The sequence below is a fragment of the Nitratidesulfovibrio sp. genome (assembly GCF_040373385.1).
Classification (GTDB): Bacteria; Desulfobacterota; Desulfovibrionia; order Desulfovibrionales; family Desulfovibrionaceae; genus Cupidesulfovibrio.
The window spans coordinates 551,583-666,925 of record NZ_JBDXXH010000001.1 but is presented as its reverse complement, the minus strand read 5'-3'; the positions used below and the strand labels follow the sequence as shown (position 1 = coordinate 666,925).

At 67.9% G+C, this 115,343-nt stretch carries 95 protein-coding genes, 1 tRNA gene and 1 other RNA gene (1 of these 97 only partly in view); 49 read left to right on the top strand and 48 right to left on the bottom strand.

Translation table 11 applies throughout. The features are described 5' to 3' along the window. The 4 genes from ABWO17_RS02775 to ABWO17_RS02760 form a co-directional block, all read right to left on the bottom strand. On the bottom strand, nt 1-1,169 hold the beginning of the coding sequence (locus ABWO17_RS02775; RefSeq protein ID WP_353115822.1) for a cache domain-containing protein. 1,828 nt of this gene lie to the left of the window's left edge; 1,169 of the gene's 2,997 nt are visible here — the first part of the coding sequence; the start codon lies at nt 1,167-1,169; its stop codon lies off the left edge, out of view. Between the two features lie 343 nt (nt 1,170-1,512). After that, nucleotides 1,513-2,067 carry a tetratricopeptide repeat protein gene (locus ABWO17_RS02770; RefSeq protein ID WP_353115820.1) on the bottom strand — a complete coding sequence of 185 codons (555 nt, stop codon included), beginning with the start codon at nt 2,065-2,067 and terminating at the stop codon, nt 1,513-1,515. 23 nt (nt 2,068-2,090) lie between these two features. Then, nucleotides 2,091-2,702 (bottom strand): C39 family peptidase, encoded by a 612-nt coding sequence (locus ABWO17_RS02765; RefSeq protein WP_353115818.1) that lies wholly within the window; start codon nt 2,700-2,702, stop codon nt 2,091-2,093. Nucleotides 2,703-2,868: 166 nt separating this feature from the next. Further along, nucleotides 2,869-3,267: a PA2779 family protein gene (locus ABWO17_RS02760; RefSeq protein ID WP_353115816.1), complete on the bottom strand. Its 399-nt coding sequence runs from the start codon at nt 3,265-3,267 to the stop codon at nt 2,869-2,871. A gap of 490 nt (nt 3,268-3,757) precedes the next feature. Here ABWO17_RS02760 and ABWO17_RS02755 point away from each other — a divergent pair, with 490 nt between their 5' ends. Together ABWO17_RS02755 and ABWO17_RS02750 are read left to right on the top strand one after the other, a co-directional pair. Continuing rightward, entirely contained in the window at nt 3,758-5,506 is a 1,749-nt protein-coding gene (locus ABWO17_RS02755; RefSeq protein WP_353115814.1) for a hypothetical protein, read from the top strand. Further along, the gene (locus ABWO17_RS02750; RefSeq protein ID WP_353115812.1) at nt 5,499-6,122 is read left to right on the top strand and encodes a hypothetical protein; all 624 of its coding nucleotides are present in this window, start codon (nt 5,499-5,501) and stop codon (nt 6,120-6,122) included. Before ABWO17_RS02755 ends, ABWO17_RS02750 begins: the two co-directional genes overlap by 8 nt. A gap of 218 nt (nt 6,123-6,340) precedes the next feature. Here the strand turns inward: ABWO17_RS02750 and ABWO17_RS02745 are convergent, their stop codons facing one another. Next, complete coding sequence (locus tag ABWO17_RS02745) at nt 6,341-7,042, bottom strand: DUF3298 and DUF4163 domain-containing protein (protein ID WP_353115810.1); 702 nt, start codon at nt 7,040-7,042, stop codon at nt 6,341-6,343. 205 nt (nt 7,043-7,247) lie between these two features. Then, nucleotides 7,248-8,474: a sodium:calcium antiporter gene (locus ABWO17_RS02740; RefSeq protein WP_353115808.1), complete on the bottom strand. Its 1,227-nt coding sequence runs from the start codon at nt 8,472-8,474 to the stop codon at nt 7,248-7,250. A gap of 346 nt (nt 8,475-8,820) precedes the next feature. Here ABWO17_RS02740 and ABWO17_RS02735 point away from each other — a divergent pair, with 346 nt between their 5' ends. The 4 genes from ABWO17_RS02735 to ABWO17_RS02720 all read left to right on the top strand — a co-directional run bounded on the left by ABWO17_RS02735 (nt 8,821) and on the right by ABWO17_RS02720 (nt 11,637). Further along, the gene (locus tag ABWO17_RS02735) at nt 8,821-9,129 is read left to right on the top strand and encodes a TIGR03905 family TSCPD domain-containing protein (protein ID WP_353115806.1); all 309 of its coding nucleotides are present in this window, start codon (nt 8,821-8,823) and stop codon (nt 9,127-9,129) included. Between the two features lie 203 nt (nt 9,130-9,332). Further along, nucleotides 9,333-9,653, top strand: a complete 321-nt coding sequence (locus ABWO17_RS02730; protein WP_353115804.1) for a DsrE family protein — start codon at nt 9,333-9,335, stop codon at nt 9,651-9,653. Nucleotides 9,654-9,890: 237 nt separating this feature from the next. Next, the gene (locus ABWO17_RS02725) at nt 9,891-10,775 is read left to right on the top strand and encodes a hypothetical protein (RefSeq protein ID WP_353115802.1); all 885 of its coding nucleotides are present in this window, start codon (nt 9,891-9,893) and stop codon (nt 10,773-10,775) included. A gap of 70 nt (nt 10,776-10,845) precedes the next feature. Next, nucleotides 10,846-11,637, top strand: coding sequence for a hypothetical protein (locus ABWO17_RS02720; RefSeq protein ID WP_353115800.1), 792 nt, complete (start codon nt 10,846-10,848; stop codon nt 11,635-11,637). Here ABWO17_RS02720 and ABWO17_RS02715 read toward each other — a convergent pair. Then, complete coding sequence (locus ABWO17_RS02715; protein ID WP_353115798.1) at nt 11,634-12,053, bottom strand: PaaI family thioesterase; 420 nt, start codon at nt 12,051-12,053, stop codon at nt 11,634-11,636. The genes ABWO17_RS02720 and ABWO17_RS02715 overlap by 4 nt on opposite strands. 224 nt (nt 12,054-12,277) lie before the next feature. Here ABWO17_RS02715 and ABWO17_RS02710 point away from each other — a divergent pair, with 224 nt between their 5' ends. The 3 genes from ABWO17_RS02710 to ABWO17_RS02700 all read left to right on the top strand — a co-directional run bounded on the left by ABWO17_RS02710 (nt 12,278) and on the right by ABWO17_RS02700 (nt 18,363). Next, the gene (locus ABWO17_RS02710) at nt 12,278-12,724 is read left to right on the top strand and encodes an alanyl-tRNA editing protein (RefSeq protein WP_353115796.1); all 447 of its coding nucleotides are present in this window, start codon (nt 12,278-12,280) and stop codon (nt 12,722-12,724) included. Nucleotides 12,725-13,072: 348 nt separating this feature from the next. Continuing rightward, nucleotides 13,073-15,070: a molecular chaperone HtpG gene (gene htpG / locus ABWO17_RS02705; protein ID WP_353115794.1), complete on the top strand. Its 1,998-nt coding sequence runs from the start codon at nt 13,073-13,075 to the stop codon at nt 15,068-15,070. A gap of 551 nt (nt 15,071-15,621) precedes the next feature. Next, nucleotides 15,622-18,363 carry a methyl-accepting chemotaxis protein gene (locus ABWO17_RS02700; protein ID WP_353115792.1) on the top strand — a complete coding sequence of 914 codons (2,742 nt, stop codon included), beginning with the start codon at nt 15,622-15,624 and terminating at the stop codon, nt 18,361-18,363. Between the two features lie 125 nt (nt 18,364-18,488). Here the strand turns inward: ABWO17_RS02700 and ABWO17_RS02695 are convergent, their stop codons facing one another. The 3 genes from ABWO17_RS02695 to ABWO17_RS02685 form a co-directional block, all read right to left on the bottom strand. Continuing rightward, nucleotides 18,489-20,636 (bottom strand): monovalent cation:proton antiporter family protein, encoded by a 2,148-nt coding sequence (locus ABWO17_RS02695; protein ID WP_353115790.1) that lies wholly within the window; start codon nt 20,634-20,636, stop codon nt 18,489-18,491. Between the two features lie 335 nt (nt 20,637-20,971). Next, entirely contained in the window at nt 20,972-21,523 is a 552-nt protein-coding gene (locus tag ABWO17_RS02690) for a hypothetical protein (RefSeq protein WP_353115788.1), read from the bottom strand. 880 nt (nt 21,524-22,403) lie between these two features. Further along, complete coding sequence (locus ABWO17_RS02685; RefSeq protein WP_353115786.1) at nt 22,404-22,985, bottom strand: hypothetical protein; 582 nt, start codon at nt 22,983-22,985, stop codon at nt 22,404-22,406. Nucleotides 22,986-24,359: 1,374 nt separating this feature from the next. Between ABWO17_RS02685 and ABWO17_RS02680 the strand changes: the two genes are divergently transcribed. Further along, nucleotides 24,360-25,796, top strand: a complete 1,437-nt coding sequence (locus tag ABWO17_RS02680) for a D-alanyl-D-alanine carboxypeptidase family protein (protein WP_353115784.1) — start codon at nt 24,360-24,362, stop codon at nt 25,794-25,796. Between the two features lie 116 nt (nt 25,797-25,912). Here the strand turns inward: ABWO17_RS02680 and queD are convergent, their stop codons facing one another. The 3 genes from queD to queC all read right to left on the bottom strand — a co-directional run bounded on the left by queD (nt 25,913) and on the right by queC (nt 27,844). Then, on the bottom strand, nt 25,913-26,281 hold the full coding sequence (gene queD, locus ABWO17_RS02675) for a 6-carboxytetrahydropterin synthase QueD (protein ID WP_353115782.1): 369 nt from the start codon (nt 26,279-26,281) through the stop codon (nt 25,913-25,915). A 139-nt stretch (nt 26,282-26,420) separates the two neighbouring features. Further along, nucleotides 26,421-27,125 carry a 7-carboxy-7-deazaguanine synthase gene (queE, locus tag ABWO17_RS02670; RefSeq protein WP_353115780.1) on the bottom strand — a complete coding sequence of 235 codons (705 nt, stop codon included), beginning with the start codon at nt 27,123-27,125 and terminating at the stop codon, nt 26,421-26,423. Then, nucleotides 27,125-27,844, bottom strand: coding sequence for a 7-cyano-7-deazaguanine synthase QueC (queC, locus tag ABWO17_RS02665; protein ID WP_353115778.1), 720 nt, complete (start codon nt 27,842-27,844; stop codon nt 27,125-27,127). Before queC ends, queE begins: the two co-directional genes overlap by 1 nt. Before the next feature lie 691 nt (nt 27,845-28,535). On the opposite strand from queC, the gene ABWO17_RS02660 reads away from it, so the two are divergent. The 3 genes from ABWO17_RS02660 (at nt 28,536) to ABWO17_RS02650 (ending at nt 31,384) form a co-directional block, all read left to right on the top strand. After that, a complete protein-coding gene (locus tag ABWO17_RS02660) occupies nt 28,536-29,714 on the top strand; it encodes an FAD-dependent oxidoreductase (RefSeq protein ID WP_353115776.1) in 1,179 nt (392 codons plus the stop codon). A 3-nt stretch (nt 29,715-29,717) separates the two neighbouring features. Next, on the top strand, nt 29,718-30,644 hold the full coding sequence (locus ABWO17_RS02655) for a succinate dehydrogenase/fumarate reductase iron-sulfur subunit (RefSeq protein WP_353115774.1): 927 nt from the start codon (nt 29,718-29,720) through the stop codon (nt 30,642-30,644). A 224-nt stretch (nt 30,645-30,868) separates the two neighbouring features. Further along, on the top strand, nt 30,869-31,384 hold the full coding sequence (locus ABWO17_RS02650) for a YbaK/EbsC family protein (protein ID WP_353115772.1): 516 nt from the start codon (nt 30,869-30,871) through the stop codon (nt 31,382-31,384). A gap of 67 nt (nt 31,385-31,451) precedes the next feature. Here the strand turns inward: ABWO17_RS02650 and ABWO17_RS02645 are convergent, their stop codons facing one another. Further along, nucleotides 31,452-32,147: a LuxR C-terminal-related transcriptional regulator gene (locus ABWO17_RS02645; RefSeq protein WP_353115770.1), complete on the bottom strand. Its 696-nt coding sequence runs from the start codon at nt 32,145-32,147 to the stop codon at nt 31,452-31,454. Nucleotides 32,148-32,636: 489 nt separating this feature from the next. On the opposite strand from ABWO17_RS02645, the gene ABWO17_RS02640 reads away from it, so the two are divergent. The 3 genes from ABWO17_RS02640 (at nt 32,637) to ABWO17_RS02630 (ending at nt 35,928) form a co-directional block, all read left to right on the top strand. After that, nucleotides 32,637-32,903 (top strand): phage regulatory CII family protein, encoded by a 267-nt coding sequence (locus tag ABWO17_RS02640; protein ID WP_353115768.1) that lies wholly within the window; start codon nt 32,637-32,639, stop codon nt 32,901-32,903. 285 nt (nt 32,904-33,188) lie between these two features. Then, entirely contained in the window at nt 33,189-34,691 is a 1,503-nt protein-coding gene (locus tag ABWO17_RS02635; protein WP_353115766.1) for a response regulator, read from the top strand. Next, the gene (locus ABWO17_RS02630; protein ID WP_353115764.1) at nt 34,681-35,928 is read left to right on the top strand and encodes a pseudouridine synthase family protein; all 1,248 of its coding nucleotides are present in this window, start codon (nt 34,681-34,683) and stop codon (nt 35,926-35,928) included. Before ABWO17_RS02635 ends, ABWO17_RS02630 begins: the two co-directional genes overlap by 11 nt. A 166-nt stretch (nt 35,929-36,094) precedes the next feature. On the opposite strand, the gene ABWO17_RS02625 is transcribed toward ABWO17_RS02630, so the two are convergent. The 10 genes from ABWO17_RS02625 to ABWO17_RS02580 all read right to left on the bottom strand — a co-directional run bounded on the left by ABWO17_RS02625 (nt 36,095) and on the right by ABWO17_RS02580 (nt 48,001). Continuing rightward, the gene (locus ABWO17_RS02625) at nt 36,095-36,796 is read right to left on the bottom strand and encodes a DUF2062 domain-containing protein (RefSeq protein ID WP_353115762.1); all 702 of its coding nucleotides are present in this window, start codon (nt 36,794-36,796) and stop codon (nt 36,095-36,097) included. Nucleotides 36,797-36,954: 158 nt separating this feature from the next. Then, on the bottom strand, nt 36,955-38,670 hold the full coding sequence (recJ, locus tag ABWO17_RS02620; protein ID WP_353115760.1) for a single-stranded-DNA-specific exonuclease RecJ: 1,716 nt from the start codon (nt 38,668-38,670) through the stop codon (nt 36,955-36,957). 212 nt (nt 38,671-38,882) lie between these two features. Then, complete coding sequence (locus ABWO17_RS02615) at nt 38,883-39,866, bottom strand: HDOD domain-containing protein (RefSeq protein ID WP_353115758.1); 984 nt, start codon at nt 39,864-39,866, stop codon at nt 38,883-38,885. After that, the gene (locus ABWO17_RS02610; protein WP_353115756.1) at nt 39,863-40,759 is read right to left on the bottom strand and encodes a tetratricopeptide repeat protein; all 897 of its coding nucleotides are present in this window, start codon (nt 40,757-40,759) and stop codon (nt 39,863-39,865) included. The genes ABWO17_RS02615 and ABWO17_RS02610 overlap by 4 nt, the downstream gene beginning before the upstream one ends. A gap of 302 nt (nt 40,760-41,061) precedes the next feature. Then, nucleotides 41,062-41,817, bottom strand: a complete 756-nt coding sequence (pyrF, locus tag ABWO17_RS02605; RefSeq protein WP_353115754.1) for an orotidine-5'-phosphate decarboxylase — start codon at nt 41,815-41,817, stop codon at nt 41,062-41,064. A gap of 5 nt (nt 41,818-41,822) precedes the next feature. Beyond that, nucleotides 41,823-42,452, bottom strand: a complete 630-nt coding sequence (gmk, locus tag ABWO17_RS02600; protein WP_353115752.1) for a guanylate kinase — start codon at nt 42,450-42,452, stop codon at nt 41,823-41,825. Beyond that, the gene (locus ABWO17_RS02595; RefSeq protein ID WP_353115750.1) at nt 42,452-42,718 is read right to left on the bottom strand and encodes a DUF370 domain-containing protein; all 267 of its coding nucleotides are present in this window, start codon (nt 42,716-42,718) and stop codon (nt 42,452-42,454) included. The genes gmk and ABWO17_RS02595 overlap by 1 nt, the downstream gene beginning before the upstream one ends. 156 nt (nt 42,719-42,874) lie before the next feature. Continuing rightward, complete coding sequence (locus ABWO17_RS02590) at nt 42,875-43,756, bottom strand: YicC/YloC family endoribonuclease (protein WP_353115748.1); 882 nt, start codon at nt 43,754-43,756, stop codon at nt 42,875-42,877. A 283-nt stretch (nt 43,757-44,039) separates the two neighbouring features. Continuing rightward, nucleotides 44,040-47,096 carry a PAS domain-containing protein gene (locus ABWO17_RS02585; RefSeq protein WP_353115746.1) on the bottom strand — a complete coding sequence of 1,019 codons (3,057 nt, stop codon included), beginning with the start codon at nt 47,094-47,096 and terminating at the stop codon, nt 44,040-44,042. A 254-nt stretch (nt 47,097-47,350) separates the two neighbouring features. Continuing rightward, nucleotides 47,351-48,001 (bottom strand): DedA family protein, encoded by a 651-nt coding sequence (locus ABWO17_RS02580; RefSeq protein WP_353115744.1) that lies wholly within the window; start codon nt 47,999-48,001, stop codon nt 47,351-47,353. Nucleotides 48,002-48,529: 528 nt separating this feature from the next. On the opposite strand from ABWO17_RS02580, the gene ABWO17_RS02575 reads away from it, so the two are divergent. The 5 genes from ABWO17_RS02575 (at nt 48,530) to ABWO17_RS02555 (ending at nt 53,145) form a co-directional block, all read left to right on the top strand. Further along, nucleotides 48,530-48,976: a flavodoxin gene (locus tag ABWO17_RS02575; protein ID WP_035066055.1), complete on the top strand. Its 447-nt coding sequence runs from the start codon at nt 48,530-48,532 to the stop codon at nt 48,974-48,976. Nucleotides 48,977-49,079: 103 nt separating this feature from the next. Next, nucleotides 49,080-49,286 (top strand): hypothetical protein, encoded by a 207-nt coding sequence (locus ABWO17_RS02570; RefSeq protein WP_353115742.1) that lies wholly within the window; start codon nt 49,080-49,082, stop codon nt 49,284-49,286. Nucleotides 49,287-49,954: 668 nt separating this feature from the next. Then, the gene (locus ABWO17_RS02565) at nt 49,955-50,611 is read left to right on the top strand and encodes a hypothetical protein (protein WP_353115740.1); all 657 of its coding nucleotides are present in this window, start codon (nt 49,955-49,957) and stop codon (nt 50,609-50,611) included. Nucleotides 50,612-51,029: 418 nt separating this feature from the next. Continuing rightward, nucleotides 51,030-51,290, top strand: a complete 261-nt coding sequence (locus ABWO17_RS02560) for a hypothetical protein (RefSeq protein WP_353115738.1) — start codon at nt 51,030-51,032, stop codon at nt 51,288-51,290. 298 nt (nt 51,291-51,588) lie between these two features. Further along, nucleotides 51,589-53,145 (top strand): L-lactate permease, encoded by a 1,557-nt coding sequence (locus ABWO17_RS02555; protein WP_353115736.1) that lies wholly within the window; start codon nt 51,589-51,591, stop codon nt 53,143-53,145. Nucleotides 53,146-53,238: 93 nt separating this feature from the next. On the opposite strand, the gene ABWO17_RS02550 is transcribed toward ABWO17_RS02555, so the two are convergent. Both ABWO17_RS02550 and ABWO17_RS02545 read right to left on the bottom strand, forming a co-directional pair. After that, complete coding sequence (locus ABWO17_RS02550) at nt 53,239-54,123, bottom strand: sulfite exporter TauE/SafE family protein (protein WP_353115734.1); 885 nt, start codon at nt 54,121-54,123, stop codon at nt 53,239-53,241. Further along, complete coding sequence (locus ABWO17_RS02545) at nt 54,120-54,584, bottom strand: carboxymuconolactone decarboxylase family protein (protein ID WP_353115732.1); 465 nt, start codon at nt 54,582-54,584, stop codon at nt 54,120-54,122. Before ABWO17_RS02545 ends, ABWO17_RS02550 begins: the two co-directional genes overlap by 4 nt. A gap of 229 nt (nt 54,585-54,813) precedes the next feature. On the opposite strand from ABWO17_RS02545, the gene ABWO17_RS02540 reads away from it, so the two are divergent. Continuing rightward, nucleotides 54,814-55,737 carry a LysR family transcriptional regulator gene (locus ABWO17_RS02540; protein ID WP_353115730.1) on the top strand — a complete coding sequence of 308 codons (924 nt, stop codon included), beginning with the start codon at nt 54,814-54,816 and terminating at the stop codon, nt 55,735-55,737. A gap of 137 nt (nt 55,738-55,874) precedes the next feature. Here the strand turns inward: ABWO17_RS02540 and ABWO17_RS02535 are convergent, their stop codons facing one another. After that, the gene (locus tag ABWO17_RS02535) at nt 55,875-57,272 is read right to left on the bottom strand and encodes a cytochrome c peroxidase (RefSeq protein ID WP_353115728.1); all 1,398 of its coding nucleotides are present in this window, start codon (nt 57,270-57,272) and stop codon (nt 55,875-55,877) included. A 362-nt stretch (nt 57,273-57,634) separates the two neighbouring features. Further along, nucleotides 57,635-57,721, bottom strand: a tRNA-Leu gene (locus ABWO17_RS02530). A gap of 441 nt (nt 57,722-58,162) precedes the next feature. Between ABWO17_RS02530 and ABWO17_RS02525 the strand changes: the two genes are divergently transcribed. From ABWO17_RS02525 to ABWO17_RS02500, 6 genes are all read left to right on the top strand, one after another. After that, on the top strand, nt 58,163-59,278 hold the full coding sequence (locus tag ABWO17_RS02525) for a DUF1786 domain-containing protein (RefSeq protein WP_353115726.1): 1,116 nt from the start codon (nt 58,163-58,165) through the stop codon (nt 59,276-59,278). Nucleotides 59,279-59,460: 182 nt separating this feature from the next. Continuing rightward, nucleotides 59,461-60,765, top strand: coding sequence for a phenylacetate--CoA ligase family protein (locus tag ABWO17_RS02520; protein WP_353115724.1), 1,305 nt, complete (start codon nt 59,461-59,463; stop codon nt 60,763-60,765). Nucleotides 60,766-60,991: 226 nt separating this feature from the next. Continuing rightward, on the top strand, nt 60,992-61,501 hold the full coding sequence (locus ABWO17_RS02515) for a DUF456 domain-containing protein (protein ID WP_353115722.1): 510 nt from the start codon (nt 60,992-60,994) through the stop codon (nt 61,499-61,501). Nucleotides 61,502-61,654: 153 nt separating this feature from the next. After that, nucleotides 61,655-62,455 carry an RNA methyltransferase gene (locus ABWO17_RS02510; protein ID WP_353115720.1) on the top strand — a complete coding sequence of 267 codons (801 nt, stop codon included), beginning with the start codon at nt 61,655-61,657 and terminating at the stop codon, nt 62,453-62,455. Between the two features lie 305 nt (nt 62,456-62,760). Continuing rightward, nucleotides 62,761-65,181, top strand: a complete 2,421-nt coding sequence (locus ABWO17_RS02505) for a methyl-accepting chemotaxis protein (protein WP_353115718.1) — start codon at nt 62,761-62,763, stop codon at nt 65,179-65,181. 198 nt (nt 65,182-65,379) lie between these two features. Next, a complete protein-coding gene (locus tag ABWO17_RS02500) occupies nt 65,380-65,820 on the top strand; it encodes an arsenate reductase ArsC (RefSeq protein ID WP_353115716.1) in 441 nt (146 codons plus the stop codon). Nucleotides 65,821-66,046: 226 nt separating this feature from the next. Here the strand turns inward: ABWO17_RS02500 and ABWO17_RS02495 are convergent, their stop codons facing one another. The 9 genes from ABWO17_RS02495 to ABWO17_RS02455 form a co-directional block, all read right to left on the bottom strand. Continuing rightward, complete coding sequence (locus ABWO17_RS02495) at nt 66,047-68,221, bottom strand: HD domain-containing phosphohydrolase (protein ID WP_353115714.1); 2,175 nt, start codon at nt 68,219-68,221, stop codon at nt 66,047-66,049. A 14-nt stretch (nt 68,222-68,235) separates the two neighbouring features. After that, nucleotides 68,236-69,495 (bottom strand): transglutaminase-like cysteine peptidase, encoded by a 1,260-nt coding sequence (locus tag ABWO17_RS02490; protein ID WP_353115712.1) that lies wholly within the window; start codon nt 69,493-69,495, stop codon nt 68,236-68,238. A gap of 155 nt (nt 69,496-69,650) precedes the next feature. Further along, nucleotides 69,651-71,054, bottom strand: a complete 1,404-nt coding sequence (locus ABWO17_RS02485; RefSeq protein ID WP_353115710.1) for an HlyD family type I secretion periplasmic adaptor subunit — start codon at nt 71,052-71,054, stop codon at nt 69,651-69,653. Between the two features lie 153 nt (nt 71,055-71,207). Further along, nucleotides 71,208-73,412, bottom strand: a complete 2,205-nt coding sequence (locus ABWO17_RS02480) for a type I secretion system permease/ATPase (protein WP_353115958.1) — start codon at nt 73,410-73,412, stop codon at nt 71,208-71,210. Between the two features lie 1,557 nt (nt 73,413-74,969). Continuing rightward, nucleotides 74,970-75,695, bottom strand: coding sequence for an ABC transporter ATP-binding protein (locus ABWO17_RS02475; protein WP_353115708.1), 726 nt, complete (start codon nt 75,693-75,695; stop codon nt 74,970-74,972). After that, complete coding sequence (locus tag ABWO17_RS02470) at nt 75,695-76,462, bottom strand: ABC transporter ATP-binding protein (RefSeq protein ID WP_353115706.1); 768 nt, start codon at nt 76,460-76,462, stop codon at nt 75,695-75,697. The genes ABWO17_RS02475 and ABWO17_RS02470 overlap by 1 nt, the downstream gene beginning before the upstream one ends. Nucleotides 76,463-76,474: 12 nt before the next feature. Next, nucleotides 76,475-77,551, bottom strand: a complete 1,077-nt coding sequence (locus tag ABWO17_RS02465; protein WP_353115704.1) for a branched-chain amino acid ABC transporter permease — start codon at nt 77,549-77,551, stop codon at nt 76,475-76,477. Nucleotides 77,552-77,581: 30 nt separating this feature from the next. Beyond that, entirely contained in the window at nt 77,582-78,502 is a 921-nt protein-coding gene (locus tag ABWO17_RS02460; RefSeq protein ID WP_309542676.1) for a branched-chain amino acid ABC transporter permease, read from the bottom strand. 284 nt (nt 78,503-78,786) lie between these two features. Continuing rightward, a complete protein-coding gene (locus ABWO17_RS02455) occupies nt 78,787-79,950 on the bottom strand; it encodes an ABC transporter substrate-binding protein (protein WP_353115701.1) in 1,164 nt (387 codons plus the stop codon). Between the two features lie 359 nt (nt 79,951-80,309). Between ABWO17_RS02455 and ABWO17_RS02450 the strand changes: the two genes are divergently transcribed. The 3 genes from ABWO17_RS02450 (at nt 80,310) to ABWO17_RS02440 (ending at nt 86,020) form a co-directional block, all read left to right on the top strand. Beyond that, complete coding sequence (locus ABWO17_RS02450) at nt 80,310-81,272, top strand: histidine racemase CntK family protein (RefSeq protein WP_353115699.1); 963 nt, start codon at nt 80,310-80,312, stop codon at nt 81,270-81,272. 237 nt (nt 81,273-81,509) lie between these two features. Further along, nucleotides 81,510-84,569 carry a hypothetical protein gene (locus ABWO17_RS02445; RefSeq protein WP_353115697.1) on the top strand — a complete coding sequence of 1,020 codons (3,060 nt, stop codon included), beginning with the start codon at nt 81,510-81,512 and terminating at the stop codon, nt 84,567-84,569. 455 nt (nt 84,570-85,024) lie between these two features. After that, nucleotides 85,025-86,020 carry a quinone oxidoreductase family protein gene (locus ABWO17_RS02440; protein WP_353115695.1) on the top strand — a complete coding sequence of 332 codons (996 nt, stop codon included), beginning with the start codon at nt 85,025-85,027 and terminating at the stop codon, nt 86,018-86,020. A gap of 38 nt (nt 86,021-86,058) precedes the next feature. On the opposite strand, the gene ABWO17_RS02435 is transcribed toward ABWO17_RS02440, so the two are convergent. The 3 genes from ABWO17_RS02435 to ABWO17_RS02425 all read right to left on the bottom strand — a co-directional run bounded on the left by ABWO17_RS02435 (nt 86,059) and on the right by ABWO17_RS02425 (nt 88,147). Continuing rightward, nucleotides 86,059-86,841, bottom strand: coding sequence for a C-GCAxxG-C-C family protein (locus tag ABWO17_RS02435; RefSeq protein ID WP_353115693.1), 783 nt, complete (start codon nt 86,839-86,841; stop codon nt 86,059-86,061). A 125-nt stretch (nt 86,842-86,966) separates the two neighbouring features. Further along, nucleotides 86,967-87,488, bottom strand: a complete 522-nt coding sequence (locus ABWO17_RS02430) for a rhodanese-like domain-containing protein (protein WP_353115691.1) — start codon at nt 87,486-87,488, stop codon at nt 86,967-86,969. A 104-nt stretch (nt 87,489-87,592) separates the two neighbouring features. Beyond that, a complete protein-coding gene (locus tag ABWO17_RS02425; RefSeq protein WP_353115689.1) occupies nt 87,593-88,147 on the bottom strand; it encodes a MauE/DoxX family redox-associated membrane protein in 555 nt (184 codons plus the stop codon). Nucleotides 88,148-88,205: 58 nt separating this feature from the next. On the opposite strand from ABWO17_RS02425, the gene cbiD reads away from it, so the two are divergent. The 7 genes from cbiD to ABWO17_RS02390 all read left to right on the top strand — a co-directional run bounded on the left by cbiD (nt 88,206) and on the right by ABWO17_RS02390 (nt 97,192). Beyond that, complete coding sequence (gene cbiD, locus ABWO17_RS02420; RefSeq protein ID WP_353115687.1) at nt 88,206-89,651, top strand: cobalt-precorrin-5B (C(1))-methyltransferase CbiD; 1,446 nt, start codon at nt 88,206-88,208, stop codon at nt 89,649-89,651. Beyond that, nucleotides 89,648-91,063: a precorrin-6y C5,15-methyltransferase (decarboxylating) subunit CbiE gene (cbiE, locus tag ABWO17_RS02415; RefSeq protein WP_353115685.1), complete on the top strand. Its 1,416-nt coding sequence runs from the start codon at nt 89,648-89,650 to the stop codon at nt 91,061-91,063. The genes cbiD and cbiE overlap by 4 nt, the downstream gene beginning before the upstream one ends. Next, a complete protein-coding gene (locus ABWO17_RS02410) occupies nt 91,060-92,004 on the top strand; it encodes a substrate-binding periplasmic protein (protein ID WP_353115683.1) in 945 nt (314 codons plus the stop codon). Before cbiE ends, ABWO17_RS02410 begins: the two co-directional genes overlap by 4 nt. Further along, a complete protein-coding gene (cobM, locus tag ABWO17_RS02405; protein ID WP_353115681.1) occupies nt 91,985-92,905 on the top strand; it encodes a precorrin-4 C(11)-methyltransferase in 921 nt (306 codons plus the stop codon). Before ABWO17_RS02410 ends, cobM begins: the two co-directional genes overlap by 20 nt. 140 nt (nt 92,906-93,045) lie before the next feature. Then, entirely contained in the window at nt 93,046-94,182 is a 1,137-nt protein-coding gene (locus ABWO17_RS02400) for an ATP-binding protein (protein ID WP_353115679.1), read from the top strand. Between the two features lie 249 nt (nt 94,183-94,431). Continuing rightward, entirely contained in the window at nt 94,432-96,159 is a 1,728-nt protein-coding gene (locus ABWO17_RS02395; protein WP_353115677.1) for a multicopper oxidase family protein, read from the top strand. Next, on the top strand, nt 96,143-97,192 hold the full coding sequence (locus tag ABWO17_RS02390; RefSeq protein ID WP_353115675.1) for a substrate-binding periplasmic protein: 1,050 nt from the start codon (nt 96,143-96,145) through the stop codon (nt 97,190-97,192). The genes ABWO17_RS02395 and ABWO17_RS02390 overlap by 17 nt, the downstream gene beginning before the upstream one ends. A 192-nt stretch (nt 97,193-97,384) precedes the next feature. Here the strand turns inward: ABWO17_RS02390 and ABWO17_RS02385 are convergent, their stop codons facing one another. Next, a complete protein-coding gene (locus ABWO17_RS02385) occupies nt 97,385-97,855 on the bottom strand; it encodes an HAD family hydrolase (protein ID WP_353115673.1) in 471 nt (156 codons plus the stop codon). Nucleotides 97,856-98,196: 341 nt separating this feature from the next. Here ABWO17_RS02385 and glmU point away from each other — a divergent pair, with 341 nt between their 5' ends. The 5 genes from glmU (at nt 98,197) to rny (ending at nt 102,155) form a co-directional block, all read left to right on the top strand. Beyond that, nucleotides 98,197-99,564 (top strand): bifunctional UDP-N-acetylglucosamine diphosphorylase/glucosamine-1-phosphate N-acetyltransferase GlmU, encoded by a 1,368-nt coding sequence (gene glmU, locus ABWO17_RS02380; protein ID WP_353115671.1) that lies wholly within the window; start codon nt 98,197-98,199, stop codon nt 99,562-99,564. A 31-nt stretch (nt 99,565-99,595) separates the two neighbouring features. After that, nucleotides 99,596-99,832 (top strand): cell division protein ZapB, encoded by a 237-nt coding sequence (locus ABWO17_RS02375; protein ID WP_353115669.1) that lies wholly within the window; start codon nt 99,596-99,598, stop codon nt 99,830-99,832. Nucleotides 99,833-99,847: 15 nt separating this feature from the next. Then, the gene (gene zapA / locus ABWO17_RS02370; protein ID WP_012612325.1) at nt 99,848-100,111 is read left to right on the top strand and encodes a cell division protein ZapA; all 264 of its coding nucleotides are present in this window, start codon (nt 99,848-99,850) and stop codon (nt 100,109-100,111) included. A 22-nt stretch (nt 100,112-100,133) separates the two neighbouring features. Beyond that, nucleotides 100,134-100,319: non-coding RNA, 6S RNA (gene ssrS / locus ABWO17_RS02365), on the top strand. Nucleotides 100,320-100,595: 276 nt separating this feature from the next. After that, the gene (gene rny, locus ABWO17_RS02360) at nt 100,596-102,155 is read left to right on the top strand and encodes a ribonuclease Y (RefSeq protein ID WP_353115667.1); all 1,560 of its coding nucleotides are present in this window, start codon (nt 100,596-100,598) and stop codon (nt 102,153-102,155) included. A gap of 499 nt (nt 102,156-102,654) precedes the next feature. On the opposite strand, the gene ABWO17_RS02355 is transcribed toward rny, so the two are convergent. Further along, nucleotides 102,655-103,431, bottom strand: coding sequence for a substrate-binding periplasmic protein (locus ABWO17_RS02355; protein WP_353115665.1), 777 nt, complete (start codon nt 103,429-103,431; stop codon nt 102,655-102,657). A gap of 199 nt (nt 103,432-103,630) precedes the next feature. Then, entirely contained in the window at nt 103,631-104,548 is a 918-nt protein-coding gene (locus tag ABWO17_RS02350) for a 1,4-dihydroxy-6-naphtoate synthase (RefSeq protein WP_353115663.1), read from the bottom strand. Nucleotides 104,549-104,845: 297 nt separating this feature from the next. On the opposite strand from ABWO17_RS02350, the gene mqnE reads away from it, so the two are divergent. The 4 genes from mqnE to ABWO17_RS02330 all read left to right on the top strand — a co-directional run bounded on the left by mqnE (nt 104,846) and on the right by ABWO17_RS02330 (nt 109,384). After that, nucleotides 104,846-106,033 carry an aminofutalosine synthase MqnE gene (gene mqnE, locus ABWO17_RS02345; RefSeq protein ID WP_353115661.1) on the top strand — a complete coding sequence of 396 codons (1,188 nt, stop codon included), beginning with the start codon at nt 104,846-104,848 and terminating at the stop codon, nt 106,031-106,033. A 35-nt stretch (nt 106,034-106,068) separates the two neighbouring features. Then, a complete protein-coding gene (gene mqnC, locus ABWO17_RS02340) occupies nt 106,069-107,187 on the top strand; it encodes a cyclic dehypoxanthinyl futalosine synthase (protein WP_353115956.1) in 1,119 nt (372 codons plus the stop codon). Nucleotides 107,188-107,351: 164 nt separating this feature from the next. Next, nucleotides 107,352-108,215, top strand: coding sequence for a menaquinone biosynthetic enzyme MqnA/MqnD family protein (locus ABWO17_RS02335; protein WP_353115659.1), 864 nt, complete (start codon nt 107,352-107,354; stop codon nt 108,213-108,215). A gap of 53 nt (nt 108,216-108,268) precedes the next feature. Next, on the top strand, nt 108,269-109,384 hold the full coding sequence (locus ABWO17_RS02330; RefSeq protein ID WP_353115657.1) for a DUF429 domain-containing protein: 1,116 nt from the start codon (nt 108,269-108,271) through the stop codon (nt 109,382-109,384). Between the two features lie 294 nt (nt 109,385-109,678). On the opposite strand, the gene ABWO17_RS02325 is transcribed toward ABWO17_RS02330, so the two are convergent. The 4 genes from ABWO17_RS02325 to hrcA all read right to left on the bottom strand — a co-directional run bounded on the left by ABWO17_RS02325 (nt 109,679) and on the right by hrcA (nt 113,003). Further along, a complete protein-coding gene (locus ABWO17_RS02325) occupies nt 109,679-109,864 on the bottom strand; it encodes a hypothetical protein (RefSeq protein ID WP_353115655.1) in 186 nt (61 codons plus the stop codon). Nucleotides 109,865-109,916: 52 nt separating this feature from the next. Continuing rightward, on the bottom strand, nt 109,917-111,011 hold the full coding sequence (locus ABWO17_RS02320) for a DMT family transporter (protein WP_353115653.1): 1,095 nt from the start codon (nt 111,009-111,011) through the stop codon (nt 109,917-109,919). Between the two features lie 233 nt (nt 111,012-111,244). Further along, a complete protein-coding gene (locus ABWO17_RS02315; protein WP_353115651.1) occupies nt 111,245-111,835 on the bottom strand; it encodes a nucleotide exchange factor GrpE in 591 nt (196 codons plus the stop codon). Nucleotides 111,836-111,935: 100 nt separating this feature from the next. After that, nucleotides 111,936-113,003: a heat-inducible transcriptional repressor HrcA gene (gene hrcA / locus ABWO17_RS02310; RefSeq protein WP_353115649.1), complete on the bottom strand. Its 1,068-nt coding sequence runs from the start codon at nt 113,001-113,003 to the stop codon at nt 111,936-111,938. Nucleotides 113,004-114,028: 1,025 nt separating this feature from the next. Here hrcA and ABWO17_RS02305 point away from each other — a divergent pair. Further along, entirely contained in the window at nt 114,029-114,346 is a 318-nt protein-coding gene (locus ABWO17_RS02305; RefSeq protein ID WP_007523442.1) for a TusE/DsrC/DsvC family sulfur relay protein, read from the top strand. A gap of 209 nt (nt 114,347-114,555) precedes the next feature. Here ABWO17_RS02305 and ABWO17_RS02300 read toward each other — a convergent pair whose 3' ends face one another. Continuing rightward, nucleotides 114,556-114,828 carry a hypothetical protein gene (locus tag ABWO17_RS02300; protein WP_353115647.1) on the bottom strand — a complete coding sequence of 91 codons (273 nt, stop codon included), beginning with the start codon at nt 114,826-114,828 and terminating at the stop codon, nt 114,556-114,558. A 126-nt stretch (nt 114,829-114,954) separates the two neighbouring features. Between ABWO17_RS02300 and ABWO17_RS02295 the strand changes: the two genes are divergently transcribed. Next, the gene (locus ABWO17_RS02295; RefSeq protein WP_353115645.1) at nt 114,955-115,305 is read left to right on the top strand and encodes a hypothetical protein; all 351 of its coding nucleotides are present in this window, start codon (nt 114,955-114,957) and stop codon (nt 115,303-115,305) included. Nucleotides 115,306-115,343 lie beyond the last annotated feature (38 nt).

Below are 115,343 nucleotides of genomic sequence, written 5' to 3'. Positions count from 1 at the left end.
GTGCGCGCCTCCACCAGTTGCCCCATGCGCAGGCTGTGCCCTTCCAGGTTGCCCATCAGCCTGTTGAAATAGTTGGCAAGGTCGCCGATTTCGTCATGGGTTTCCGGCACCACGCGTACCGAAAGGTCGCCCCCCGCGCCCACCCGAACCCGCTCGGCCAGCCGGCGCAACGGCCCGGTGATGCCCGCGCTGGCGTACAGGCTGGCCAGCGCCACCACCCCGATGGCCGCCAGCAGCCACAGCAGGGCCAGGCGGCGCATGCGGTCCAGGGGGGCGTAAATCTCGTCGGTATAGCCGGATGCAGCCACGATCCAGTCGTAGTCCGCAAGATAGGCGTAGACCACGATCTTCTCGCGGTAGCTGTCCTCGCCGGGGTTGCGCCAGGAATAGACGATGCGCCCCGAACGCTTTTGCAGCATCTCGCGCACGAAGCGGCGGCCCGTGTCGTCGCGCGCGTCGGCAATGTCGCCCGGCTCCATCACCGGGTGCACCAGCAACTCGCCCGCGCCGGTCATGATGTAGGCGTAACCGGTTTCGCCCACCCGGTGCGAGAGTACCGCGTCGCGCAGCATGGTGACGTCCAGCAGGTTGCGGAATTCCTCGCGGTAGGCAGAGGCGGAAATGATCCAGTCCCACGGCTGGAACCAGGTCATGTGCAGCGCCTTGGGGCGGGCGTGCGTTTCTCCGGGGTTGCGCCATTCGTACTGCATGAAGCCCTCATGCAGGCGCGACTGGTCGCGCACGAACTCGAACTCCGAAAGATCGCGCCCCAGCAGGGACGGCACCGGGTGCACGGCCAGGGTGGCGTCGGAGGTGAGGCAGTAGATGTAGCCCGACCGGCCTATGCTCATGCGCAGCAGGATGGCGGCGGCATTGGCCTTGGCCTGCGCCTCGGTGATGGCGCCGGAGCGGTACCGCTCGTATTCCAGCACCACCACGTCGCGGGCCTTTTCCGAGGCGGCGCGCAGGTAGTTGCGCACGGCAAGGTCCGCCCCCACGCGCACGGTGCCCAGAATGGACTGGGTGGCCGCGTGCAGCCGTTCTTCCACGGCCTGCTCCACGGCATGCCGGGCATACACGTACGCACCGGCACCGCCGCAGAACAGCAGCGCAAGGAACACCAGCATGTAGCTGGCCAGCAGTTTGCCCCGAATGCCCAGACCCGTCATGCAGCCTCCACGGAGTGCCCGATGCCCCATCTTGCCAGATGAAACGCGCGCGGAAAAGCCCGCCCCGCCAACCTTGCGAAAAAACCGGCAGCATTGTCCGGAACATGGCGGCGGGGTGGCGCCGGGGTAACGCCAGGGTGGCGCCGGAGTGACGCCGGGGTGCTGATGACGGGGGATACCGCGGGACGGATGTCCGGGACTGGAAACGTTGGGGCGGCTGAAAGGAAAGGCCCCCGCAAAAGCGACACGCCAGGGACCGAAGCCGCCAGCGACGCGGCCCGCCGCACCCGTGGGGATGCGGCGGGCCGTCGCTGGCGCCAACTGCGCGGGGGGCACCGGGACGCTACTTGTTCCGCGCGTCCCGCACCTGCTTCAAGGTATCCTCGAAACTTTGGCGGTGGGCATCGTCGGCAAGGCGCACGGCCTCTTCGGCCAGCCGCTCTGCTTCATCCAGCCGTTCGCCGCGTGTCAGCAGCAGCCAGGCCAGGTTGTTGCGCGCCGGGGCGGATTCCGCCTCGGGCAGGGCACGGATGGCCTTGCGGTAATGGCCTTCCGCCTCTTCCATCTCGCCCTTCTGGAACAGCAGGTTGGCCAGGTACAGGTGGGCCTGGGGCACGTCGTCGCGCACGGCCTCGGCATATTCGCGCCGGGCCAGGTCCAGTTCACCCTTCTGTTCGTAGGCGCGGCCCAGTTCCAGGTGCTCCGGGCCGGACAACGGGTCTTCGTAGATGCCGATGCGCGGCAGGGCGCACCCGGTCAGCAGCAGGGCCAGCAGCAGGCACGGCAGGATGGCGCACCGCGCCGTGGGTGACATGGCGGATGCCCGGGCGGGCCGGAAAGTGGCGGCGGAAGCGGGAACGGCGACAGGGACGAAAGCGAGGAGCGTGGTGTCCGGCATGGAACCTCCCGTGACGGTTCGGGCTACGGGGCGGGCGCGGGGGCTGGTTCCTGCCGCCGGACCTCCAGCGTCCAGCGGTCGGTGCGGTCCCAGGTGCGCAGAAACGATGCCCACGGCAGCCGTTGCAGGGGGGTGCGGTCGGAATTCACGATGACCGCGTCGGGCGCGTAGCCCACCACCACCATGAAATGATAGGTGCTCACCAGCCCGTAGCCGTGATCGACCATGACGATGCGCGGCTGGCCGGAATCCACGGCGGCCATCAGGTCGGCCACGGAACCGTCGTACCAGCGGCTGGCAAGCCCCAGGGTGCGCGGGTACAGGGCGAGATCCAGCGAAAGCGTGCCGTGCATGCCGGGGCGAAAGATGGCGTCGGCCACGCCGTCCGGCGTGGCCTGGGCGCCGGTCAGCCCCAAATGGCGCAGCACCCCTGCCAGCGAGGCGGGGCCGCACTGGTACGCTTCCTGCGCGAAGAACGGCACGTCGGGGATGATCCGCTCCGCAACGGGGCGGGTGGGGTCCGGCGCGAGGCTGCCGGGGCCGCGCAGGCACCCCGTGCAGACCAGCGCCGCGCAAAGCAGCAGCAGGCACGGCAGTGCCCGCTGTAGCAGGGACCGGAACCCGGACGGCAGCAAAGACCAAAGCGCCTGCCGGAACGACGGCCGGAGGGCACCAGGACACGCTAGGGCCGGGCGTACGACCCGGCATGCTGACGAAAGATTCATGGGCATGGCAAGGCACCCCCGCCGCCCGGACAAGCCGGGGCCAGTCCGGGCGGCGGGAGCAGAACGGTGCGCGCGGCTACTGGACGACCACGCGGCGGTCGGCGAAATGCAGGATCAGCACCACCAGCAGGATGACGACAAGGATGGCGATGACGAAGCCAAAGCCGTCGCCGCCGTGGGTCAGGTTGTCGATCTTCTTGGCCAGGTCGTGCAGTTCGGCGTCGGACAGCATGGACAGGCGCTGTTCAACTTCTGCCGAGGAATAGCCAAGGGCTTGCAGGCGCTCGGAAACCATCTTGTTTTCCAGGGCCTTCTGCACACTGCCGATGTCGCTGGCGCGCTGTTCCCCGGCCACGACGCCGGCGTTGGGAACAAAGGCGGCTTCCACGCGGGGCACAAAGCTGAGCAGGCCCATGACGGCCACCATGACCATGGCGATGTGGCGCAGGGAGCGCCAGTTCAGAAGCATGTACATGTGTTCCTCCTTCTTTGGGGTCGCCGTCGCCGTCACCCGGAACCGTACCGTTCCGGGTCCGGCTTGCGCGGCGCGCACACGGCATTCGTGAAAATTTCTAGACTTGCCTAGCAGACTTGCATGGCGATTACAAGACACTCCGCCGCGCCGATGTGGCGGCAACCGTTCCCGAAAGCGGCACGGCGCGGCAGCGCCGTGCCGGAGGCCTGGCGCGGGTCTGACGGTGCGTGCGCGCACGGTGTCCGGTGCCCCTCGGCGACAGCTGCCTGGGTTGCATGGTGATATGCCTATGCCACCCCTCAGCCCGTTTGAAAACCTGCCTCCCACCACCTTGCCACCACACCGCCGCCATGGCGGCGCCCCCTCCGGATGCCCGCGCCACCCCGCTGCGCCCCCCCTGCGACCGGCGTTACCCGTTTTCCTCCGTGTAGGGTGTGCGCCAGCGAACCATATCCTTTCCCGCCACCCCTTTCCCGGAGGATTTCCCCCCATGACGGCCACCACCCGGCGCGATGCCGCCGCGCTGTACGCCGACCTTGCCGCAGACGCCGCCCGGCGCGGCCCCGCCGCCCTTGCCGCCATGCAGGCGGAACTGGGCCGACGCGACCTGTTCTACCTGCTCACCCGGCTCATGGGCCGGGCGGACATGGACCGCGACTGGCTGTTCGAGCGCTGCCGCGAGGTGCAGGCCGCGCCCGACGGCCATCTGGATCTGTGGGCGCGCGAGCACTACAAATCCACCATCATCACCTTCGGCCAGACCGTGCGCGACATTCTGAACGACCCGGAAATCACGGTGGGCATCTTTTCCCACTCGCGTCCGGTGGCCAAGGACTTCCTGGGGCAGATCAAGCACGAGTTCGAGCACAATGACCTGCTCAAGCGCCTGTACCCCGACGTGCTGTGGGCCGCGCCGCGGCGGCAGGCCCCGGTCTGGTCGCTGGACAAGGGCATCGTGGTGCGCCGCCGGGGCAACCCCAAGGAGGCCACCGTGGAGGCGTGGGGACTGGTGGACGGCCAGCCCACGGGCAAGCACTTTCGCCTGCTTGTCTACGACGACGTGGTCACCCGCGAATCGGTGACCACCCCGGAAATGATCGCCAAGGTCACGGAATGCTGGGCGCTGTCGCTCAATCTGGGTGCCAGTGGAGGAAAATGCGGGAGCATTGGCGGTGAACCCGGCGACACTGCCCGCGAGGATGGCACGAGGCAGGTCAACGACACGCCCGCCCCCACGGGCGCAAGCAATGCGCCGTCCGCACGCGGCGCGGGCCGCCGCCGCTACATCGGCACCCGCTACCACTTCAACGACACGTGGCGCACCATCCTCGAACGGGGGGCGGCAACGCCGCGCATTCACCCTGCCACGGCCACCGGCGCGCCCGACGGCCCCCCGGCACTGCTTTCCCCGGCGACACTGGCCGAAAAACGCCGCCAGATGGGGCCGTACGTGTTCGGCTGCCAGATGCTGCTGAACCCCGCCGCCGACACGGCGCAAGGCTTTCGCGCCGAATGGCTGCGCCGCTATGCGGCGGATATGGACAGCGCTTCCCGCAACGCGGGGCCGGGCAGCCCGGCATGGCACGCATCCCCCCTGGCACGCTGGGGCCACTGCAACCGCTACCTGCTGGTGGACCCGGCGGGCGAGCGCAAGAAGGGCAGCGACTACACGGTGATGCTGGTGGTGGGGCTGGCCCCGGACGGCAACCGCTACCTGCTGGACGGGGTGCGCGACCGGCTGAACCTTACGGGCCGGGCCGCCGCACTGTTCCGCCTGCACCGGACCTGGCGGCCACTGGCCACGGGCTACGAAAAGTACGGCATGCAGGCCGACATCGAACATGTGCGCACCGAACAGGAACGCCGCAACTACCGCTTCGACATCACTCCCCTGGGCGGCCCCATGCCCAAGAAGGACCGCATCCGCAGGCTGGTGCCCGAATTCGAGCAGGGCCGCATGCTGCTGCCCCACCGCCTGCCCTTCATGGACGCAGAGGGCAAGCGGCGCGACCTGGCGCGGGAATTCGTGGACGAAGAGTACCTGGCCTTTCCCGTATCCCGGCACGACGACATGCTGGACTGCCTGGCCCGCATCCTGGACCCGGAGCTGGGCGCGGAATTCCCGGACCCGGATTCCGGAGGATTCGGCCTGACGGGCCACGGCGCGGGCTTCGGCGGGCATGGCGGTGCGGGTGACGCCGGCGACATCGGGAATATGGAGTACCCATTGTATGGCTAGGGCAGCCCGGTCTCATCCGGCGTCGCCGCCGCTGCCTCCGCTGGTGCTGCGTTCGCGCCACCCGTCCCACCCGGCCCCGGTTACCGACGCGGAGCTGGACAAGCTATGGAGCGCCCTGTGCGATGACGGGCTGGCCCCGGTGGTGTTCCATGACGGCGGCGTGCGTTGCGCCGCCGACCTGCGCGCGCTGCTGGCCCCGCACCGGGCGTGGTGCTATCTGGTGCAGGCGGCAGGCACCCCGCTGGCCCTGTGCTGGGTGGACGGCTTTTGCGGCCGCGCGGCGCGCATCCACTTCTGCGTGCTGCGGGCCGGGCTGCCCCGCGCGGAAGAAATCGGTCGCATGGTGGTGTGTTTCCTGCTGCGTGCGCAGGCCCCCGTGCAGCCCCCCGCGCCGCCACCCGCGCCGAACGGGCGCCCGTCACCGCATCTGCTGGACACGCTGGTGGGCCTAACCCCCGCGCCCTACCGCCATGCCCTTGGCTTCGTCACCCGGCTGGGCTTCCGCCGCGCGGCGGTGATTCCCGGCGGGGCGGTGCTGGCGCGGCCCACGGGCACCCGTGTGGTCGACGCAGTGCTCACCCTGTGCACCCGCTCCGACCTGCCCGACTGCCGCTGATCTGTCCGACTGTCGCCGACCTGCCCGACTGTCGCTGACCTGACCTGCTGCGTGGACCGTGACGGCTGCGCGGACCGGACCGACTGCCACCGGCATGGCGGCTACCGCAACCCGGCTGTCCCCGGAATGCTTCCAGCCAACGCAACCGTGAACCACACGTGAAAAGGGCCGGAACGCGCACAGCGTTCCGGCCCTTCGGCATCGTTCCTTCTTCCCGGCTAGCGGGAAACGCCCCACAACTCCAGCCGTGGCCCGGCGTCGATCAACACCCCCAGCGGCACGTCCACCAACTGCGGCCCCGCAGACCAGGGCGCCACCTGATACGGCGGAAAATGCACCCGCACCCCTTCCGGCGTCAGCGCGAGGCTGGCGTAGTTGTCCGCGTCGGGGCTGGTGCCGCTGCGCAGCATGTCCTCGGCCCGGTCGTCGCCCAGCGCTTCGGCCAGGGCCTCGTAGCAGTACGAGGCCAGCAGGGCCAGCGCGCCCTCGGTATCCGCAAAGATGTCCTCCGGCGCCAGGCGCGCACCGGAAGCCATGTCGTAGCTCAGGGTGATGATGTCCAGATTGCCGTGGGCACCGCCGGTGTAAGTCCAGATGCTGAAGGTGACCGTGACCGCCCGGGCCGAGGCGCGGGTTACCTCGTAGGTCACCTTCAGTTCGTTGACGAAATGGTGGGCATTGGGGTCTGGCGTGCCATTGGCGGGTTCGGCCCCGGTTCCGGGCTCGGCCAGCCCCTGCCGGAACGCGCCCACGATGTGCGCGGCCCAGCGGGCCAGGTCGTCGTCCACGGCGGCCTGCCCCAGACGCGGATAGCGCACGTCGATGTCGAAATCGTCCTCGCGCAGGGTGATGGAGGCTTCGTCGTCACGCGGCGCGCCGGGCTCGGCTGCCCGCACGAAACCCGGCAACCACATAGGCATAAGGCTTCCCGCGCACAAAGAAACGAATCCCATTGAAGCGGCAACCAACACCCGGCGACGTTGGCCACGCAAACCCAATTCCGCAAAAAAACGTTTGCCGTCACTCATGGCCCGTCTCTAGCACGAGCGGCCCGCCGCGCCAAGGGTGCGACGGGCCGCGAAGGATCACGACATGCGAATAGTCACGCCGCCAGCGGCGCGCATGCTACACGCGAAAGCCGTAGCGCAGGTCCAGCAGGGTGCGCGGGCGCAGCAGCAGCATGCCGCCCGCCAGCACCACGTACACCAGGCTGAACCAGATGTGCAGCCGGTCGGGAATGTGCGGCAGGCCCATGGCCGCCTCTATGGGCGCCTGGATGAACGGCGAAATGAACTGGGCCAGGAACAGGCCGAACAGCACCAGCGCCCCGCGCATGCCGATGCGCATGCGCAGCAGCAGGCAGATGGCGAACAGCGACTGCGCCGCCGTCAGCAGTATTTCGTTCATCTGGTGCGAATCCATGGGAATGGGCGGGTGCACAGAGCCGGACGAGGCTGCGTACACGCCGGGTATCATGCCCACCAGCAGGGTCCACTGGTTCAGCTTGGACGAAATCAGGCTGCCCAGCGCGATGCTGGCATGGCCGCGCAAGGCGAACATCAGCGACACGATGAACTCGGGCGCCTCGGAGGCGATGGGTGCAAGCCACTGCACCAGCAGGAATTCGTTGATGCCCAGCACCTTGCCGGAGGCCACCAGGCTTTCGCTGAACAGTTCCGCGTCAGCCAGGATGACCACGGCGGCGAACAGGAACAGCGACAGGGTGGCGATGCGGCGGTGCCCCGTGGGCAGCTTGGCCAGCACTTCCGCCGGGCCTTCCGCCTCGAACTCGGTGCAGGGCCTGCGCGAAACCAGCCAGATGTACCAAACGTACAGCGAAACCAGCGCCACACCGTCGTACCACGCCAGCGAACCCTTGATGGGAATGACGAACGCGTACGCCGTGGCCATGGCCAGGAACACCAGATCGGTGCGGCGTTCGCTTTCCACCACCACCGCGCTGCGAAAACGCATCCAGCACACCAGCACGATGGCGCTCCACCCCACGCCGATGAGCAGGCGGTTGGCCCCGGTCATGTTGGCAATGGCGTAATGGGCGTAGTCGCTTTCCGGGTGCTGCCCGGCCATCCAGGTAAAGTACATATCCACGGCGTACTCGGGCAGCACGGCGATAAGTGCCACCACCGCCAGGGCCAGCGTCTGGGGAATGTCCAGCTGCGCCACCTCGCAGGCCCACATCAGCATGAACGACGCAGCCAGGATGGCCCCGCCGGTCAGCCCGGCCATGACCAGGGGGCTGATCTCGGGGTGCAGGGCGCGCATGGCAAGGCCCGGCAACGTGGCCAGCACGGCCAGCAGGAAGGGATACCAGTCGCGGAACGCGTGTTTCACAGTCAACCTCTCGATACCATTTGAGAATTCACAAATCGCCAGAGGCCAAAAAGAAAAGGCGAGACCTCCGGCATTCCTGCCGTGAAGGTCTCGCCAATTGGTCCGGTTTGCGGGTCCGTCCCAACGGCAACGCCAGGCGCGTGCGCCATGCTGTTGACGTTGCCCTTGCTGGCTACTCCCCTTGCTGTGTGAGTAAATAGTCCGCCCCGCCCGACGCGTCAAGCGGGGTGCGCCCCCTTTACAGCGCGGCATGGCGGGCCTATGTCTGGCGCCGAACCCAAACGGCACCCCACGCCACACCAGCAATCCGGCGCGCCGGGCCACCGCCGCGCCACGGAGTTTCGACATGCATGTTCATGTTCCCACCGGCGTTTGCAGCAAGCAGATCCAGTTCGACGTGCGCGACGGCATGCTGCGCGACGTGCGCTTTGCCGGGGGCTGTCCCGGCAACCTCGAAGCCCTCGGACGCCTGCTTGACGGCATGCCGGTACAGGACGCCATCGATAAACTGGTCGGCATCACCTGCGGCAGCAAGCCCACCTCCTGTCCCGACCAGTTGGCCAAGGCCCTGGCCGGCCTGCTCGAAGGCCGCCCCCTGACCGCCCCGGCACAGGCGGTGGGTTTCGGCCTGAAGCCGCTGAACCCCTTCGGCTAGACGGGCGCGACGCCCCGAACGGTGGCCCCACCCCGCCGCTGCCCGACCACACTCACGCCACTACCACGGCATCCCATTCACGGCGCGGTCCCACCGCGCCGTGGCCGTTTCCGCCATCCGGCCAGGAATGCAACGACTTGCATCCCGGCCAAGCGCCGCTTATGATAGATTCTATCTATCAACCATGCGGCGGAGCATTTGAAATGCAAATACTGATCATCCTTTCCAGCGCAGACCCGGAAATCCGCTGGAACACCTTCCGCTTCGGCAACTTCCTGCTCGAAAAGGGCGAGGAAGTAACCATCTTCCTCAATGGTCCGGCTGCGGACTATGCAGCGGGCGACGGCCCCTCGTTCCCCATCCGCGACCAGGCCCGGCTGTTCTCCCTCAGCGAGGGCGTGCTGGCCGCCTGAGGCAAGTGCCAGGACATCCACGGCGTGGATGCTGACGACACGGTGGCGCGAGGCAGCCAGCAGTTTCTGTACGACGAGATGCTGAAGGCGGACAGGGTGCTGAACTTCTGAGACAGACGGCGGACCGGGGCAACCCGGCCTGGGAGCCTTCTTGCACCGCCCCGCCTGCCGCCCGCCATGGGGGACGCGGGGCGGCATCATTTTGCACGGACGATACGCCGCGCGGCTGCACGGCCCCCGGCCCGCAAGCCGCCCCGGCCCGGTCCCGCAAAAGCCCGTTGACAGTCGCACGGGGCGGTCATAAGACGCGGGTGCGACCGCGCCACGCGGTCATATCCGGAGGATTCCATGCCCGTCCGCACCTCGGCCCGGCCCGCCAACCATACCGACAGGCGCGCAGCCGCCGCCACATCGCGCGGCTTCCGCGCCCTGTCCCCATTGCCGGGCGTATCGGGCCTGTCCCGCTTGCTGGCCACCCTCTTGCTTGCCATGTCGTTGGTCATGTCACTGGTCGCCTGCGCGCCGCGCATCACCGACGACGGCGCCCAGCCCTACGCAAGCCCCCAGCCGGAACGCATCTACCCCGGCCCCGTGCCGGTGCAGGTGCTGGACCGCTTTCTGCTGACGTCCTTTGCCCAGCGCCACCCCGACGCCGCCCAGCGCGCGGGGCTGGTGGTGCTGCCCGATGGCCGGGCCGAACCTTCCGGCGACATCGTACCGCAGGACTACCAGCCGGAATCGTACGGACTGGAACTGGCCCTGCGCCTGAACCTGCGCTCGTTCCCCTCGCTGCTGCTGGGCTTTACCGACGATACGCGGCGCACCTTCGCCTCGCCCAGGCAGTGGACCGTCAGCGCGCTGGACCGCACCACGCTCAACGTCCATTCGCCCGACCTCATGAACACGCTGGTGGTCTTCGCCACGCTGGACTGGAACGCCAACGGCGTGCGCGACTGGCTGGTGCTGTTTACCCAGAAGACCCCGCACGACGAAGGCTTCTACCTGGGCTACTGGCTGGTGGTGGAAGATCCCGCGCCCAAGGGGCTGTTGCAGGCCCGGCTGCTGTCGCTGGACGAATACCGGGGCATCGGCCAGCCGGTGGTCCGCACCGGCGAAGAAGCGCGCGTCTTTCTGGACAAGCTGCTGCGCGAGCAGATCCTGCCCGCCTCGCAGGAAGCGGCGCGCCAGGCCGCCGACGAGGCCACCATCAAGGCCATCCTGAAGAAGCCGTAGCCGTCCCTACCCCCCGTGGCGCGCCGCACCGCGCCGGACACCCCCAAACGCCCACCGGGCACCACCTGCCATGCACCGCACCCGCACCCGTACCGCCCAGCGTTCCGCCGCCCTGCGCGGCCTTGCCGCTCTTGTCCCGCTGCTGTTGCTGGCCCTGGCCTCCGGCTGTGCCCTGCAACAGGTGGAGGTGGTGCGGCCCGACATGTTCCGCAACTACGCCATCTACCTGCGCGACGAGTTGGTGCGCCGCAACATCCTGGACGCCGAGGGCAACTACATGGAGGCGGCCATCCGCGACAACCGCGACTACCGCCCCGCCTCGTACGGCGAGGAACTGTACCGCCGCCTGTCCACGCGCTTTCGCTCGGCAGAGGCGCGCAACGGCCTTGCGGGCGAAACCTTTGCGGATTCCGCAGCCCCCGATGACAACGTGCGCATCGGCAAGGTGGGCTTTGCCCTGGGGCAGGGCATGGACGTGATTTCCGTGTCGCATACGGCCATCACTGACTGGAACGGCGACGGCGTGAACGACTGGCTGGTGACCTGCACGGTCACCCCGCTGTTCGGCACCGGCCCGCGCGAATATTATCTGGTGGTGGAAAACGTGGCCCCCACGGGCGTGCTGAAGCCCACCCTGCTGGCCATCCGCGACTGCGCCAACAACGAATGCACCGTGCTGGTGGGCAAGGCCCGCAGCAAGGTGCTGGGCTTCGACCCGGACCGCAGCACCGACAAGGCGCCCGCCAACTTCGTGGAATCGCAGCCGGGCCAGCAGATCGTGGTGCCGCCGAACACCCCGGCCCCGGCGGGCGCGCCCGGTGCGGGCGGCCCCCGCGTGCAGGAGCATTCGCTGTCGAACTAGGCGGGCTGCCGGATGTTGTACACCCCCCGCCCCTCGGCCACATGCCGGTCCGGCCTGTCGGCGGACCAGATGACCACCTGCGCGTTGCCCACCCGGTTTCCCAGCAGCTTCACCGTGGCCTCGGCATACAGGTCGCTGGCGGACGCGGGCCGCAGATAGTCGATGACAAGGTCGATGGTGGCGATGCGGTCGTCGATGCGGCACTTCGTCCACACCGCGAACCCGGCACACACGTCGGCCAGTGACGATATCACCCCGCCGTGCAGGGCGGGCCGCCGCGTATCGCCCACCAGTTCCTCGCGGTACGGAATGTACAGCTTCACCCGGCCCGCTTCCATCTCCGCCACCCGGATGCCCAACAGTTTCTGGAACGGCAGCCCGTTTTCCACCAGATCGGCCAATGCCTTGAAATCCATGCAACCTCTCCTGTATCTTCGCCCGGTGCGGTGACCGGATCATGCGGGGCGTACGGAACGTGCGAAACGTGCAGGCCCTACGAACCATACGGCGCAGGCTCCGGCGAGATCTGTCGCTGCCGCCCCCGCAAGCACGTCACACACCTACCCCATGCCCGGCGCAAGCGCCACTGGCCCGCACGCCCCACGTGCAGGCCATCCAACCGCCCCCCACGGAGACTGCCATGAGCAAGGACGAAGCCCCCCGCATGCACACCGCCGAGCACGTCCTGAATGGCGTGATGGTGGCCCGCCACGGCTGCGGGCGCTGCTTCAGCGCCCACATCAACCCCAAGAAATCCAAATGCGACTACCACTTCGACCATCCGCTGGACGACGCGGAGGCCCGCGCCATTGAGGCCGAAGTGAACCGCGTGCTGTCCGGCAACCTTCCGGTCACCGCCGTGAACATGGACCGCGCGCAAGCCGCCAGCCGCTTCGACCTGGGGCGCCTGCCGGACGATGCGGGCGACACCCTGCGCATCGTGTGCGTGGGCGACTTCGACGCCTGCCCGTGCAGCGGCACCCACGTGGCCAACACGGCGGAAGTGGGCACCTTCCGGATCATCTCGCACGACTTCGAGAACGGCGTGCTGCGCGTGCGCTTCAAGCTGGACGCCCCGGCGGCGTAGTCCGTCTTCAGCGGGAGGGACCGAGAAAAGACGGGTGGCGGGCCGCCCCCGCGCATTCCCGCCTTTCTCTCCCCCGCCTTTCCGATGCGCGCCTCACGGGCCGTCCACTCGACAGCGGGCGGCCCGTACGCATGTCCCGCCCGGCATCGTCCTTTCGTCCCTTTCCTTCCCTTCCCTTCCCGACCGCAGCCGTCTTGACAGGCGCCGCTTTGGCACTATCTGCACTGGGGAATTTTCCGGCCGCAACGGCACGGAACGATTGTACAACATTCGGGCATGCCCGGACTCGTCACGAATGCCGGGCGCACCCTTTCCGTTCACCAGATCACGCCTTCACAGGAGGAAACGATGACCGCCGCCGCGCACGAGACCCATGAATTTCGCACCGAAGTGCAGAAACTGCTGCACATCATTACCCACTCGCTGTACACCAACCGCGAGATTTTCCTGCGCGAACTGGTCTCCAACGCATCCGACGCCCTGGACAAGCTGCGCTTCTTCCAGAGCCGGGGCGATGCCGTGACCGCGCCCGACCTGCCGCTGGACATCACCATCACCGTGGACAAGGACGCGCGCATCCTGCGCATTGCCGACACGGGCGTGGGCATGACCCGCCAGGAACTCATCGACAACCTGGGCACCATCGCCCGGTCCGGCTCGGAACGCTTCATGTCGGAACACGGGATGGGGCACGGACTGAACGGCGGGGCCAAGGCCGACGCCGCCGCAGGCGAGGCCGACGGCGAGGCCGCGTCCCCGACCTCCGCAGCCCCTGCCGACGCCGCGTCCATCATCGGTCGCTTCGGCGTGGGCTTCTACTCGGTGTTCATGGTGGCGGACACGGTGCGGGTCACCTCGCGCTCGTGCCAGCCCGGCGCGCCCGCCCATGTCTGGGAATCGGACGGTTCCGGCTCGTTCAGCGTGGCCGAGGTGGATGGCGCGGACGATGCCGCAGCCCCGGCGCGCGGCACGGTCATCGAGGCGCACATCAAGGAAGACGCGGCGGAATTCCTGGAACGCCATCGCCTGGAATCCATCGTGCGCACCCACTCCAACTTCCTGCCCTTCCCCATCATGGTCGAGGGCGAACGGGTGAACACCACCCCGGCCCTGTGGCGCGAACCGAAGTTCTCGGTCACTCCGCAGCAGTACGAGGACTTCTACAAGTACCTCACCTTCGATGCCGCCGCCCCGCTGGAGACCATCCACGTTTCGGTGGACGCCCCGGTGCAGTTCACCGCGCTGATGTTCGTGCCGCCGCACGGGCAGGAACTGTTCGGCATGGGCCGCGACCGCTGGGGCCTCGACCTGTACGTGCGCCGGGTGCTCATCCAGCGCGAGAACAAGGACCTGCTGCCGGAATACCTCAGCTTCGTGAAGGGCGTGGTGGACACGGAAGACCTGCCCCTGAACATCTCGCGCGAGACGCTGCAGGAGAACGTGGTCATCCGCAAGATCGGCCAGACGGTGACCAGGCAGGTGCTCGGCCATCTGGAAAAGCTGGCCGCGTCCGACGCGGACAGGTACGCGGAATTCTGGCGCGGGCACGGCAAGGTGTTCAAGCTGGGCCACACCGACTGGGCCAACCGCGAAAAGTTCGCGGCCCTGCTGCGCTGCAATACCTCGCACCACGACGACGCCAAGGGGCTGTCCTCGCTGGACGACTACATCGGCCGCGCGCGCGAAGGCCAGAAGGACATCTGGTACCTCTCCGCCCCCAACCGCGAGGCCGCGCGGCTGAACCCACACCTGGAAATCTTCCGCAAGAAGGGGCTTGAGGTGCTGTTCCTGTACGAGCCCATCGACGAGTTCGTCATGGACGCACTGGGCAACTACAAGGACTTCGCCCTGAAGGCCGTGGAACACGCCGACGCCGCCACCCTGGACGCCTTCCCCACCGTGGAGGAACGCAAGGAAGCCGAGCCCCTGGCGGAATCCGACGCCCCCGCCTTCGACGCGCTGCTGGCCCGCATGAAGGAACTGCTGGGCGACAAGGTGACCGAGGTGCGCGTGTCGCACCGCCTGTCCGACAGCCCGGCCTGCCTGGTCAGCCCCGACGGCTCGGTGACCTCGTCCATGGAAAAGCTGCTGAAAGTCATGCAGCGCGACGAGTCCATCCCCAAAAAGGTGCTGGAAGTGAACCGCGACCACCCCATCCTGCGCAACCTGCTGCGCATCCACAAGGCCGACCCGGCCGACCCCATGGTGGAAAGCGCCACCCTGCAACTGTTCGAGGCCAGCCTGCTGCTGGAAGGCTACCTGGCCGACCCGCACGCGCTGGTGGGCCGTCTGTACGGCCTGCTGGAACAGGCGGGCGGCTGGTACGCCGAGGTCAAGAAGCTGTAGGCCGCAACGCCGCGCCGCGTTGCGCTGCCAGACTCCTGCATGCACATGTCCGGGCGGGTGGGCGAAAGCCTGCCCGCCCGTTGCGTAGCGCTCCCCCCCACACACAGTCCGCCCCTAAGCGCTCCGCATGCGGCCCCCCGCGTAACGCGCAGTGGCACGCCGTGCCGTTCCGCCTTCCTCCATTTCGCATCCAACAGCCCGTCACAGCCGACGGTTTTACAACTTTCCGCCATTCCGCCCCCTTCCGTTTGACAATATTCGCATAGCGCCGCCCCTTTCCCGCTTTGACATCACCCCCAAAAATGTGAACGGTGCTCCCGTGGGCGGCACCCCGGACTTCAGGACGAACACACCGCGCCGCCCGCTCCGTGCGCCCGGCACCGTCGGGCGCGCGTGGCGCAAGGGACCGCAACCCGGCGATCCCGCGCCCCCGCCGCGCCGGATCAATGGGGAACCGCGCGCGGTTGCCGGACAAGGGTCACCATGCCCGCGTCCGGAACCTGTTTCACTGTGCGGCGTCAGGTAAGGCGTCAAGGGATCAAGGTGCGGTCATGACCCTCAAACGGCAGTTGCTTCTGGGGTTTCTTTCGGTATTGGCGGCAAGCGGTGTCGGCATCGCGGCCACCCTGTGGTGGGTGGGCGCGGGCGGCATGCACGAGGTGGGGCGCACCAGCGCCGCCGCCCTGCAGGAACGGGCACAAGGCCAACTGGCCACCCTGCGCGGCGTCAAGTCGGCCCAGGTGGCCGACCTGATGGAACTGGTGGCCGACCAGCTTGCCGTGTACGCCGGTGACCGCACGGCCATCGACGCCAGCCTGGCCTTTGCCTACGACGTGGACCTGGTGCGCCACGAATCGGAAACCCCGCCGGACGCCCTGGCCGCCTTGCGTCCGGCCCTGGCCGAGGCCGTGTCCGGTCCCGCCTTTCTGGGCTGGAATGCCTTTGCCCGCCATGCCGCCGCCGCGCCCGGCTACGCCCCCCGCCCGGCGGCGGCCTACGTACCCGCCGACCCCAACGCCCAACTGCTGTGGGAACACTACATCCGGCGCAATCCGGCAGCCCCGGGCGAGCGCCAGAAGCTGGACGAACCGGCGGACCTTGTCTGCGGCTACGTGGACAACCACCTGAAATTCCACCCCGCCTTCCGCGACTTTGCCGAGCGGTTCGGCTATGCCGACGTGCTGCTGCTGGCCCCTGATACCGGACGGGTGCTCTATTCGGTGCGCAAGAATCCGGACTTTGCCCAGCGCGTCACCGACGGCCCCTTCGCCAAGACCGGCCTTGCCACCGTGTTCCGCGCGGCGGATGCATCCGGCAAGGCGGGGCGCGCGGGCGAGGTGGCCCACAGCGACTTTGCCCCGTACGAGCCCGCAGGCAACGCCCCGCGTGCCTTCGTGGCCACGCCGGTGTTCGATGGCGGCAAGGGCGGCAAGTACGTGGCCGTGCTGGCCTTCAGCCTGCCCGTGGCCAAGCTGAACAGCCTGATGCTGTCCGGCGGGCGGTTCGAGGCCTTCGGCCTTGGCAAGACCGGCGAAACCTATCTGGTGGGCCCGGACGGCCTGCTGCGCACCTCGCTGCGCACTTCGCCCGATGAACTGGACGTGCTGCGCGACAAGGTCAGCACCGATGCGGTACGCGCCGCGCTGGAAGGCAACACCGGCCAGGCCCTGACCACCGACCCGCGCGGCCATGCCGTGCTGGCCGCGTGGCAGCCGGTACAGGTGCTGGGCACCCGCTGGGCGCTGGTGGCCCAGATGGAATCCGCCGAGGCCCTGGCCGCCAGCGCCGAGGTGGAGCGCATGACCTCTGCCACCGGCGCCCGCATGGCCGGGGTCGCCGTCATCGCGCTGGGGCTGTTTCTGGCCGCCGCCTGCGCCGTGGCCTTCCGCATCGTGGCGCGCATCATGACCCCCATCGACCGCCTTGGGGCCTATGCCGAGGCCGTGGCCAAGGGCGACTTCAACGCGACCATCGACGGCAGCTTTCCGGCAGAACTGGACGCCCTGCGCGGCTCCATCCGCAACATGGTGGCCCGGCTGAAGGACCGCCTGGGCTTCGCGCAGGGCATTCTGGACGCCATTTCGGGCACCTTTCCCTGCATGACCCTGGACAACGCGGGCCGCATCACCTTCGTGGGGCAGATCCTGCTGGACCTTGCGGGCAAGCCCGGCAAACCCGCCGACTACCACGGCCAGCGGGTGGGCGAATTCTTCTTCGGCGATGCCAGCCGCCGCACCCGCTCGGACGAGGCGCTGGAAACCCGCGCCCGCGTGGAAGGCGAAATGACCGTGGCCGGCAACGGCGGCGAACACATCCTGCAAGTGAACGCCAACCCGGTGTTCGACCTGGACAACGACCAGACAGGGGCCTTCACCCTGTACTTCGACCTGACCACCATCCGGCGGCAGGAGGCGGACATCCGCGCCAAGAACGAGAAGATCGCCGCCGTGGCCGCGCAGGCCGTGGGCATAGCCCGCGAGGTGGCGGCATCCGCCGGGGTGCTGGCCACCCAGGTGGAGGAAGCGGCAAACGGGGCGCGCATGCAGTCGGCCCGCGCCACCGAAACCGCCACCGCCATGGACGAGATGAATGCCGCCTCCACGGAAGTCGCCCGCAACGCGGCGGAAGCCGCCGACAGCGCGGCAGAGGCGCGCACCCGCGCCGCCGAGGGGGCCGGGTCGGTGACGCGGCTGGTGGACGCCATCAGCGCCATCCGGACCCGCACCGAGGAACTGGAATCGTTCATGGGCGACCTTGGCCAGCGCACCGACGCGGTGGGCAACGTGCTGGGGGTCATCAGCGACATCGCCGACCAGACCAACCTGCTGGCGCTGAACGCGGCCATCGAGGCGGCGCGCGCCGGTGACGCCGGGCGGGGGTTCGCCGTGGTGGCGGACGAGGTGCGCAAGCTGGCCGAAAAGACCATGCAGGCCACCCACGAGGTGGGCAACGCCATCCGGGCCATTCAGGACGGGGCGGCGCGGTCCATCGACGGCGCCCGGCAGGCGGGCGAGGCGGTGCGCGAATCGGTGGGGCTGGCCCGCGAATCGGGCGACACCCTTGACCGCATCGTCACCATCGTCACCGGCACCGCCGACAGGGTGGGGTCCATCGCCACCGCCGCCGAGCAGCAGTCCGCCGCCAGCGAGCAGGTGGGCAGCGCCGTGGGCGAGGTGAACCAGGTGGCCGCGCGCACCGCCGAGGGCATGGAGCGGGCCGAGTCGGCCATTTCCGGCCTGGCCGCGCAGGCCGAGGAGTTGCAGCGGCTTATCTCTGCCCTGCGCGCGGGCTAGCCGCCAACGGGCAAAATGACACTTTGGCGGACCCTCCTGCGCCTTGGCCTTTCAACAACATTCTGCAAACAAATGCCCCCGCGAAGAGCTTCTTCGCGGGGGCGGTCTTTTCTGCAAAACCGGGATCAGGCTGTTTCGCCGGGCGTCGCCCCTTCCGGAGCGGCAGAACCGCCCGGCGTCCCGCCCGCGTCTTCCGCCGGAGCGGAACCATCGGCCAGCGTGGCTTCCAGGGAAGGTCCCGTCTCCTCTTCGCCCGTCTCCCAGGCCCGCCGCCGCGCCGCGAACAGCCCTGCCTTGGCCGCGATGTCCGCGTGCGGGCCGAACACGTAGGCCACGTCGCCCGCCATCAGGCGCAGGGTGCCGTCCGGATTGGGCAGCACGTCCTCGCCCCGCTTCACCGCCACCAGGGTCAGGCCGTGCAGGCGGCGCAGGTCGGCCTGTTGCAGGGTCATGCCGTCCAGCATGCAGCCCGCCTCCACGGTCATGGCGCTCAGGTCGAAATCGGTGAAGTAGGTCGAAAGGGCGGCCAGCGATTCGGTGCGGATGTCCACCTGACGCAGCATGTCGTAGCTTTCGGTGCGCACTTCCTCCACAAAGCGTTCTATCTCGGCGCGCGGCACAAGGTAGCGGCTCATGACCCGGGTAAAGATTTCCACGGAGGTCTCGAACTCCTCCGGGATCACGACATTGGCGCCCAGGTCGCGCAGGGCCGCTATCTCGCTGATGAACCGGGTGCGCACCACGATGTGCAGCGAAGGATTCAGCTTGCGCGCCGTGTCGGTGATGCTGCGCACGGCGACCGGATCGGAAATGACGATGGCCAGCACCCGTGCCGCGCACGCGCCCGCGTGCTCCAGCACCGCGATGTGCGAGGCGTCGCCGTAGGCAATGGGCTCGCCCTTGGCGGCAAAGGTGCGCACCGTGTCGGGGTTCATCTCCAGGATGGTGTAGTCGATGCCCGCCGCCTTGGCAGCCCGGGCCAGGTGCCGCCCGCCGATGCCGAAACCCACGATGATCAGGTGGTTGGTCAGGTCCATGCCGCAGTGCGCGCCGCCCGCCTCTTCCGCCGCCGCCTCCTCCCCGCGCCGGGCCAGCCGCGCCCCGGCGGGCAGCAGGCGCACGGCGGCGTCGGCCATGCGCGGGGCACCGGCGATGAGGAACGGCGTCAGCGCCATGGTCATGATGCTGGCGGCCAGGAACAACTGGTACTCGTTGCGGTCGAACAGCCCGTACGAAACCCCCGCCTTGGCCAGCACGAACGAAAATTCCCCCACCTGGCACAGGGCCAGGCCCACCATCAGTGCCGGGCGCAGGGGATAGCCCAGCATCAGGGTGGCGCCGCCGCCCAGCAGGCACTTGACCGCCAGCACGGACGCTGTCACGCCGATGACCAGCGGCAGGTGGTCGATGACGAAGCCAAGGTCCAGTAACATGCCGACGGAAATGAAGAACAGGCTGGTGAACACGTCGCGGAAGGGCATGATGCCTTCCAGCGCGCTGTGGCTGTACTCCGATTCGGCCATGATCAGCCCGGCCAAAAACGCGCCCAGCGACAGCGAAAGGCCCATGGACGAGGTAAGCAGGGCGATGGCCAGGCAGAAGGCCAGCGTGGAGACCAGGAACACCTCGCGGTTGCGGGTACGCACGATGCGGTGCAGCATGGCAGGCACCAGCTTGCGCGACAGCAGGAACACCAGCAGGATGATGCCTGCCCCCTTGGCCATGGTGAACAGCAGGGAAGGCCCGGCCTCGCCGCCCTTGCCCGCCAGAAACGGCACCAGCAGCATCATGGGCACAATGACCAGGTCCTGAAAGATCAGGATGGACAACGAGATGCGCCCGTGCGGACTGTCCATCTGGGCGCGCTCCTGCAACAGCTTGAGCACGATGGCTGTGGACGACAGCGCGGCCAGAAAGCCGATGAACGCCGCCGTGCCGTGCGGCAGGCCCAGCAGTTCCGCCCCGCCCGCAAAGGCCAGGATGGTCAGCGCCACCTGCGCCAGCCCCCCCAGAAACACTGGCTTGCGCAGCCGCATCAGTTCGCCGAGCGAAAGTTCCAGCCCGATGGTGAACAGCAGCAGCACCACGCCCACCTCGGCCATGATCTCGACCTCGTGCGCGGCCTTGACCAGCCCCAGGCCGTGCGGCCCGGCCACCACGCCCGTCAGCAGGAAACCGACGATGGCTGGCACCTTCACGTAATGACAAAGATAGATGACGGCCACCGAAAGGCCGAAGATGACCACGAATTCCTTGAGCAGAGGCAGTTCCATCGTACCTTCCGTGCAATGCGGCATGTTTGGCCCGGCGGGCCTGATGTGTGTCGCGCCGGGCGGCCTGCGCGCGACCGGGACGCATTCTGTCGGAGCCGATACTGGCACGCGTGGGGAACGTCTTGCAAGCCCGACGCCTGCACACTGCGGCATCCGACACGCCATTGCCGCTCCTTCGTGAACGCGGCAGTGAATGCCGCAAAACCGCAGGCGCCCCTCCTGACGGCAGGGGCGCAACGATGTTGCGTCGGCTTGCCCACACGAAAAAAAGGGGGAGCTTGCAGCCCCCCCTCGTATGGTCGTTCTGCGCCCCGAACGGCGCTGCGGTGCACGCGCTAGGCGGCGCGGGCCACGCGGCGAAGCTGGTCGAGATCCAGCACCACCGGGTCGATGAGGGTGAAGCCGCCGGGATTGCCCCACGTGAAGTTGTCGGCACACAGGGTGTCGTAGCGCACTTCGTCGATGGCGCGCATGGTGCTGCCCAGCACCGGACCGAAGTCGGTGATGCAGGTCATGAAGCGGGCGGCATCGAAGCTTTCCACGTTGTTCCAGCTCCAGGTGTAGCTGCACACTTCTTCGGCAAAGCCCATTACCGCCAGGTACTTGGCCTTGCTGTCAAGGTACAGGTTGCTCATGCTGGTAGACACGTTGCCAAGCAGCGCGCCCATGTCGAAGGTCTGTTCTGCCCCGTCGATGCTGAGCTGCACCTGGGTGTCGGCCTCGATGCGCATGCCGAAATTGCGGGTGTTGCCGCGCCGCCAGAAGTCCATGTACTTCTCGGCGTAGATCTTGCGCCCCTTGGCACGAATGGCCAGCGCCGTACGCGGCGAAACGGGGTGCAGAGCCAGATCGCAGCTTCTGCCGGAGATGGTAAGGGTAACGTTCATGATCGGACTCCATTTCGTTGCCGATGCGCCCTCTCGGTTTCCGGCTGCATCCGGTGCGGCAACCCGGATGCCGTGCGATCCCTCCGTGAGATCGCATGTGGGGTGGGCCCGTCCGCCGTCCCATAGGACTGCGCGCCGCCTGTGCCCCGCGCCGCTCTCGCGCATCGTGCCGCCAGCCGTGTCGAACACCTTCCGCCACCCCTGCCCCCTCCGGGCCACCCCGCGTCAGGCGGAGCGGTCCGGCCTCCTTCCGGCACGGCACGGGGCCGCAAGCCTGAAGGTGTCACCTCCATCGTGATGAACGGGCAGGTTCCGATGAAGGGACGGGGACCGGGATCGCTTGTACTGGTTGTTCACACAGCGACGACGAGCCCACACTGCCTCCTGACTCGCTGTTTGTCAACTCAACCTATTGCAATATCCCGTGCTCACTCTCTCCGGCCGAGCAGGCACTTCATTCGCGCGCAGCGTACTTGTTACTGAAATTACATACTATTTTTGTAAACACGCCAGAGCCCGCCACGCAACAGCCCACCACCATTCCAAACTGATTGCACAACCCGCCTGCGCAGAAACCCACGGCTTTTCGGTGTTTTTCGACATGTATTGTGATTTTTTTCCTTTGCTAAAAAAAATGGTGAGCGATCACTGTATTCCGTATGGCGACTGGCAGCCAACGCAACGCCTGCCCATTGGCGGCAGGCCGGAAAAAAGAAAAGACGGGGCCCGCCGCTTACGGGCGGCGGGCCCTGAGGGAGGGGGAGAGCGGAGGGTGTGGGGACCTCCGCTCTCGGGCAGGGAGGGGTAGGGCTACTACGGGTGCGGGTCTGACGAACGGTCGGGCGGGAACCCCAACCGGGAGTGCCTGTATGCGGCGATGTTACGCCGCCTTCTTGTTGTCGTCGGCCTTTTCGGCCTCCACCTCGCGGCGCACGTCCGCAAGGTCGATGATCATCGGGTCGATAAGGGTGAACCCGCTGGGGTTGCACCACGAATCGTCATCCGCCAGGTGGCCGTCGTAGAACACATTGTCCACCACGTTGTACCCTTGCGTCTTCATCACGCGGTCCCAGTTCAGCACCTGGAAGCTGAACCCGGCGGGGTCGAAATGCTTCACGTCGTGCCATATCCACTTGAAGGCGCACCACTCGTCGTCATAGCCGAGCACGGCAAGGTACTTGGCCTTGCTGTTCAGATACATGCGGCGGCGAATGGTGGTCACGTCACGGTACAGCAGGCTTTCGTCCAGTTCAGTCTGGCGGCCATCCACGAAAAGGCGCACCAGGCTGTCGGGACCAAGACGCATGCCGAAGGTGCGGGTGTTCCCCTTGCGCCACCAGTTCATGTACTTTTCGGCGTATATTTCGCGCCCCTTGGTGCGGATGGCCTCGGCCGTCTGCGGCGAAACGGGGTGCAGGGCAAGGTCGCAGCTCTGTCCGATGATTTCGAAGGTGATGTTCATGACGGTCCTCTCCGTTGGAGGTTTGCGCTCCGCGTTCACGCTTTCCGTTAAGACATCCATCCGGACCGGCTCGGCGGTCTGACTCGACGTCCTTGCCCAGCCACAAAGCACAGCCCGTGCCATTGCGTGACAACGACACGAGAAGAAGCCTTGAGATATTATCACAACCCACTCAAATTAAAGATAAATATTTTTATCACAAGCTCACCTCCACATCTCGACGCTTCGCGCAACCTTGCGCGGACTGACTGCTCAATCTTGCATGATTGCGCGATTAGTTGATCAACTAGCGCGATCTCGCCCGCAAGCGACCACTTGCTTGCGCAATCAAAAGCAATCACGATCGCTTTGCGCACCATCCCGATATATCGATATATTTCATGCTGTTCGCAACTCCCAGAAAGAAAAAGACCGGCACCCGACCACCGGCAGGCCACCATTGGCCTGCGCCCCCCCCGCCGCCAACTGCCTCACGCACCCGCCCCACTCCCCCTGCCACACGCCATGCAACGGGCAGCCGCGCCTCTTGCCACGCGCATGCGCGCTCCTCATCCGGAACCGGGGTTCCGACAAACCGCAACAGAATCGCCTGACACACGTTGCCTGTTTGCGGGGGGCGCCACTGCACCACGTCAAGGTGTGAATGCAATGCGGTGCACAACGACTGTGGCACGGCTTGCAATAACGGGCGTGCAGGTGCCTGCCCCCGGAACCACCTCGCCAATCGAAAGGCAAGCAACTGCGCGGGTTGACGGCTAGCTCCCGACACTCGGCAAACTCTAGAAAATATTCAACATGCCGGAATTCCGGCTACCCACGCGCCCGAAAAAAGCGCACGCAACGGTGGCGTCCCGGCGTGCAACGACCTGCAACGAAGGGGGCGCACGCTGTTCCGCCTCCCGCACCAAGCACTCCCGGTCGCTTCATCGGCCTGTCCCCCCCTTCCCCGACGGGGCAGACGCGTGCAATTTTCTGCGCATCCATCAGAGAATGCTTGTCATGGCCATCCCTCTACAGTAATGCTAATTGCGGACATCGGCGCACGACCATTCCGGACGGAATGCGGCGCCCAGCCACGCGCGCCACGGGCGACGCACATGACAAGCAGCGGGACGTACCGCCCCTTGGAAGCGGGCAGCGTCCGAACCGCGTGATGCGGCACACCCCCAACCACTGCCGGATCGGCACCCCGCACCGGGCAGACGAACCCGACGCGGCGGGCCTGCCGAAACGGAACAGGCGGGGATGCCGGAGGTTCTGCCGGGCCAGGCCACGGCATTCCGGCGACGCATCGCGAGGGCGCGCGCATGGCGCGCTGCCTGAAACACCGGTTTCCCGGCCCGGAGCGGCCGGCTCGGAAAGGCGAGACAGCGCATGCGCATGCACAGCACCGTTCCCGGCCACATGGCCTCACGCCAGCATCATGCATCCCCCACCCCGGCGGCCCCTGCCGCCCGGTCCATCGCACGGCCCGCCCAAACCTGCCGGACAGGTCTTGTGCTTCTGGCCCTGATGGTTGCCGCGCTGCTCGCCGCTCCCGTGGCGGCGCACGCCACCAGCCATGAAACGCTCGACGTGCGCTCCGCCCTGTTGCTGGACATGAGCACCGGGCGCATCATTTACGAACAGAACGCCGACGAGCCCATTCCCCCCGCATCGCTCACCAAGGTGTTGTCCATGTACGTGGCCCTGGACCAGGTGCGCGCGGGCAAGGCATCGCTGAAGGATACCGTCAAGGTCAGCCGCCGCGCCTTCTCCACCGGCGGTTCGCGCATGTTCCTGAAGCAGGGGGAAACCCTGACCCTGGACGATCTGCTGGAAGGCATGGCCGTATCCTCGGGTAACGACGCCAGCGTTGCCACTGCCGAACACATCGGCGGCAACGTGGACAACTTCGTGCAGATGATGAACGCCAAGGCCAGGGCGCTGGGCATGAAGAACAGCGTGTTCCGCAACCCGCACGGCCTGCCCGCCGCCGGGCAGCACACCACCGCCCGTGACATGCTTTCCCTTTCCCGCGCCTACCTTGCCCAGTATCCGGAAGCCCTGCGCTACCATTCCACCCGGTACATCAAGCACAACAAGGTCATCACCACCAACAAGAACCCCCTGCTCGGCAACTGCGAAGGGGCAGACGGCCTCAAGACGGGCTGGGTATTCGCTTCCGGCTACAACATCATCTCCACGGTGAAGCGCGGCAAGACCCGCCTGCTGGCCGTGGTGCTGGGCGCGGAAACCACCCAGGCCCGCGCCCAGGAAGTGAACCGGCTGGTGGAAGCGGGCTTTCGCTCCGTGGCCGGGGGCGGCAAGCCCGTTTCCATGCTGCTGGCGGACATGAAGCCCTCTGACTACGGATTGACCCTGCACAAGACCAACAGCGAGGCCTACGCCGAACTGCGCAAGTCGTCCAAATCCGCCAAGTCGCGCAAGACGTCGGTGGCTGCCGCCAAGACTGCGGAAGGTGCCAAGGCCGCACCTGTGCAGAAGAAATCCCAAAAGAAAAAGGCTGCCGTCACGGCGGAAAAGGCCGACCCCGCCAAGACGGGGCAAAAGGCCGCGCCGAAGGCGTCCAAGTCCACTGCGTCCGCCACGGCCAAGGCTTCCGACGCATCCAGGACCACCAGGACCAAAGCCAGCGCGCAGGCCCAGGCGAAGCAGCCCGAACGCAAGGCAGTGGCCAAGACGGAAGACCAGGAACCCGCCCCCAAGGCCGCCAGGAAAAAGTCCTCCGCCACCAAGTCCACGGCGGACAAGACCCCCGCTCCCGGCAAAAAGGCCACCCCGCGCGAGGTGGCAGACAAGCAGGGCTGATGCCCGCCTGGTTGCCGGGTTTCGTACGACGCCGCACGCACAAAGGGGCACCCCACGGGGTGCCCCTTTGTGCGTCCATCCTTTCCGCGTTGGCGGGAGCCTCTGGCCCCGGCGGGCTACACGGCCCCGCCTTCCCCTTCGTACACCGCCCCGGAAGTGGGGCTTTCGCGCACCACCAGGCGGCACAGCTGCGGCAGGCCGGGCTTCAGTTCGCGCCACAGCCAGCGGGCGATGCATTCGCTGGTGGGATTCTCCAGACCGGGGATGTCGTTGAGATAGGCATGGTCCAGCCGGTCAAGGACCGGTTTCGCCAGCCGCTTCAGATCGCCGAAATCCATCACCCAGCCGGTATCGCCGCCCACGGGGCCGCGCGCGTGCACTTCCACGGTAAAGGTGTGCCCATGCAGGTTGCCGCACTTGTGCCCCTGCGGCACGCACGGCAGCCGGTGCGCCGCGTCGAAGGTAAGCGTCACGAAAATGTCCATCCGTCCTGCCTGTGTGTCAGCCGTGTGGGCACGGCGTGGTGTCAAGGTGATGCAGCCCGGCGCGGACGTCCGGGCATGTCCCGGATCATGTCCAGACCGCACGGGGTGTCGGGGGCGTTCACGCCATGGGGTAAGGCATCTAGCGGATGCCCAGAAACTTGTGCACCTGCAATCCCAACCGCCAGCGCGGATGTTCCAGACAATAGCGCACGCAGGCGGCAACGTGATCCGCGCCCCCGGCAGTGCCGTCCGCCCCGTGCCCCGCGTCGTCGCGCGGTTGCAGGATGAAGTGGCGAAAGGCCAGTCCCGCGAAGTCGGCGGGGTCCACGCCGTGCTGTGGCCAGACCAGCTTCAGTTCGTCCCCCTGCGTCACGGCAAGGCGCGTGCCCGCCTTGGGGCTGACGGTCACCCAGTCCAGCCCTGCGGGCAGGGGCAGGGTGCCGTTGGTCTCTACCCCGCACTGGCAGCCACGCGCGTGCAGGGCATCCAGCAGGTCCGTGGTCAGTTGCAGGGCGGGTTCGCCGCCGGTGAACACCACATAGGGCCGCCAGCCGTTCCCGTCCAGAGGGGTCGGGGTATCCAGGGAATCCGGAGGGGCCAGGGGATACGGAAAAACGGCAAGGATGGCAGCGGCCAGCGCCTGCGCATCCTCGAACACGCCCCCGCCGGAGCCGTCGGTGCCCGTGAAGTCGGTATCGCAGAACCGGCACGCGGCATCCGTCCGGTCCTGCTCGCGCCCGGTCCACAGGTTGCAACCGGAAAAACGGCAGAACACGGCGGCGCGCCCGGCGTGCACGCCCTCGCCTTGCAGCGAGTGAAAGATTTCCTTGACCCGGTAGCCCATCAGCACCCGCCGCCGGAACAGCTGCGCAGGTAGTCGGCCCAGCCCTGGCGGCGCAGGTCGCAGGCCGGACAGTCGCCGCAGCCGTAGCCCCACGGGTGGCGGGTGGTGCGCACGCCCTTGTAGCAGGTGTGGGTATGTTCCAGCACCACCTCGACAAAGGCGTCGCCGCCCACCTGCCGGGCCAGTTCCCACGTGGCCCCCTTGGTCAGCCACATCAGCGGGGTATGCAGCACGAAGCGCGACTCCATGCCCAGGTTCAGGGCCACCTGCATGGCCTTGATGGTGTCGTCGCGGCAATCTGGGTAGCCGGAATAGTCGGTCTCGCACACACCGATGATGATGTGCCGGATGCCCTGCCGGTAGGCATGGGCCGCCGCCGCCGTCAGGAACACCAGGTTGCGCCCCGGCACGAAGGTGGTGGGCAGCCCGTTGCGGCCCATCTCTATGGCCACGTCGTGGGTCAGCGCGGTGCGGCCCAGTTCGCGGAACAGGGCCAGTTCCACGGTAGTGTCGTCGGTCAGGCGCTCGTTCCAGCCCGCGGACAGGCGGCGCACCTCGTCCATCAGGCGCAGGCGGCAGTCCATTTCCACGGTGTGGCGCTGTCCGTAATGAAAGCCGATGGTGGACACCTGGCCAAAGCGTTCCAGCGCCCAGCCCAGGCACGTTGCGGAATCCTGCCCGCCGGACAGGACCACGAGGGCGGTTTCTTTGCTATGCATGGCGGCTCCTTGCGATAGACGGGCAACCGGTTGCGCGGATGCGGACGATGGGCGGCAGGCGGACGCACACAGGCCAGGCAGGCCTTCGGTTCGCCCGGCGTGCCGACACCCTGACGGCGGCGCCCCCCGGCACCACCGCACCGATACCGGACCGTCGCGTGGGAAGCACTCTGGCTACCCCGCCCGCCCCCGCTTGTAAAGCGCCGGAGCACCACGCCGGGCGGGCCGCGTCACGCCGCATCGGGGCCTGCCCGCGTCACGCCGCGTCGGGGCTGTCCGCGTCACGCCGCGTCGGGGCTGTCCGCGTCGCCCCCCGCAACCGCGCCCCCTGCCGACAACGTCATGGCGCACTCCTCCCCCATGCCCATGGTGCCGGGGCATGCGTGCCCCGCGACAAGGCCTGGCCGGCCCCGCCAGACCCGCCGCACGCCTCGGCATCCCCCGGCTTCCGCCTGTGCCCCGATTTATTCCGCCAAGCATGCCCGCGCACTGTACCATCGCCCCGCATTCGTGCTAGGGGGAAGCATGGTCCGGCGTCCAAGGCCCGGCATCAGGAGCGCGGGCGGGGGGCATGCCTGCACCGCACGCATGCCGGTTCGCCGGACGCCCCCTTCGGTATCCGCCCGATTTCGGCACGACCGGAAGATTTCGGCGCCATCGGGGGCGGCAGCATACCCACAGCGGAGCACGCATGGTACACATCGCCATCATCGGGGGGGGCGGCACGGCCGCAGCCCTTGCACACGACCTGATTCTGCGCGGCTTTTCCGTGGCCATCTACGAACGGGGCGAATTCTTCAGCGGGGCCACGGGCCGCCATCACGGGCTGCTGCACAGCGGCGCCCGCTACGCGGTGCACGACCCCGAGGCCGCGCGCGAATGCATCGAGGAAAACATGATCCTGCGCCGTCTGGTGCCGCAGGCCATGGAACAGAATGACGGCCTGTTCGTGGCCCTGGACGACGAGGACATGGCCTACCGCCAGCGGCTGAAGGACGCCTGCGCGGCATCGGGAATTCCCACGCGCGACTACACGCCCGAACAGGCCCGCAGGATGGAACCCGGCCTGACCGACACGGTGCTGGCGGCCATGCAGGTGCCGGACGCCACCTTCGACGCGTGGCGGCTGGCCCTGCCCTTTCTGGCCACGGCGCGCGCGGGCGGGGCCACGGTCCACAATTTCACAGAGGTCGTGGACATCGACGTGCAGGGCGGCGCGGTGCGCGGCCTGCGCCTGCGCACCCTGACGGAAGACGCCCACGGCGCGCGGGGCCGCGAATGGTCCGCCCCCGCCGACATGGTGGTCAACGCCGCCGGGGCCTGGGCGGGCAAGGTGGCGGCACTGGCGGGGGTGCACGTGCCCATCCAGCCGGGACCGGGGGTGCTGGTGGCCGTGGAGGGCCGGGTGACCAACATGGTCATCAACCGCATGCGCAAGGCCAGCGAAGGCGACATCATCGTGCCGCAGCGCCGCCTTTCGGTGCTGGGCACCTCCATGTGGCTCACCGAAGACCCCGACCACCTGGACATTCCGCCCGAACACGTGGCGCGCATGGTGCGCCTGTGCTCGGAAATGGTGCCCGCCTGCGCCGGTGCGCCCATCCGCTCGGCATGGTCCGCCGCGCGCCCGCTCATCGGCAACGCCGATGCCGCGCGCCCGCAGGAGATCAGCCGGACCTTCGACTGCTACGACCACGGCACGCGCGACAACGTATCCGGGCTGCTGTCCATCATCGGCGGCAAGGGCATGACCCTGCGCGCCATGGCCGAAAAGACCGCCGACATCATCTGCCGCCTTACCGGGCATGACGCGCCCTGCCGCACGCGCGAAACGCCCCTGCTGCCCGCGCGGGCCTACTACAGGAGCTGACCCATGAGCGACGCCGAAAAGACCGCGCCCGAATCGCCGGATGCCGCCACCTCCGCGTCTTCGGCTTCCCCCTCCTCTCCCCCCTCCCCCGCCCCCAAGCCGCAGCAGGCGCGCACGCTCACGGTGCGGGTGCAGCGCAGCGGCCCCGACGGGGCCAACGCCCGCTTCGACGATTTCCGGCTGACGGTGCGGCCCGAGGATTCCGTGCTCGACGTGCTGGACCGCCTCCGCGTGGAGTCAGACCCAACGCTGGTCTACCGCCATTCGTGCCACCATTCCAGTTGCGGCACCTGCGCCATGCGCATCAACGGGCGCGAACGGCTGGCCTGCATCACCCGCATGCTGGCCCTGGGCACCGACGTGGTGACCCTGGAGCCCTTGCGCTCGCTGCCCGTGCTGGGCGACCTGATGGTGGACATGCGCCCCATGTTCGCCCACATCGAACCGGACTGGGGCTACGTGCGCCCGGTGGAAAAGGCGTCCACCGGGGTGCCGCACGGGGTGGCGCGCTACACCCGGCTGGAGAACTGTATCGAATGCGGGGCGTGCATGTCGGCCTGCCCGGTCACCAACGGCACCGACGACATGCCGCCTGCCACGTCCCAGGCCGTGCACCACGCCGCACACCTGCCCGCGCCCCACGCCGCGCCCCTGTCCACGCCCCTGTCCATGGATGACCCAGACGCTCCCCCCAGGCATGAATCCCCCGCAGAACCCGCGTTCATGGGGCCAGCCCCGCTGGCCGCGCTGAACCGCGAACTGGCCCGCCACCCCGAACGGCGCGAGGAACTGCTGCACATCGGCAAGGGGCCGCACGGCGAACGCCACTGCCGACGCCACCTGGCGTGCAGCCGGGCCTGCCCCAGCGGGGTTTACCCGGCCAAGGACATCATGGACATCCGCATGATGCACGGGGGCGGCAAGGACTGAGGATACATGCAGGGGCGGTCCGCAGGGCCGCCCCTATCGTCTGGTTCCCCTATCGTCTGGTTCCCCAGTCGTTGGCGCCCCGGCCTGCCGTCGCGCCACCTGGCCTGCCGCCGCAACCGGCAATGAACAGGGCAAGCCCGGAGTTACCGGACTTGCCCTGCCCGTCTCCATGGGCTATCCCCCCACCGAGAAACATCTTTCGCTGGACAGGTCCAGGAGGCACCATGGACGACACATCCCTTTCCCCCAGCGCGCGCCGCGTGCAGGACTGGCTGGACCAGGCCGTGCGCGAGGCAAGCGACGGATACAGCGCGCCGCGCTTCGTGGTGCGCGAACTGCCCGACTCCACCCGCACCGCCCAGGAAGCTGCCGACGCCGTGGGCTGCACCGTGGCCCAGATAGCCAAGTCGCTGATATTCAAGGGCAAGCAGAGCGGGCGCGGCTGGCTGATCATCGCCAGCGGGGCCAACCGGGTGGACGAAAAACGCGCCGCCGCGCTGGCGGGTGAACCGCTGGGCCGCGCCGACGCCGACTTCGTGCGCCAGGCCACCGGCTACGCCATCGGCGGCGTGCCCCCGGTGGCCCACGCCACCCCGGTGGGCTGCCTGATCGACGCGGACCTGCTGGCCCTGCCCGACATCTGGGCGGCGGCGGGCACCCCGCACGCGGTATTCCCCCTGACGCCGGACGACCTGGTGCGGCTGACCGGCGGCACCGTGGGCCATGTGCGCAAGGAATAGCCACGTACCTCGGCCCTGACGGGCCGGGCACGAAAACGCGTGCGCCGCGCCCGGCTCGGCACCCGGCTCAGCCCAACCCCAATCGTTCGCCACGCGGTCGTGGCCGCAGCGCAAAACCGCGCGCCTCTGCCCAGGCCCTGGCATCGGCCTGCGAATGCAGCGAAAGCTTGCGGAACAGGTTGGCGCGGTGTTTTTCCACGGTCCTGTCGCTGACCACCAGCAGCCCGGCTATCTCACGGTTGCGGTATCCTTCGGCCACCAGGTGCAGCACCTCGCGCTCGCGCGGGGTCAGCAGGGCCAGGGTGTCACGCTTCTGCTCCGCCGGTTGCGCCCCGGCGGTGCTGCGCCTGTCGCGCAGCACCTCGCGCGCGGCCCACGGCGAAAGCCACCCCCCACCCGCCAGCACCGCGCGCACCGCAAGCCGCACCTCGTCGGCGCTGGCTTCCGGCAGCAGATAGCCGTCGGCCCCCGCCTCCAGCGCGGGGCGCAGCATGGCCGGGTCATCGCCGCCGATGGCCAGTACCTTCCGGGCCGGATGGCGCCGCTTGAGCATCCGCATCACGCACACCCCGTCCAGCAGGGGCAGCCCGCACTCGATGACGGCCAGTTCCGCCCCCAGCCGCTCGCACCCTTCCAGCGCGGCGCGCCCGTCCGACGCCTCGCCGCACACGCGCACCCCGTCCAGCCCGCGCAGCAGCACCTTCAACCCTTCGCGCATCAACGGCTGATGCGCGGCAATGAACACGTTGCGCCCACTCTCCATGCTTCACCCTTATTCCCCGCCGCAACTCGCCGCCGCGCCGGGGCCTGACCCGATGTTCGCGGGGCATCGCCCGCGCCGTGTCCCCCATGCCTGCCCCTTCCGCCCCCTTGCGCCCAGCCGACCCGTGCCAGGCCGTGACTGCCTGCGCCGCGTTGCCGCCGCCTGCCGGGCGATACGCCCGTGCCCTTGCGCCGGAAGGCACCAGGCGATTCCGGTGCGCGGCACAACGCGGCCCACATCCGCACCATGCAGCACCCAGCGACCAAACAAGCGCAAAACCCCTACCCGATGCAGTGCCACCCTACATCGATTCAGGGGGACACTACCATGAAAATACTGCCACGCTCAACGCCCAAAATACCGTATCATCAGCTTTACACCCACCCGGCTTCATGGTTTCTGCGATACCATGGTCCAGTGCCCTCCGCGCGCCGCCAACGAACAGGTGGGCGCGCCGGTTTCCAGCCACCGCAGGCAGGAGGTAGCGCCATGCGCAGAAGCGTGACCAGCATCACCCAGAACGCCGTGCTCGCCGCGCGGCGGTCCAAATGGGTTGCCCAACAGATCGGCAAACCCTACCCCACCATGATGCGAGAACTGAACCCACACGATCACAGCGCCAAGCTGGGCGCGGATACCCTGCTGGAAATCATGCGGGTAACCCGCGACGTGGCCGCGCTGGAGTACATGGCCCAGGAAATGGGATATCAGCTCGCGCCGCGCCAGACGGATGCCACAGGCAGCGAGCAGTCCTGATGATGCGGGCGGCCGCGCATGCCCGGCCGCCCGCATCGGTTCATGCCTGCCCCGGCTCTTCCCGGCATTTGCGCGGGTACGCCCGTGCGCTGGCGCGCGCTCAGGCCACGGCACTCTGTAATTGCCCGGCCATCCGTACTGCCTGATGCACGTCTGGCCCTGCCGTTCGGGTCCAGCCGTTCGGGCCCTTCGCGGGTGCTTGCAAATCCGTGCGAAATGACGCACCCTGCCACTGCCGTTCCTCCCCCGGGGGATCGACAAGCCAGCACGCCCGCACGGAGCACCATGACGCATCCGCTCATCCTCATCGTCGAGGACAGCCGCGCCAGCGCAGACGAACTGCGCACGCGCATCGCCGAACTTCTCGGTTTTTCCGTGCTCACGGCGGGCACGTGCGCCGAGGCCGTCCGCATCATGGACGAACAGGGGCCCAACCTGTTCCTCGCCATCCTCGACCTTACCCTGCCCGACGCCCCCGACGGCGAGGTGGTGGACCAGGCGCGCGCCCGCAAGGTGCCTTCGCTGGTGTTCACCTCGCGCCTTGATGACACCACGCGCCGCTACATCCTTTCCAAGGACGTCATCGACTACATCATCAAGGACGAGCACGCCGTGGACAACGTGGTGCGCGCCGTTGACCGGCTGCACCGCAACCGCGTGGCCAAGATCCTGGTGGTGGACGATTCGCCCTCCATGCGCACCTTCATGAAGGAAGAGCTGCGCCGCTACATGTTCCAGGTGTACGAGGCATCGGGCGGCCCCACGGCCCTGCGTGTGCTGGAACGCAACCCGGACGTGATGCTGGTGATCACCGACTTCATGATGCCCGACATGGACGGGGTGGAGCTGACCCGCCGCATCCGCGAACGTTACCCGCGCGAAACGCTGGCCATCATGGGGGTTTCGGTCCACGCGGAACGCCCGCTTACCGTGGAATTCATCAAGAACGGCGCCGACGATTTCATCACCAAACCCTTCCTGCGCGAGGAACTGTACTGCCGCGTGCTCCAGAACGTGGAAACGGTGGAGCGCGCCCGCACCCTGGTGGAACTGAACGACGTCAAGAACCGCTTCCTCGGCATGGCCGCGCACGATCTGCGCAACCCCATCAACGGCATCCGGGGCTTCAGCCGCCTGCTGCTGGATGGGGTGCTGGGACCGCTGACCGATGACCAGCGCAGCGTGCTGGGCACCATGCACCAGGCCAGCAACGAGATGCTCCAACTGGTCAACGACCTGCTGGACGTCACCGTCATCGAAAGTGGCCGACTGGACCTTGTGCTGCACCCCGGCGACCTGGCGGTGCTGGCTGCGGAGCGGCTGTCCTTTGCCTCGCTGGCGGCGGGCGCCAAGAACATCCGCATCGACAAGCAGTTCGAGCACGCCCAGTGCATGTTCGACCCGCGCCGCATGGCCCAGGTGTTCGACAACCTGCTGAGCAACGCGGTAAAGTTCACCCCGCCGCAAACGCGCATACGCGTGGCGGTGCGCGTGGACGGCACGGAAGCGGTGTTCGAGGTGGCGGACGAAGGCCCCGGCATCCTGCCCGAAGAGCGCGAGCGCATGTTCCGGTCGTTCGAAAAGCTCAGCGCCCGCCCCACGGCGGGCGAGGCCAGCACCGGCCTTGGGCTGACCATCGTCAAGCGTATCGTCACCGCGCATGGTGGCCGGGTGTGGGTGGAAAGCGAACCCGGCAGCGGGGCCACCTTCCGGGTGGCCGTGCCGCTGCGCGTGGGCGCCCTGTCCACGGCGGAACGGGCGCTGGCGGCCCCCTCCGGTGAACGCTGAGGCAAACACCGGGGCGGCATGCATCGCGCCGGAAGACGACGGCACACGGCTTGATGCCGCCCTGGCCCGCCTGCTGCCCCTCCTGCTGTCCCAGACACTGCCCCAGCCGCACCAGTCCCCGGACTCTCCCCCCCGTAGCCCCGGCCTGCTTCCGCCCGACGCGGGTGTGCGCGCGCGCCGTCGCCTGTGGCTGACCCACGCCGTGCTGCTGGACGGACGCCCCGCCAAGCCGGGCACGCAGGTTCGGGCCGGGCAACGGGTGGAGGTGCGCCCGCTGCATGCACTGCGCGGCACGATGCCCGGCCCCCTTCCGAATGCCGGGCCGAATGGCGGGCCGGATAGCCAACAGGACATCGCGCCAAACTTCTCGCCGGGCAGCACGCCCGACGGCGATGCCGCCGGAAATGCCGACGTTGCGCCGCGCGTGCTGACCGAGGCCCACGGGCTGGTGGCCCTGTACAAGCCCGGCGGGCTGCATTCCGCCGCCATAGCGGGCAGCGCCGCCCCCTGCGTTGAAGCGTTGTTGCCCGCCCTGCTCCGCCTGCCCGATCTGCCCGGCATGGAAGGCGCCACGGGTTTCCCGCGCCTGCTCAACCGGCTGGACGGCCCCACTTCGGGCATACTGCTGGCCGCGCGCACCCCGCAGGCCGCCGACCTCTTCCACGCTGCCGAAAATTCCGGACAGGCGACCAAGACCTATCTTGCGCTGGTGCACGGCATACTGGCCCAGGCAGTGACGGTGCGCCGCGCCCTGGACACGGCCAACCGGGCCACCACCCGCGTCCTGCCGCAGGATACGCCCGATTCGCTACGCCATACCGTGGTCACTCCGCTGGGCGTCCTGAATATCGCGGCACCCGCGGAGGGTTCGCCGAATGCGGACGATACTGCCCGGCACGACACCGCCATGCCCGTCGCTCCCGGCACCCCGTGCACACTGGTACGCTGCGTCATCCGCAAGGGCGCGCGGCACCAGATTCGCGCCCACCTCGCCGCGCTGGGGCACCCCATCGTGGGCGATACGCGCTACGGTGCCCCTGAAGGCACCATCACCGCCGCTCCCCTGCCGCAGGACGCGCCGCAGGCCGCACGCCCCCTGCCCGCAACCACACTGTTCCTGCACCATGCCCGCATCGAACTGCCGGACTTTCAGGCAGCCTGCCCGCCGCCGTGGCTGCATCTGCTGCCCCCGGAACTGCAAGAGGCGGCACGCACCGCGTACCGCCCCGCTTCCTGAGTCCGCCCGCCCGATATTCGTCAGGCAACGCCCGCCTGTGGTCCGCCAACGGTCCGCCAACCGCCCGCCAGCCGATCACCAGCGCCCGCCTTTCGCCTGACCGCACGCCACCGGGCGGCGGCCTGACCACACCCCATGCCATCGCCATTGGCGTGCAGCCGCCGTGCTACCCGTGCCCGCCACGCCCGCCGCGCCCACCGCTACGATCACTCGCCCCCTTGCCGCCATGGGCGGCATCATCCGGTTCGCAGTCGTCCCCGTCTTCGGACGGCGCGCAGCCTGCCTGCACGGGCGGAGCATTGCTGGCCCCGGAGCGCCAGCGCACCCGGCGCTGCTGGTACGCAGCCACCATGCGATAGGCCGCCACGTAGGCCAGCACCCCGGCCAACGCACCGAACACCACCCCACCCGCGCACAGCACCAGATACACGTCCCAGCCCATGGCCAGCAGCGAAGTGAGGTTGGCCACGTCTTCCGGCAAGGCCACATGCATGTTCGGCAGCAGGAACGAGCCGATGGCGAAAAAAATGGCGTACAGCGGGCCGAAGGTGACCGGATTGGAATACAGCGTGGCGATGACCGCCGCCGTGGGGCTGGCCCGCAGCAGCCAGGCCACCACGCCCGCCAGCAGCATCTGCGAAGGAATCAGCGGAATGGACCCGATGAGCATGCCAAGGCCCACGCCCAGCGCGATGCGATGCGGCGTGGAAGGCAGCCGTACCAGCCGCAGCCGGTGCAACCGCACGGCCCGCCACAGGCGTTCCGGCGCGGAACGCCCGTTGCGGCACGGACCAGGCGCGCCGTTTCCGGGGCTGTCTGCGTCCGATGATGGCGGGCCGCCATCCTGCGGGTGCGTGCTGTCGTCCATGGGTGGCTCCGGCGAACTGCGGCGGCGCGTCATCAGAAGCTCCGCATGGTTACGATAGCCGCGCGCGCGGCCAAGAGCAACGGCTGCGGGCAAACACTGCGGGCCGCGTCTGTTGACCGGCCCCATGGCCGGACCGAACCGGAATCGGTGTCCGTCTCTTACTCCCGCTTCCAGTCCTTGATGCGCAAATCCACCGACGCCGCGCCGTTGTAGCGGTCGATGCGCGGGGTGTAGGCCAGACGCACCCGCGTACCGCGCAGGCTGTCCGGAAACTGGCCGGATTGGCGCCACGCCTTGGCCCGCAGGGTGATGCCGCAACTTTCGTCGGTCAGTTGCAGTTCCACGTGGTCGCGCGTGGGGCCAAAGCGGCGCAGGTCGCGCACCAGCACCGGGGGCGAGACAAACACCGGCTCTGCGTTGCCCGTGCCGAACGGCTGGAGCATTTCCAGTTCCTTCAGCAGGGTGAAATCGCCCGCCAGGGCAAAGCCCAGTTCGCCATCCAGCTTCAGGCGCGGGGTAAGCGGGGTGTCGCCCAGATCCGCCCGCACCACGGCGTCGAACCGCTCGCGCAGGGTCTCCACGTGGCTGGCGGCCATGCTCATGCCCGCCGCCTGATGGTGCCCCCCGAACGAGGTGAACAGGTCGGCGCAACGGGTCAGCCCGGCGTGCAGGTCGAATTCCGCCACCGAACGGCCCGACCCCTTCATGGATTCGCCGTCGCGGCTCAAGATCAGCGTGGGCCGGTAGAATTCATCCACGATGCGCGAGGCCACGATGCCGATGACGCCGGGGTGCCAGTCCTCGCCGTGCAGCACAAGGCCCATGCGGTCCAGTTGCCCTTCGGCCTGTTTTTTCGCGGCGTCGAGGATGCGGTCTTCCTCCGCCCGGCGCCGGGCGTTTTCCGCGTCCAGTTCCTGGGCCAGCCGGGCCGCCTCGGCGTGGTCGTCGGTCAGCAGCAGTTGCAGGGCCAGTTCCGCCTTGCCCATGCGCCCTGCCGCGTTGATGCGCGGCGCAAGGCCGAACACCACCTGCCCCGCGCCGATGGCCGCCGACGGGTTGTACCCGCTCACGGTCTTCAGCGCGGCCATGCCGGGGCGGCGGGCCTCTGCTATCTTCAGCAGGCCGTTCTTGACCAGGATGCGGTTCTGCCCGTGCAGGTTCACCACGTCGGCCAGCGTGCCCAGCGCCACCAGATCGAGAAAGTCGCGCATGTCGGCCTTCTTGCCGGTGCGCTCGGACAGGGCCGCGTTCACCGCCGCCATGACCAGAAAGCTTACCCCCACCCCGGCCAGGGCCGGGCACGGGCATTCCGCCAGGCGCGGGTTGCAGATGGCGTGGGCATCGGGCAGGTCATCGGGCGGCATGTGGTGGTCGGACACCACCACCGTCATGCCCAGTTCGCGCGCCCGGCGCACCGGCTCCACGTCCGAGATGCCGCAGTCCACGGTCAGCAGCAGGCGCACGCCCTGCGCCGCCAGCCGCTCCACCCACGCCACGTTCAGGCCGTAGCCTTCCTCGCGCCGGTCCGGAATGTGGTGCGCCGCCTCGATGCCGTGGCGGGCAAGCACCCCCTTGACCAGTGCCGAAGATGTCACCCCGTCCACGTCATAGTCGCCCCACACGGCAAAGGGCAGCCCGGCCAGCAGGCCCTCGGCCAGGGTGTTGGCCGCCTGCTCCAGCCCCGGCCACTGGGCCAGCGGGGCCAGATGCCGCAGGTTGGGCGAAAGGTACAGGGCCATGTCGTCCACGGACCCCACCCCGCGCCGCCACAGCAGCCGCACGATGAGTTCCGATACTTCCAGCCGCTCTGCCCAAGCCGCGAACGGCGGCGTTGCCGCCTCCGGCTCCGGGCGGAATATCCAGTTGCGTGTCACGCATGCTCCGGGAAAAAAAGACTGTGCAGAAAAGATCAGGTCGGGAAAGGGCACTGTTGTAATGGGCATTGGCTGACCCGGCGCATTCCGCGCGGTGCCGGGGGCTTTCTCCAAGGCAGGATTTTCGTCCGCTGGCAAGGAGAACGAACCCGCCACGCTCGCACCCCTCTGGCCGGAAGCGCGCGAGCGAAAAGACGGTCTGAAGAACGCCCTCACGCCAGTTGCGACACGAACTGCCCTATCCGCTCGCCTTCGAGCAGGGTTTCGATTTCCGCCATGAAGGCGGCCACGTCAACCCCCAGCGAGCGGGCCGCGTCGTCCAGCCCCTGCGGAATCAGCACATCGTCAGGCAATCCGCCGGGCAGGCTGCCGGGCAGGCCATCCGCATCCTTTTCCGCCAGCCGTTCGCGCAGGCGTAGCGCGGCATCGGACACGTACACCACCAGCGCGGCGCGCTGATACTCGCCCGCCAGATGCGGGGCATGGTGCCAGTTGATGGGTTCCGTCAGGGCCATGGGCAAATCCCAGAACGACAGCAGGCGCGCCCCCACCACCCCGTGGTCCAGCCCCAGCAACAGTTCCTCCGCGTCGGAATCCATGAGTTTCTCATCTCTGGCCAACTGGCGGATGGCCGCCCAGTCGTCCGGACGGTAGGCGGCGATGAGCAACTTGCCAAGGTCGTGCAGCAATCCGGCGGTATAGCAGGTTTCCGCGTCGCAGCCCGGCACCCGGCGGGCCAGCAGGCGACACCCGGCGGCCACGGAAAGCTGATGTCCCCAGTATTCGCGCAGGTCGAACGCGGCGGGCAGGCGCGAACGGTCGATCATGCGCGAAACGCCCAACGCCAGCACCAGCGCGCGGATTTCGGCCATGCCCAGAACGGCAACGGCCCGCTGGACGGAGGTCACCTCCGACTGCAGGCCGTAATAGGCGGAATTGGCAAGGGACAACACGCGAGTGGCAAGCCCCTGCGCCTTGTTGAGCACCCCGGCCACGGCGGACAGGGGGGCCATGGAATCGTCGCGGGTGGAGTCGAACAGTTCGCGCAGCAGGCCGGGGTCGTAGGGCAGTTCCGGGGGGTGGCGCAGCAGTTCGTCCAGCAGCGCATGGGCCGCGCCCAGGCCACCGGTTCCGGCAGGTCCGGTTCGGGCAGGGTCGGGGGGGGCGCCGCCCGAACCGCCACCGGCGGGGCTCACGACCCGCCTCCGCCCGTGTCGGCCGACGCCGGGGCCTTGCCGCCCCCGGCGATGCGGGCCAGCATCTCGCGCACGGCGTCCTGCTGTTCGGCGGGCACCAGCTTCTTGGCCTGCAACCATTGCAGGAACTTGATGCCCGCGTCGATGGCGGGGTTGATTTCCAGCGCCTTCAGCACGTGTTCCACCGTGCCGGTGAAGTTCTTCTTCTCCAGCATGGCGCGGGCCATGTTCAGGTGCAGGTTCTCGTCCTTGCGGGTCAGTTCCAGGGCGCGCGAGTAGTAGGAGACGGCCTGGTCGAACATCTGGTTCTTGCGCAGGTTGATGCCGAATTCGTTGAAGAGGTGCTTGTGCTCCTCGTCAAAGGCGGCCTCCAGCTTCACCAGGCGCTCGAAAATGTCGTCGGCCTTGCCCGTTTCGCCGCGCGAAAGATAGGTCAGCCCCAGCCCGAAGTTGGCGCGCACGTTTTCGTCGTCCACCTGCAGGGCATTGCCGTACTCGTATTCGGCGCTGAAGGTCTCGCCCTTCTGGCGGTGACGGTCGGCGCGGGCCACGGTCTTGTTCAGCTCGCGCATGCGCGGAAAGACGGTCTGGACGTAGAATTCCGGCTCCGGCGCGAACTTTTCCAGCAGTTCGTCCATGGTTATGCGCCGCTTGGGCCCCGAGGGAACATAGTTGTTGTTCAGGGGCTGGACCTCGACATCGCCCGCCTCGGTCTCTTCGGCGTACCAGAAGCCTTTCTGGATGGTCTTGCGGGTGGTGGTGCCGGTGCCCACCTTCTGCACGTCCTGCGTCGAGAACACACCCTTGATGCGTTCCCTGCCGCGCTGGCTGCCCTGTGGAGCATGCGCCGTCGGGGCGGTGGAAATCGGGTCGTCGCGGGTCACGTCGGTCATCTGAAGCCTCCAGCAAGGGGGGGCATGTCTGGCATCGCCCGGTTATCCGGAACGGGTTCATGCCGGGCGCGGCAGGCCGACCGCGCCGCGCGCGACCGTACCAACCATCATTATCCCCTTTTTCTCACATATCGGCAACAACCGCCATGCCTTGAGGTCGCGTGCCCCCATGCGCCGCCAAACCCCCGCCCGCGCCGTGCTTCGTTCGCTGGCCAGCCCGAATGTGTGCAAGCCGGATGTGTGCAGGCCGAATGTGTGCTGGCCAGACGCGTGCAGGCCAGACGCGTTCCGCCCCAACAGCATCAGGCCCCAAGCATCTCCGCCAGGATGCCCCGCACCGCATCGGCCGGGCCATTGGGGCCTGCCGCGCCGGTCACCGGGCGGCCCACCACCAGATAGTCGGAACCGGCCCGCACGGCTTCTGCAGGGGTCATCACCCGGCGCTGGTCATCGCCGCCGGAACCGCCCCCATGCTGATGAGAAGGGGGCGCGGCAGGCCGGATGCCCGGCGTCAGGCAAACGAAATCGCGCCCGCAGCGCTGCTTGATGCCGTGCGCTTCATGCCCCGAACAGACCACGCCGCCCAGGCCCCAGTCCCGGCCGCATACGGCCAGGCGAGCCGCCTCGGCAGAAGGGTCCGCGCCGCCGGGCAACTCGCCCGGCGCCACGCTGGTCAGCACGGTGACGCCCAGCAGGATCGGGGCCACCCCGTGCCCGCGCACCGCCGCACCCTCCGCCAGCCCCTCCACCGCCGCGCGGCACATGCGTTCGCCGCCGGAAAGGTGGATGTTGCACATGTCCACCCCGGTGGCCACGGCGGATCGCACCGCCCCCCGCACCGTGTTGGGAATGTCGTGGAACTTCAGGTCCAGGAACACGGGAAAGCCCATGTCCTTCAACCGCGCCACCACCTCCGGTCCGCTGGCGGTGAACAGTTCAAGCCCCACCTTCATCCACAGGCGGCCCCCGGCGTCTTCCGCCACGCCGCGCAGCGTGCGGGCCGTGGCCAGGGCCGCGTCCATGGCCGGGTAATCCAGGGCAATGACCAACTCGGCCATGCGGCTCACCTTCCTTCCCGCCACCCCTCCATGAGCCCCCCCACAAGGTCGGGGCTGCACGAGGGCGACAGCGTGGCGGCGATGTACGCGGCCCGCAGTTCGTCGTAGGCGACGTCCAGGTCTTCGTTGACGATCCAGGCGTTGAACCAGTGGGCCTGGTCCAGTTCCTTGGCGGCGTTGGCCAGGCGGCGCTGGATGGTGGGCTCGTCGTCGGTGCCGCGCGCGCGCAGGCGGCGTTCCAGCTCCGCCCGCGAGGGCGGCATGATGAACACGTAGCACCCCTGGCGCAGGCTGCCGCGCAACTGGCTTGCGCCCTGCACGTCGATGTCGAAGATCACGTCGCGCCCTTCGCGCAGCATGTCCAGGGTGGCTTGCAGCGGCGTGCCGTAGAAGTTGCCGTGCACCTCGGCCCATTCGGCGAAAAAGCCTTCGTCGCGCAGGCGGGTGAATTCGGCCACCGCGACGAAATGGTAGTCGCGGCCATGCACTTCGCCCGTGCGGGGCTGGCGGGTGGTGTAGGAAATGGAGTAGGCGAAGCGGGAAAATTCCGCGAGCAGGCGTTTGGTCAGGGTCGTCTTGCCGGTGCCCGAGGGGGCACACAGCACCAGCACGATGCCGGAGCGTTGGCGGGCCATCAGTCGGCGTCCTCCTGCGTGTAGCGTTGCCCCACGGTTTCAGCCTGGATGGCCGAAAGGATGACGTGGTTCGAATCGGTGATGATGATGGAGCGGGTCTTGCGGCCTTGCGTGGCATCCACCAGCCGCCCCTCCTGCCGCGCGTCCTCGCGCAGGCGGCGCATGGGCGACGACGATGGGTTGACGATGGCCACCACGCGCGTGGCCACGACGAAGTTGCCGAAGCCTACGTTGATGAGCTTTTGCGATGACGGTTTCTGCTGCATGGCGTTCCGGCGTGCCCCGTTGCCTCATGCCCGCGCGGCGTCCCGGCGATGCGGCCTGCCCGATGCGCCCCGATGAGGGCGGGCGCGGCCCGATCAGGTCGGACACGCCCGATCAGGTCGGACACATGTGGCCGGACGCGGGCGGGCACGGGCTGGCTATTCGATGTTCTGCACCTGCTCGCGGCACTTTTCCAGTTCGTTCTTGAAATCCACCACCAGGCGCGAAATCTGCGCGTCCTGAATCTTGTTGCCGCAGGTGTTGATCTCGCGGAAGCATTCCTGAAGCGTGAAGTCCAGGCGCTTGCCCGCGTCGCCGCCCTGGTCCATGAGTTCGCGCAGCCGGTCCAGATGGGCGCGCAGGCGGGTCAGTTCCTCGCTCACGTCCAGTTTGTCGGCCAGCAGGGTGATCTCCTGCAGGAAGCGCCCTTCGTCCAGTTCGCTCCCGGCGCGCTCCAGCAGTTCGGACAAGCGGTCGCGCACGTTCTGGAAGCGCTCTTCCTTGATGTCCGGGGCGCGTTCCTCGATGCGGGCCACCCATTCGTCCATGCGGATGATGCGCGAGGTCATGTCCATGGCCAAGGCCTTGGCCTCGCGGGCGCGCGACTCGTTCCAGTCGGCCAGCGCGGCGGCAAGGCCCGATTCCAGCCCGGCCAGCAGTTCCTCGTCCTGTTCCGCGCCCGCGTCTTCCCACAAAAAGGACAGTCCGAGCATGCGGTTGTAGTCGGGGCTGTAGGCATCGCCGCGCGCGGCGGCGAAAGACGCCAGGGTGTCCAGCATGGCCGCGGCCTGGGTTTCGTTGAAGCCCACCACGCCCAGGTCGCCCCGGCGCAGTTGCAGCCCCAGGGTGATGTCCACCCGGCCCCGGGTGGCGAACTTGCGCACCACCTTTTCGAAGCGCGGTTCAAGGTTGCGCACGAAAACGGGAAGCCGCCACTTCATGTCGAGGTGGCGGCCATTCACGCTGCGCACTTCCCACGTCTGCGTCCAGTCGGCGTCTTCAAGGAAGCTGCGTCCGAAACCGGTCATGCTTCTGAGCATAGAAATCTCCTGCGGTTGCGCCCCGCGCGGCGGGCCGTGGCGCCGAAAGGCGGCGGGGGGACGGCGGCTGGGGCGGGGCGGACGGGAAGGTCGGGAAAGTCGGAAAAGTCGGGGCGCGGCGTGCGCCCGGCGTGGCCCCCGAAGTACGCGAAAGCGCGGCTTGGCGCAACCGCGTGCGGCGCACGCCGGGAACAAGACGGAAGAAACGGAAGGACGTGCCGGGGAAGAGCGCGCGGCCAACTCGGCCCGAAAGGGGGTGCCGGAACGCTGGCTGGAAACACCCCTAGTTGGCCAGCCGCTGCAACACCCGGCGCAACACGTCGCGCTCCAGGGGCTTGGCGATATAGTCGTCCATGCCCGACGCCAGGAACCGCTCGCGGTCGCCGCGCAGGGCATGGGCGGTCAGGGCCACGATGGGCGGACGTGCCCGGCCCGTGCTGCGAGCCCCATCGTTGATGCGCCGGGCGGCCTCCGTGCCGTCCATGCCGGGCATCTGGATGTCCATGAGGATGACGTCGTAGTCCCCCTCGCCCGCCGCGCGCACCGCATCGGCCCCGTTCTCCACGCATATCGCGCTGTGGCCTTCGCGCTCCAGCATGCGCTGCACGGTAAGCCGGTTGATCAGGTCGTCTTCCGCCACCAGCACCCGCAACGCCCGCAACGCAAAGGACGCCGCAGCCGTGGCCGCGCGGGATTCCGAAGACGGGGGGGACACGGAACCATCGTTGACAGTGCCGTCATGCAGCCCGTCGGGTTCCCCGTCAGCCGCCCCGCCGTCCGTTCCGTTGGCGGCCTCCACCTTGGGCAGCGGCAGGCAGACATGCACCGAGGTGCCCACGCCCTCTTCGCTCTCCATGGTCATGGTGCCCCCCATGCGCGCGACCAGGCGGCGCACGATGCCAAGCCCCAGCCCGGCCCCCTGGTAACGCCGGGTGGATGAACCATCCACCTGCGCGAAGGGCTCGCAGACCACGGCCAGTTTTTCTTCCGGAATGCCGATGCCCGTGTCGCGCACGGTGAACAGCAGCCTGTCGCCGCCCACGGGGCAGGCCAGAATGTCCACCCCGCCCTGATGGGTGAACTTCACCCCGTTGGCCACCAGGTTGTACAGCACCTGACGCAGCCGCGCCGCGTCGCCGCGCACCCGCCGGGGCAGCGCATCGGCGATGAGCCCCAGCGCCAGCCCGCGCCGCCGCGCCGCCGGGTCCACCATGTCGGCCACCTGGCGCAGCACTGCCGCCGGGTCGAAAGGTTCGTCCCGCAGCCCCGATTCGCCCGCGCCCAGCGCGGAAAGGTCCAGCAGGTCGTCGATGATGCGCAGGAGGGCATGGCCCGATTCCACCGCCGTGCGCAGGTAGCCGCGCCGCTCGTCGCTCAGGTCCGGACCGTCCAGCAATTGCAGCATGCCCAGCACCCCGTTGAGGGGGGTGCGCAGCTCGTGGCTCATGTTGGCCAGAAATTCGTCCTTGGAACGGCTGGCCGCCTCGGCCGCATCCTTGGCCCGCCGCAGCGAAACCATGGCCCGCCGCCGCGCGATGTGTTCCCACATGCCATGCATGAACAGATCCAACTGGCGGCGGTCGGCCCGTTCGTAGGGCAGATCCTTGTTGGCCACGCCCGCCACGGCCACCAGCCGCCCCTCTTCCTGCACGGGCACGGCCAAGTGCCGCCACAGTGAAATGCCGCCCACGCGGTGGGCCGGTTCCTCGCCAGGCACACCAGGCTCACCAGTGCCACCAGCCGGGACTCCGTTGCGGACTTCCGGCTGACCGGTGCGCGCCACCTCGGACCACGGCCCCGCCACTACGGCCCTGCCGTCCGCCCTGCCGTCGGCCCCGCCGTCCGCCCGACCTTCCGGGAACGCTCCGGGGGGGGCGGTGACCACCCCCGGCTGCGTCACCAGATGCGACCACAGCACGCCATCCGCCGTCACCCGACCGCCATCCACCAGGGCAAGGTAGCCCAGCTCGCTGCCGGTCAGGCGCACGGCCTGCTCCAGCGCAAAGCGCATGATCGACCGTTCGGGCGCGGCATCCATGCGCGACAGGCGGTGCAGGGCCGACAACCGCGCCGCGCTCAGCCTGCGCTCGCGCCGGGCGTTGCGGCGTTCGGTGACGTCTGCGGCAATGATGGCGAACTGGCGTTCACGCACCCGGTAGACGGTCATCTCCAGCCACTTGCCCAGATTGCGGGAATAACGTTCCGTGTGCAGCGGCTCGCCGGTCAGGGCCACCCGGCCCAGCACCGCGATCCACGCCGGGTCCTGCGGGCCGAACACCTCGCTGCCCGTGCGCCCCAGCACGTCTTCGGCCTGGCGGCCAGCCATGGCCTCGAAGGCCGGGTTCACCGTCAGAAACCGGAAATCCACAGGCCGCCCGTCGTCGTCCAGCAGTATCTCGTGCACGGCAAAGCTGGTGATCAGCTTGCGGAACAACGTGCGAAAATCATGCTCGGTAGCGCGCTGGCGGGTCACGTCGCGCAGCAGGCTGAGCACCGAGGCAACCCCCCCGTCTGCCCCCAACTCGGGCACCAGCCGCCAGTCGAACAGCACCCGCCCGGCGGGACCGTGAAACACGTAGTCGGCCTGAACAGGGCGGCCCGATTCCAGAACCCCGCGCAACTGCCGCGCCCAGAAGTCCGCAACCTGCGGGGCAAGGCCCAGTTCCGCAACCCCACGCCCCATGAGCGTTTCCGGCGGCCCCAGATAGGGCGTGACGGCGGCGTTCACGTAGGTCAGGCGCAGGTCGCCGCCAAAGCGCAAGACGATGTCCGGGGTGTTTTCCACCAGGGCGCGGTACTTTTCCTCCCCGGCGGCAAGGTTGGCCAGGGCCATGTAGCGTTCGGTGACGTCCTCGTAGATCAGCAGCAGGTCGCCCGAATCGGCGCGGCTGATGAAGTAGTGACGCCAGCAGCCGCGTATCTCGTCGCTGTAGAGGAAGGAGGGAAGATGCTCGGCAATGCCGCTGCGCCAGGCACGGGCCAGGGCCTCGCGCAGGGTGGCGGCCACCGGGGCGGGCAGCAGGCCGGACAGCAGGCTGTCGACACATTCCGCGCGGGTCAAACCGCTCAGCCGTTCGCCTGCGGGGTTGATGTCCAGCAGGATGAAATCGGCGCAGTCGTCTCCATGGGCATGCACGGGGCGCAACACCATCACGCCCGCATTCATGTTGCGGAATACGCCGCGAAACAGTTCGGCGTCGCGCCGCAACTGATCCACGAGACCAGCAGTCAGCCCGTCTGGCCCGGCCTGCCCACTCTGCCGTGTCTTATGGTCGTGCAGTTCCGACGGCTCCGCGTCTTCCGGACATTCGCGGCTGTCCGCGTCATTTCCACCCTGCATTGCAACGGCCCCTTGCATCCTGCCGCGCGCGATCCCCCCCGGAACCGGCGCAGCCATATCCGACGCTGTCACACTACTCCAACGCTGTATGGCGTCAACGGAAAACCCGCACCAGGACGATGCGGGACCGTATCGTCGTCGCGGGTATGCCGCGCAACAGGCCAGAACCACGACGAGCGCCGCACCCTGCCCATGCAGGCAGGATGCGGCGTAAAAAAGTAAGCACTCGCTTACCTATAAAGTGCCCGATACCGTCACCGCTCGCGGCGCAACATGGACCGGACGTACTCCACCACGATGGGCAGCACGGACACAACGATGATGCCGTAGATGACCAGGCTGAAATTGCGCTGCACCAACGGCATGTTGCCCAGAAAGTAGCCCGCCGTCACCAGCAGGCCCACCCACAACAGGGCTCCGCCCGCGTTGAACAACAGAAAGCGCCGGGCGTCCATGGCCGCCACCCCCGCCACGAAGGGTGCAAAGGTGCGCACCACCGGCACGAAGCGGGCCAGCACGATGGCCTTGCCGCCGTGACGCTCGTAGAATTCGTGCGCCCGGTACAGGTGCTGGCGGTTGAGCAGGCGGTAGTTCTTCTCGAACACCGGCGGACCGATGTACCGCCCGATGCGATAGTTTACCGCGTCTCCCGTGACGGCGGCGGCCAGCAGCGTGAACGCCAGGGGGAAATACTCCAGGTGCCCGGCCCCGGCGATGGTACCCGCCGCGAAGAGCAGTGAATCGCCGGGCAGGAAGGGCGTGACCACCAGCCCCGTCTCGCAGAACACGATCAGGAACAGGATGGCATAGGTGTACGCGCCCCAGTTCGAGACCAGTTCGAACAGGTGCCTGTCCACATGCAGCAGAAAGGAGACGAAGGTGGAAAAAAGGCCCAGGATATCCACGAAAGGCTCCGGTGCCGGTGCTGCCGGCGCGGTTGCGGTCTGGCATGGGCCGCGGAAGTGCGGCCCCGCCTCTCTACGCCACGCCGCCCCGTCACGCAAGGATGCGGCCCGGTATGGTCCGGTATGGCCCGGTATGGCACTGTATGACCCGTCATGCCGCGCTCAGGGCCGCGCTGCCTGCCCCCACCTGGCAGGGGACTCGGGAAAGACGCCGGACCTGCCCCCCCTTGGACCGCCCGATCTTTTTCACGGCATGTTGTGCTTTTTTCTTGAAAAGGATTTTCATTTTCACTATGGTCACCTCAACGAACAACCGCCAACGACGCCCTACACATGCCCACATCACTCCCACGCCTTCCAGCCTCCGGCCTTTCCCGTCCGTCCCGGCCTTGCAACCCGGGACGGACGGGGAATGCCACCCCTGGTGCACGCCCCGCCCGCTCCACGGACCTTGGGGAACAGTGTAGTCGGGCCGCCTGACGGGTGGCCGCGACACGAACACCGACACCATCCATCCGGAGGATTCCCATGGCCAACGTGCTCATCGTCTACGGTTCCACCACCGGCAACACCGCCTGGGTCGCCGAAACCGTCGGCCGCGACATCGCCGAGGCTGGTCACAGCGTCGAAATCCGCGACGCGGGCCAGGTAGAGGCGGAAGGGCTGTGCGAGGGCCGCGACCTCGTGCTGTTCGGCTGCTCCACCTGGGGCGACGACGAAATCGAACTGCAAGACGACTTCATCCACCTGTACGAATCGCTGGAAGCCACGGGTGCGGGCAAGGGCCGCGCGGCCTGCTTCGGCTGCGGCGACAGCAGCTACACCTACTTCTGCGGCGCGGTGGATGCCATCGAAGAGCGCCTGTCCGGCCTTGGCGCGGACATCGTGGCGGATTCGCTGAAGATCGATGGCGACCCGCGCACCATGCGCGACGACGTCGCCGCCTGGGCCGGACGCGTGGCGGCTGCCCTGTAGGGCTGCGCACACCCCGCCCGACACCCGGCTGTTGTCCCGCCCGTCACCATGCCCGGCGGGACCAGCGCGCCCCTTGCATCGCAACCCCTCGGAGGACCATGCCATGACCCTTGCCTGCTCCATCGGTTCCGGTCGCGTGGTGGCCCGGCGCTTCGCCGGTTCACTGCGCCGCCTCATCACCAGTGACGACCGCAGGGAACACGATCTTGCCCTGGCGACGCGACCCGGCCTTGACGACGCCGACCACGCCCACGGGGCGGACGAGGCACCCCGGTCCTCCGTTGCCGCTGCGGGTCGCCCCGGCGCCTGACGCAACACGCCCGGCACAAAGCGCGGGCTGCCCCAACACGAGCAACCCGACACGAGCGACCCGGCACGGGGCGGCGGACATGCCATCCCCCCGTGTACGACACCAGTACATGACCGAGCCGGGCGGGCGCCTGACCGCACCGCCCGGCACCGGAGCCACGCCATGAAAGACCTTGCCCTGCTTATCACCGCCGCCCTGCTGCTGGAAATCACCGTAGCCACCCTGCTGATGCGCTGAACCGCTCCGGCAGGCGTCAACCTTGCCTGCCCGCGCACCGCAGGGCCATGCCCGCAGGCCGAAACATGACCGACCGGCGGCTTTCCTGCCGGTTGCCGGCCCTTCCCTTCCCTTCCCTTCCCTGCTTTGCCTTGCCTGTTCCGGGGCACGCCTTGTCGGTGCGTCATGACCCGGAACACAGCCACCATGCCCACCCCGTTAACCGTTGGCACCCGCCGACGGATTTCGCTGTTGCCCCCGCTCCCCCCGCTGCCTTTGCCAGCCACGCCAACCACGTTAGCTTCTTTACATTTCTTAACCGAATCACGGGTTGAGCTGCGCCGGATGCGGACGATAGCATTTTCATGCACCGACCGTGAGCGTCACGGGGATGCGGCGGCGATCCGCGCCTGCCGAAGCCCCTGGCGTGGCCGGTTATCCAGGAGATGGAAATGCTGCCAGCCACCGTCCGTACCGGGACCTGCGTGGCCCTGCTGCTGGCGGGCATGGCCCTTGCCGCCGTGACCGCCCGTGCCGTGGGGCCGCTGCATGCCGCCTTCCGGTCCGAGTCCGGGCCCGGCTTCGGGCCGCCGCCCCCGCCGCCTTTCATCATGGGCCTTCCCCCGATGCCGCCTGACATCCAGTACGGCGCACCTCCCCCGCCCGCACCGCCCACGGCGGAACAGCGTTCGGTGCTCCGCGACATTCGCGCCGTGTTCGCCGCGCGCATCGATGCGTTGCGCCAGGAGCAGTACGCCGCCTGGGCCGCGCTGGAGGCCGCGCTGACCCGCGCCACGCCCGATCCGGAAGAAACCGCCCGCAGCGCCAGCGCCCTGCGCGATGTAACCGTGAAGCAACAGGACCTGGCCATCGAAATGCGCCAGCGCATCATACGGGAAACGGGCATCCGCACGCCCCTGCCCGGCCACCTGCCCCCGCCGCCGCCTTCGGGCATGATGGGGCGCGCCGCTCCCCCGCCACCCGGCGGGGCTGCCGCCGACATGCTGCACGGCCCCATGCCCGGTTCAGGCGCCGTCCCGCCTTCCGACGCGCCCACCACCGGGGCGGAGGGCACGTCGCCGCATCATCCCGCTCCTCCCCCGGCATAAGGCCCGGCACACATTTGCCGTCCGGCCACCGTGGTCCCACCGTGCGGGACCATGCGCCGGATACGGCCAAGGCGCGGCGTTCCGATGGTCGGAACGCCGCGCCCCATTTCCGCCCCCCATTTTCCGGGTCCACGTTACCCGGCGCGCGCGCCGGGCGCGGTACCCCGGCCCCATTCACCCGGTGCTCACGTTTTTGTGATTCCGGAACTTTTCCGCTTGCCTTCCCCCCCTGTCCCGCCTATTCTCGCTCCCATCCTGCCGGGTGACGCTTCGCAAGATTGCAGTATCACTCGCAGGACAGGCCGCAGCCGCCCCATACGCCACGCCCGCATGACGCGGCGCAGTCCCGGGGCGGACGGCATCATGGAAGACATGGCACCGCCATGATCCTGGCTTCGACATCGTACACAGGTACCGCATGACCGCCAGCACCGAACACCGCCCCGCAACGCGGCCCACCATGGCCGCCGCGCCCAATGCCCCCCTTCGTCCGGCGCAGGACCCCGCCGACGCGGGCCGGGGATCGGTTTCGGCTTCCGTGGCCCTTTCCGCCCCGTGTGCCAAACGCACCGTGGCCGCTTCGCCCCGCCAGCCCCTGGCCGCCACCCCTGAAGTATTCCTGGCGCCCCGTTCCACCGGGGCGTTTTTTTACTTCTATTACTTTTGCCGGACAGCTTAGGCGGGCGTCTCGCATGGCATGCATGGCCGGGCGCACCGCAGGTGCACCCGGCTTTTTTCATGCCGCGCGGCGACCATGACCGACAGACGGAGGAAAGGGACATGACCACGAGGATTCGGCCACCCCGGCCCGCGCACCCCGCCAGCGGCAGGCGTCGCCCCATGGCCGCCGCAGGCACGGGATGCCGGACCCGACGGGCCGACCGGCCCGCATCGGCACGCCGCACCGGACACGTTCCGGCAGCGGTGCCACGCCGCCGGGACCGGTAAGAACATTTCACGAGGAGGTCCAGCACCCCATGTATGCCCTGTCCGTTCTGCTTGCCTTCATGCCCGTCATCGCCATTTTCGTGCTGCTGCTCGTGTACCGGGTGGCGGCAGACACCGCCGGGTACATCGGCTGGGCCGTGGCCGCCGCCATCGCCTGGCTGTACTTCGACACCGCGCCCACGGTCATCCTGCTGTCCAGCGTGGCGGGCCTTGTGGCCTCGCTGCCCATCGCCCTGGTCATGTCCGCCAGCATCCTGCAGATCACCGTCATGCAGGAAACCGGGGCCGTGTCCCGCGTGGTGGCGCTGATGAAAAGCGTGGCCCCCGGCCAGCAGGCCGTGCAGATCATGCTGATCAACGTGGGTTTCGGCATCCTGCTCACCTCGCTGGGTGCGGTGACGGTGTCCATCCTGCCGCCCATCATGCTGGCGCTGGGCTATTCCACCTTCGCGGCCATCATCCTGCCCGCGCTGGGCTACGACGCGCTGTGCACCTACGCCCTGCTGGGCATCCCCGCCGTGGTCTACGCCAACTTCGTGGGCCTGCCGGTGACGGAAGTGGGCGGCTACTTCGCCCGGTTCATGCCCGCCATCTCGACCTGCATCGCCCTCGGCATGCTGTACCTTGCCGGTGGCATGAAGATGGTACGCGAAGGCATCGTGCCTGCGCTCATCGCGGGCCTGACCGCCGGTGTGGTGGCCATCCTCATGGCCAAGCTGGGGCTTGTGACCATCACCGGCATCGCCGCCGGGCTGACCGTCATCGTGGCGCTGATGCTGTACATCCGCCTGACGGGCCGCCCCCTGCGCGACCGCAGCCTGCTGAACGAGGCGGACCTAGCGGCCGAGCGGCGTCATTCGCTGGCCGCCGCCTGCTCGCCGTGGATCATCCTGACCGTGGTCTCGCTGATCCTCAACGCGCCGTTCCTGCCGTTCTTCGACCTGACCTTCAAGCAGTGGTCCATGCCGCTGGAGATCATTCCCAAATCGCCGGAGCGGCTGCGCATCTTCTGGCAGGCCTACTTCTGGGTAATCGTCTGCACCGCCGCAGCGCTGCCGTTCATGAAGGCCACGCGCCAGCAGGTGTCCACCGCGCTGGTCAAGGCGGGCAAGCGCGCTGGGCGGCCGTTCATGTCGGCCTCGGTCTTCTTCGCCATCGCCTACGTCATGAACCACTCCGGCAAGGGGGCAGACTGGACCCTGGCCCAGCCGCTGCACAACATGGTGTACGTCATGGCCGACGCATCGGCCTCGCTGTTCGGCAAGATGTACCCCTTCGTGGCGCCGTACCTGGGGCTGCTGGGCGGGTTCATCAGCGGTTCGGAATCGTCGTCCATCGCCATGCTGACCAAGCTGCACCTGTCCACCGCCGAAAAGATCGGCGCGTCGGGGCTGGTCATCGCGGCGGCCAGCGGCATCGGCGGCGGGCTTGCCAGCGTCATTTCACCCGCCAAGCTGCAGAACGCGGCGGCCAGCATCGACCGCATCCGCGAGGCGTCGCAGGCCATCCGGCCCGCGTTCGTCATCTCGGTGCTGATCACCACCGTGTGCGCGGTAATGACCATGTTCTGGGCCTTCCCCAACTAGGCCGACGCCAGAAACAACGACAAAGGCCGGGAGCGTGCGCGCTCCCGGCCTTCATCGTTTCCACCCGGCAGCCCGCCGGGGGAACGAGGCCCGCTACCCCAGCCCCGCCGCGCGCCACAACAGGCCCGCGCCGGACACGGCGAACAGCCCCAGCAGCACCTTGCGAAATGCTGCCTCGTCCAGGCGACCGAAGCACAGGTGGCCCCCGTACAGTCCGGCGGCCAGCGCGGGCAGTCCGGCGCAGAACAGCAGCAGCACCCGCCCGGTGATCTCGCCGTGCAGCCCCTGCGCACCCACGATGCCCACCCCCGCCAGCAGGAAATATCCGGCCAGGGTGGCCTTCAGCGCGTGGCGTCCCCAGCCCTGGCGCATGGCCCAGGCCACCACGGGCGGGCCGTTGATGCCCACCGCCGCACCCAGCGCGCCGCTGACCAGCCCCACCGCCACGGTGACGGCGTGGCGCAACGGCGAGCCTGCCGCATGTGCAGGTGGAGCAAGGGTGCCCGCGTCGTCAGCTACCGACGCGGCGCGAGCCGCGAACACGGTGAACGCCAGCACCATGGCCCCCAGCAATCCTTCCAGCCACGCCTCGGGCGCAACGGACAACAGCCTGCTGCCCACGGCCATGCCCGGCAGCGAGGTAAGCAGCAAGACCATCAGAGGTCCGCGCCGCACATGGCCGAGCATGCGGCCCACCAGCGCCACGTTGATGGCCAGCGCCATCAGGCAGCCCAGCGGCACGGCCACCCGCAGGCCCAGCACCGCCACCAGCAAGGGCAGTGCAATGACCGTGGAGCCGAACCCCGCAAACCCTTGCGTGAACCCGGCGGCCAGCGCCGCCGCACTTACCGCCCCCATGGTACGCATGTCCTGCATGTCAGGCATGCCAGGCTGATCGACGAGCGCTGGAAAGGTGGCTTGCAGTGTGGCGGCCAGACCGCTCACAACGGATGCGGCCAGCGCCAGGATATCGGTCATGCCGCTCCCTCGCCGCCGGGAGCAGGGGTGCCCGTGGCCATGGCCGTGACATCGGGTACGCCAGCCATGGCAGAGCCCCGGCGCGCGGCGATGTCCGCCTTCACCCGCTCCGGCCACTGCGCCCCGAACACCTCGTCCATGACCTCCAACGCGAAACGGGCCGACACGGTAGCCGGTCCGCCGCCCATCTCGATGCCCACCTCCACCGCTTCCAACATCTCGGCAGGGTCAGCCCCGGCGGCAGCCGCCTGTTCAATGTGCCACTGCATGCACGAGCGGCAGTCCAGAACCACGGAAATTCCCACGGCAATCAGTTCCTTGTGGCGTTTCGTCAGCGCGCCGTCCGCGTAGGCGGCCCGCTCCATGTCCAGAAACGCGGCGTACACGGGGGCGCCCGATGCCGCAAGCCGGGAATGGGCGCGTTTGCGCTGCACGGTCAGCGCGCGCAGTTGGTCGTTCATGACGGCCTCCCTGGTTCGTATTTGTCGAATGCCGAAAGGATGCAGCTCCACGCTTGCCTGCCGTCATATCTCGTGCCACGATGCAGGACAAACGAATCGTCGTGAAGTTTCGGTTCACGAAAATCGAACGAAACAGCCACGCCGCCCCGCGCCAATCCCGCACCGGACTTGTGGCGACCGGCGCGCCCCTTCCACATGCCAACACACGGGGCACCTTCCGGAACATCACATGGACATCCGCCACCTGAAGACCTTTCTGGCCGTGGCAGCCGGGCTCTCGTTCCGCAAGGCGGCAGAGTCGCTGCACTACGCCCCGTCCACCGTCACCGCGCAGATCCGCGCGCTGGAAGAAGACCTGGGCGCCCCGCTGTTCGAACGGACGGGCCGCCGGGTGTTGCTTACCGACCACGGTCGACGGCTGCTGCCCCGCGCCCGGCGCATTGCCGAAATGGCCGACGACGCCCGCCGCGCCGTCACCCACGATGCCGATTCCGGCGAACTTTCCGTGCGCATGTCGCAAAGCCTCGGCATGCTCTGCCTGCCCGAGGCGCTACGCCGCTTCCGCGCACGCTTTCCGTCCACGCGGGTACATGTGGCCACGGCCTCGCGCCACGGCCTTGCGGCGGACCTGCGCCACGGCGAGGTGGACCTGGCCCTGCTGCTGGGGCGCCCCTTTGCCGCCGACGGCGTGGACATGGAAACCCTGCGCCGGGAACCGCTGGCATGCATCGCCGCGCCCGGCTCGCCGCTGGCCGGGCTAGCCCGGGTGACCCCGGCAGACCTTGCGGGCCAGCCGCTGGTGCTTACCCGGCACGTGTGGAGCCTGCGCCCCGCCATCGAACAGACCCTGGCCGCCGCCCATGTGCAGCCGGGGGCCGTGCTGGAATGCTCCAGCATCGTCATCGTCAAGCGCTGCGTGGCGGCGGGGCTGGGCGTGGCCGTGGTACCGCTGTGCGCCGTGCGCGACGAGGTGGACCGGGGTGAACTGCGCGCGCTGGACGCTGCCGCACTGGTGGATGCACCCCAAACGGATACACCCGGAATGCACGCCACCCTGTCCGTCCCGGTGCTGCTGGCCCTGCCCGCCCGGCGGCAGGTGCCCGCCGCTGCCGCATTTTTCGCCGGGATACTGCGCGACCTGTTCCGGCCCTGACTGCTTCGCCTGCCCTGCCCCGCACCAACAGATAGGGCGGAACGGTAAATCCCGTTCCGCCCTTGTGCGCCATGTATCGGAGTGCCGGTCCTGATCGTATGCGGTCGGCCCGTCGCGCGCCGCCGCGCCGCCAGCCGCTACTTCGCCACGGCCACGCCAGTCAGCGGCTTGCCCTTGTATTCGCCGGTCAGCGTGCGCAGGAAGGACACGATGAGCGCGCGGTCGCCTTCGGGAATGGGCATGCCGGAGAGGTAGGTGCCCATGATGCGCACGGCGTCGTCCAGGGTGGTTACGGTGCCGTCATGCATGTAGGGCGAGGTCAGCTCGATGTTGCGCAGGGTGGGCACCTTGAAGCGGTGCAGGTCTTCCGGCTTCTTGGTGAAGTCCTTCATGCCCGCGTCGGAGCCAAGCGGGTTGCCCCGGTCCTTGAAGTAGTCGGCCTTCAGGTCCATGTATTCGAACGACTGGCCGCCCACGGCCTTGCCCACGTGGCAGCTGGAGCAGCGATACGCCTTGAAGCGCTGGTAGCCGTCCAGTTCCGCCTGGGTCAGGGCCTTGTCGTCGCCCTTCAGCCACTTGTCGAAGCGGCTGTTGGGGGTGATCAGGGTCTTTTCGTACTCGGCGATGGCGTCGGTGATGCCCGCCGCGCTCCACCCGCCGGGGTACAGGGCCGCGTATTCCACCGTCAGGCCCGCATCGGTCGCCAACCTGGCAATGATCTCGTGCCAGTCCTTGGAACCCATTTCGATGGGGTTCAGCGGCGGGCCGCCCGCCTGTTCCTGCAAGTCTGCCGCGCGGCCATTCCAGAACTGGCGGGTGTTGAACACGGCGTTGAACGTGGTTGGGGCGTTGATGTCGCCGAACTGCTTGCGGATGCCTTCAGCGAAGCGGCGGTTGTCGGTGCCCGCCTTGTCCTCGGCGTGGCAACCGGAACAGGCCAGGGTGTTGTCGGCGGACAGGCGCTTGTCGTTGAACAGTCGCTCGCCCAGTGCCACCTTGCGGGCATCGGTGGGCAGCGATGCAGGCAGGGGCTGCAACGGCTCGTTGGCACGGCTGGGTGCGGCGTCGGTGGCATAGTGGGCTGCGCGCGTGCCCGCCACCCATTCCAGGACGGCCTTGCGGTCTTCGGCGTTCAGGCGGCTGCCCCAGTGTACCGCCGTGAACTTGGCCGGGGGCATGGTTTCGTTCAGCACCACCCACTCCATCTTGGTGATGGTGGCCTCGCCCACGGGGGCGTCCTTAGCCGCATCGACGAGTTCCACGTTCAGGTCCATGGCGCGCAGGCCGTCACGAAAATCCTTTTCGATCATCTGCTTGATGCCGGGCACCTTGGCATAGAACGGCAGATCATAGTCACGGCTGTGGCAGGCCATGCACTTGTCGCGCACCACTTCCGACACCTGCCGGAACTTGGCCATCTGCGGCACGCCCTTCACCAGCTGCTTGTCGTCTGAAGCCGCGTGCGCGCCGGGCACTGCGTACAGGGAAGACGCGGCAAACCCCATGGCCACCGCAATGGCCCAACCCGCCAACATTCGTGCTGCTCCCTTTTGCATCATCGCCTCCGTGCGCGGGCATCCGCATGCCCGTGGTCTGTGCGAAACCTCACGAGCGTCGCCATCTTCCAGGCCTGTGCCGCAAGGTCGCAGGGTTCGATAACACCTTGGATCATTTGATGACCCCAATCGTTGAGGCGACTATATCGGAAATCATTATTTTAGCAATAGTAATTATTACTGTTAAAGCAAGGCGGAATCTCCTCGATAACATTCGAATATCCCAGAACAATTCACCAGCAAACCATTAGAAGCTTGTTCCGATTTTCCCAGGGCTTTTCGCCGTGCATGAGGCGCAAAAGAAGACGCCGCAGCGTTTCCGCTGCGGCGTCTTCGAAATATGGTGCCGAGGAAGGGACTCGAACCCTTACAGGATTTCTCCCACTACCCCCTCAAGATAGCGTGTCTACCAATTCCACCACCTCGGCACGGGGAACGACCGTATAGCGCTGGACACCCCGGATTGGCAAGCACTTTCTGCCGTTTTCCCTCGCCTTGCGCGGTTCTTCGCGTCCGGCCAGGGAATTACCAAGCTACCGCCTCCCCCTGCCCACGGTCCCCCAGCCTCGCAGTCGCCACTGGCACCGCCAGCTCCACTGTCACCACCGGACCAAGCGCCCCGAAAGACCATGCCGCATCGCGCCCCCTTGCCGCGCTTTCCGCCTGCGCTCTCGGCGGCTTGCGGTGGTTGCGGGTTTGCATGTACTGTCGTGCCCTGCCTTTATCCGCCGCCGCACCGGCCCTTGCCATCTGTGGACCGCCACGCACCGGGGCACAGCGCCCCGTGCTTTCCTGCGGCCCTGCGCAAGTCGACCGGACCAGCCCGGCACGGGCAACCACACCAAACCCCACGCAACCACCACCGACGCATGAACATACCCGATCTTCGCACCGCCCCGCAGCCCCACACACCGCCCACGGCCAGCCAGCCAGCCTCCGGCAGCATCCTGTGTCTGGACATCGGCAGCGGCACCCAGGACGTGCTGCTGACCATGCCCGGCCTGAACCCGGAAAACTGGCCGCGCTTCGTGCTGCCCACGCCCGCCCGCCGGGTGGCCAAGCGCATCGCCGAACTCACCGCCGAAGGCCGCCACATCTGGCTGCACGGCGAGAACATGGGCGGCGGTTTCTTCGGCGCGGTGAAGGCCCACGTGGCCGCCGGGCTGCGCATGGCCGCCCACCCGGAAGCGGCCCTGGCCCTGCACGACAACCCGGAACGGGTGCGCGCCCTTGGCGTGGACATTGCCGCAACCTGCCCTGCCGGGTTCGCCCCGGTGCGTCTGGCCGACTACGAACCCGGCTTCTGGCGCGCCCTGCTGGACACCTGCGGCCTGCCGCAGCCGCATCTGGTGGTGGCCGCCGCGCAGGATCACGGGCACCATCCGCAGGGGTCCAACACCGTGGGCCGCTTCGAACTGTGGCGCAACTTTCTCAACAACGCCTCGGACGGCCAGCCCGGAGCCAATCCGGCCAGCCTGATCTACGACGTACCGCCCGCCCAGTTCACCCGCCTGAGCACCTTGCAGCGGGCCATCGGCGGCGGTCCCGTGGCCGATACCGGCGCAGCCGCCGTGCTGGGCGCGCTGGCCCTGCCGGAAGTGCAGGCCCGCAGCGCCCGCGAAGGGGTGCTGGTGGTCAACGCGGGCAACAGCCACACCATCGCCTTTCTGGTGTTCCGCCAGCGGGTGTGGGGCGTGTACGAGCACCACACCGGCATGCTGACCACCGAAAGCCTGCTGCACGACCTGAACGAATTTCGCCTGTGCTGGCTGCCCGACGAGCAGGTGCGGGCCGCCGGGGGCCACGGCAGCGCCTTTGCCCCGGACATCCCGCCGGAGACGGAAGGCTTTCGCCCCGCCTTCGTGCTGGGGCCGCGCCGCGAAATGCTGCGCGGGCACGGCCAGTTCATCGCCCCGCACGGCGACATGATGCTGGCGGGCTGCCACGGGCTGCTGCACGGGCTGAATCTGCGCGACGGGGCCTAGTCGCAGGCGTCAGGGCATACGCCCCGCACGGCACGGCATGCCCCATGCGCGCGGGCACGCCCGTCACACGCGGTCGTTCGCAACGCCTGCGACTGCACGGCCTGCAACCCGCAAGGGCTGCCGCTCACGCGTTTTTTCGGCCAACACGGCCCGCCACGCGGGCAACCATAAAGAGGGGTGCCATGGAATTCTTCGACATCGCCGAAACCTGGAGCCGCGAGGCCATCACCGCCGCCCAGATCGTCCGCCTGCGCAACACCGTGGAACAGGCCATGAAGTCGCCCTTCTACGGCCAGCGGCTGAAGGAGGCGGGCGTCACCCCCGGCTCCATCCGTTCGCTGGACGACGTGCGGCGCATCCCGCTCACCAGCAAGGACGACCTGCGCGCGCAATACCCCGACGGGCTGATCTGCGTGCCCAAGTCCGAACTGGTGCGCATGCACGCCTCCAGCGGCACCACCGGCACCCCCACCGTGGTCTACCACACCCAGTCCGACCTCAATTCCTGGGCCGACCTGATGGCCCGCTGCATGCACATGGTGGGCATCCGCCGCGAGGACGTGTTCCAGAACATGGCCGGGTACGGCCTGTTCACCGGCGGCCTCGGCATCCACTACGGCGCCGAACGCCTGGGCTGCCTGACCATCCCCGCCGGGGCGGGCAACACCCGCCGTCAGGTCAAGCTGGTGCGCGACTTCAGGACCACCGTGGCGCACATCATCCCCTCGTACGCGCTGTACCTTGGCGCCGCCCTGCGTGACGAAGGCGAAAACCCCGCCGAACTGCCGCTGCGCATCGCCCTCATCGGCGCGGAGCCGCACACCGAGGAAGCCCGCCGCCGCATCGAGGACATGTTGGGCCTGAAGGCCTACAACTCGTACGGCCTGTCCGAGATGAACGGCCCCGGCGTGGCCTTCGAGTGCGTGCACCAGAACGGCCTGCACGTGTGGGAAGACGCCTACATCGCCGAAATCATCGACCCCGCCACCGGTGAAGCCGTACCCGACGGCCAGGTAGGCGAACTGGTCATGACCACCCTGTGCCGCCAGGGCATGCCCGTGCTGCGCTACCGTACCCGCGACCTGACCCGGTTCCTGCCCGGCGAATGTGCCTGTGGCCGCGTGCACCGCAGGCTCGACCGCATCCTGGGCCGCGCCGACGACATGCTCATCGTCAAGGGTGTGAACATCTACCCCATGCAGGTGGAGCAGGTGCTCATGGGCTTTCCCGAAGTGGGCCAGAACTACCTCATCGTGCTGGAACGCGACGACTTCCGCGACGTGCTGCGCGTGAAGGTGGAAATCCGCGACGAATACTTCGAGGAAGACATGCGCAAGCTGCACGGCCTGCGCGAACGCATCACCCGCCGCATCCACGACGAAATCCTGGTCACCCCCAAGGTGGACCTTGTCCAGCACAACAGCCTGCCCAAAAGCGAAGGCAAGGCCCAGCGCGTGCAGGACCTGCGCGAACGCCCCGCGTTGTAGGGCGAAAAAGCAACGAAAACATGAATGTGGGGGAAGGGAGGGAACTTTTGCGGCAGCCGTTTGTGAGCGCGCAGCGCGAACATTACGGATGGCGACCGCAGAGCGAAAAGTTCCCTCCCTTCCCCCACACCCCCTTCCCGCCCTCAAAACTTTTCAATTGTGGGTTGTACGGGTAGGCTGGGGGCATCAGTGCCAACCCACTCTCCCCATTTCTCAACGGAGCCCCATGGACTACATTCTCGCCACCCTGTGCATCATCGTGCTGTTCGGCATGATCGGGCTCAACGTGTTCGGGCTGCCGGGCAACTGGCTGGCCGTGGGCACGCTGGCGCTGTGGAAACTGCTGGCCCCCGCCGCCCCGGGCATGGACACGTGGTTCTTCGCCACGGTCATCGGGGCCGCCGCCGGGGGCGAGGTGCTGGAGTTCGGTGTGCAGATGCTGGGCGGCAAGCGCTACGGCTCCACGGGGCGCGGCAACCTTGGCGGCATTCTGGGGGCCATTGCCGGGGCCATTCTGGGCGCGCCGTTCCTGTTCGGTCTTGGCGCGCTGCCCGGCGCGCTGGCCGGGGCGTGGTTCGGCTGCTATCTTGCGGAACTGAGCCACGGTCGCCCGCGCGACGCGGCCCGGCAGGCCGCCTGGGGCGCCTTTGTGGGCAAGTTTCTGGGCCTGTCGCTCAAGTTCGCCGCCGGGGCCGTGGTTGCGGTCATGGGCGCTGGGCAGGTCTGGCCCGCGTAGGCTTCTCCCCCTTCCGCCCAACGGACCAAATTAAAAGTTTGAAAGGAGGGATGGGGGTTCGGGGGAAGGGAGGAAAAATTTTCAAATTTTTCCTCCCTTCCCCCGATACTCCTGTCTTTTCCCTCTCCCTCCAACCTTCTTCCCCAAACGACAATGCTGCACAACCTGACGGTGGTACTGGTAAAGACCCGGTTTCCGGAAAACGTGGGCATGGTGGCCCGTGCGTGCGCCAACATGGGCGCACGCGACATCGTGCTGGTGGACCCGGAACGCTGGAACGAGGCAAACGGCGACCCGGCCAAGGCGGTGCCGCTGGCCACGGCCAAGGGGCAGGACATCCTGTCCAGGGTCCGCGTGGTGGCCACGCTGGCCGAGGCGGTGGCCGACTGCGCGGTGGTGTTCGGCACCACGGCGCGCACGGGCGGCTGGCGGCGCGAACTGCTCTCGCCCGAACGCGCGGCGGCAGAGGCCTGCCCGGTGCTGGCCGGAGGCGACCGGGTGGCCGTGGTATTCGGCCCCGAAGACCGGGGGCTGACCAATGACGAAATCGAACACTGCCACCGCCTGCTGACCATCCCCACCGCGCCGGACGCCTCGTCGCTGAACCTGGCCCAGGCGGTGCTGGTGGTGCTGTACGAATGCCTGAAGGGCACGGCGGCACACCCCTTCCGCCCCGGCCCCGCCCCGGATTCGCGCCTGTCAAACCACGCGGAACTGGAACTCTTGCACGACACCCTGCGCGACACCCTGCTGGCCATCGACTACCTGCGCGCCGACAACCCGGACTACTTCATGATGCCGGTGCGCCGTTTTCTGGGGCGCACCCGGCTGCGCCGCCACGAATTCGACCTGGTCATGGGCGTGTGCCGCCAGGTGAAACGCATGGCCGCCCTGGCCCACGCGGCACCCACTGCGGGGTGCGACACTCCCGACGACGCCGGAAACACGAAGTAACCCCTTCCGACAGGGCGCCTTCCCCCGGCCCCCCCATCCCTCCTTTTCGGCAAGACGCAACGCAACGGCCCGGCACCAACCGGGCCGTTGCGCATCCGTTCGACACCGCGCATAGCCACCCGCCGCCGGTTCCCATCTCCGCCCATCAGGCGCTCTAATACTTGAATTTCAGGATATTGAAAAAAGCGCTGCAACCTCTGCGTATGCAAAAATCGATTGACCTCTTGTGAAAAATGGTGCAACCCCCCATCAAAGGGGTGGGGCCTTACGGACTTTTGGGGGACCGTCAACTGGAGGCGACGACCATGCGGCTAGACACACTCAAGATCACCACCAAGATGTATTCCGGCGTCATCGCGGTGGTGCTGTGTACCATCGTGTTCCTGTCCGGCCTGGTGGCCTGGCGCACTCAAGGCACGCTGGACAGGCTGGGCCACGACAACCTCGCCGGGTTCATGGATGCCATGTGCGACGTGGCGGCCATGCAGGACCGCATCGGCGGCGAAGCGCTGCACAACAGCCTGGAGGCCCTGGTCAGCGGGCTGCTGGGCCAGGGTGAGCTGCACGTCAGCGCGTCCAACGCCGCCACGCATCAGGTAACGGACCAGACCACCGGCGCCACATCCACCGTATCCGTGCCGGATTTCGAACTGAGCAGCGACGGCATGCCGCTGCCCTTCTCGCCCAACGCGCTGGTGGAGCGGCACAAGCGCACCGTGGGTTCGGACGCCACCCTCTTCGCGCTGCTGCCCGGAAAGCTGCTGCGCGTGGCCACCACCATCACCGATGCCCAGGGCAAGCGCGCCATCGACACGTACGTCCCCGAATCCAGCCCGGTGTACAAGGCCATTGCCGTCGGCAATGACTACACGGGGCGGGCCATGGTCATGGGCAAGCCTTTCCGCACGCATTACCGCCCGGTGAAGGACGCCTACGGCAAGGTCGTCGGCGCGCTGTTCGTGGGCGAGCCCCTGCTTACCGAAGCCTTCCGCACCATGTTCGGCCAGGCCCATGTGGGCGGGCGCGGCTACACCTTCATCTTCGCGCCCGACGGCACCCGCGTGCTGCACCCCACCCGCACCGGCACCAACATCCTGCAGGACGCCTACGGCAGACAGATGATGGAAACCCGCAACGGCTTCCTGGAATGGGAATATCAGGGCCACAAGGTGGGCTACGTGCGCTATTTCGAGCCGTGGGACATGTACCTGGCCGTGGCCATGACCCGCGACGAGATGTTGCAGGGCGCGGATACCGACATGCTGCGCTGGACCGCGGGCGGCGGCGTGGCCGCGCTGGCGCTGGCCGTGCTGTTCGTGTGGCTGCTGGTGCGCGAGCTGATGAAACCCATGGGGCAACTGGCTGCCTATGCCCGCACCGTGGCATCGGGCGATTTTTCCGCCACCATGCGCTACGACGCGCGAGACGCCGTGGGCGACACCATTGGCGCCGTCAACGCCATGGTGGCCGAGATGAAGAACAAGCTCGGCTTCACCCAGGGTGTCCTGAACGGCATGACCATGCCCTTTGCCATCAGCTCGCCCGACGAGAAGGTACTGTTCACCAACGCTGCGCTGGTGCAACTGCTGGAGCGCCCCGGCACCCCCAGGGACTGGGAGGGCAAGCAGTTGGACCGCTTCGTGTATGGCCGCGACGTTGACGACATGGCCACCCGCCGCTGCCTGAAGAGCGGCAGCGCCGAATGCAACCTGAGCGTGGACCTGACAACAGAGACCGGCAAGACCGTGCACGCGCAGGTGGACGTGGCCCCGCTGTACGACCTTGACGGCATCCTCATCGGGGCCTTCACCATCTACGCCGACGTTACCGACCTGCGCACCCAGCAGGCCCGCACCGAGGCCCAGCATGCCGCCATCACCCGCGTGGCCGAGCAGGCCGACGCCATTGCCCGCCAGGTGGCCACGGCGGCGGAAGAACTGTCCAGCCAGGTGCAGGATGCCAACGGCGGCGCCGACAGGCAGCGCGCCCGCGCGTCCGAAACGGCCACCGCCATGGAGCAGATGAACGCCAGCATGCTGGAAGTGGCCCACAACGCCTCGCAGGCGGCGGCCAATGCCGAAGGGGCGCGCGCCAAGGCCGACGAGGGTGAACACCTGGTCGCCGACGTGGTGCAGGCCATCACCGGCGTGCGGGACCTGGCCGTGGACCTGCGCGCCAACATGGAAGGACTGGGCCGCCAGGCCGAGGACATCGGCCGGGTGATGCAGGTCATCGAGGACATCGCCGACCAGACCAACCTGCTGGCGCTGAACGCCGCCATCGAGGCGGCCCGCGCCGGTGACGCCGGGCGCGGATTCGCCGTGGTGGCCGACGAGGTGCGCAAGCTGGCCGAAAAGACCATGGGCGCCACCCGCGAGGTGGGCCAGGCCATCGCCTCCATCCAGTCCGGCGCGCGCGACAACGTGCAGGCCACGGCGGCAGCCGTGGACGCGGTGGTGCGTTCCACCGAACTCACCGAAAAGTCCGGCGGCGCGCTGAAGGAAATCGTGGCCATGGTGGACCAGACCGCAGACCAGGTGCGCTCCATCGCCACGGCCTCGGAGGAACAGTCCGCCGCCAGCGAACAGATCAGCCGGTCCACCGAAGAGGTGAACATGATCGCCCAGGACACCGCCCAGATCATGTCCCGCTCGGCCACGGCCGTGCACGACCTGGCCGGGCTGGCAGGCGACCTGCGCCGCCTGACCGCCGAGATGCGCGCCTGATCGCGGGCGATGATCTGATCACGGACAATTGCCGATCATTGGCGGCGTGCTGATTGCCGAAGGGCGCACCCGACAGGGCGCACGCCACATCCATTGCCGAACGATACGCCGGGGCCTGCGGGCCCCGGCTTTTTTCATAGTGACACCATTTTGTCACGCAACAATGCCATTTTGCCAAAAAGCCAAATGGAGGCCGCCATGCATGCCACCCGTGTCCTGTTCATCTGCGTGCACAATTCCGCCCGCAGCCAGATGGCCGAAGCCTTCCTGCGCAAGCACGGAGGGGCCGCCTTTCAGGCGGAAAGCGCCGGGCTGGAACCCGGCTCCATCAATCCGTTGGCCATACAGGTCATGCGAGAAGTGGGCATCGACATATCGGGGGCCACGGCCCGCTCGGTATTCGACCTGTTCCGGCAGGGCCGCATGTACGACCATGTGGTCACCGTGTGCGCCGAAGGCGAAACGCAGTGCCCCCTGTTCCCCGGCCTGGTTCGCCGCCATCACTGGCCCTTCGACGACCCCGCCGCGCTCGTCGGCGATGAAGAGGAACGCCTGGCGGCAACCCGCGCCATACGCGATGCCATCGAAGAGCAGGTCAAGGAATTCGTGGCAACGCTGAACGCCGCATCCGATGCCTGATCCGGGGTCTGCCCCCCTCACCAGGCTCCGATTCGGGCACCGGCCCGGTCCTGAACCGCCCCCCGGCGCTGTCTTTGCCCGGCCATCTGCCGCTGGGGTTCCGGGCGTGCCCCAACGTCGGCACGCCCGACCACACACGCAACGCGAAGGGGGGACGCCGCATGGCGCCCCCCCGTTGCTTTCTGCCGTGCCGGTCGTCGCCACGCGGGTGGCGGCGTTTGCCCGGCTAAGCCTCGCCGTTGGCCCCACCAACGGCTGCCCCGCCGATCTGGCCCATCAGCCGCTCGCCCGCCGGTGTGTCCAGCACATCGCGCAGGGCGTGCACCACGTTCACGTCGTAGCTGTCGGTCTGGCTTTCCAGGGCGTCCAGCACCTTCTCCAACGGCAGGGCCGGGCGGTACGACCGCGGTCGCAGCATGGCGCAGAAGGCGTTGGTCACGGCCAGGATGCGGGCGTGGGCGGATATCTGCTCGCCGGAAAGGCCCTCGGGGTACCCCTTGCCGTCCTGCCGTTCGTTCATCTGGATGATGGCGGGCAGCACCGGCAGGTCGAACTCGATGGAGGACAGCACGTCGCGCGCGTATTCCACGTGGCGTTCCATCTCATGCTTTTCCTGCGCCGTGAGCTTGCCGGGCTTGTTCAGGATGTCGCGCGGCACGAACATCTTGCCCACCTGGGAAAGGTTGGCCGCCGCCTCCACCGTGGCCACGTCGCGCTCGCCAAGGCCCATGGCCCGCGCGGTCAGGCTGGCTGCGGTGCCCATCAGCCGCGAATGGCCCGCCAGGTACGGGTCGGTCTGTTCGATGGCCCGCACCAGCGCGTCGATGGTCTGCTGCACCACCCGGCGGTTGCGTTCCTGCGCCTCGACCAGTTCCGTGATGTCGTGGAACACCGAAACCACGCCGCGCACCTGCCTGCCGTCGGGGCCGAACAGCGGTGCCTTGACGATCTGGAAATGGCGCCTGCGCGATTGCAGGTACACCACCTCGTTCACCGTGGCCGGGTCGCCGCCCATGAGCACCTGGGCATCGGGCGCGGTGATGCGCCGCGCGGTGTCGAAGCCGAACACCGCCTGCATGTCCATGCCCAGCAGTTCTTCGGGGCTGCGGCCCACGGCGCGGGCGAAGGCCCGGTTGACGTACTGGAACACGCTCTGGTCGTCGGTGAGCGAAACCGGGTGCGTCATGGCCGAGTTGATGCCGTCCAGAAGCTGCTTCTGATCGTCGATGACCTCGAACAGGGCCTTGAAGTCACGCGCGATTTCGCGCTGTTCCCGGCCCACCAGCCACCACCACAACGAAGCCAGCATGACCACCAGCAGCAGGGTGCACAGCACCGCCAGCCCCACCACGGTGCGCTCGCGCTCGGCCAGGCGGGTCAGTGCGAGGTCGGCGGAAATTTCCTCCACGGTCCACCAATCGATGTTCGGCACCTTGCGCCCGGTGGAGTACACCTGCGTGCCGCCATCCACCGAGGTGCGCTGCATGAAGGGCAGGTCGCCGGTTTCGGCGAAGGCGGGCGGGGGCACGTTCTTCAGCCCTTCCTGGGCCGAAGGGGCGATTTCCTCGAAGCCGTGCGGGGTGCGCTGCACCAGACGCGACACCTGCCCCTTCTCCACCAGCGGCGAGGCGGCCAGAAACTCGCCCACCTTGCCGGAGATGATCTTGGACAGCAGCAGCACGGCCACGGGCCGCGCGCCGGTGGCCGCCTCGAACTGGGGCGGCAGAATGGGCATGAACAGGTCCAGCACCAGCCCGGTCTGGGTGGAGCGGGCATGCGAGAACTGCATCCGGCCCGTTTCCAGCACGGTGCGGATGGCGGTCTGCTGGTCCTCGTTCAGCGGCACGGGGGTGGCGTCTGTGGAAATGTAGGTCTGGGCACGGGTGTTCACGATGCGCCCGGACACGAAGTCGGAATAGGTCACGAACTCGCGCAGCAGGTTGCGCATCAGCGGCAGTTGCGCCGCCAGTTGCGAGATGTCGTCGTCTCCGGCTCCGGGGCCCTGCGGAGCGCCGGGCTTACCCGGCTTGCCCGCCTTGTCGCCGTTCTGGCCGGAATCATGGCCGGGCTTGTTCAGCATCAGGCCCACGTCGCCTTCCAGCTGGTTCACCTCGGAGGCGAACAACCGGAACAGGTCGGCATTGATCAGCCGCGCCCCCTGCTCGGTCATGGAATCCAGCCACAGGTTCATGGACTCCACCCGGGCCAGCGTGAGCACGGCCTGGCGCTGGGCAATGTCCGTCTCCAGCTTGTGCCGGGCATCAGTGATGTTCCAGTAGGCACCCACCGTGGCGGCAGCCACGGTAACCCCAAGCACCACGATGCCGAACCACAGAAGCCGCGAACGGCCAGCGGGTCTGTCGCGGTCCGGCGTGCCTGTCGATGCGCTGTTCTCTGCCATGGGTCCTCCGCGAGCTATTGCATTCTTCGGGTGCCGGGGCCGCCCTTGATAGGGATATGCGCCCACCGGTGTTCTTCATTTATGGAGTACTGAGGTACGTAGTGTCCGTAACGCTGGTGCGACAGCACCACGTTGGACAGGTTGTCCAGCACGTAGGCGTCGCCCCCCGTATATACCACCAGTATGGCATGGGCCAAGCGGCGGATCGAGTCCAGCAGGATGACGATGCGCATGTCCGACACGGACACGCCAAGCTGCTTCAGGGCGAAATACTTGGTTATGGCGTAGTCCTCGCAGTCGCCCGACTTGCGCAGGAATTCGACCGGAGCCGCCCAGTAGTCCACCACGCCCCACACTTCACTGTCCAGCCGGTAGGGCCATTGGTTGAACAGGGAATTCACGTTGCGCAGCTTGTCCATGGTGGACAGGCCCCGCCATTCGGAGCGCAACTCGCCCCACAGGGCATTGCGCCCGCCCAGCGCCCGTTCCGGAATCAGCCCGGGCGTCTTGCGATCCACGTTCAGCACCCGGTCCCATTTGGGCAGATTCTTCAGCGGCCCCCGGAACTCTATGGTGTTGAACAGCCGGATGCCGCGCGAGGCCGACGAGGCGCCCTGCCGTGGTTCCGCAGGCTGGCCGGATTGTACAGATTGGCCAGACTGCGCGGATTGAGCTGATTGCCCTGACGGCCTCGCCTGTCCGCCCTGTCCGCCCTGCCCGGCCTGTCCGGCCTGCCCGGCCCGCTCCGCCTGTTCCGCCTGGGCCACAAGGGGCGCATCGGGCAAGCCCACCGGGGGCGTGTCCGCATTGGCCGTGTCTGCTTTGGCCGTGTCCGCCGCAGCTTCGTCGGCCCCGTTCACCTCGGGGGACGCATCGCCTCCGCCCGCGTTCCCGGCGGTCGTCGTGGTGCCGCGTCCGTCACCCGCCTGCCGCGCGCTGTCCGCAACCTCGGGCGGGGCTGCCTGCCCATGAGGCATATCGGCAACAACCCGCCCCGACTGTACTGCCCTTTCCGGTCCGGTCACGTCCGACACAGATCCGGCCACTTCCGGTGCTGTTCCGGCAAGTTCCGGCGCTGTACCGGCCACCGCACCGCGCACCTCGGGGGTGGCGGGCACCCCGGTGCGCACGGCGGTGCCTGCCCCCTCCGCCTGCATGGGCGCGGCCTTGGGGGATGCCCCCCCCGCCATGGCCGTGTCGGGCCACGCGCCGTTCCACTGGCCGCCGCCCGTGGCCAAGGCACACAGGGCAAGCAGGGCAAACACTGGCAGCATCCGAAGGCGATGCCCGAAAAACCTCCCAACCGGGCCACGCGAGCCGGGCTTGCGGCGCGTACACGCCCCCCCGGCCCCGTCCGCCGCGACCGGCGGACCGGGATGGTACGGCACGCTACCCGCGCCGTTTCCTTCGCCTTTGGCCCATTGCAGCATCAACGCTCCCGCAGGGCATTCTGCTGCGCCTTCAGGATGGGCTTCAGCAGATAATCGAGCACCGTCTTCTTGCCGGTGAGAATGTCCACCGTGGCGGTCATGCCCGGCATGATGGGCAGGCTTTCGCCGCGATAGGTGATGGCGTTCTTCCTGGTGCGCAACTTGACCAGATAGTAGAACTCGCCCTTGCGGTCCTCTATGGTGTCCGCGCTGATCTGTTCCAGCCCCGCTTCCAGGCCGCCGTAGATGGAGAAGTCGTAGGCGGTGATCTTGACGATGGCCTTCTGGCCCGGATGCAGGAAGGCGATGTCCGCCGGGCGGATGCGCGCCTCCACCAGCAGGGTGTCGTCCAGCGGCACCAGTTCCATGATGGATTCACCCGGCTTCACCACCCCGCCCTGGGTATTGATGATGATGCGCTTCACCGTGCCGCGCACCGGGGCGCGCAGGTCGGTACGGGTTACCCGGTCTTCACCGGCGGACAGGGTTTCGCGCAGCGAGTTCAGTTCCCCGCGGCGCTTGTTGATTTCTTCCACCGCCTGCGAACGCACCTCTGCCTTGCGGTGCGACAACCGCTGCTCCACCTCGTGCACCGCGTTGCGGGCCTTGGGGATGTTCACGGCCAGCGAACTGATGTCGCCGCGCAACTGGATGACGCGCTGCTCAAGGCTCAGGTAGTCCACCTTGGAGTATATCTGCTTTTCCACCAGCGGCCGGGCGATGTCGCGCTGTTCCTGCGCCACGCGCAGGCTGGCGCCCAACTGGCCCTGCCGTCCCACCATTTCTTCCACTTCCTGGCGCTTCTGCGAAAGCTGGCTTTCCAGCACGCCCAGTTCCAGTTCCAGCTGGCGCTTGCGCGCATTGTGGATGGACGTCTGGTCGGCCACCACCTGGGGCGCATTCTGCACCACTTCCTGCGGGTACACCGGGTCCTTGCCCGCCATTTCCGCCTCCAGCCGGGCAATGGCGGCCATGTGCTCGTATGACTTGGACACGGCGTCGCGAAAGAAGCTGGCGGCCGATTCGTTGTCCAGGCGCACCAGCACCGTGCCCTTTTCCACGATCTGCCCTTCGCGCACGAATATCTCGCTGATGATGCCGCCTTCCAGGTTCTGGATTTCCTGGATGCGCTGCGAGGGAATGACCTGGGCCTGGCCGCGCGTCACCTCGTCCAGCGCGGCAAAGGCCGCCCAGGCAATGAACGCCAGAAAGAATATCCCCAGCGAGGCGGACAGCAGGAAGGCCAGCGGATGCCCCTTGCGATGCAGGGCCGCGTCCACTTCGCTCATGAATTCCAGGTCGTCGCGGCGCACGCCGTGCCCCGCCCCGCCGCTGCCCAGCGCGCTGGTGCGGGTGGCCTCGGCAAGGCGCTGGCCAAGGGTCGTGCCACCCGGGGCGCCCATGCCGGGCGCAGCCCCTCCGGGCATGGCCCCAGGCATGACCGGAGGCATGACCGGGGGAGGGCCGGGTCGGGTGCCGGGAGGGATCGCGGGCCCCGGCCCGCCCGTTGTGGTCTTGTCATTTTCCATGATCGTGCTCCGCTGGTGCGCCGCGCATCAGCCCTGTTGCGGTGGACGAGGTGGTCTGGGTGCCGGGGCGGGCGCGCCCGAAAAGCGCGCGGGCCCCGCCGCGCGCACCTGATCGCCGCGCAGCGCGGCAAGGACGGCCTGCTTGGGGCCGTCGGCCACCACCCGGCCATGGTCGAGCACAAGCAGCCGGTCCACCAGGTCCAGCATGCTCACCCGGTGGGTGACCAGGATCAGCGTCTTTTTATCCAGTACTTCCGCAAGGCGCCGCTTGAGCGCCATTTCCGACGAATTGTCCATGTTGCTGGACGGTTCGTCCAGTATCAACACGTCGGGGTCGTGCAGCAGCGAACGGGCCAGGGCCACGGCCTGGCGCTGCCCGCCCGAAAGGGCCATGCCCCGCTCGCCCACCGGCATGCCGAAGCCCGCCGGGTGCCCCCGCACGAAATCGACCACCCCGGCGATGGTGGCGGCGCGCAGGATCATCCGGTCGTCGGCGTTGGGCACGCCGATGGCGATGTTGTCGCGCACCGAGCCGTAGAACAGGTAGTTGTCCTGGGCAAGGTACCCCACGCGCGAGCGCAGGTCGGCCATGTCCATCTGGCGGATGTCCACCCCGCCGAAACGCACCGCGCCGTCGCGCGGCTGGTACAGCCCGATGGCCAGGCGGCCCAGGGTGGATTTGCCCGACCCCATGCGCCCGATGATGCCCACCCGTTCGCCGGGGCGGATGGTGGTGTTCACGTTTTCCAGCGCCAGCCGTTCCGAGCCGGGGTAGGCGAAGGACACGCTTTCGAAGACCACGGAATGTTCCAGCGGGCCGAAATCGACATAGGGACGGTCATCGGGCCGTTCGGTGGGCAGGTTCATGAGCATGTCCAGCGACTTCAGGGCCATGCGCGACTGTTGCAGCCGCGCCAGCATGGCCGCCACCTGGCTTAGCGGGGCCATGGCGCGCGAGGCCAGCATGTTGCAGGCGATGAGCCCGCCCATGGTCAGAAGCCCGTCGGAAATGCGGTACACGCCCCAGATGATCACCGTTACGCTGACCAACTGGGTGAACAGGATGGACATGGTTACCGAGATGTTGGCCAGCCCCTTGGACTGGGCGTTGGACGAGGCACTCATGCCCACCACCTTTTCCCAGGCGTGCTGCATGCGGCCTTCGGCCAGCGACGACTTTACCGTTTCCAGCCCGTTGATGATCTCCACCAGCAGGGCGTTCTTCTGCATGCCTTCCTTGTAGCCCGCCTCGGCCACCCGCTGGAACGGCAGCTGAAGCAGCATGCCGATGCCCACCACCATGGGCACCGCCAGCATGGGCACCACGCCGATGGGCCCGCCGATGAAGCACACGATGAGCACGAACAGCACCAGGAACGGCAGGTCCACCAGCGCCAGCAGCGTGGTGGAGCCGAAGAATTCGCGCAGCGATTCGAACTCGCGCAGGTTGTTGGCCAACGACCCCGTGGAGTCGGGCTTGGCGTCCAGGCGCAGGGTCATCAACTGGTTCATCAGGCGGCTGGCCAGCACGATGTCGGCGTTGCGGCCCGCCACGTCCACGAAGTAGCTGCGCAGGTTGCGCAGCAGAAAGTCGAACACGTAGGCGATGCCGATGCCGATGGCCAGCACCCACAGCGTTTCCGTGGCGCTGTTGGGCACCACGCGGTCGTAGACGTTCATGAAGAACAGCGGGCTGACGATGGTCAGCAGGTTCACCACCACGCTGGCGAACAGCACGTGCTTGTAGATGGGCAGGAAGTGCAGCAGCGTGTCCCAGAACCAGCGCTTGGCCTTCAGCAGCTTTATCTCGCTGGCCCGGCGGTCCAGCTTGCCTTCCAGCCGGGCGAACATGGCGTAGCCGGTGTATTCCTTGGTCAGTTCGTCCACGGGCACGCTGCGCGGCTCCATGCCCGTTTCGGGAAACAGCACCTCGGCCTTGTCGCCGTTCAGGCCCAGCAGCACGCAGGCCTTTTCCTGCCGCAGCAGCAGGATGCACGGCAGGGTCAGGGACGAGATGCGGTCCAGGGTGGGGCGGTACACCACGCTGGAGGCCATACCCGCCGTACGCGCGGCGCGGATGCAGGCGGAAGGATGCACCGGCCCGTCGGACATGGGCAAACCGGCGATGAGGAACCGCGTGGATACGGGTTTGCCGTGCAGGCGGAACAGGAAGGCCATGCATTCGATGAGCGGCGGGGTGTAATCCACGTCCGCCGGGTCCAGCCCGCGCATGTCGGGAATGCCGCCCTGCGGCACCGGGGGTTCCAGCGCGGCGTCAAGTTGCGGGCCTTCCAGCGCGGCGGCCGCTGCCGCCGCCGCATCGGGCGGAATGGAGGAAGGCGGAGGAGGCGGCACCGGACGCGGCGCACCCACGGCGGGGATCACCTCTTCCGGCGCGAAGGCGGCGGCACGGTCGGGATCCGGCGGCAGGGCCGGGCGCGGAGCCGGGCCGGTTGGGCCGGCTGGGCCGGTTGGGCCTGATGCGGAGGACGGGCCTGATGCGGAGGACGGGCCTGATGCGGAGGACGGCGCGGAGGACGGCGCCGGGGCGGCAGCAGTGCCAAAAGTGACGGCAGCGCCCCCCGTGCCGGGCCTGGTCGACGGGCCGGGAGCGGGGGCACTCCCCGCCGGGCTGGCCGCCGTGGCCGGTGTGGTCGGACTGGCCGGTGTGACCGGACTGGCCGCCGTGGCCGGACTGGCCGGTGTGGCCGATGCACGCTGGGATGGCTGGGCGGGCTGCGCCGCGATGCCGCCAGCGGGCCTGGTGGTCACATCGGCGGTTTTGGTGCCGCTCTCGCCGGGCCGGGATCCGGGTGCGGTGACAGCAGGCCTGGCCGGGGCAGGTTTGGCCAGACCAGCCGTACCAGCCGGACTGGCCGGACTAGCCGGACCGGTCGGACTGGCCGGACCGGTCGGACTGGCCGGACCGGTCGGACTGGCCGGAGAAGCCGTGGGCGCAGGCTTTGCGCCGTCGCTGCCCGCAGCCTTGCCGGACTCGCCGCCGCTGCCCGTGCCGGAGCGTCCGGCAAAGCCGTACGAAGGCCGCGCGGGCCTGTCACCCGTTCGTTCGGGGGTCCGTTCGACGGGCTTGGTCGCCGGGGCGTCCGCCGGTTTGTCCGGACTCTTGCCGAATGCCTGGGCGGGAGCCCTGTCAGATGATTTGTCGGGAGCCTTGTCGGGGGCTCGCTCGGAAAAGCGCGACAGGGGGCGTTCGGCGGGCTTCCCCGCTTCAGGCCCCGATGGGCGAGGGACGCTCGTGTTCGCCGCACCAGTTGCACCGGCCACACCCGTGGCGCCGGTGCCCGCAGGAGAAGACCGGTCGCCCGGTCGGGCCTCTGGCCGCGTGGTAGTGGCCACCCCCGCAGTTCCAGCGGGCGACGCCCCTGCGGAAGGTGCATTATCTCGACCGGATGCCGCCTTGTCCGATTCCTTGCCGGGTTGTGTGGCGTCGGGGCGGGCGGAGGGCGGGGAGGAAGACTTGTCTGACACAGCGGAACCCCTCGTGAGGTGGATGACCAACAGCGCGGCCGGGGGGACGGCAACCGCCCACCCTTTCCGGACATTTCATCCTATACGCTCGGGCACCCAGCCGCGCAACCGGATTATGTTGATCTTTCCGGTCACTTCACATCGGCGCATGCCGCAACGGCATCGGGCGCGTCCTTCGGTACACGGCCGGGAGGAGGCCCCCGGCCGGATGGCATCACGCCGCGCGCACTCCCCGCACGCGACAGCGGGCCGCCCCTTCCGGAGCGGCCCGCTTCAGTTCCATTCCCTGCCTTGCGGCGGCTACCCGCCGAGGTAGGCCTTCTTCACTTCCGGGTCGCTGAGCAGGGTCTCCGAGGGGCCTTGCGCCACGATCTCGCCGGTGTCCAGCACGTAGCCACGGCTGGCCACCTGCAAGGCAAGGCGGGCGTTCTGTTCCACCACGATGATGGTCAGCCCCTCGCGGTTCAGTTCCTTGAGGGTGCGGAACATCTCGTACATCAGCAGCGGGGCGAGCCCCATGGACGGTTCGTCCAGCAGCAGCACCTCGCAACTGGTCATCAGTGCGCGGCCCACGGCCAGCATCTGCTGCTCGCCCCCGGACAGGGTGTCGCTGCGCTGGGTGCGCCGCTCTGCCAGCCTGGGGAACAGGTCGAATATCCGTTCCAGGTCGCGCCCGATGGTCGGGTCGTTCTTGCGGGCGTAGGTGGCCAGCATCAGGTTTTCCATCACCGTCAGGTTGCCGAAGATGTGCCGCCCTTCGGGCACCAGCGCGATGTGCAGCTTGCTGACCACGTCGTGCGGTTCCACGTTCAGCAGCGACTGGCCCTTGAACAGGATGTCGCCGCCGCTGACCTTGGGCGCCTCCGGCGGGGGCAGGCGCATGATGGACTTCAGCGTGGTGGACTTGCCCGCGCCGTTGGCCCCGATGAGGGTGACGATCTCCCCTTCGTTCACATGGAACGAAAGGCCGTGCAACGCCTCGATATTGCCGTACTTTACGTAGAGATTCTCGATGGAGAGCAGCATCAGATCGTATCGTCTCCCAGGTATGCCTTGATGACCACCGGGTTGGACTGAATTTCCTCCGGCGTCCCTTCGGCAATGGTGCTACCGAAATCGATGACCTTGATCCATTCGCACAGGCTCATGACCACCTTCATCTGGTGTTCGATCATCCAGATGGCGATGTCGAACTCGTCGTGAATCCAGCGGATGAGCTTGATCAGGCCGTCCACGTCCGCCGAGTTCAGGCCCGCCGCCGGTTCGTCCAGCAGCAGCAGCTTCGGCTTGATGGACATGGCCCGGGCAATCTCCACCCGGCGCTGCAACCCGTAGGGCAGGTTGCGGGGCAGTTCGTGCGCGGCGTCCTTCAGGTCCATGGCCTCCAGCATTTCCCAGGCGATGGCGTCGATGTTGCCTTCGCTTTTGGTAAAGCGGCCGGTACGCAGAAAGGCGTCCCAGATGGTGTAGCCCAGGCGGTGGTGCTGGGCGATGCGGATGTTGTCCAGCACGCTCATCTCGTGCCACAGCCGGATGTTCTGGAAGGTGCGGGCAATGCCCCGCGCCGTCACCTGATGCGGACGCAGCCCTGCGGTGGGCTGGCCGTCGAAGATGATCTGCCCTTCGGTGGGCTGGTAGAACCCGGATATCAGGTTGAACACCGTGGTCTTGCCCGCGCCGTTGGGACCGATGAGCGCGATGAGCTTGCGCTCTTCCAGCGATATGTTGAAGTCGGAAACGGCCTGCAGCCCGCCGAAGCGCTGCGTCACGCCTTTCATTTCAAGCAGCGGCATGTCCTCGTTCCCCTATTTGAACGTGTAGAAGCGGCGCAGCTTCGGGAAGATGTCCGAAAGCTCGCGGTTGCCCATGATGCCTTCGGGCCGGAACTGCATGAGCAGGATGAGGATGAGCGGGATGATCACCCACTTCCACACCTGGCTCAGTTCGTATCCGGCGGGCAACAGGTTGACCGCGTGCAGGGCCGCATCCAGGCCGGGAATGATGAAGCGCAGCGATTCGAGAAGCAGCGTGAACAGGATGGCCGCCGTGACCGAGCCGGACAGCGAGGCCATGCCGCCAAGGTAGACCATGACCAGGCCTTCCGTGGACTTCAGGATGTTGAAGGCCTGCGGGTTCACGTAGCCGTACACGTGGGCGTACAGCGCCCCGGCAACGCCGGCGAGACCCGACGACACCATGAAGGCCACCAGCTTCACGTGGTTGGTGTCCACGCTCATGATCTCGGCGGCCACCTCGTCCTGGCACACGGCGGAAATGCCCTTGCCGTACGTGGAGTTCACCAGGCGGCGCAGTATCCATATCGAGAACAGCGTGCCAAGGATGACCCAGATGAACATCCAGGGGATGTCCACCAGGTCGCGCATGCCGTTGATGACCCGCTTCATGCCGTGAAAGCCACGCGGGCCCCCGATGATGTCCAGGTTCTCGATGACCGAGATGACGATGTAGTTGGCGGCTATGGTGATGATGGCCAGGTAGTCGCCGCGCGTGCGGAACGAGGGCAGCGCCACCAGCAGGCCGAACACCGACGAGACAAGCCCGGCCGCGATCAGCACCACCGGGAACAGCATGGGAGCCAGTTCCGGCGGCAGCAGCGCATCGCCCACCATCTTGTTGGAGGTGAACAGCACCACCGACAGCACGGAAGAGGCATAGGCGCCCACGCACATGAACCCGGCGTGCCCGCACGAGAATTCGCCCATGTAGCCGTTCACGATGTTCAGGCTGCTGGCGAAGATGATGTTGATGCCCATGAACATGAGCACCGTCTGGGTGTACTGGTCCATGATGTTGAACTGCGCCAGCAGCACAAGGCCAAGGCACAGCGCCGCCAGTGCGGCGTTGAGGGTGTATTTCTGCATGTTCGCGTATCCTCTGGCGTGCGTCGCGGGTTAGATCTTGGTGGTCTTTGCCACGCCGAAGAGCCCGGTGGGCCGTTGCCACAGGATCATCAGCAGGATGGTGAAGGCGAACAGGTCCCTGAAGGTAGAAGGCAGGAACGCCGCCACCATGATCTCGATGAACGCCAGCAGAAAGCCGCCGATGAACGCCCCGCGAATGTCGCCGATGCCGCCCACCACCGCCGCGATGAAGGCCTTCCAGCCCACCATGGCGCCCATGTAGGGGTCGAGGATGGGGTAGGACATGGCGAAAAGCAGCCCGGCAAGGCCCGCGAAGCCCGACCCCAGCACGAAGGTGAACACGATGATCGAATCGAGCGGAATGCCCATCAGCGGCAGCGCAAACTTGTCCCACGACACAGCGCGCATGGCCATGCCGATGCGGGTGCGCGTGACGATGAATTGCAGCAGAAAGAACACCAGGAACGCCGTGATGATGACCCACACCTTCAGGTTGGTCACCGACACGGAACCGAAGGTGTACACCACCTTGTCCACCATGTCGGGCAGCTTGCGGCGGCTGGCGCCCAGCAGGGCGAGGTTGCCGTTTTCAAGGATCAGCCCGCACATCAGGGCGGTGATGACCACATACAGTCGGTGCGCACCCTTGCGCCGCAGGGGGCGGTAGGCGATGCGCTCCAGCGTCACGCCAACCCCGGCGGTAAGCAGCATGGTCAGCGGTACGGTCAGTGCCAGCGCGGCCCAGCCGGGCAGGTTGAACACGCCCAGAAGGTCGCCCAGCAGCAGCGAAGACACGAAAAATGCGATGTACGCGCCCACCATGAAGATGTCGCCATGGGCGAAGTTGATGAGCAGCAGCACGCCGTACACCAGGGTGTAGCCCAGGGCGATCAGTGCGTAAAAGCTGCCCCACTGGAGCGCGTTGAACAGGTTCTGGATGAAGATTTCCACAGTCCCGAAACCCTCCGTGGAACGTTTTGCCCCTTGGCGCGCGCCGTGCGTGCGTCAGGGGGGCAGAACACGGGCGGCGCGTCGTGCGCGCCGTCCGTGAAAGGTGATTCGTAGGTTCCGCTTACAGGTGCCGGGTTCCGGATGGGAACCCGCGCAGGGTGGCACCTTGGCCGGGCGGCAACCCGGCGCGCCGCCGGGGCGGCGCGGATGGAAGCGGAAGCCGCGGTGTGCGTGCGGCAGCAAAGGCCCCGCGCGGCCCGTGGGCCGCGCGGGGAGTCATCATACTACTTGGGGCAGACCGATTCGGCGAAGGTGAATTCACCCTTTTCGCTGATCTTGACGACAACGGCGCACTTGATGGGGTCGCGGTTTTCGTCAAAGCTCATCTTGCCGGTGATGCCGTCGAAGCTCTTGATGCCGACCATGGCGTCGCGCACGGCCTTGCGCATCTTGCGGGTATCGGAGTCAACCTTGCCCACGCTCTGGATGGCCTGCAGCACGAGACGGGTGGCGTCCCAGGTAAGGGCGGCAACATCGTCGGGGATGTAGCCGTACTTGTTGTTGTACTTGTCGATGAATTCCTTGGTGGCGCCGGTGGCGCCCGCGGCGGCGTAGTGGGTGGAGAAGTACTGGCCCACGCATTCCTTGCCGCACAGGTCCATCAGCTCGGCAGAACCCCAGGCGTCGGAACCCATGAAGGGACCCTTGTAGCCAAGGTCGCGCGCCTGCTTCACGATAAGGGCAACGATGTTGTAGTTTTCAGGCAGGAAGATGAAGTCGGGCTTGGCGGCGATGACCTTGGTCAGCTGGGCCGAGAAGTCCTGGTCCTTGGTGCCGTGCGATTCCATGCCCACAACGGCGCCGGCGCCGTGCATCTTCTCCCACTCCGCCTTGAAGAACTCGGCAAGGCCCTTCGAGTAGTCGTTGGAGATGTCGAACAGCACGGCGGCCTTCTTGGCCTTGAACTGCTTGGTGGCAAAGTTGGCCACCACGGGAGCCTGGAAGGGATCGAGGAAGGCGGCGCGGAACACCCACGGACGGCCCTTGGTGGTATCCGGGTTGGTGGACCACGGCGAGATCATCGGGGTTTCGTTGTCGTTGGCGACGCCGCCGGCGGGCACGGCCTGCTTGGACGACTGCGGGCCGACCACGGCCAGAACCTGGTCGCGCTCGATGACCTTCAGCATGGCGTTGACGGCGGATTCGGGCTTGGCTTCGTTGTCCTCGAACACGAATTCGAGCTTGTACTTCTTGCCGCCCACATCCAGGCCGCCCTTGCCGTTGATTTCTTCGCGCAGCATTTCGGCGGCGAACTTCGAGGCCTCACCCACCTTGGGGATGTCACCGGTCAGGGGGATGACGAAGCCGAGCTTGATGGTGTCGGCGGCGAACGCCTGGCCCGACAGCACCAGCAGAAGTGCCAGCACGAGCAATACTGTCTTCTTCATCTTTGCCTCCTCGCAGGGAAACTAGGGTTTTTGATAGCGATTTACTATCCCAATCGGACCATGAAGGGAACCGCTTTCTTCAATAATGTCTTTTTTGTAAATATGGTGCTATTTCAAATATTTATGTTTTAACAATTTTATCATCAAAATTTGTGCCGTCATGCTGGACAGTTAGCTAACCATAAGGCATCATGCACAAGATACCACGCGTCCGGGGCCGCACCGCGCCTCCAAGCCACCCGACGCGCGACACACCGTGGCAATTCTCTATATTCCAGCATGTTCCGGCATTCCGACAGCGTTCGCGCCTTGGCGACCACCCTCCCCCCACGGGATGGCGTCCGCTTGACACGACAAGATTGTTCATTCAACCCATCCTCGTCATGCACCACCAGAGCGCCCTGCGCTTCCACAAGTTCAGCCCCGGCGGCAACACCACCATCCTCGTCACCGACCCGGTGCCCGCGCCCCTGCGCGCCGCCGTGGCGGCGGAGCTGATGGGCGAACACCACGTGCACGCCGAACAGGTGGGTTTTGTCACGCTGGCGGGCGCGCGCCCGCGCATCGACATGATGGGCGGCGAATTCTGTGGCAATGCCTGCCGTTCGCTGGCCGCACTGCTGGCGCTGAAGCGGGTGCTGCACGCCGGTCCGGGGGGGCTCATGTCCGGCGAGATCACAAGTTCCGGGGTCTCCGCCCCCCTGCCGGTGCGGGTGGTGCACACCCCGCACGGCCCGGACGCCGCCGTGCGCATGCCCCTGCCGTCCCCCGTCACCCCCGTCACCCCAGTCACCCCGATCACTGCCGGAACGGCGGAAACGGCATGGCCGGGTGAAAGGGCGGCGCAGGATACCACGGCGTTCCCACTGGTGCAGCCGCTGGCCGAGGGGTTGGCGCTGGTGCGCCTGCCGGGCATAGCCCACCTGCTGCTGGATGCTTCGACGCACCCCTTTCCCGATGACTGGCGCGGGCATGCCGCCGAACTTATCTTCCGCTACGAACTGGATGGCGAACCGGCAGCCGGGTGCATCTGGTGCCACGGCCCCCTTGCGGCGCCCTCCATCACTCCGGTGGTCCGGGTACGCGATACCGGAAGCATCCTTCTTGAATCCGCCTGCGGGTCCGGATCGCTGGCCTACGGCCTGCACCGCGCCGCCCAGACCAACGGCGAAACGGCGCTGGCGGTGCGCCAGCCCAGCGGCGCCGTCATCCGCGTATCCGTCAACCGCCGGGACGGCCTGACGCCAGAGGCGTGGATAGGCGGCACGGTGCGCCACGTGGCCAGCGGCACCGCCTACCTGTACGGCGACCAGCACGCATAGCCGCAAGGCCGCACACTCCCCGGCGGGCCTTGCGCACGGCTTTCCCTGCATCGGCGGTGCGTTGCCCGCGCCCGACGCGCGCCCCGATTGACGGCGTCGTAACCTTTCCGTAACAATGCATGCACGGGAACCTCCCGTAATCACGCGGTTGCCGCCCACATTTTCCGGCATCGCCACGGAGCCCTTGCCGGGGCTCCCGCACCCTTCACGGACGCACGGCGTCACTGCGACATATCCATGGCATTTCGCACGCTCTTCTTCGACCAGCAGGACCACGAGCTCTTGCTCATGGTCAACAAGGTGCTGGAGAAGGCCCGCACTCCCAGCCCCTTCGTGCGCAAGCTGTTCGATGCCAGCCTGCACCCGCACGGCATCAAGGAACTTGCCGTCTCGCGCGAACTGCGCGTGGCCTACGCGGTGATCAACCTGCTGGATTCGCTGGAGGCGGGCCTGGCGGAAGACCGCCTGCTGGCCCTCCAGACCCTGCGCGACGAGGTGCTGTACAGCGCACAGACCGGCCTGCGCCGCAACACGGCGCGCGTGCTCATCCAGATCATGAAGGATCTCGTGCGCGCCCATGGCGACACCTGCCGCCAGCTCAAGCTGGCGCACGACTTCCGGCGCGCCGCGTCGGGCAAGCCCCGCATCGTGCGCACCCTGCTGGCCCAGTACCACCTGCTGGAAATGCCGGAAGAGTGGAACCAGCTGGCCTTCGACAACCACGTGCACGACGCCAACACCAAGGGCCGCAAGAACCCCACCCACCTGATCATGGACGCGTGGATCAAGGGTATCCGGCATCTTACGGTCATCTATTACAACTTCGTGGAATCCGCCGCCGCCCGCGAACTGATGCAGGCCGCCGACATCATGGGGGTTTCCGTCCGCATCGGGGTGGAGTTCCGGGTACCCGCGCGCAACCAGTACGCCGAACTCATCTGGGTGCCGCGCGGCTTTTCCGATTCGCAGGGCTTCCTGTCGTTTCTGGAAGAAACCCCTACCCAGCACCTGATGCAGGAAGGCCGCAAGGCCTCGCAATATCTCGCGGAATACGTGTTGCAGGTGCTGCGCCGCTACAACGAGCGCCACCGCCGCACCATCAACGAGGAATTCGGGCTTACCCTGGAACCGCTGCACCGCGAAGAATTCCTGGCCTTCGTGGGCACGGGGCAGGCATCGCTGCTGCACCTGGCCGAATTCATCCACAAGCGGCTGGTGCCCGCCTTGCAGGGGCGGGTCGAGGAACTGCGCGACGAATGGTCCATGGCCACCCAGCCGGAACGCGAGGCTATAGAGGCCCTGGTGCAGCGCCTGGACGGACTGGATGCCGAGACCGTGCACGACCTGTGGCTGGTCCCAGCGCGCAACCCGGACATTCCCTCGCCCTTCGTGCCCCATGAAGGGGCCGACGTGCCCGACATCCTGCGCACGCCGCCCCGCGCCCTGCTGGACTGGCTGACCAGCCTGCACAGCGGCTACCGCATCACCCTGAACCTCTCGGAACTCACCGTGGCCGACGTGCTCGAGCTGCTGTGGGACTGCGAAGGGCTGATCACCCACCTCGAACTGTTCAACCTCAAGGACTGGGCGGAAGGCGACGAGGCCCACGTGGCCAACATCCGGGCCATCAACGAGTTGCAACTGGCCATCAACAGCGGCAGCGCCCCCCGGCTGAAGCGGCTTATCCGCGCGCTGATCCGGGACTACGCCGAAACCGGCGGGCTCGATGCCCCCGAACGGTGCGAAAAATTCCGCCGCATCCTGCGCAACATCCCCCGGTTGCAAGCGTTCTACAAGTCGGTGCAGCTGAAATCGCGCATCGGCAGCGATTCCACCAGCCGCTCGCACCGGGTGCACGGCATGGGGCTGGTGTTCCGCGAAACGCTGCCCCGCCGCGCCCAGAAGCAGATCGACGACCCGCGCGACACCATGCGCCAGATCATTCCCGTGCACACCGAGGTGTACCTGCGCGAAAGCATGCTGGAACGGCGCACCCCCGTGCTGCCCAGCCCCACGCTGGTAAGCCTGGTGCGGCGGCTGCCGGGTTGTTCGCGCTTCGGCTTTCGCCGGTCGCGCGAATGGGTGGTGCGCACCGACACCTCGCGCGTCACCCCGCGCGGCAACATCGCCACCCTGGGGGGCTTTGCGCGTAGCGGCGGCAACGGCCTTTCGCTGCACATGCGCGGCGGGGCCGTGTGCAAGCGCTGGATGGGCATGCGCTACCTGAACACCGGCGTATCCAACGCGCTGAAGGTTCTGGCCGGGTTCATCCCCGCCGTGCTCTCGTTCATGCAGACCCAGGACAGCCTGCTCACGGCCATGCTGTGGACCACCATCTGGTTCGGCATCACCGGGGTGCGCAACGTCATCCAGGCCGTGACGGGCGGCGGCGGCGTAAGCCGGTCGCCCCTGCTGCGCTGGAACGACTACGTGAGCTGGAGCCGGATAAGCGATTCGCTGCTGTTCACGGGCATTTCCGTGCCGCTGCTGGAAAACGTCATCCGCGTGCTGCTGCTGGAACAGGGCTTCGGGATGACGGTGAGCAACAACCCCACCCTGGTCTACGCCGTCATTTCGGCCGCCAACGGGGCCTACATCGCCGCGCACAACATCTACCGGGGCCTGCCCAAGGAGGCGGTGCTCGGCAACATCTTCCGCAGCGTGCTGGCCATCCCCACCTCACTGCTCTACAGCGAGATGCTGGTGGAACTTCTGGTGCTGATGCACGTGCCCAACCCCACCGCGCTTATCCAGCCCTATGCGGCGGTCATCTCCAAGATGGCGTCCGACACCATCGCCGGTGCCGTGGAAGGCTATGCCGACCGCAACAACAACATGCGCATCCGCCGCTGGGACTACGAAAGCAAGCTGCACCAGCTGTTCGACACCTTCTCCAGGCTGGAACTGCTGTTCCCCGAAGAAGACGTGCTGGAACTGCTCTCGCAGCCCAAGCAGTTCATCCGCGCGGTGGAGGCCGAGGCCGAAGACCTGGAGCGGACCATCATCATCAATGCCCTGGACATGATGTACTTCTGGATGTACCAGCCGCGCGCGCGCAACGTGCTTTCGCTGCTGGTGCGCGACATGTCGCCGGAAGAAAAGGCCATCCTGGCCCGCTCGCAGATGGTGCTGACCCGCGAGCGCGAGGTGAGCCAGCTGTTCGTGGACGGCATCGTGGGCAAGAACTTCTCCAAGCCCCTGGCCTTCTACCTGGACCGCAACGCGGAATACCTGACGGCCATGTCGCGGCTTACCGGCGTTGATACGGTGGGGAACCGCATCGCGTCGCCGGTGTGACCCGCCGCCCCTTGCCCGGCCCGCGCTTTCATGCCATACAGGCGGCGCGAGCCGCGGTAACCCCGCCTTTGCTCGCCCCACTGGCCCCGCTTCGGCGGGGCTTTCCTTTTGGCGTCCCGCGCAGGGACAATGGCCCGTCGCCCTGTAGGCCCCGTCACCTGTACGGCCCGTCGCCTGTACGGCCCGTCGCCATCAGCCGCCAGCGGCATCCGCCCGGCTGCCGCCTTTCCGCACCGCCCTTCCGGCTGGCATCCTCCGCCCGTCCACCCCTCCGTTCCCGACCCTTTCCCCACACTCCCCGCGTTCCCCCCGTTCCCCCCGTTCCCCCCGTTCCCCCTGTTCCCCCTGTTCCCCCTGAGGAACCCGGTTACTTTTCCGGACCGTCTTGTGCGAACCCCCAAGCTGCCCTACCATGCAAGGCAAACATCCACCTCTGCCCCACGCGGGAGGCACGCATGCCCACATCGTCCGAACCATCCAAGGCCATCTTCTTTCATGAAACCGGCGGGCCGGAAGTGCTGCGCTGGGAAGACCACACCCCCGGCACGCCCGGCCCCGGCGAGGCGCTGGTGCGCCACGGGGCCGTGGGGCTCAATTTCATCGACGTATACCACCGCACCGGGCTGTACCCGCTGCCCGCGCTGCCCGCCATCCCCGGCATGGAAGGCGCGGGCACCGTGGAGGCCGTGGGCGACGGCGTGACCGAGGTGCAGCCCGGCGACCGGGTGGCCTACGCGGGCAACCCCGTGGGGGCCTATGCCGAACGCCGCCTGATTCCCGCCCACCGGCTGGTGGTGCTGCCCGACGACATCGACTTCGTCACGGCGGCGGGCATGATGCTGCGCGGCATGACCGCGCGCTACCTGCTGTACGGCTGCTACCCGGTGACGGAGGGCACCACCATGCTGGTGCATGCGGCGGCGGGGGGCGTAGGGTCGCTTGTGGTGCCGTGGGCGCGGCATCTGGGGGCCACGGTCATCGGCACGGCGGGCGACGAGGCCAAGGCCGAACGCGCGCGGGCCAACGGCTGCCAGCACGTCATCCTGTACCGGCAGGAAGACGTGGCGGCCAGGGTGCGCGAACTCACCGACGGACGCGGCGTGGACGTGGTGTACGATTCGGTGGGGCAGGCCACGTTCATGGCATCGCTGGACTGCCTGCGGCCCATGGGCACCATGGTCTCGTTCGGGCAGTCGTCCGGCAGCGTGGAGCCGTTCAACCCCGCCCTGCTGGCGGCCAAGGGCTCGCTGTTCCTCACCCGGCCCAGCCTGATGCATTACACCGCCAAGCGGCCCAACCTGCTGGCCCACGCGCGCGACCTGTTCGACGTGGTGCGTGCGGGCATCGTGCAGGTGCAGGTGAACCAGACCTTCCCGCTGGCGCAGGCCGCCGACGCGCACCGCGCGCTGGAGTCGCGCCGGACCACCGGTTCCACGGTGCTGCTGGTGTAGGGCAGAAAACGAAGGAAAGGCAGGAAACCCGCCGGGGGTCAGCCCCGGCGGCACAAGGGCAGGCGCAGCAGCGCCCGCAGGCGGTTGCGCCACAGGGTCAGGCCGGTGTCCATCGGAAGGGACAATGCCCCGTCAAGGGGCAGCACGCCCTCGGCCAGCAGTGCACGAGCGGCCAGCACGGCCCCCTTGCCGGTAAGACTGCGGCATTGGGCGAAGTGGGCCGCCTTGTCGTGGCGCACGTGGCGGATGAGCACCCGGCAGCAGGTGGCCCCGCAGTCGGCGCGAAACGCGTCGTGCATCCGGCGGGCCAGCGCCCGGCCCTTGGTGCCGCCCGCGCCGCGCTCCGGCCTGCCACGGAACAGCCCCACGGCGGCCACGGCGCCGCTCAGCGCGCCGCAGGTGCAGCCCGCGCCGCCCATGCCCTGACAGAACGGCGTGCCCAGCGCGGCGGCCTGGTCCGGGGACAGGGGACCGCCCAGCGTCTCGGCCACGGCGTGCAGCACGGCCTCTGCGCAGAGCAACTGGCGGGTGTCGAACAGGTTCTCGGCCCTGCGACGGATGGCCTCGACCACGGGATCCGCCGGGACGGGGGCCGTCAGACTGACCGGGGCTGACAAATCGTCATCCGGCAGGGGGCGGGGGGCACCGCAGGGGGCATCACCGGGCACCGGACAGTCATCGGACGCACCATCCCCGCAGCCTTCGCACGCGTTGCCGCAGGCAAGGTCGCACGCGTCCGGGCAGGCGCCCGGGCACGCGTCCGGGCAGGCGGCGCGTGCTGCGTCGTCCGCATCGGGATTCGGGGGACGGTCTGTCTTCATGCCAGTCCTGATATGCCGCGCCCTGCGGTCGGGCAAGCGGGAAATCCGCTTCCGGCCCGTCCCGGTCGGTCGGCGGCAAAAGAAAAGGCGGGGCGCCGCATGGTGCGCCGCCCCGCCGGAATCGGCTAGTTCACGGTCTTCGCGGGGTATCCGGCTTCCTTCCAGGCCACGATGCCGCCGGGCAGGCGGTACACCTTGTTGTAGCCCAGCTTCTTCGCCCACACCGCACCGTTGTGCGAGCGGGTGCACTTCACGAAGCCGCAGTAGAACACCAGCGGGCGGTCCTTGTCCGGGCCGAGCAGCTTTTCGAAGTCCTGCTCGCTCTTGTCGCCGGTCTCGGTCATCTTCCATTCCGGCATGTCCGGGATGGGGAACAGGAACTGCACCGCATTGGGAATGTGGTTCTTCTTGTACGAATCCTCGAAGGGCATGGTGTCGACGATGAGCATGTCCTTGCCCTCGTCCTGCCACTTCTTCAGTTCGGCCACGGTCAGCAGCTCGTAGCCGCCCTTGGCGGTGTCGCGCGACAGCTTCACGGCCTTGGCTTCCAGGTCAACCTCGGACGGCCCGGCAAAGGGATTGTTGCACCCGGCAAGACCAAGCGCGGCAAGCAGCACCAACGGGGCAACCAGCTTCTTCAAAGACATCGCAACCTCCTCAAGAGTTTGTGGAACGAAAATCCTGCACACCCCCGGAACGACCCGCGACGAAGGGGCATGCCACGGCCCGTGGCGGGCCCTTGCATCAGGCTTCAGGCAACGCGACGGCGCAACCGACGCCAGGCATACAGATAGGCTACGCCAGCCAACAGCACGAGGTCGCGCACAAGCGCCCCGCGCAGGGCGGAACCATCTTCCACGCCCTCCGGCAGTTCACCGGGGGCGAAGCAGCCGCAATCGCCGATGGACAGCCCCGTCGCCAGCGCGTATCCCAGCACGCCGAGAAACAGCAGGCACATGGCGGTGATGGCCGCCAGGCTGCCGCGCACGGCGAACAGCAGCCCAACCCCGGCGATCACCTCGGCCAGGGGCAGCAGCAGCGCCACCGGCCCCACGGACCACACGGGCAGTATCCCGTAATGGTGGATGATTTCGGCAAAGCCGCGCACGTCGGCCAGCTTGGCCCCGCCCGCCGCCACGAAGACCAGCGCCAGGGCCACGCGCACCGCGCGCTGGCACCACACGTGGGTCAGCAGACGCTGCACCATTCCGGTGCCCGTGCCGGAAGGGACGGAAACGCCGTCCGTTACCGGCCCGGCGTACCCGCCTTCCCCACTGCTGCGTGACGAGGCGTTTGCTGATAGCATGTTCCGGTGCTTACAGAGCGGCGCCCCCACGTCAAATCGATTGTTCCAATCCGTTGATATGAAAAATATTTGCACGGACTATACTTCGCCCGTCACACCCGGCGACGCACCCCCAGACGCGCAGCCGCAGGGCGTGGAACTGCGCGAGGGCTTCACCACGGGTTCTGCCCTGGCAGCCGCCGCCATGGCCGCCCTGCGCCTGCTGTTGCGCGGCGCGGCACCGGACGTGGTGGCCGTGCCGCTGCCGCCGTTCGCCTCCACCAGCGTTGAGAGCGGGGGCAGCGAAAACAGCGGGGGCAACGCCGCCCCGGCGGGCTGGCTGGACGTGCCCGTGGCCGAGGTGACGCCCCTTGTTGGCGCGCGCGCGGGCTGTTGCGCGGCACTGGGCGTGGTGATCAAGGACGGCGGCGACGATCCGGACGCCACCCACAGGGCGCGCATCGAGGCGCTGGTGGAATGCGCCCCCGCAGGGGCAACCCTGTCGCAAGACCCGGATAGCCTGGCTCATGGCGCTGACGGCCTGGCGCATGCCGCTGGCGGCCTGATTTATGACGCGGGGGAACTGACGGAAGGCGGCACGCCCGACCTGCCCCTGCCTTTCCCCGGCTGCGATGCCCCCCCCGGCGCCCCCGTTTCCCCCGCCCCGCACACGGCGCCCGCGCCCGCGTTATGTCCGCTGCACGACGGCATCACCGTACTGCTGCGCGGCGGCACGGGCGTGGGCCGGGTCACCCTGCCCGGCCTGCCCGTGGCCGTGGGCGAACCGGCCATCAACCCCGAACCGCGCAGGCAACTGGCCTTCGCCGTGCATCACGAATGCGCGGCGGCGGGCTGGCAGGGCACGGTGCGCGTCACCGTGCGGGTGCCCGAGGGCCAGCGCATCGCCCGGCACACCCTGAACCCGCGCCTGGGCATCGTGGGCGGCATTTCCATTTTGGGAACGCGGGGCACGGTGCGCCCCTACAGCCACGACGCGTGGCAGGCCGCCGTGGCGCAAGGGCTGGACGTGGCCCGCGCTGCCGGGCTGACCGAGGTCTGCCTGTCCACCGGACGACGCAGCGAAACCCTGCTCATGCGCGCCCACCCCGCCCTGCCGCCGCTGGCCTTCGTGCAGGCGGCGGATTTCGCGGCCTTCTCGCTGGCCGCCGCCGCCCAGCGCGGATTTGCCCGCGTGACCTGGGGCTGCTTTTTCGGCAAGCTGGTCAAGCTGGCGCAGGGGCTGCCGCACACCCACGCCCACACGGCCCCGCTGGACCTGCCCCTGCTGGCCCGCTGGTCCGCCAGCGCGGGCGCGGGCACGGAAACATGCGCGGCGGTGGCCGCCGCCAACACCGCCGGGCAGGCCCTGGAACTGCTGCTGGCCGACCCGGCCCACCCCGCCGTGCTGCGCGCCGTGGCCGAGCGCGCCCGCGATGCCGCCCATGGCTGGACAGGCGGGGCGGAAAGCGTCACGGTGACGGTGCACCTTTTTCACATGGACGGCAGATGCCTGGTGACGGCATGACGCACGCAACGCCCCCCCACGCCACTCCCCCAACCGGGCAGGCCGCTGCCGCGACCGCCACGAGACCTCCTGTCACGGTCATCGGCTGCGGGCTGCGCGGCACCCCCCTGCCACCCGGTCACGCCGCCGTCCTGGCGCAGGCCCAGGTGCTGGCGGGCGGGGCGCGCCTGCTGGATTCGTTCCCGGAGCATCCCGGCCAGCGCATCGTCATCGGCGCGGCGCTGGATGCGGCCCTGCAGGCCATGGACGCGTGCCGGACGCGCGGGCTGCGGGTGGCGGTGCTGGCCGACGGCGACCCGCTGTTTTTCGGCATCGGCGCGCGGCTGGCGGGACATTTCGGCCCCGACGCGCTGCGGGTGCTGCCCGCCGCATCCTGCCTGCAACAGGCCGCTGCCCGGCTGGCCCTGCCGTGGCAGGACGCGCGCTGCGTTTCCCTGCATGGCCGCAACGACTATCGCCCCCTTGCGTCGGCCCTGCGCCGCGCCCAGCACGAAGGCGTTCCGGTCTGCGTGCTGACCGACGGCCACAACACGCCGGGGGCCATTGCCCGCTTCCTTGTCGAACGCGGGGTGACCGGGTTGCGGCTGCATGCCTTTGCCGACATGGGCAGCCCCGGCGAGCGCCACGTGACACTCGCCCTGCCCCGCGACGGCAGCGATACAGGGGGCCATGCCGCCGGAGTGGGGGAACGGGGAGAACCGGACCAACTGGATCAACTGGATCAATTGGGCGGCAACTGCACGGTGTTGCTGGTGCCCCGCGCCGCCCCCGCCCCGTCCCCGCATGCCCCCGGCGGGCGATCCGCCCTGCCCGTGCTGGGCATCCCCGACACCGACTTCGCCGTGCAGGCCCGGCTGATCACCAAATGGCCGGTGCGCGCCGCCGGGCTCGCCGCCCTGCGCATTGCCCCCGGCCATACCGTGTGGGACCTGGGCGCGGGCAGCGGGGCTGTTGCCGTGGAGGCCGCCGCACTGGCCCGCGACGGCCTGGTGGTGGCCGTGGAGCGCGACCCGGCCCGCGTGGCCCTGATCGAGCAGAACCGCCGCCGCTTCCGCGCGCCCAACCTGCACGTGGTCCACGCCGCGCTGCCGGACTGCCTCGACGGGCTGCCCGACCCGGATCGAATTTTCATGGGCGGCGGCCTGAGCGGCGACGGTCATTCCCCCCAGGCGGACCCGTTGCTGGATGCCGTATGCCGCCGCCTGCCCCCCGGCGGGCGGCTGGTGGTGCATTGCGTACTGCTGGGCACGCTGGAGCGGGTGCGCGCCGCGTTGACCCGGCACGGCTGGCCCGCGGAAGTGGCCTGCATCCAGGCCAGCGAGGCCGTGCCCCTGCTGGGCGACCTGCGCCTTGCGGCCATGAACCCCGTCTTCATCGTGGCGGCCACCCGGCCCGAAGGTGACGCAGCATGACCCCGCGCCTCTTCCCTTACCGTCCAGGCAGCGACACGGCACCGCCCCGCGCCCTGCCGAGCCTGCCTGCCCTGATGCTGGTGCTGCTGGCATTGCTGGTGCTGCCCGCGCTGCTCATGCCGGGAACAAGCCGGGCGCAGACCCCCGAAATCGTCATCTCCGGCGGCACCTCCGCCACGGGTGCCGCCGCCACGGGTGCCGCCAAAGACACCATCGCGCCGCTACGCGTGTTCATCCTCGACCAGCCGCCGTGGAACTACCTGCACGACGGCCAGCCGCACGGTGCCGCCGTGGACGTGGCCCGCGCCGTGCTGCACCGTCTGGGGCGCACCGTGGAATTCGTGGCCACCCCCTTCAACCGGGGACTGTCCCTGGTCCGGCAAGGCAAGCTGGACGCGGCCCTTGCGGTCTACCGCACCCCTGACCGTGAACAGTTCCTGCACTACACCACCGTGCCCCTGTACGACGAAGACGTCATCCTCATGGTGCACCCGGATGACCACCATCTGGCCTCCGACACCAGCGGCACCGCGCGCGACGCCATCCTGTACGGCGACAAGCCCGTGGCCCTGGCCCTGGGCTACAGCTATGGCCCCACGCTGGACGCCATCATCGCCCGCAAGGGGCTGATCCGCACCAGTTCCTTCTATTCGTTGCAGGAAGGGGTGCAGGCCGTGCTGCGCCGCGAGGCAGCGGCCGTGCCCGGCACGGAACCCACCCTGCGCGCGTTGCTGCACCGCCTTGCCCCCGGCAGGGCACCAGTGCTGCTGCGCCCCCCCTACGACTACGTTTCCGCCTACATGGCCTTTGCCCGCACCGACGCCAACGCCCTGCTGGCGGCGGATTTCGACGCCACGCTGGGCCGGATGCGCGCCAGCGGCGAATACGCGCGCATTCTGGCCGAAGCCGACAGGACCCTGCATGCCCAGCAAGGACAGTGACCACTCCGGCGGCGCACCCGCCACTTCCTCCACCGGCCCCCGCGCCGTGTCTCCCGCAGCCTCACCCGCTGCCCCCGTCTCTTCCCCGGCGCCCGCTTGCCCCAGCGGCGGCCACGTGTGGTTCGTGGGGGCGGGTCCCGGCGACCCGGAACTGCTCACCCTGAAGGCCCGGCGCATCATCGCCGAGGCAGACCTGGTGCTGTACGCGGGCTCGCTGGTGCCCCCGCAGGTGGTGGCCTGCGCCAGGCCGGACGCACGGGTGGTCGATTCCGCGCCGCTCACGCTGGAACAGACCCACGCCCTGCTGCGCGCAACGGCCCTGGCGGGCGGCACCGCCGCGCGGGTGCACACCGGCGATCCCTCGTTGTACGGCACCGTGCGCGAACAGATGCGCCTGCTGCACGCGGAAGGCATCGCCTGCTCGGTGGTGCCGGGGGTGACGGCCGCCTTCGCCGCCGCCGCCGCCGCCGGGGTGTCGTTCACCGCACCGGAGGTCACCCAGTCGCTGGTCATCACCCGGCTGGAGGGGCGCACCCCCGTGCCGGACGCGGAACGGCTGCGTGAACTGGCCCGCCATGGCAGCGCCATGGCCGTGTACCTTTCCGCCGCCGCGCCGGAACGGCTGCAAGAGGAACTGGCGGCGGCTGGCGTGGCCCCGCACACTCCGGTGCTGGCGGCCCACCGGGTGGGCTGGCCCGATCAGGCGCTGGCCTGGACCACGGCGGGCGGACTGGCCGAAACCATGCGGACGCACGGCTTTTCACGGCAGACGGTGTTCCTTGTGCTGCCGGGCGAAGCGGCGGGCGATACCGCGTCGCGCCTGTATGCGGCGGATTTCGCCCACGGTTGGCGCCATATCCCCCCCGCAGGCGAAGACGGCGGCCCGCATTCGAAAGACTGACGCCCCGCTGCATGCCCAATCCGCGAACATTGCGTGACAATGCCGTGCGCTGTTGCATCGCCTTCCGGATGCAGGCATCATGACGGCAGTGTCCCGCACCTTGGCCTCACGGAGTCCCCCGCCCGCCAACGGGAGGTCCCATGCGCCTCACGGATATCCCGCGTTCGCTGTCCCGTTTCCTGCTCCGGCTGCTGCTGGCACCGCTGCGCCCCTCTGCCCGCGCCTTCTGGCGCGAGGCCCTCACCCGCCCGCACGGCAGCTTCATCGAGGCCCTGCACGGCTACATCTACCTGCGCTGGCCGCTGTTCTACATCGGCATGGGCACCGGGCGGCATCCGCTGGCCCGCTGGCTGGCCGCACCGCTGGCCCGGTTGGGCGGCCTGCTGGGGGTATGGGGCACGCGCGAGGAATTCGGGCCGGAATTCGCCCAAAGCTACCACGGCAAGGTCATGCCGCCGGGCACCGTGCCCCGGCTCATCGCGGTGGAACGTCCCGTGTCCACCACCGTGCCGGAAACGGTGCTGCCCTTCCGCATGGCGCGCGACATCATTCTCGACAATGCCGACGCCCTGGCCCTGCTGGACTGCCCCTGCCGCCTGACAAAGGAAGACCACTGCACCCCGGTGAACGTGTGCATCCTGGCTGGCGGCCCGGTGGTAAACTTCGTGCTGGAGCACCACCCGGACAAGGCCCGCCGCGTCACACCGGATGAAGCCATCCACGTGGTGGAGGCGGAAAACCGGCGCGGCCACGTCTCGCACGCATTCTTCAAGGAAGCGGTACTGGGCCGCTACTACGCCATCTGCAACTGCTGCACCTGCTGTTGCGGGGCCATGCAGGCCCACCGCGAGGGCACGCCCATGCTGGTTTCCTCGGGCTACGTGGCGTGCGTGGACCCGGACGCCTGCACCGGCTGCGGGCTGTGCGCGCGCATCTGCCCCTTCGACGCGGTGCGCATGGACGAACGGCCCGCGCCCCCTGAACCGTTGCCCGCCGCACGCCCGGGCGACCGCCCCATCACCCGGCATGACGCCCGTCCGGCCATCGATGCCTCCGTGTGCATGGGCTGCGGGGTGTGCGAACTGCGCTGCCCCGGTAAGGCCCTGCGCCTGGAACTGGCCCCCGGCAAACCCGCGCCGCTGGTGCTGCCGGGCGAGGCGGCCCCGGTATCGCTGGGACACCCCGACCTGGCCAGCCCCCAGCCGCCCGGCACGGACGGCGGGGCGGCCGCCGGTGGCGCTCGGATGCCGGGTAGCCGCCATACCGACGGCAGATAAAGGCAAACAGGGGGGCAAGGCCGAAGGGGAAGAAGGGAACGCAAGGGGCACGCCGCAGCGCGATACCGCACGCGCTTCACTTTCGCGGGCATCCACGCTATCATCCGCTTAGTATTTCGGGGCATTGCGCACTATCCGCGCCTTCCGCCCCAGCCGGTGCATCCGCCAGGCCAGACTCGGTGCCGCGCGGGAGAATGCCGGGACAGCCCGGCAAGCGCGATGCACCCCACCGGAAACGCAGGAGAAACCATGCGGCGCATCGGCAGACGACGGTTCCTGAAGCTGGCCGGAATCACCGCACTCACCGGAGCGACCTGGGCCTTGGCGGCCACGGGGTCCGCCCTTGCGGCGCAGGATGCCCCCGCCCCGAGCCCGCTCACCGTGCCGCCCGCGCCGCCGCGCCCCCTGGCCGGGCTGCAAACCGCCGCCACCTTCGATACCCCCCTGCCCGTGCCCGGCGACCATTCGTTCATGGGGCTCATGGATGGCGCGGCACGCATCGAGCTTTCCGCAACGTCCGACCCACGGCTGCCCGCCGACGATGCCCCCCCCGCCCCGCCGCTGTCCTTTCAGACCGAGCACGGCGGGCACCCCTACTGGAACCCCACCCTGGTCATCCAGCGCGGCGCCTCGCTGCGGGTGCGCCTGATCAACCGGTTGGACGCCCCCACCCTGCTGCGCTGGCACGGCCTGATCGCCGACTGGCGCATGGGGGGCCACCCGGTGATGATGCTGCTGCCCGGCGCCAGCCTCGAATACCGCGTCCCCCTGCGCAACCGGGCGGGCATCTACCCCTACCATGCCATCGCGCCGGGGTTCTCGGGCCGCCAGACCCATCAGGGCATGGTGGGGCTGTGCATCGTGGACGACGAGGAAGAGCGCGCCGCCCTGGCCGCCATGGACATCGAGCCCCTGGGGGCGACGGGCACCGGTGCCTTCCGGGCCAGCCTGCCCGCGCCGGGCAGCGGCCCCTCGGACGTTCCCCTGCTGTTCCAGGACCGCCGCCTGGACCGCAACGGCGTGCCGGTATACGCACCCGGCCTGGACGACCGGATATCGGGCCTTGTCGGCGACGTGCTCACCATCAACGGCGTGCCCGGTGCCCGGATGGACGTGGTAACCCGCATGTACCGCCTGCGTCTGGTGAACATGTGCAACGCGCGCATCCTGCACGTGGGGCTGGCCCGCCCCGACGGCGCACCGCACCCCTTCACGCTGATGGGCACGGACGGCGGCATGCTGCAACGCCCGCTGCCCTTGCAGCGCCTGTTACTGGGCCCCGGAGAGCGGGCGGACATCCTGGTGGATCTGCGTGCGGCCAACCCCGGCGACGAATGGCATCTGGTCAACCTGCCCTTCGACCCCATGCGCCGGGCCGGAGCGACCTCCGGCGGGGCCGGGGCACCCGGCGAGGGGGAGGCGGCACGCCTGCTGCGGCTGCGGGTGATGCAGCGCGTGGACTATGCCCAGCCCCTGCCCGTGCGACTGTGCGAATTCCCGTCGGAGCCCCCCATGCCGCAGGGGCCGCCGCGCCGCCTGCATGTCTCGCGCGGCGAGGTGCTGGGCCGCCCCTCGTGGCTGCTGAACGGCCAGCCGTTCGCCCTGCGGCACGACACGCACGCCCTGCTGCCGGACGACTTTCCGGCGCCGCGCGTGCCCGAGCGCGCGACCGAGGTCTGGGAACTGTCCAACGACGCCATGTCCATCCCCCATGCCCTGCACCTTTCGGGCTTCCAGTTGCGGGTGCTGGAGCGACGCGGCAGCCCGCCCCATGTGGCAGCCCTGGCCATGGCCCCCTCCGGATGTTCGGCCACCGACAGCGGCATCAAGGATACCGTGCTGGTCTGGCCCGGCGAGACCGTGCGGGTGCTGGTGGATTTTCGCGATGCCCCGCCCGGGACGCAGCGCGCCGCGCTGTATTCGCGCATGCTGGAATGCCTGGATGACGGAATGGTGCAGGATGTCGCCGTGCCCTGAGGCGGCGGATGCCGCCGCCAACAGCATCGCCGCTGCCACGGCGAACAACGCCGGAGACGGCACCGGGCAGGCGGAGAACACTCCCGCAAGGGCATGTGCCCGGCAGGGACTGCCCGGCGCGATTTGGCGGCTGCTGCTGGCCGTGGCCCTGCCGGTGCTGGGCATCGCACTGCTGGCCCTCCCGCCCGTCACCCATGCCGCCGACGCCCGGATTGCCGACGCAGAGCCAGCCCGCGCGGTCCGGCACATCCAGCCTGCCCCACCACTGCTGCACGTCCTGTGCGATGATGACCAGCCGCCATATGCCTACAGGGGCTCGGGCGCGCAATCCGGCGCGCGCGGCATCTACCCGCAACTCGCGGCAGAGGCCTTCCGGCGCATGGGCCTTGCGGCAATCGTGACCCCCACGCCATGGGCCAGGGCCATCGCGGAGCTGAACCACGAACATTCGGGGGAAAGCCCCGGTGGTCGATCCGGGGAGCGCATCGGCGTGTGCGGCCTGTACGCCACCGACCAGCGCCGGTTGGTGCACGACTTTTCCGCGCCGCTGTTCGAAGAACGCCTGCATCTGGTGCTTCCGGCAAATACGGCAATACCCGAGGCCCTGGCGGGACAGGCCGCAACGCCACCTGCGGGACAGGACGGGACGGCCTTGGCCGCGTTGCGGGGCATGCGGCCGGGCGTGGTGCGCGGGTGGAGCTACGGCGACACGCTGGACGCCGCGCGCGTGACGGGCGCCATAACCACCGAGGAGGCGGGCAGCGAAGCCCAGAACATGCTGAAGGTGGCCGGAGGACGGCTCGACGGCGCCATCATCACCCGCGAAGGCGCCCTGTGGCTGCGGGAACGACTGGGGCTGACCAGCCTGGTGACCATGGCCCCGCAGCCGCTGGCGGTGATGCCGGTGCATCTGGCCTTTCGCAGGCAGGACGGGCAGCGCCCCCTGCTGCACGCTTTCAATACGGCCATCCGGGACATGAAGGCCGACGGCACCTACGCCCGCATCGTCGAGCGTGCCCTGAACGGACAATAGGGCAGGCATGGCCGCACGCTGGCCGCAACTGCGGCAGGCCGGCGCGGAACGGTACTGCGCACCGGAGGCCATACGGGTGCGTCCGCCCCGACGCCACGAAACCCACGTGCCATGGGCACCGGCAACGGCATCCGCCCCAGCGCGGACACTGACGCGGACGCCGACACCAGCGGCGAAATGGTGGGCCGCCCCCTACCTGCGCAGCGTGGCCACCAGCCGCAACGGGTGCAGCAAAAGGTCCAGCCCGTCGCAAATGTGGCGCACGGCCACGTCGGCGGCGCACAACGTCTGCACAGAGGCGCCCTCGTCGCCCATCACCGCCACGGAAAGCCCCACCTCCAGCAACATGAGCAGGTCGTTGCGCCCGTTGCCCATGGCCACGGTGCGCAGCGAGCCAAGGTCGGCCACGTAGCGGCGCTTGGCCTCGTCCTGCATGCCGGGCGGCAGCACGTGCAGGCGCACCGGCAGCCCGGCCAGCGCCGAGGCCACGGAGCCGAAGGTGTCCGCCGTGACCACGTGCACGGTCAGTTCGTCGGCCAGCCGGGTGATGCGTTCGGCCACGCCGTCCACCAGCGCGCCGGAAGCCGCTATGGTGCCGTTGTAGTCCAGAACAAGATGGTCCAGTTCAAGGGCCTCGCGGCCCGGAATCTCCAGTCTGAGCATGTCGTCTACCCCGGTTGCGCGTCCCTTTCCGGCGGGCACAAGGGCACACTCACGGTCCCTCCCCGTTAGTGCCACCCGCGCGGTGCGCGCTCCGTCCCTGTAGCCGGTTGCGCCGGGTGTGGCAACGCGTGCGGACCCGCCCGCCGGAACGCGCGCCCTGCGCCACGGTCCGTCCGGGGCGTGCCCGGCACCCTGCCGTCCCGTATCCGCCGCGTGGCCGGAATGCGGGCCGTTCCTCCCCCTTCCCACTGGACAGCCCCTGCACGGGGGGCTAGAAACCGGACGACGCGCCGCCCCCCGGCGCGCACACCCGAAACACATCCCTTCGTGACGGAGGAACCATGGCGTCCATTACCGGCGCTCTCATACTGGCAGCGGGCAAGGGCACCCGCATGCATTCCGACAAGCCCAAGGTATTGCAGTCCATCCTGGGCGAACCCATGCTGCGCTTCGTGTACGATGCGCTGGAGCCGCTGTTCGGCGGCAACCTGTGGACCGTCATCGGCCACAAGGCCGACATGGTGCGCGAAGCCTTCAAGGGCGAGGACCACCGCTTCGTGGTGCAGGAAAAGCAGTTGGGCACCGGGCACGCCCTGCAGGCCGCCTGGGACGAACTGAAGGCCGCGGGCCTTGACCGCGTGGTGGTCGTCAACGGCGACACCCCGCTGCTGCCCACATCCACCGTGGCCACCTTCCTGAAGGAAGCCCTGGACGCGGATGTGGCCTTCATGACCCTGACCCTGCCCGACCCCGGCGCCTACGGACGCGTGGTGCGCCACAACCGCCGCGTGGTGGCCATCGTCGAGGCCAAGGACTACGACGAAACCCTGTACGGTCCGGAACCGGACGAGATCAACGCGGGCATCTATTGCCTGCGCATGGACGCGGTGGAAAAACTGCTGCCGCGCCTGACCAACGCCAACAAGAGCGGCGAATACTACATCACCGACCTCGTGGGCTTGGCCGTGGCCGAGCGCATGGACGTCATCGGCGTGGAATGCGGGCAGGACCCCAACCTGCTGGGCGTCAACGACCCGGCGGAGCTGATCCGGTCGGAAGCGTTGGTGCGCGCGCGCATCGCCCTGAACTGGATAGAGAAGCGCGTGCTCATCCACGCGCCGGAAACCGTGCGCATCAGCCCGCGCGCCGTGCTTGAGCCAGGCGCGGAAATATACGGCCCCTGCGAAATATACGGGGCTTCACGCATAGCGCGCGCAGCCGTTGTCCATTCGCACTGCTGGCTGCGCGACGCCGTGGTGGCGGAAGGCGCCACCGTGCACCCCTTCAGCCACGTGGAAAAGGCCGAGATAGGCCCCGACTGCGTGGTGGGCCCCTACGCCCGCCTGCGCCCCGGCGCGGTGATGGAGGAAGGCGCGCGCGTCGGCAACTTCGTGGAAATGAAAAAGGCCCGCCTGGGCAAGGGGGCCAAGGCCAACCACCTGACCTACCTTGGCGACGCAGAGGTGGGCCCCGGCGCCAACATCGGCGCGGGCACCATTACCTGCAACTACGACGGGGTGCACAAGCACAAGACCGTCATCGGCGAAGGGGCGTTCATCGGCAGCAACAGTGCGCTGGTGGCCCCGGTGACCATAGGCGCGGGCAGCCTGGTGGGTGCCGGTTCCGTCATAACCAAGGACGTTCCGGACGATTCGCTGGCCATCGCGCGGGGCCGCCAGACGAACCTGCCGCGCCGCAGGAACTCTTGATTTCACGCCGTGAAACGGCTAGTTAACAGACATGGAACTGATTGACCTGCTTGAAACCCGCGTCACGGCGCTCCTGTCGCAGCTCGAAACCCTGCGCGAGGAGAACAGTCGCCTTCGGGAAGAGGTCGAAGGCGGGCTTTCGACGCTGGTGGAAGAGAATCGAATCCTCAAGGAAGCCCTTGAAGAGGAGCGCACCGTGAAAGATGCGGTGCTTACGCGCATCGACGCGCTGCTGCTCCGCCTCAGGGACCAAACCGGCGACGCCTAGGCGCGTCGAGGCCCCATGCGTACATACAACCTCACCGTGCTGGGGCTTGAGGTTTCCTTCAAGGCCGAGGCCGACCCCGCAAGGGTCGAAACCGCCAAGGCCCTGGTGGAAGAGCGGTTCAACAGACTGAAGTTCCACGGAAGACAGCTCAGCAAGGAGAAGCTGCTGACCTTTCTGGTTCTGGGACTGGCGGACGACCTGTTGCAGTCTACCCAGCAGAAGGACGAAATGCGTACCCGCATGGAAGCCCTGCTGGCGAAAATAGAGGAATCTGCGTAACTCCCGTTGCGCGGATGCATAACGATCCCTGGAGTGTGCGTGATTGACCTGCCATCGCTGACCTCACAAGAAGAAAACAGGGAACCTGTACGGCGGACCGGTGTGCAGACCCGGCCCCGAGCCGGGGAGCCTGAAGGCCCGCCCGAGGTTCCCACCCTGACATAGTCAGGTCCTGCTTTGGCACGTCACACGGCGCTCCGGGGTTCGTCCATGCCCCCTCGCCCCCAACAAGGCCCGCCCGGCGGGGCATCCGCGTTTAGCACAAAAGTGCGCGGACCCCGGCGACGCGGCCGTCCGTCCCCTCCTTGCCCGAACTCCTGTCTTCCCCGTGCTCATGGAATCGGCACGGTGATCCGGTGCGTCTTGACGCCGTGGCAATCAGCCGCCCCCTTGGGGCGCACACGCACGGCCCGATCGGCGCGCCAGACCCGCTTGCCGGACACTACATCGGGCGTTGGTCCGACACCATAACGGGAGTTGCAGTATGGGGCTCATCGAAATCATCTACGTCGTCGTGGGAGCGATCATCGGCGCGGCATCGGGCTATGCCCTGCACCGCTATGTCAGCTCCAAGCGCATCGCCGATGCCAACGAACTCGCCAAGCGCATCGTCGAGGAAGCCCGCAAGGAAGCGCAGGCCCAGAAAAAGGAAATTCTGCTCCAGGGCCAGGACGAAATCTTTCACCAGAAGCGCGAACTGGAACACGAGTTCAAGGAACGCGAACGCGAACTGAAGGCCCGTGACCGCAAGATGCAGGAACAGGGCGAACGCCTGGAGGAAAAGCTCGAAAAGGCCACCGAAAAGGAGCACGAGGTGCTCGCCGCCGAAAAAGAGCTGACCCGCCGCGAACGTCACCTGGCCGGCATGGAGGAGCAGATTTCCTCCCGCATCGATGAACAGGAACGCCGCCTGCAGGAAATATCCGGCCTGACCGCCGAAGAGGCGAAATCGCGTCTTTTCGAAGACATCGAATCGCGCACCCGTCACGAAGCCGCCAAGATGATCCGGCTCATCGAAACCGAGTCGAAGGAAACCGCCGACCGCAAGGCCAAGGAAATCATCGCCAACGCCATCCAGCGCTACGCCGGCGACTACGTGGGCGAGCAGACGGTGACGGCCGTGACCCTGCCCAGCGAAGACATGAAGGGCCGCATCATCGGCCGCGAAGGGCGCAACATCCGCGCGCTGGAAGCGGCCACGGGCGTGGACCTGATCATCGACGACACCCCGGAGACGGTCATCCTTTCCGCCTACAGCCCGCTGCGCCGCCAGGTGGCCAAGATGGCCCTGGAACGGCTGATCCAGGACGGGCGCATCCACCCCGCGCGCATCGAGGACATCGTGCGCAAGTGCGAGCAGGAGCTTGAAGTGCAGATCCGCGAGGTGGGCGAACAGGCCACCTTCGACGCGGGGGTGCACGGCATCCACGCCGACATCGTGCGCCTGCTGGGCCAGCTGAAGTACCGCACCAGCTTCTCGCAGAACGTGCTGCAACACTCGCTGGAAGTGGCCGCCCTGTGTGGCATGATGGCCGCCGAACTCGGCATGGACATCAAGAAGGCCAAGCGCGCGGGCCTCTTGCACGACATCGGCAAGGCCGTGGACCACGAGGTGGAAGGGCCGCACGCCATCATTGGCGCGGACATCGCCAAGAAGTACAACGAGAGCAAGGAAATCATCCACGCCATCGCCGCCCACCACGAGGACACCCCGCCCAAGTCGGCCCTGGCCGTGCTGGTGCAGGCCGCCGACGGCCTGTCCGGCGCCCGCCCCGGCGCCCGCAAGGAACTGCTGGAAAACTACGTGAAGCGGCTGGAAGACCTGGAGAACATCGCCACCGGCTTCGAAGGCGTGGCCAAGGCCTACGCCATCCAGGCGGGCCGCGAGATCCGTGTCATGGTCAATTCCGACAACGTGGACGACGACCAGACCTACATGCTGTGCAAGGACATCGCGGGCAAGATCGAAAAGAACCTGACCTACCCCGGCCAGATCCGGGTCACGGTCATCCGCGAACGCCGCGCCGTGGGCTTCGCCAAGTAACCCGCGCGGCCCCGCCGCACGCACTTTGCAGAACCGATGAAAGCCCGGCCCATGGCCGGGCTTTTTCGTGTTTCGCCCCATTGACGATGGGGGCGGCCCGGCGTTAGGCAAGGGAATACTTTTTATACTATAATCATTCCGCTTGGGCCTTCCCGGAATCCTGGCCGCCGCAGGGATTCATTGTCGCATCGCGCGGCGACGGGAACCGCCACCGGCAGGCACAGGCCACGCCGGGGGCGGTTCCCATCCGTTTCCGGGGGGGCATGCCCACTGTCCGGCGGCGGCACCGCGCACATCGGCTCACACCGGCCCACACCGCCCACCGCCCACCGCCCACCGCCCCGCAGCATGCCCCCAACGGGGATGCAGCCGACAACATGCCGCCCCGGCAAAAATGCCGCCCAACAAAAATGCCGCCAATGTCGTGCAGACATCGGCGGTGTTGTGCAGCGCACGGGCAGTACCCTGCGTGTCGGGGCGTCAGGTCGACCTTGCCCCGTTACGGCTCGATGACACGCCGCACGATGCGGCCAAGGGTACCGTCCTCGTTCATGTGGCGCAGGGCCACGTCCATGCGGCGTACCGTCTCGTCCGGCACGGTGAGCGGCCAGAACACGTGCACCGGCAGTTCCAGCCCCACAAGGACCGTACGCATGCGCGTCGATACGGCAGAGTCCGTCAGGCGCTGGGCGCCAGCCTCGCCCACCAGCGCCACCTGCACCCGGCCCGCCTCCAGCTTGCGCAGGCACAGCGCCTCGCTGGGCGCGGGGTCCAGGTTCCAGCCGCCGTCCGCAAGGGCACTGTCCAGCGGAGGCCCGTAGTTCCACCCTTCCACGATGCAGGTCCGGTACGGCTTCAGCTCGGCCACGCGGCTGGCGGCAACCGTGGAATCCTGCGGCAAAACGGCCACGATGCGCGCAAGGTACAGGGGCAGGCTGACCCGCCACTGCCCGCGCGCACGGGTGGTGGCAAAGGCACCGCCCAGGGCCGCCTCGCCCGTTTCCAGGGCGCGCAGGGCTCGCGTCCACGGGGCCACGCGAATGTCCAGTTGCACGCCGGACCGGCGCACAGCCTCGCGCAGGATTTCCGGGTACAGCCCGGCGGGCCGTCCGGCGTCGTCACGGTAGGAAAGGGGAAAATGCTCGTCGTTGCACAACACCACAGGGGGCGCGGCACTGCCCGCCGCCGGATGCACCAGCAGCGTCAGCACCATGACCACGACCATGCGCAAGACCGGCATGGACAGGTGCGGCAGCAAACCCCATGGCAACATCATGGGTCCCCCCGACGAGATGGAAACGCCCCGGCGGTTGCCCGCCGTGCGCGTTTTTGGTGCAAGGTACCCGCCACGCCCATCCCCCCTGCGGAGGGACATGCCGGACCTTCCGGGGCGCTCCCGGCGGCGTGCCGCTGAGTGTTCGCCCAGTATTATATTGAGCTATGATGCCCCGGAGGGATTGTCAATGCCACGCCCGTCAGGCGAACAGGGGCAGATCGGGCAGGCCCCGCCCGGTCCAGCCAGACGGGCCAGACGAGCCAGACGGGCCAGACTCGCCAGAGATCCCTGCGGCCTTTTCCAGCAGCGCGCGGATGGCGGCGCGGCCCTCGTCGCGCAGATCCAGGCTGAAATCGTTCACGAAGGTGCGGATGTGGCTGTCCGTGACCTCGTCGGACATTTCCTGGGCATGCTCGCGTATCCACCCCCGCGAGGCCGCCGGGTTGGCGTTGGCGTATTCCAGGCTGCGCCGGATGGCGTCCTGCACGGCAAGGATGGTGGCCTCGCCAAGGTCGCGCCGCGCCGCAATGGCTCCCAGCGGCAGGGGCAGCCCGTAGGCGGACTCCCACCACTGGCCAAGATCCAGCACGCAATGCAGGCCATGGGCACCGTAGGTGAAGCGCCCCTCGTGGATGACCAGCCCGCAATCGGCCTTGCCTGCGGACACGGCGGGCATGACCTGGTCGAACACCATTTCCTCGCGCGGGCCTTGCAGCGTGCCGTGCAGGGAAAGCAGCAGGTTGGCCGTGGTCATGCGGCCCGGAATGGCCACCCGCGCCCCGGCCAGGTCTGCGGGCGACAGCGGCTCGCGCGCCACCAGCAGCGGCCCGCAGCCGCGCCCCAGCGCCGCCCCGGCATTGAGCAGCACATACTCGTCCAGCACATGGGCCATGGCCGCCAGTGACAGCTTGGTCACGTCCAGTGTGCCCGCGCGGGCGCGGCCGTTCAGCACCTCCACGTCGGCCATGAACAGGTCGAACCCGCAGGGCAGGTCGATGCAGCCCTTGGCCAGGGCATGGAAGATGTAGGTGTCGTTGGGGCAGGGGGAAATGCCCAGCGACAGGGTGCGCGGGGCGGATGCAGCGGCATGCGAAGACTGTACGGACTGGGAAGACATGGAAGCGACCTTGCTGCGCCGCCCGGATGGCCGGGCGGGTCAAATGACAGGTGGACGGCGTGTTGCCAGCGTGCCGACGGTGTACTGAAGGCGGGTCAAACGGTCGGGCGCCCCAGGCGAAAAACGGATGCAAACCGGTTCCGCGGGCAGTCGCCCCGGCGTGCCCACGGTGTTGACACGGGGCCACGCCGGGTCGATACTCCGCCTTCCGTCATCGGGACACAAGCCCCGATCCGGCCCGAAATGCAGTCCCGCATCATCCGCAAGACATTTCAGTCCCGCCACACCGGAGGACACATGCTCGACGCTGCCCATTACGCCCGCCTGGGCCTTGGGACCGCCTTCGAAAAGGTGATGGAAGGCACGCGCCTTTCGCCCGAAGAGGGCCTGGCGCTGTTCAACTGCCCGGACATCACCGCCGTGGGAGCGCTGGCCCACCACGCGCGTACCCGCCTGCACGGCGACAGAACCTATTACGTGCTCAACCGGCACGTCAATTACACCAACATCTGCGTCAACGGCTGCCTGTTCTGCGCCTTTCAGCGCGAACGCGGGCAGGCCGGTTCCTTCGCCCTGACGCCCGACGACATCCTGCACCGCGTGCTGGATGACCGGGGCACCCCGTTCTCCGAGGTGCACATCGTGGGCGGCTGCCATCCGGACCTGAATCTGGCGTGGTTCGAGGACGTCATCCGCCGCATCCGTGCCGCACGCCCCCAGAGCATCGTCAAGGCGTTCACGGGGGTCGAAATCGCCCACTTCGCCGCCATGGAAGGCATCAGCACGCTGGATGTGCTGCGCCGCCTGCGCGACGCGGGGCTGGCCATGATGCCCGGCGGCGGGGCCGAAATCTTCGCGCCGGAAGTGCGCACCAGAATCTGCCCGCGCAAGGCCACGTCGGACGAATGGCTGCGCGTGGCGGGCGAGGCGCATTCCCTCGGCATCCGCACCAACTGTTCCATGCTCTACGGGCACATCGAAACCTTCGAGCACCGCGTGGACCACCTGTGCCGCCTGCGCGAGCAGCAGGACAGGTCCGGCGGGTTCACCTGCTTCATCCCCCTGCCCTTCCTGACGGAAAACAGCCTGCTCAAGCTGCCGCCCGAACGGGTGGGCGAGCACGTGGGCCTTGACCGACTGCGCACCGTGGCCGTCAGCCGCCTGATGCTGGACAACATCCCCCACGTGAAGGCCTACTGGGTGATGATGGGCGTCAAGATGGCCCAGACCGCCCTGTACTTCGGCGCCGACGACATGGACGGCACCATCGTCGAGGAGCGCATCGGCCACGACGCCGGGGCCGATTCCGCCCAGTCGCTCACCGTGCCGGAACTGGAACTGATGATCCGCCGCGCCGGTTTCACCCCGGTGCGCCGCGACTCGCACTTCAACCCCGTGGCCGACCCGGACGCCATCCTGCATGACACCGGACATGGCCCAGAATGCGCTGCGGGCCACGCCGCCACGCCGGAGGTTCGGGCATGAGCGCCGCCGCTTCCACCGCCACCAACAGGCCCATCATGCCGGGCGGCTCGTCCCTTGGTGAATCCGCCGACGTACGCGCCGTGGCCGCAAAAGTGCTGGAAGGCGCGCGCCTTACCCGCGCCGACGCCGACCTGCTGTACGCCGAGGCCGGGTTGCATACCCTGGGGCATCTGGCCCACGCCGTGCGCCTGCGCAAGCATCCGCAGCCCGTGGTCACCTACGTGGCCGACCGCAATATCAACTATTCCAACATTTGCGTGTGCGCCTGCCGCTTCTGCGCCTTTTTCCGCGCCCCCGGCCACCCCGAGGGCTACGTGCTGACGCGCGAGGAACTGGGGAAAAAGATCGAGGAAACCCTGGCCCTTGGCGGCACCCAAATCCTGCTGCAAGGCGGCCACCACCCCGACCTGCCCCTGTCGTTCTACGAAGGCATGATCGGCTGGATCCGCGACACCTACCCCGCCATCCACATCCACGCCTTTTCGCCGCCCGAGATCGTCTTTTTCGCGGAACTCGAAAAGATCACCGTGGCCGAGGTCATCGCCCGGCTGCGTGCCGCAGGGCTGCATTCCATCCCCGGCGGGGGCGCGGAAATCCTGGTGGACGAGGTGCGCACGCAGGTTTCGCCCAACAAATGTTCCGCAGGGCGCTGGCTGGGCGTCATGGAAGAAGCCCACAACCAGGGGCTGCGCACCACCGCCACCATGATGTTCGGCCACGAGGAAGAGCCCCGCCACCGCCTGGACCACCTGTTCGCCGTGCGCGAGGTGCAGGACCGCACGGGCGGGTTCACCGCGTTCATCCCGTGGACCTTCCAGCCCGCGCACACCAATATCCACCGCGACCCGGAACCCGCGCCCGCCTACCTGCGCCTGCTGGCCCTGTCGCGGCTGGTGCTGGACAACGTGGACAACGTGCAGGCCTCGTGGGTGACCATGGGGCCGCAGGTGGCCCAACTGGCCCTGTACTTCGGCGCCAACGACTTCGGCTCGCTGATGATCGAGGAAAACGTGGTGGCCGCCGCAGGCGTCAGCTTCAGCCTTTCGCGCCGCGAAATCCACAACTGCATCCGCGCCGCCGGGTTCACCCCCGTGCAACGCACCATGAACTACACCCCCGTGTCACCCCAACCCGTGGTGGATGGGGAGATATAGAGACATATTAAGAGAATCGGGGGAAGGCTGACAGCTAACATCACCCGTTACACGTCCAACATCCCTTGCTCCCCCCATTCGGGGGTGCAGGGGGCAAAGCCCCCTGCCCGCCGGAGGCACAAAAACAGCCGGACCGGCAGGGGATACAAACGCAATACACACCAATGAGCAACCCCCTCACCACCACACCGTCGTCATGCGCGCGCCCGCTGCGCCTGGGCCGCATCGGGTACCTGAACGTGCTGCCCATCTACCACCCGCTGGAGTCGGGCATCATCCCGCACGAGTACGAATTGGTGGCCGGGCCGCCTGCGGTGCTGAACAACATGATGGCGCGCGGCGACCTGCACGTGTCGGCCAATTCGTCGGTGGAATACGCGCACAGGCCGCAGAACTACCTGCTGGTGCCGGACCTTGCCATCGGCAGCCGGGGGCCGGTGCAGAGCGTGCTGCTGCTGTCCCGCCGCCCGGTGGAAGACCTGGCCGACCAGCCGGTGCTGGTCAGCGCCGAGACGCACACCTCTGCCGCGCTGCTGCGCCTGCTGTTCCGCGACTACTACAAGTTTCCGGTGCGGTATGAGGTGGGTTCGGCCACCGGACGCATCGCGTCGGGCAACCCGCCGGAGGCGTTCCTGGCCATCGGCGACGAGGCCCTGCGTCTGCGCAATCACCCGGAGTTTCCGTACCGGCTGGACCTTGGCGAGGCATGGCGGCAGTGGACCGGCCTGCCCTTCGTGTTCGGGGTGTGGGTGGTCAGCCGCGCGGCGGCGACAGCGGGATGTTTCGTCAATAACCCGTGCGAACTGTTGCAGCGCGCCCGCAACTGGGGCGAACTGCACATGGACGTGATCCTCGACCTGACCTTGCAGGGCTGCCCCCTGACGCGCGAAGAGCTGCGCCAGTATTATCAGGGGCTGGTCTTCCACATGGGCTTTCCGGAAATGGAAGGGCTGCGCCTGTTCTACCACCGGCTGGCCGAGGCGGGCGAAATACCCGCCGCGCCGGAACTGGAATTCTTCAGCATGTAGCGCCAGCGGCCCCGCGAACCAGGCGCGGGGCCGCCTTGCGTTTGCGACCAACCATGCATACCCGCCATACCCGCACCCCGTCCCCGAGCAGCCACGCCCCGCCATCCGCCAGCCCGGTGCCTGTCGCAGGGCCGCAACCCGCCCGCACCCTGCCCGTGCGGGTACTGGGGCTGGACGTCACCGCCACGCCAGGCCCGCGCAAACCGCTGACCCTGGCGGTGTGCGACCTTGCGCCGGGGAAGGGGACCGCGCCGGATAACGGTATGCCGGACATGCCGGGCGCAGCGCCCGTGCTCACCCTGCACGAACTGCGCGAACTGCCCACGCTGGACGACCTGGACCGGCTGTTCGGCGGGCAGTTGGATGCGGGATTCACGGGGGGGCATGTTGCGCCCGACGCGGGCTGGGTGCTGGGCATCGACGCCGCGCTGGCCCAGCCGCTGGAACTGGTGGAGCAACTGGACTGGCCGCGTGATTGGGCCGGGTATGCCGCGCTGTGCGGCGCCATGGACCGGGCCGCCTTCCGCGACCTGTTGCGCGGCGTGTCCGCCGCCCGGCCCGCCGGGCAGAAGTACCTGTACCGCGCCTGCTGCCGCCGCGCCGGGGCCGCCAGCCCCATGAACACGGTGCGCCCGCCCGTGGCCCTGATGTTCCACGCCGTGGCTCCCCGCCTTGCCGCGCACGAGGTGCACGTGCCCCTCCTGCGGCCCCTGCCGCCCTGCCCGTTGCACAACGCCCGCGTGGCGCTGGAAACCTACCCCGGCTGGCTGGCCCGCCACCTGATCGGCCGCGCCCCCTACAAGGGCGGCGACGCAACGGACCGGGCCGCCCGGCGCAATATCCGCACGGACCTGCTCCGGGGCCTTGCGGGGCTGGCCGGACAGCTTGGCGGAACGCCACCTGATGCGGCTGCCGCCCCGGTGCCCCGCACCGGCCTGCCCGCCCGCATGCCACGCCTGACCATCCGCTGGAACGCGGACCATGCCGCCCGCATGCTGGACGACCCGGAAGCGGACCTGCTGGACGCCCTGCTTTGCGCCGTGCTGGCTGCGCTTTCCTCCCTGCGCCCCGGCTACGGCCTGCCGGAACGGTCGGCCCCGCCGCACGGCGTCACTGCCGCGCAACTGGACGTGGAAGGCTGGATCGCCGGGCTGCCGCCAGAAGAATAGCTGCCCCAGCCCACCTGGCGAACCGACTCTATCCGGTCCTATCCGGTCCTATCTGACCCCATCCGCCCCGGCACGCGGCACGCACCCGGCACCCGGCTCCATTTTCATCTTGCCGCGCGTCTCCACCCGCCCCAAAAGAAAACGACGCGCAACGGTCATCCGTCACGCGCCGTGCCTGCGCAATGTCTGGACTGTCTTCGCTGGCAGCGTCAGCCGCTCATCTCGCATGCCGCAATCCGCACCGTCTCACCGACAGCCGCCTGCCGCCGTCTCACTGGCGGCAACCCGCACCCTTCACCAGCCCGCCCCGCCGGTAAACAGGAAGGACAGCATGGACCATGTGGCCCCCAGCAGGGCCAGCAGCAGCAGGCCCAGGAACAGGCGCAGCACGCACCCGGCAGCGGCCAGCAGACCGCGCAGCAGCAGCCAGCCAAGCACCGCAGCCACAGCGGCCACGAATATCAGGCCCAATATCTTCATCGTCGTCACCCTGTCCGGTTGCGGCGCGGTGCGCCCTGATTGTCACCCATCCTCATGCGGAGCCAGAATTCCGATCCGAGCCGCCATGGCGTTCCGCCCCGCCAGTGTCCCCTTGCGGTGCCGTCGCCCCGGAAACCACCGTATCAGGCGGTACCGCGTCAGGAGGCCCCTCCACCTCGCCCGGACGGCATACCCGCGCGCCCGAACCGCCAGATCCGCCCGACGCACCCGATGCGCCCGACAGGCCCAGCCAGATGGCGAACAGGGCAATCCCTGCCCCGGCCATGCCCCATCCGTCGGTGGGCCGTTTGAACAGCAGGATGTCCCACATGAACGACAGCGCGGGCTGCACCAGCATCACCAGCCCCGCCAGCGAGGCGGGCAGGCGCGGCAACCCGGTGGACAGCAGCACCCAGCCCACGCCCTGGCACAACACGCCGTAGGCCACCAGGTAGCCGCCGCTGGCCGCATCGGCGATGGCAAAGCTGTCGCCCCGCGCCAGAATGCCCGCGCCGCTTACCGCCGCACAGGCCAGCGAAATGACGGCCATGTTGGCCACCGGGGCGAGCATGCCCGCCATGCCGCGCGACTGGCGCAGCAGCAGGATGAACCCGGTGTAGAACAGCGCCGTGGCAAAGCCGTAGCCCACCCCGGCCAGCGAATCGCCCACCACCAGCCCGCCATCCGTCGATGCGGGCAGCAGTTCCGCCGGGCTGACGCCCAACAGCAGCCACAGCCCGGCCAGGGCCAGCGGAATGGCCGCCATGTGCCGTCCGGACAGTTTTTCACCCAGCAGCAACGCCCCGGCAATGGCGATGAAGAACACCTGGAAATTCCCGATGATGGTGGCCAACCCCGGCCCGATGAGCAGGATGCCCCGGTGCCAGCATTCCAGGTCCAGCGCGAACAGCACGGCGGCACCCACCATCACCGCCCACACGCCGGGCCGCGCGCGCAGCCGTTCGCGCCGGGCCAGGGCCACGCACAGCAGGGCCAACCCGCCGAAGAACATGCGGTAGAAGGCGGACTGGCTTGGCCCCACGTGCACCAGCTTCACGAACACGGCGGAAAAGCTGATCAGCACGCCGCCCCCGGCAACGCGCAGCAGCCCGCCCGCATCAAGGCAGGGGGAACGGTGTGTACTCATGCGGCCCCCCATACTGCGAAGCCGGGTGAAGCGCAAATGATGCCGGTCGTCATGGTCGGTCTCCGGGTAGGTCTCCGGCAGGGCGCCGACCGGTTGCCGGGCATGTCGCCGCGTTGATCCGAACTGCATCCGGGCCGCATCGGGGTCGCATCCGCCCCACTCCGGTCTGAAACGCGAAGGCGGCACGCCCCGCAGGGGGCGTGCCGCCGCATGTTCGCCATGTGTCGCTGGCGCTATTCCGGACGGCTCACCGTGACCTTGGCGGGACGCAGCAGGCGTTCCTTCAGCCGGTAGCCGCGCTGCATCAGGGCACACACGGTGTCTTCCGGCAGGTCGGGGCGCACTTCGGCACCGATGGCCTCGTGAATTTCCGGGCTGAACGCTTCGCCCGCCTCGCCAACGGGCTCAAGGCCGTGGCGCTTCAGCGCGTCCAGCAGCAGCTTCTGGGTCATTTCCACGCCGATCAGCATGTCCTTGCAGGCCGCGTTGCCGCGCCCGTATTGCAGGGCCAGGTCCAGATTGTCCAGGGTGGGCAGCAGGTCCGCCAGCACCACTTCTGCGGCATAGCGCACCTGGTCGTCCTTTTCGCGCTGCAACCGCTTCTTGAAATTGTCCATTTCCGCCAGGGCACGCAGGCGTTGCTCGTCGGCCTCGGCCCGCTCGGGACATTCCGGACACAGCCGGGCCGCGCACTGTTCGCGCAGGCAGTCATCGTCAATCGCCACGACGGCACCGGAACCGGCGGCCTGATTGGCCTCGGTACGCAGGGCCTCGGCCTCGGGGCTGATCTCCACATTGTCCTTGAACACATTGCTGGGGGGCATGTTCCTGAATCTCCTTGAAATCCTGAAGCGTGACGTCGTCGTTGAAATATCCCGCCGGGGCGGGTCGCATGCATCGCGTAACAATCCGGAATGGTGGGGATTACGGCAACCGGGAAGGTGCTGCGGCAAACCGTTCGCGGAACAGTTCGGTAAGCGCCCGCGAAACACACTGCACCACCGGAACGATCTTGGCGTAGTCCATGCGCAACGGCCCCACCACGCTGACCACGCCGCGCGGCGTGCCGCCGCCGTAAGCCGCGCTGATCACGCTGCATCCGCGCAGCCCGTCGGGCGCGCCATCGGTCACGTCCTGACAGAAGGTGATGCGCACGTCGCGTTCGGACAGGGTGCGGTCCAGAAGCTCCAGCAGACGCGAACGTTCCTCTATGGCGGCCAGCAGGTCGCGCATGCGGCCCACGTCGGTGAATTCCGCGTGCTCCAGCATGTTCAGCGTGCCGTTGACGATAAGTTCGCGGTCGTCGCCCATGTGTTCGACGGCACGACGCGACAGGGCCAGGGCGCGCACGCACATCTCTTCCAGCCGCGAGCCCGCGCGGGCCAGTTCATGGCCGATGCGGTCGCGCGCCTCGGACAGGGACAGGCCCCGGAAGTGCTCGTTGAGATAATTGCCGAAGCGCACCAGTTCGTCCTGCCCGTAGCGTTCATCCACCCGCACGGTGCGGGTGCGCACCAAGCCACCTTCCAGCATCAGCACGGCCAGCACCAGCCCTTCCGCCGCCGGGGCGAATTCGATGCTGCGCCAGCGGGCCTCGTCCTCGCTGGGGGCCACCACCATGCCCAGTTGCCGGGCATGGCCGGACAGCAGGTTGGCGGCGCGGCGCAGGATGCCGGAAATTTCCAGCTCCTGCCGCGAAAGTTCGTCAGCGATGGCGTCCCGCTCGGCGCTGCCCAGCGGCAATGGCCGCAACAGGCTGTCCACGTACAACCGGAAGGCGCGCGGCGTCGGCACCCTTCCCGCAGACGTGTGCGGCTGCTCCAGGTAGCCAAGGTCGGTCAGGTCGGACATGGTGGCGCGCATGCTGGCCGGGGAAAGGTGCAGACCGGAATGCTCGGCCACGGCGCGAGACCCCACGGGCGAGGCCGAGGCGATGTAGCTTTCGATGATGGTGGCGAGCACCTGGGTTTCGCGCTGTCCGAGGCTGGGCATGAAGGCTCCGGCATCACGAGGATGCAGTTCTTGCAGTAGCACAAACGGGTAACAACGGGGGTGGGGGCTGTCAAGGTTGGGGGGGCATGCCCGGCAGGAACCCCCACGCGAGTGCGCAGGACGGGTGAACAGGACGGGTCAACAGGCGAGCCGGGCAGACCCGACAAACCGGGCAGATCAGGCACGTCAGCCAGACAGGGCAGACAGGGCAGACAGGCCAGACAGAACAGACAGGGGCGAACGGGCAAACCGGATACGTCAGGCGCGTTCCCCCACACCATTCGGACCAAAGCAGTCGGCACCTTGTGAATAAAAACACAATAGCCTGCGCCCCACGCCGCCACGACAGCAATAATATTCATAATTCCAGTATGATGACAAATTCGAAGCGACAACGCCCATTTGATGCATTCACAGGGCAACCTACTCCATGCGGCATGTTGTGCGCCTTCACGTCTCGTGCATTATTTCACATGCATTGACACAGCTCCACCAACACACTACAGTGCCCCCGTCACCGAGGGAGTGGAAATGCATCGCTGCATGCATCACTTTCTCTGTTCCCCATAGTACACCCCATACGGCCCGCAGTGCGTCCATTTTTCCGGGCATGCTGCGGCTAGTGAGCAACTGTTTACACGCTCACCCGTAGGGGGTTGTAATGCTTGCCGAAAAAACACCCACGCCCGCCTTGAATTTTTCATGACATTGTGGCATCTTGTGCCTCGTTCGCATGGCTGGAACCCGGAAAAACCCGCGCGATTCGGTATCCGGTACCCCACGGCTGCATCCTTCGGGATGTGTCCCGGGTTCACCAGCGAAGGCCACCGAAAAGAGGTCTTCGTTGACACGCCGGGTGGCTGCGGTTTATCCAGCGGGCAGAATCTGCCCTCGGGCAACCATCATTCGGATAGAGGCAGCGGATCGCTGCTTATCATCGGCCGGCGCATCGCCGCACGATGCGAAGGTCAGGCGTTTGTCGTGCATCCCTTTCACTGCCAAGAACCTGTCCAAGGAGGACACGCATGGCTGAAGTCACTTACAAGGGCAAGAGCTTCGAAGTCGATGAAGACGGCTTCCTTCTTCGCTTTGATGACTGGAGCACCGAGTGGGTTGAATTCGTGAAGGAATCCGAAGGTATCGCGGACATCACCCCCGATCACCAGAAGATCATCGACTTCCTGCAGGACTACTACAAGAAGAACGGCATCGCCCCGATGGTTCGTATCCTCTCCAAGAACACCGGCTTCAAGCTGAAGGAGATCTACGAACTGTTCCCCTCCGGCCCCGGCAAGGGCGCCTGCAAGATGGCCGGTCTGCCCAAGCCCACCGGCTGCGTGTAGTCCGTACGACCCATTGTTCATGAAAGGGCGGGAGCGCAAGCTTCCGCCCTTCTCGTTTCCTGCCGAAACGCCGTTACGCCACGCCGGAAAGGGCGGGAGCTTGTGCTCCCGCCCTTTCCGGCTTTGATGGCACGCCTGGCCAGTTCAGGCGCGCCGGTTGCGGGCTTCGTACTGCGAAGCGTGGTTGCTGGTGGGAAGGACGGTCGGAATCAATGTTCCGTGCCATCCTCAGCGGCGTCGAACAACGTGTTCAACGCCTCTTCGCGGCACAGGACGCTCGACGCCATGGCTATGCTGAACGTCGAGTGGGCTTTCCTCCACAGGGATAGTATCTGCTGCACGGCATGAACCATGGACAGCAGCACCGATGCCGGCACGATGTACGCGCCCTCCGGCGTGCGTTCCAGCCCGTCCAGCGATACGGAAAGACCCGTCAGTTCCTTGCCCACGTTACCCAGTAGGCCGTCGATGTCATGCTTCACGTTGCGAACCCCATTGTACGAACTTGGCGCCGTGCGCGGCTGGCGCCGACGCCCGTACAGGTCTAGCAGGGGCGGCCCGCGTCGGTCATTTATATTTTCCCCGCGCACGCCGGTGCGCGGCCGCACATGCTTGACGCGGCCCATGCCGCGCAATACACCCAGAAATACGTCATGTTCGATTACACCAACGCCACCACCGATGCCATGTCCTGGCTTGCCGCCCTCTCGCCCCTGAGCGAGCAGGACCTGTGCGACCTGTGTCTTGCCCTGCGCACGCGCGGCCCCGGTCAGCGCTTTTGCTGCACCCAGGACGCCAGCCTGCTGCTGCTCGAGGCGCAAGGGGTGGACACCCCCCTGCTGCTGCTGTCCGACCGGGCGGCACGCAACCTGCTGGACTACCTGGTGACCGGCTACCTGCGCGACAAGCCGCGCGGACTGCGCGCCTGGCATGCGCGGGAGTACGGCGGGCACGAATAGCCCCCGGAGTTCCCCGGCCTCTTCCGTCCCGCCTGCTC

Excerpts from the sequence above, each read along its gene's own strand:
- ABWO17_RS02560 (WP_353115738.1), top strand. The coding sequence starts at position 51,030 with ATGACCGCCAGCACCGAACACCGCCCCGCAACGCGGCCCACCATGGCC.
- ABWO17_RS02320 (WP_353115653.1), bottom strand. The coding sequence starts at position 111,011 with ATGAGTACACACCGTTCCCCCTGCCTTGATGCGGGCGGGCTGCTGCGC.
- ABWO17_RS02715 (WP_353115798.1), bottom strand. The coding sequence starts at position 12,053 with ATGGATTTCAAGGCATTGGCCGATCTGGTGGAAAACGGGCTGCCGTTC.
- ABWO17_RS02385 (WP_353115673.1), bottom strand. The coding sequence starts at position 97,855 with ATGCTCAGACTGGAGATTCCGGGCCGCGAGGCCCTTGAACTGGACCAT.
- ABWO17_RS02505 (WP_353115718.1), top strand. The coding sequence starts at position 62,761 with ATGCGGCTAGACACACTCAAGATCACCACCAAGATGTATTCCGGCGTC.
- mqnC (WP_353115956.1), top strand. The coding sequence starts at position 106,069 with ATGCCGGGCGGCTCGTCCCTTGGTGAATCCGCCGACGTACGCGCCGTG.
- ABWO17_RS02500 (WP_353115716.1), top strand. The coding sequence starts at position 65,380 with ATGCATGCCACCCGTGTCCTGTTCATCTGCGTGCACAATTCCGCCCGC.
- ABWO17_RS02480 (WP_353115958.1), bottom strand. The coding sequence starts at position 73,412 with ATGCGCGGGCTGGACCCGGCGGACGTGGATTACACCCCGCCGCTCATC.
- ABWO17_RS02595 (WP_353115750.1), bottom strand. The coding sequence starts at position 42,718 with ATGCAGCAGAAACCGTCATCGCAAAAGCTCATCAACGTAGGCTTCGGC.
- ABWO17_RS02635 (WP_353115766.1), top strand. The coding sequence starts at position 33,189 with ATGACGCATCCGCTCATCCTCATCGTCGAGGACAGCCGCGCCAGCGCA.
- ABWO17_RS02375 (WP_353115669.1), top strand. The coding sequence starts at position 99,596 with ATGGAACTGATTGACCTGCTTGAAACCCGCGTCACGGCGCTCCTGTCG.
- ABWO17_RS02440 (WP_353115695.1), top strand. The coding sequence starts at position 85,025 with ATGCCCACATCGTCCGAACCATCCAAGGCCATCTTCTTTCATGAAACC.
- ABWO17_RS02525 (WP_353115726.1), top strand. The coding sequence starts at position 58,163 with ATGAACATACCCGATCTTCGCACCGCCCCGCAGCCCCACACACCGCCC.
- ABWO17_RS02750 (WP_353115812.1), top strand. The coding sequence starts at position 5,499 with ATGGCTAGGGCAGCCCGGTCTCATCCGGCGTCGCCGCCGCTGCCTCCG.
- queD (WP_353115782.1), bottom strand. The coding sequence starts at position 26,281 with ATGGACATTTTCGTGACGCTTACCTTCGACGCGGCGCACCGGCTGCCG.
- ABWO17_RS02330 (WP_353115657.1), top strand. The coding sequence starts at position 108,269 with ATGCATACCCGCCATACCCGCACCCCGTCCCCGAGCAGCCACGCCCCG.
- ABWO17_RS02570 (WP_353115742.1), top strand. The coding sequence starts at position 49,080 with ATGACCCTTGCCTGCTCCATCGGTTCCGGTCGCGTGGTGGCCCGGCGC.
- ABWO17_RS02770 (WP_353115820.1), bottom strand. The coding sequence starts at position 2,067 with ATGCCGGACACCACGCTCCTCGCTTTCGTCCCTGTCGCCGTTCCCGCT.
- hrcA (WP_353115649.1), bottom strand. The coding sequence starts at position 113,003 with ATGCCCAGCCTCGGACAGCGCGAAACCCAGGTGCTCGCCACCATCATC.
- ABWO17_RS02455 (WP_353115701.1), bottom strand. The coding sequence starts at position 79,950 with ATGAAGAAGACAGTATTGCTCGTGCTGGCACTTCTGCTGGTGCTGTCG.
- ABWO17_RS02685 (WP_353115786.1), bottom strand. The coding sequence starts at position 22,985 with ATGAACATCACCTTCGAAATCATCGGACAGAGCTGCGACCTTGCCCTG.
- rny (WP_353115667.1), top strand. The coding sequence starts at position 100,596 with ATGGGGCTCATCGAAATCATCTACGTCGTCGTGGGAGCGATCATCGGC.
- ABWO17_RS02710 (WP_353115796.1), top strand. The coding sequence starts at position 12,278 with ATGAGCAAGGACGAAGCCCCCCGCATGCACACCGCCGAGCACGTCCTG.
- ABWO17_RS02625 (WP_353115762.1), bottom strand. The coding sequence starts at position 36,796 with ATGGACGACAGCACGCACCCGCAGGATGGCGGCCCGCCATCATCGGAC.
- cbiD (WP_353115687.1), top strand. The coding sequence starts at position 88,206 with ATGAAAAATATTTGCACGGACTATACTTCGCCCGTCACACCCGGCGAC.
- ABWO17_RS02520 (WP_353115724.1), top strand. The coding sequence starts at position 59,461 with ATGGAATTCTTCGACATCGCCGAAACCTGGAGCCGCGAGGCCATCACC.
- ABWO17_RS02690 (WP_353115788.1), bottom strand. The coding sequence starts at position 21,523 with ATGAACGTTACCCTTACCATCTCCGGCAGAAGCTGCGATCTGGCTCTG.
- ABWO17_RS02545 (WP_353115732.1), bottom strand. The coding sequence starts at position 54,584 with ATGAACGACCAACTGCGCGCGCTGACCGTGCAGCGCAAACGCGCCCAT.
- queC (WP_353115778.1), bottom strand. The coding sequence starts at position 27,844 with ATGCATAGCAAAGAAACCGCCCTCGTGGTCCTGTCCGGCGGGCAGGAT.
- ABWO17_RS02610 (WP_353115756.1), bottom strand. The coding sequence starts at position 40,759 with ATGACCGACGTGACCCGCGACGACCCGATTTCCACCGCCCCGACGGCG.
- ABWO17_RS02400 (WP_353115679.1), top strand. The coding sequence starts at position 93,046 with ATGCGCCTCACGGATATCCCGCGTTCGCTGTCCCGTTTCCTGCTCCGG.
- ABWO17_RS02430 (WP_353115691.1), bottom strand. The coding sequence starts at position 87,488 with ATGTCTTTGAAGAAGCTGGTTGCCCCGTTGGTGCTGCTTGCCGCGCTT.
- ABWO17_RS02650 (WP_353115772.1), top strand. The coding sequence starts at position 30,869 with ATGGACGACACATCCCTTTCCCCCAGCGCGCGCCGCGTGCAGGACTGG.
- ABWO17_RS02535 (WP_353115728.1), bottom strand. The coding sequence starts at position 57,272 with ATGTTGGCGGGTTGGGCCATTGCGGTGGCCATGGGGTTTGCCGCGTCT.
- ABWO17_RS02335 (WP_353115659.1), top strand. The coding sequence starts at position 107,352 with ATGAGCAACCCCCTCACCACCACACCGTCGTCATGCGCGCGCCCGCTG.
- ABWO17_RS02720 (WP_353115800.1), top strand. The coding sequence starts at position 10,846 with ATGCACCGCACCCGCACCCGTACCGCCCAGCGTTCCGCCGCCCTGCGC.
- ABWO17_RS02390 (WP_353115675.1), top strand. The coding sequence starts at position 96,143 with ATGTCGCCGTGCCCTGAGGCGGCGGATGCCGCCGCCAACAGCATCGCC.
- ABWO17_RS02640 (WP_353115768.1), top strand. The coding sequence starts at position 32,637 with ATGCGCAGAAGCGTGACCAGCATCACCCAGAACGCCGTGCTCGCCGCG.
- ABWO17_RS02760 (WP_353115816.1), bottom strand. The coding sequence starts at position 3,267 with ATGTACATGCTTCTGAACTGGCGCTCCCTGCGCCACATCGCCATGGTC.
- ABWO17_RS02295 (WP_353115645.1), top strand. The coding sequence starts at position 114,955 with ATGCTTGACGCGGCCCATGCCGCGCAATACACCCAGAAATACGTCATG.
- htpG (WP_353115794.1), top strand. The coding sequence starts at position 13,073 with ATGACCGCCGCCGCGCACGAGACCCATGAATTTCGCACCGAAGTGCAG.
- ABWO17_RS02435 (WP_353115693.1), bottom strand. The coding sequence starts at position 86,841 with ATGAAGACAGACCGTCCCCCGAATCCCGATGCGGACGACGCAGCACGC.
- ABWO17_RS02495 (WP_353115714.1), bottom strand. The coding sequence starts at position 68,221 with ATGGCAGAGAACAGCGCATCGACAGGCACGCCGGACCGCGACAGACCC.
- cobM (WP_353115681.1), top strand. The coding sequence starts at position 91,985 with ATGCCCAGCAAGGACAGTGACCACTCCGGCGGCGCACCCGCCACTTCC.
- ABWO17_RS02655 (WP_353115774.1), top strand. The coding sequence starts at position 29,718 with ATGAGCGACGCCGAAAAGACCGCGCCCGAATCGCCGGATGCCGCCACC.
- ABWO17_RS02305 (WP_007523442.1), top strand. The coding sequence starts at position 114,029 with ATGGCTGAAGTCACTTACAAGGGCAAGAGCTTCGAAGTCGATGAAGAC.
- pyrF (WP_353115754.1), bottom strand. The coding sequence starts at position 41,817 with ATGGCCGAGTTGGTCATTGCCCTGGATTACCCGGCCATGGACGCGGCC.
- ABWO17_RS02350 (WP_353115663.1), bottom strand. The coding sequence starts at position 104,548 with ATGTCTTCCCAGTCCGTACAGTCTTCGCATGCCGCTGCATCCGCCCCG.
- ABWO17_RS02700 (WP_353115792.1), top strand. The coding sequence starts at position 15,622 with ATGACCCTCAAACGGCAGTTGCTTCTGGGGTTTCTTTCGGTATTGGCG.
- queE (WP_353115780.1), bottom strand. The coding sequence starts at position 27,125 with ATGGGCTACCGGGTCAAGGAAATCTTTCACTCGCTGCAAGGCGAGGGC.
- ABWO17_RS02510 (WP_353115720.1), top strand. The coding sequence starts at position 61,655 with ATGCTGCACAACCTGACGGTGGTACTGGTAAAGACCCGGTTTCCGGAA.
- ABWO17_RS02550 (WP_353115734.1), bottom strand. The coding sequence starts at position 54,123 with ATGACCGATATCCTGGCGCTGGCCGCATCCGTTGTGAGCGGTCTGGCC.
- ABWO17_RS02555 (WP_353115736.1), top strand. The coding sequence starts at position 51,589 with ATGTATGCCCTGTCCGTTCTGCTTGCCTTCATGCCCGTCATCGCCATT.
- ABWO17_RS02445 (WP_353115697.1), top strand. The coding sequence starts at position 81,510 with ATGGCATTTCGCACGCTCTTCTTCGACCAGCAGGACCACGAGCTCTTG.
- ABWO17_RS02645 (WP_353115770.1), bottom strand. The coding sequence starts at position 32,147 with ATGGAGAGTGGGCGCAACGTGTTCATTGCCGCGCATCAGCCGTTGATG.
- zapA (WP_012612325.1), top strand. The coding sequence starts at position 99,848 with ATGCGTACATACAACCTCACCGTGCTGGGGCTTGAGGTTTCCTTCAAG.
- mqnE (WP_353115661.1), top strand. The coding sequence starts at position 104,846 with ATGCTCGACGCTGCCCATTACGCCCGCCTGGGCCTTGGGACCGCCTTC.
- ABWO17_RS02475 (WP_353115708.1), bottom strand. The coding sequence starts at position 75,695 with ATGCTGCTCTCCATCGAGAATCTCTACGTAAAGTACGGCAATATCGAG.
- ABWO17_RS02425 (WP_353115689.1), bottom strand. The coding sequence starts at position 88,147 with ATGCTATCAGCAAACGCCTCGTCACGCAGCAGTGGGGAAGGCGGGTAC.
- ABWO17_RS02465 (WP_353115704.1), bottom strand. The coding sequence starts at position 77,551 with ATGCAGAAATACACCCTCAACGCCGCACTGGCGGCGCTGTGCCTTGGC.
- ABWO17_RS02485 (WP_353115710.1), bottom strand. The coding sequence starts at position 71,054 with ATGGGCGCCCCGGGTGGCACGACCCTTGGCCAGCGCCTTGCCGAGGCC.
- cbiE (WP_353115685.1), top strand. The coding sequence starts at position 89,648 with ATGACGCACGCAACGCCCCCCCACGCCACTCCCCCAACCGGGCAGGCC.
- ABWO17_RS02755 (WP_353115814.1), top strand. The coding sequence starts at position 3,758 with ATGACGGCCACCACCCGGCGCGATGCCGCCGCGCTGTACGCCGACCTT.
- ABWO17_RS02725 (WP_353115802.1), top strand. The coding sequence starts at position 9,891 with ATGCCCGTCCGCACCTCGGCCCGGCCCGCCAACCATACCGACAGGCGC.
- ABWO17_RS02695 (WP_353115790.1), bottom strand. The coding sequence starts at position 20,636 with ATGGAACTGCCTCTGCTCAAGGAATTCGTGGTCATCTTCGGCCTTTCG.
- ABWO17_RS02575 (WP_035066055.1), top strand. The coding sequence starts at position 48,530 with ATGGCCAACGTGCTCATCGTCTACGGTTCCACCACCGGCAACACCGCC.
- ABWO17_RS02585 (WP_353115746.1), bottom strand. The coding sequence starts at position 47,096 with ATGCAGGGTGGAAATGACGCGGACAGCCGCGAATGTCCGGAAGACGCG.
- ABWO17_RS02590 (WP_353115748.1), bottom strand. The coding sequence starts at position 43,756 with ATGCTCAGAAGCATGACCGGTTTCGGACGCAGCTTCCTTGAAGACGCC.
- ABWO17_RS02315 (WP_353115651.1), bottom strand. The coding sequence starts at position 111,835 with ATGCCCCCCAGCAATGTGTTCAAGGACAATGTGGAGATCAGCCCCGAG.
- ABWO17_RS02490 (WP_353115712.1), bottom strand. The coding sequence starts at position 69,495 with ATGCTGCCAGTGTTTGCCCTGCTTGCCCTGTGTGCCTTGGCCACGGGC.
- gmk (WP_353115752.1), bottom strand. The coding sequence starts at position 42,452 with ATGGCCCGCCAACGCTCCGGCATCGTGCTGGTGCTGTGTGCCCCCTCG.
- ABWO17_RS02325 (WP_353115655.1), bottom strand. The coding sequence starts at position 109,864 with ATGAAGATATTGGGCCTGATATTCGTGGCCGCTGTGGCTGCGGTGCTT.
- ABWO17_RS02680 (WP_353115784.1), top strand. The coding sequence starts at position 24,360 with ATGCGCATGCACAGCACCGTTCCCGGCCACATGGCCTCACGCCAGCAT.
- ABWO17_RS02565 (WP_353115740.1), top strand. The coding sequence starts at position 49,955 with ATGCTGCCAGCCACCGTCCGTACCGGGACCTGCGTGGCCCTGCTGCTG.
- ABWO17_RS02395 (WP_353115677.1), top strand. The coding sequence starts at position 94,432 with ATGCGGCGCATCGGCAGACGACGGTTCCTGAAGCTGGCCGGAATCACC.
- ABWO17_RS02515 (WP_353115722.1), top strand. The coding sequence starts at position 60,992 with ATGGACTACATTCTCGCCACCCTGTGCATCATCGTGCTGTTCGGCATG.
- ABWO17_RS02540 (WP_353115730.1), top strand. The coding sequence starts at position 54,814 with ATGGACATCCGCCACCTGAAGACCTTTCTGGCCGTGGCAGCCGGGCTC.
- ABWO17_RS02745 (WP_353115810.1), bottom strand. The coding sequence starts at position 7,042 with ATGCCTATGTGGTTGCCGGGTTTCGTGCGGGCAGCCGAGCCCGGCGCG.
- ABWO17_RS02735 (WP_353115806.1), top strand. The coding sequence starts at position 8,821 with ATGCATGTTCATGTTCCCACCGGCGTTTGCAGCAAGCAGATCCAGTTC.
- ABWO17_RS02410 (WP_353115683.1), top strand. The coding sequence starts at position 91,060 with ATGACCCCGCGCCTCTTCCCTTACCGTCCAGGCAGCGACACGGCACCG.
- ABWO17_RS02355 (WP_353115665.1), bottom strand. The coding sequence starts at position 103,431 with ATGATGTTGCCATGGGGTTTGCTGCCGCACCTGTCCATGCCGGTCTTG.
- ABWO17_RS02470 (WP_353115706.1), bottom strand. The coding sequence starts at position 76,462 with ATGCCGCTGCTTGAAATGAAAGGCGTGACGCAGCGCTTCGGCGGGCTG.
- ABWO17_RS02660 (WP_353115776.1), top strand. The coding sequence starts at position 28,536 with ATGGTACACATCGCCATCATCGGGGGGGGCGGCACGGCCGCAGCCCTT.
- glmU (WP_353115671.1), top strand. The coding sequence starts at position 98,197 with ATGGCGTCCATTACCGGCGCTCTCATACTGGCAGCGGGCAAGGGCACC.